Source organism: Pseudoalteromonas piscicida, from assembly GCF_002208135.1.
Taxonomy (GTDB): domain Bacteria; phylum Pseudomonadota; class Gammaproteobacteria; order Enterobacterales; family Alteromonadaceae; genus Pseudoalteromonas; species Pseudoalteromonas piscicida_A.
Genome location: NZ_CP021647.1, coordinates 473,530 through 588,872, shown reverse-complemented (window position 1 = coordinate 588,872; position 115,343 = coordinate 473,530). Strand labels below are relative to the sequence as shown.

Annotated in this window: 91 protein-coding genes and 3 pseudogenes (2 of these 94 only partly in view); 47 read left to right on the top strand and 47 right to left on the bottom strand. The window is 42.5% G+C overall.

From position 1 onward, the window contains the following. The 3 genes from B1L02_RS21090 to B1L02_RS21080 all read right to left on the bottom strand — a co-directional run. Positions 1–182: the 5' portion of an SbcC/MukB-like Walker B domain-containing protein gene (locus tag B1L02_RS21090; protein WP_088532726.1), read on the bottom strand. 3,478 nt of this gene lie to the left of the window's left edge; 182 of the gene's 3,660 nt are visible here — the first part of the coding sequence; it begins with the start codon at positions 180–182; its stop codon lies off the left edge, out of view. A gap of 4 nt (positions 183–186) precedes the next feature. After that, on the bottom strand, positions 187–1,386 hold the full coding sequence (locus tag B1L02_RS21085; protein ID WP_088532725.1) for an exonuclease SbcCD subunit D: 1,200 nt from the start codon (positions 1,384–1,386) through the stop codon (positions 187–189). Between the two features lie 81 nt (positions 1,387–1,467). Beyond that, complete coding sequence (locus B1L02_RS21080) at positions 1,468–1,707, bottom strand: hypothetical protein (RefSeq protein ID WP_088532724.1); 240 nt, start codon at positions 1,705–1,707, stop codon at positions 1,468–1,470. Between the two features lie 460 nt (positions 1,708–2,167). Between B1L02_RS21080 and B1L02_RS21075 the strand changes: the two genes are divergently transcribed. The 6 genes from B1L02_RS21075 to B1L02_RS21045 all read left to right on the top strand — a co-directional run bounded on the left by B1L02_RS21075 (position 2,168) and on the right by B1L02_RS21045 (position 8,956). Then, a complete protein-coding gene (locus tag B1L02_RS21075; RefSeq protein ID WP_088532723.1) occupies positions 2,168–4,591 on the top strand; it encodes a M1 family metallopeptidase in 2,424 nt (807 codons plus the stop codon). Next, complete coding sequence (locus tag B1L02_RS21070; protein WP_088532722.1) at positions 4,591–5,079, top strand: DUF6702 family protein; 489 nt, start codon at positions 4,591–4,593, stop codon at positions 5,077–5,079. Before B1L02_RS21075 ends, B1L02_RS21070 begins: the two co-directional genes overlap by 1 nt. Positions 5,080–5,189: 110 nt before the next feature. Further along, complete coding sequence (locus B1L02_RS21065; protein ID WP_088532721.1) at positions 5,190–6,077, top strand: hypothetical protein; 888 nt, start codon at positions 5,190–5,192, stop codon at positions 6,075–6,077. Between the two features lie 494 nt (positions 6,078–6,571). Then, on the top strand, positions 6,572–7,165 hold the full coding sequence (locus B1L02_RS21055) for a 1-acyl-sn-glycerol-3-phosphate acyltransferase (RefSeq protein ID WP_088532719.1): 594 nt from the start codon (positions 6,572–6,574) through the stop codon (positions 7,163–7,165). A 333-nt stretch (positions 7,166–7,498) separates the two neighbouring features. Further along, entirely contained in the window at positions 7,499–8,200 is a 702-nt protein-coding gene (locus B1L02_RS21050; RefSeq protein WP_088532718.1) for a hypothetical protein, read from the top strand. Between the two features lie 15 nt (positions 8,201–8,215). Continuing rightward, positions 8,216–8,956 (top strand): reprolysin-like metallopeptidase, encoded by a 741-nt coding sequence (locus B1L02_RS21045; protein ID WP_088532717.1) that lies wholly within the window; start codon positions 8,216–8,218, stop codon positions 8,954–8,956. Positions 8,957–9,029: 73 nt separating this feature from the next. On the opposite strand, the gene B1L02_RS21040 is transcribed toward B1L02_RS21045, so the two are convergent. Then, positions 9,030–9,650 (bottom strand): arylesterase, encoded by a 621-nt coding sequence (locus B1L02_RS21040; protein ID WP_088532716.1) that lies wholly within the window; start codon positions 9,648–9,650, stop codon positions 9,030–9,032. Here B1L02_RS21040 and B1L02_RS21035 point away from each other — a divergent pair. The 3 genes from B1L02_RS21035 to B1L02_RS21020 all read left to right on the top strand — a co-directional run bounded on the left by B1L02_RS21035 (position 9,649) and on the right by B1L02_RS21020 (position 13,631). Next, the gene (locus B1L02_RS21035) at positions 9,649–10,362 is read left to right on the top strand and encodes an ABC transporter ATP-binding protein (protein WP_010376092.1); all 714 of its coding nucleotides are present in this window, start codon (positions 9,649–9,651) and stop codon (positions 10,360–10,362) included. The genes B1L02_RS21040 and B1L02_RS21035 overlap by 2 nt on opposite strands. Further along, positions 10,352–12,853, top strand: coding sequence for an ABC transporter permease (locus B1L02_RS21030; RefSeq protein WP_088532715.1), 2,502 nt, complete (start codon positions 10,352–10,354; stop codon positions 12,851–12,853). The genes B1L02_RS21035 and B1L02_RS21030 overlap by 11 nt, the downstream gene beginning before the upstream one ends. Positions 12,854–13,013: 160 nt before the next feature. Next, a complete protein-coding gene (locus B1L02_RS21020) occupies positions 13,014–13,631 on the top strand; it encodes an HAD family hydrolase (RefSeq protein WP_088532713.1) in 618 nt (205 codons plus the stop codon). A gap of 19 nt (positions 13,632–13,650) precedes the next feature. Here the strand turns inward: B1L02_RS21020 and B1L02_RS21015 are convergent, their stop codons facing one another. Then, positions 13,651–14,031 carry a DUF3224 domain-containing protein gene (locus tag B1L02_RS21015; RefSeq protein WP_088532712.1) on the bottom strand — a complete coding sequence of 127 codons (381 nt, stop codon included), beginning with the start codon at positions 14,029–14,031 and terminating at the stop codon, positions 13,651–13,653. A gap of 144 nt (positions 14,032–14,175) precedes the next feature. On the opposite strand from B1L02_RS21015, the gene B1L02_RS21010 reads away from it, so the two are divergent. Then, complete coding sequence (locus B1L02_RS21010) at positions 14,176–14,970, top strand: helix-turn-helix domain-containing protein (RefSeq protein WP_223192178.1); 795 nt, start codon at positions 14,176–14,178, stop codon at positions 14,968–14,970. Positions 14,971–15,029: 59 nt separating this feature from the next. On the opposite strand, the gene B1L02_RS21005 is transcribed toward B1L02_RS21010, so the two are convergent. Further along, on the bottom strand, positions 15,030–15,587 hold the full coding sequence (locus tag B1L02_RS21005; RefSeq protein ID WP_088532710.1) for a TetR/AcrR family transcriptional regulator: 558 nt from the start codon (positions 15,585–15,587) through the stop codon (positions 15,030–15,032). Between the two features lie 86 nt (positions 15,588–15,673). On the opposite strand from B1L02_RS21005, the gene B1L02_RS21000 reads away from it, so the two are divergent. Then, on the top strand, positions 15,674–16,207 hold the full coding sequence (locus B1L02_RS21000) for a dihydrofolate reductase family protein (RefSeq protein WP_088532709.1): 534 nt from the start codon (positions 15,674–15,676) through the stop codon (positions 16,205–16,207). A 400-nt stretch (positions 16,208–16,607) separates the two neighbouring features. Then, positions 16,608–17,117, top strand: a complete 510-nt coding sequence (locus B1L02_RS20995; protein ID WP_088532708.1) for a hypothetical protein — start codon at positions 16,608–16,610, stop codon at positions 17,115–17,117. 38 nt (positions 17,118–17,155) lie between these two features. Here the strand turns inward: B1L02_RS20995 and B1L02_RS20990 are convergent, their stop codons facing one another. Both B1L02_RS20990 and B1L02_RS24770 read right to left on the bottom strand, forming a co-directional pair. Then, entirely contained in the window at positions 17,156–17,392 is a 237-nt protein-coding gene (locus B1L02_RS20990; protein WP_088532707.1) for a helix-hairpin-helix domain-containing protein, read from the bottom strand. A 38-nt stretch (positions 17,393–17,430) separates the two neighbouring features. After that, positions 17,431–17,650, bottom strand: a pseudogene (locus B1L02_RS24770) (nuclear transport factor 2 family protein); the annotation flags it as partial. Positions 17,651–17,779: 129 nt separating this feature from the next. On the opposite strand from B1L02_RS24770, the gene B1L02_RS20980 reads away from it, so the two are divergent. Next, positions 17,780–18,271, top strand: coding sequence for a GNAT family N-acetyltransferase (locus tag B1L02_RS20980; RefSeq protein WP_088532706.1), 492 nt, complete (start codon positions 17,780–17,782; stop codon positions 18,269–18,271). Between the two features lie 115 nt (positions 18,272–18,386). Here the strand turns inward: B1L02_RS20980 and B1L02_RS20975 are convergent, their stop codons facing one another. The 4 genes from B1L02_RS20975 to B1L02_RS20960 all read right to left on the bottom strand — a co-directional run bounded on the left by B1L02_RS20975 (position 18,387) and on the right by B1L02_RS20960 (position 23,608). Then, on the bottom strand, positions 18,387–21,548 hold the full coding sequence (locus B1L02_RS20975) for an EAL domain-containing protein (protein ID WP_088532705.1): 3,162 nt from the start codon (positions 21,546–21,548) through the stop codon (positions 18,387–18,389). Further along, positions 21,545–22,495, bottom strand: a complete 951-nt coding sequence (locus B1L02_RS20970; protein ID WP_088532704.1) for a cytochrome-c peroxidase — start codon at positions 22,493–22,495, stop codon at positions 21,545–21,547. The genes B1L02_RS20975 and B1L02_RS20970 overlap by 4 nt, the downstream gene beginning before the upstream one ends. A 101-nt stretch (positions 22,496–22,596) precedes the next feature. Beyond that, on the bottom strand, positions 22,597–23,169 hold the full coding sequence (locus tag B1L02_RS20965) for an NAD(P)H-dependent oxidoreductase (protein WP_088532703.1): 573 nt from the start codon (positions 23,167–23,169) through the stop codon (positions 22,597–22,599). A gap of 79 nt (positions 23,170–23,248) precedes the next feature. Continuing rightward, positions 23,249–23,608: a MerR family transcriptional regulator gene (locus tag B1L02_RS20960; RefSeq protein ID WP_088532702.1), complete on the bottom strand. Its 360-nt coding sequence runs from the start codon at positions 23,606–23,608 to the stop codon at positions 23,249–23,251. A gap of 117 nt (positions 23,609–23,725) precedes the next feature. Between B1L02_RS20960 and B1L02_RS20955 the strand changes: the two genes are divergently transcribed. From B1L02_RS20955 to B1L02_RS20945, 3 genes are all read left to right on the top strand, one after another. Then, on the top strand, positions 23,726–24,361 hold the full coding sequence (locus B1L02_RS20955) for a glutathione S-transferase family protein (protein WP_088532701.1): 636 nt from the start codon (positions 23,726–23,728) through the stop codon (positions 24,359–24,361). A 24-nt stretch (positions 24,362–24,385) separates the two neighbouring features. Next, positions 24,386–24,754: a nuclear transport factor 2 family protein gene (locus B1L02_RS20950; RefSeq protein WP_088532700.1), complete on the top strand. Its 369-nt coding sequence runs from the start codon at positions 24,386–24,388 to the stop codon at positions 24,752–24,754. A 140-nt stretch (positions 24,755–24,894) separates the two neighbouring features. Further along, positions 24,895–25,269, top strand: a complete 375-nt coding sequence (locus tag B1L02_RS20945; RefSeq protein ID WP_088532699.1) for a PH domain-containing protein — start codon at positions 24,895–24,897, stop codon at positions 25,267–25,269. 95 nt (positions 25,270–25,364) lie between these two features. Here the strand turns inward: B1L02_RS20945 and B1L02_RS20940 are convergent, their stop codons facing one another. The 5 genes from B1L02_RS20940 to B1L02_RS20930 form a co-directional block, all read right to left on the bottom strand. Then, complete coding sequence (locus B1L02_RS20940) at positions 25,365–25,724, bottom strand: nuclear transport factor 2 family protein (RefSeq protein ID WP_088532698.1); 360 nt, start codon at positions 25,722–25,724, stop codon at positions 25,365–25,367. 46 nt (positions 25,725–25,770) lie between these two features. After that, complete coding sequence (locus tag B1L02_RS25030) at positions 25,771–25,893, bottom strand: hypothetical protein (protein WP_017216907.1); 123 nt, start codon at positions 25,891–25,893, stop codon at positions 25,771–25,773. An 11-nt stretch (positions 25,894–25,904) separates the two neighbouring features. After that, positions 25,905–26,465, bottom strand: coding sequence for a hypothetical protein (locus B1L02_RS20935; RefSeq protein ID WP_088532697.1), 561 nt, complete (start codon positions 26,463–26,465; stop codon positions 25,905–25,907). 350 nt (positions 26,466–26,815) lie between these two features. Further along, positions 26,816–26,947 carry a hypothetical protein gene (locus tag B1L02_RS25025; RefSeq protein WP_257790112.1) on the bottom strand — a complete coding sequence of 44 codons (132 nt, stop codon included), beginning with the start codon at positions 26,945–26,947 and terminating at the stop codon, positions 26,816–26,818. Between the two features lie 16 nt (positions 26,948–26,963). Further along, positions 26,964–29,096, bottom strand: a complete 2,133-nt coding sequence (locus tag B1L02_RS20930) for a winged helix-turn-helix domain-containing protein (RefSeq protein WP_088532696.1) — start codon at positions 29,094–29,096, stop codon at positions 26,964–26,966. A gap of 246 nt (positions 29,097–29,342) precedes the next feature. Here B1L02_RS20930 and B1L02_RS20925 point away from each other — a divergent pair, with 246 nt between their 5' ends. From B1L02_RS20925 to B1L02_RS20905, 5 genes are all read left to right on the top strand, one after another. Then, positions 29,343–30,179 carry an alpha/beta hydrolase gene (locus B1L02_RS20925; RefSeq protein WP_088532695.1) on the top strand — a complete coding sequence of 279 codons (837 nt, stop codon included), beginning with the start codon at positions 29,343–29,345 and terminating at the stop codon, positions 30,177–30,179. A 301-nt stretch (positions 30,180–30,480) separates the two neighbouring features. Beyond that, complete coding sequence (locus B1L02_RS20920) at positions 30,481–31,089, top strand: hypothetical protein (RefSeq protein WP_088532694.1); 609 nt, start codon at positions 30,481–30,483, stop codon at positions 31,087–31,089. A gap of 38 nt (positions 31,090–31,127) precedes the next feature. Continuing rightward, complete coding sequence (locus B1L02_RS20915; RefSeq protein ID WP_088532693.1) at positions 31,128–31,883, top strand: DUF3307 domain-containing protein; 756 nt, start codon at positions 31,128–31,130, stop codon at positions 31,881–31,883. A gap of 613 nt (positions 31,884–32,496) precedes the next feature. Next, positions 32,497–34,032: an ATP-binding cassette domain-containing protein gene (locus B1L02_RS20910; RefSeq protein WP_232003237.1), complete on the top strand. Its 1,536-nt coding sequence runs from the start codon at positions 32,497–32,499 to the stop codon at positions 34,030–34,032. A 90-nt stretch (positions 34,033–34,122) separates the two neighbouring features. Then, entirely contained in the window at positions 34,123–35,202 is a 1,080-nt protein-coding gene (locus tag B1L02_RS20905; RefSeq protein WP_088532692.1) for a DNA topoisomerase IB, read from the top strand. Positions 35,203–35,436: 234 nt separating this feature from the next. On the opposite strand, the gene B1L02_RS20895 is transcribed toward B1L02_RS20905, so the two are convergent. From B1L02_RS20895 to B1L02_RS20885, 3 genes are read right to left on the bottom strand one after another with little or no spacing between them, the layout of a single operon-like run. After that, complete coding sequence (locus tag B1L02_RS20895; protein ID WP_088532690.1) at positions 35,437–36,264, bottom strand: DUF4198 domain-containing protein; 828 nt, start codon at positions 36,262–36,264, stop codon at positions 35,437–35,439. A 2-nt stretch (positions 36,265–36,266) separates the two neighbouring features. Next, entirely contained in the window at positions 36,267–37,358 is a 1,092-nt protein-coding gene (locus B1L02_RS20890; protein WP_088532689.1) for a PepSY-associated TM helix domain-containing protein, read from the bottom strand. Then, complete coding sequence (locus tag B1L02_RS20885) at positions 37,358–39,352, bottom strand: ligand-gated channel protein (protein ID WP_088532688.1); 1,995 nt, start codon at positions 39,350–39,352, stop codon at positions 37,358–37,360. Before B1L02_RS20885 ends, B1L02_RS20890 begins: the two co-directional genes overlap by 1 nt. Before the next feature lie 122 nt (positions 39,353–39,474). On the opposite strand from B1L02_RS20885, the gene B1L02_RS20880 reads away from it, so the two are divergent. Beyond that, positions 39,475–40,410: a LysR family transcriptional regulator gene (locus B1L02_RS20880; RefSeq protein ID WP_088532687.1), complete on the top strand. Its 936-nt coding sequence runs from the start codon at positions 39,475–39,477 to the stop codon at positions 40,408–40,410. A 25-nt stretch (positions 40,411–40,435) separates the two neighbouring features. On the opposite strand, the gene B1L02_RS20875 is transcribed toward B1L02_RS20880, so the two are convergent. From B1L02_RS20875 to B1L02_RS20825, 11 genes are all read right to left on the bottom strand, one after another. After that, positions 40,436–40,744, bottom strand: a complete 309-nt coding sequence (locus B1L02_RS20875; protein WP_088532686.1) for a cupin domain-containing protein — start codon at positions 40,742–40,744, stop codon at positions 40,436–40,438. Positions 40,745–41,041: 297 nt separating this feature from the next. Then, positions 41,042–41,425 (bottom strand): VOC family protein, encoded by a 384-nt coding sequence (locus B1L02_RS20870; protein ID WP_088532685.1) that lies wholly within the window; start codon positions 41,423–41,425, stop codon positions 41,042–41,044. A gap of 101 nt (positions 41,426–41,526) precedes the next feature. Beyond that, on the bottom strand, positions 41,527–42,228 hold the full coding sequence (locus B1L02_RS20865; protein ID WP_088532684.1) for a TorF family putative porin: 702 nt from the start codon (positions 42,226–42,228) through the stop codon (positions 41,527–41,529). Between the two features lie 12 nt (positions 42,229–42,240). After that, a complete protein-coding gene (locus B1L02_RS20860) occupies positions 42,241–43,458 on the bottom strand; it encodes a choline transporter (protein WP_088532683.1) in 1,218 nt (405 codons plus the stop codon). Between the two features lie 151 nt (positions 43,459–43,609). Continuing rightward, positions 43,610–45,277, bottom strand: coding sequence for a choline dehydrogenase (gene betA / locus B1L02_RS20855; protein WP_174694589.1), 1,668 nt, complete (start codon positions 45,275–45,277; stop codon positions 43,610–43,612). Positions 45,278–45,286: 9 nt separating this feature from the next. Continuing rightward, positions 45,287–46,750: a betaine-aldehyde dehydrogenase gene (gene betB / locus B1L02_RS20850; RefSeq protein WP_088532681.1), complete on the bottom strand. Its 1,464-nt coding sequence runs from the start codon at positions 46,748–46,750 to the stop codon at positions 45,287–45,289. 1 nt (position 46,751) lies between these two features. Further along, positions 46,752–47,342 carry a transcriptional regulator BetI gene (gene betI / locus B1L02_RS20845; RefSeq protein ID WP_088532680.1) on the bottom strand — a complete coding sequence of 197 codons (591 nt, stop codon included), beginning with the start codon at positions 47,340–47,342 and terminating at the stop codon, positions 46,752–46,754. A 299-nt stretch (positions 47,343–47,641) separates the two neighbouring features. Further along, entirely contained in the window at positions 47,642–48,493 is an 852-nt protein-coding gene (locus tag B1L02_RS20840) for a substrate-binding periplasmic protein (protein WP_088532679.1), read from the bottom strand. 189 nt (positions 48,494–48,682) lie between these two features. Beyond that, positions 48,683–48,919, bottom strand: coding sequence for a helix-turn-helix transcriptional regulator (locus B1L02_RS20835; RefSeq protein ID WP_088532678.1), 237 nt, complete (start codon positions 48,917–48,919; stop codon positions 48,683–48,685). After that, positions 48,912–49,412 (bottom strand): hypothetical protein, encoded by a 501-nt coding sequence (locus B1L02_RS20830; RefSeq protein ID WP_088532677.1) that lies wholly within the window; start codon positions 49,410–49,412, stop codon positions 48,912–48,914. The genes B1L02_RS20835 and B1L02_RS20830 overlap by 8 nt, the downstream gene beginning before the upstream one ends. 304 nt (positions 49,413–49,716) lie before the next feature. Continuing rightward, entirely contained in the window at positions 49,717–50,628 is a 912-nt protein-coding gene (locus B1L02_RS20825) for a GlxA family transcriptional regulator (RefSeq protein WP_088532676.1), read from the bottom strand. Between the two features lie 103 nt (positions 50,629–50,731). Here B1L02_RS20825 and B1L02_RS20820 point away from each other — a divergent pair, with 103 nt between their 5' ends. Further along, entirely contained in the window at positions 50,732–51,247 is a 516-nt protein-coding gene (locus B1L02_RS20820; protein WP_088532675.1) for a cysteine hydrolase family protein, read from the top strand. A 496-nt stretch (positions 51,248–51,743) separates the two neighbouring features. Here the strand turns inward: B1L02_RS20820 and B1L02_RS20815 are convergent, their stop codons facing one another. Then, the gene (locus tag B1L02_RS20815; protein WP_088532674.1) at positions 51,744–53,921 is read right to left on the bottom strand and encodes a malate synthase G; all 2,178 of its coding nucleotides are present in this window, start codon (positions 53,919–53,921) and stop codon (positions 51,744–51,746) included. Positions 53,922–54,168: 247 nt separating this feature from the next. On the opposite strand from B1L02_RS20815, the gene B1L02_RS20810 reads away from it, so the two are divergent. Both B1L02_RS20810 and B1L02_RS20805 read left to right on the top strand, forming a co-directional pair. Then, positions 54,169–55,773, top strand: a complete 1,605-nt coding sequence (locus B1L02_RS20810) for an isocitrate lyase (protein ID WP_088532673.1) — start codon at positions 54,169–54,171, stop codon at positions 55,771–55,773. 488 nt (positions 55,774–56,261) lie between these two features. Continuing rightward, on the top strand, positions 56,262–58,310 hold the full coding sequence (locus tag B1L02_RS20805; RefSeq protein ID WP_088532672.1) for an ATP-binding protein: 2,049 nt from the start codon (positions 56,262–56,264) through the stop codon (positions 58,308–58,310). 50 nt (positions 58,311–58,360) lie between these two features. Here B1L02_RS20805 and B1L02_RS20800 read toward each other — a convergent pair whose 3' ends face one another. Continuing rightward, on the bottom strand, positions 58,361–60,904 hold the full coding sequence (locus B1L02_RS20800) for a TonB-dependent receptor plug domain-containing protein (RefSeq protein WP_088532671.1): 2,544 nt from the start codon (positions 60,902–60,904) through the stop codon (positions 58,361–58,363). A 358-nt stretch (positions 60,905–61,262) separates the two neighbouring features. Here B1L02_RS20800 and B1L02_RS20795 point away from each other — a divergent pair, with 358 nt between their 5' ends. Further along, positions 61,263–61,748, top strand: a complete 486-nt coding sequence (locus B1L02_RS20795) for a hypothetical protein (protein WP_088532670.1) — start codon at positions 61,263–61,265, stop codon at positions 61,746–61,748. Between the two features lie 67 nt (positions 61,749–61,815). On the opposite strand, the gene rmuC is transcribed toward B1L02_RS20795, so the two are convergent. From rmuC to B1L02_RS20760, 6 genes are all read right to left on the bottom strand, one after another. Continuing rightward, entirely contained in the window at positions 61,816–63,297 is a 1,482-nt protein-coding gene (rmuC, locus tag B1L02_RS20790; RefSeq protein ID WP_088532669.1) for a DNA recombination protein RmuC, read from the bottom strand. A gap of 62 nt (positions 63,298–63,359) precedes the next feature. Continuing rightward, positions 63,360–64,046 carry a response regulator gene (locus B1L02_RS20785; protein WP_088532668.1) on the bottom strand — a complete coding sequence of 229 codons (687 nt, stop codon included), beginning with the start codon at positions 64,044–64,046 and terminating at the stop codon, positions 63,360–63,362. A 5-nt stretch (positions 64,047–64,051) separates the two neighbouring features. Beyond that, positions 64,052–64,255 carry a hypothetical protein gene (locus B1L02_RS20780; RefSeq protein ID WP_010376203.1) on the bottom strand — a complete coding sequence of 68 codons (204 nt, stop codon included), beginning with the start codon at positions 64,253–64,255 and terminating at the stop codon, positions 64,052–64,054. Positions 64,256–64,759: 504 nt separating this feature from the next. Further along, positions 64,760–67,852 (bottom strand): DEAD/DEAH box helicase, encoded by a 3,093-nt coding sequence (locus B1L02_RS20770; protein ID WP_088532666.1) that lies wholly within the window; start codon positions 67,850–67,852, stop codon positions 64,760–64,762. A gap of 170 nt (positions 67,853–68,022) precedes the next feature. Further along, positions 68,023–68,985 (bottom strand): ParB N-terminal domain-containing protein, encoded by a 963-nt coding sequence (locus B1L02_RS20765; protein WP_088532665.1) that lies wholly within the window; start codon positions 68,983–68,985, stop codon positions 68,023–68,025. 13 nt (positions 68,986–68,998) lie between these two features. Continuing rightward, a complete protein-coding gene (locus B1L02_RS20760) occupies positions 68,999–70,231 on the bottom strand; it encodes an AAA family ATPase (RefSeq protein WP_088532664.1) in 1,233 nt (410 codons plus the stop codon). Positions 70,232–70,933: 702 nt separating this feature from the next. On the opposite strand from B1L02_RS20760, the gene B1L02_RS20755 reads away from it, so the two are divergent. Beyond that, the gene (locus B1L02_RS20755; protein ID WP_017216875.1) at positions 70,934–72,148 is read left to right on the top strand and encodes a hypothetical protein; all 1,215 of its coding nucleotides are present in this window, start codon (positions 70,934–70,936) and stop codon (positions 72,146–72,148) included. Between the two features lie 583 nt (positions 72,149–72,731). Here the strand turns inward: B1L02_RS20755 and B1L02_RS20750 are convergent. Continuing rightward, positions 72,732–73,598: a DNA replication terminus site-binding protein gene (locus B1L02_RS20750; protein ID WP_088532663.1), complete on the bottom strand. Its 867-nt coding sequence runs from the start codon at positions 73,596–73,598 to the stop codon at positions 72,732–72,734. 2,629 nt (positions 73,599–76,227) lie between these two features. Between B1L02_RS20750 and B1L02_RS20745 the strand changes: the two genes are divergently transcribed. Further along, a complete protein-coding gene (locus B1L02_RS20745; RefSeq protein WP_088532662.1) occupies positions 76,228–77,583 on the top strand; it encodes a class II 3-deoxy-7-phosphoheptulonate synthase in 1,356 nt (451 codons plus the stop codon). Positions 77,584–77,614: 31 nt separating this feature from the next. Here B1L02_RS20745 and ppsR read toward each other — a convergent pair whose 3' ends face one another. After that, positions 77,615–78,424 (bottom strand): pyruvate, water dikinase regulatory protein, encoded by an 810-nt coding sequence (gene ppsR, locus B1L02_RS20740; RefSeq protein WP_010378654.1) that lies wholly within the window; start codon positions 78,422–78,424, stop codon positions 77,615–77,617. Positions 78,425–78,567: 143 nt separating this feature from the next. Between ppsR and ppsA the strand changes: the two genes are divergently transcribed. Then, positions 78,568–80,943 (top strand): phosphoenolpyruvate synthase, encoded by a 2,376-nt coding sequence (gene ppsA, locus B1L02_RS20735; RefSeq protein WP_088532661.1) that lies wholly within the window; start codon positions 78,568–78,570, stop codon positions 80,941–80,943. A 34-nt stretch (positions 80,944–80,977) separates the two neighbouring features. Here ppsA and B1L02_RS20730 read toward each other — a convergent pair whose 3' ends face one another. Beyond that, positions 80,978–81,184 carry a hypothetical protein gene (locus B1L02_RS20730; RefSeq protein ID WP_010378658.1) on the bottom strand — a complete coding sequence of 69 codons (207 nt, stop codon included), beginning with the start codon at positions 81,182–81,184 and terminating at the stop codon, positions 80,978–80,980. Positions 81,185–81,323: 139 nt separating this feature from the next. Here B1L02_RS20730 and B1L02_RS20725 point away from each other — a divergent pair, with 139 nt between their 5' ends. Continuing rightward, positions 81,324–84,362: an FAD-binding and (Fe-S)-binding domain-containing protein gene (locus B1L02_RS20725; RefSeq protein ID WP_088532660.1), complete on the top strand. Its 3,039-nt coding sequence runs from the start codon at positions 81,324–81,326 to the stop codon at positions 84,360–84,362. A gap of 167 nt (positions 84,363–84,529) precedes the next feature. Here the strand turns inward: B1L02_RS20725 and B1L02_RS20720 are convergent, their stop codons facing one another. Beyond that, positions 84,530–85,852, bottom strand: coding sequence for an HD domain-containing phosphohydrolase (locus B1L02_RS20720; protein WP_088532659.1), 1,323 nt, complete (start codon positions 85,850–85,852; stop codon positions 84,530–84,532). Positions 85,853–86,257: 405 nt separating this feature from the next. Here B1L02_RS20720 and B1L02_RS20715 point away from each other — a divergent pair, with 405 nt between their 5' ends. From B1L02_RS20715 to B1L02_RS20690, 6 genes and pseudogenes are all read left to right on the top strand, one after another. After that, positions 86,258–89,371 carry a glycosyl hydrolase family 18 protein gene (locus tag B1L02_RS20715; protein ID WP_088532658.1) on the top strand — a complete coding sequence of 1,038 codons (3,114 nt, stop codon included), beginning with the start codon at positions 86,258–86,260 and terminating at the stop codon, positions 89,369–89,371. A gap of 46 nt (positions 89,372–89,417) precedes the next feature. Then, entirely contained in the window at positions 89,418–90,845 is a 1,428-nt protein-coding gene (locus B1L02_RS20710; RefSeq protein ID WP_088532657.1) for a lytic polysaccharide monooxygenase, read from the top strand. Between the two features lie 52 nt (positions 90,846–90,897). Further along, entirely contained in the window at positions 90,898–93,366 is a 2,469-nt protein-coding gene (locus B1L02_RS20705; RefSeq protein WP_088532656.1) for a glycosyl hydrolase family 18 protein, read from the top strand. Positions 93,367–93,532: 166 nt separating this feature from the next. Continuing rightward, positions 93,533–94,294 (top strand): substrate-binding periplasmic protein, encoded by a 762-nt coding sequence (locus tag B1L02_RS20700; RefSeq protein WP_088532655.1) that lies wholly within the window; start codon positions 93,533–93,535, stop codon positions 94,292–94,294. Beyond that, positions 94,291–96,225: a RecQ family ATP-dependent DNA helicase gene (locus tag B1L02_RS20695; protein WP_088532654.1), complete on the top strand. Its 1,935-nt coding sequence runs from the start codon at positions 94,291–94,293 to the stop codon at positions 96,223–96,225. The genes B1L02_RS20700 and B1L02_RS20695 overlap by 4 nt, the downstream gene beginning before the upstream one ends. Continuing rightward, positions 96,226–97,388 (top strand): annotated as a pseudogene (locus tag B1L02_RS20690) (anhydro-N-acetylmuramic acid kinase). A gap of 3 nt (positions 97,389–97,391) precedes the next feature. Here B1L02_RS20690 and B1L02_RS20685 read toward each other — a convergent pair. Next, positions 97,392–97,871 carry a hypothetical protein gene (locus B1L02_RS20685; protein ID WP_088532653.1) on the bottom strand — a complete coding sequence of 160 codons (480 nt, stop codon included), beginning with the start codon at positions 97,869–97,871 and terminating at the stop codon, positions 97,392–97,394. Positions 97,872–98,010: 139 nt separating this feature from the next. Next, a complete protein-coding gene (locus tag B1L02_RS20680) occupies positions 98,011–99,150 on the bottom strand; it encodes a Na/Pi symporter (protein WP_088532652.1) in 1,140 nt (379 codons plus the stop codon). A 332-nt stretch (positions 99,151–99,482) separates the two neighbouring features. Here B1L02_RS20680 and B1L02_RS20675 point away from each other — a divergent pair, with 332 nt between their 5' ends. Next, positions 99,483–101,390 carry a sensor histidine kinase gene (locus B1L02_RS20675; protein ID WP_223192181.1) on the top strand — a complete coding sequence of 636 codons (1,908 nt, stop codon included), beginning with the start codon at positions 99,483–99,485 and terminating at the stop codon, positions 101,388–101,390. 523 nt (positions 101,391–101,913) lie between these two features. Further along, positions 101,914–102,408, top strand: a complete 495-nt coding sequence (locus B1L02_RS20670; RefSeq protein WP_088532650.1) for a YcgN family cysteine cluster protein — start codon at positions 101,914–101,916, stop codon at positions 102,406–102,408. 85 nt (positions 102,409–102,493) lie between these two features. Here B1L02_RS20670 and B1L02_RS20665 read toward each other — a convergent pair whose 3' ends face one another. Continuing rightward, positions 102,494–103,447: a carbohydrate kinase family protein gene (locus B1L02_RS20665; protein WP_088532649.1), complete on the bottom strand. Its 954-nt coding sequence runs from the start codon at positions 103,445–103,447 to the stop codon at positions 102,494–102,496. A 10-nt stretch (positions 103,448–103,457) separates the two neighbouring features. Continuing rightward, complete coding sequence (locus B1L02_RS20660) at positions 103,458–104,630, bottom strand: AGE family epimerase/isomerase (protein WP_088532648.1); 1,173 nt, start codon at positions 104,628–104,630, stop codon at positions 103,458–103,460. 131 nt (positions 104,631–104,761) lie between these two features. On the opposite strand from B1L02_RS20660, the gene B1L02_RS20655 reads away from it, so the two are divergent. The 9 genes and pseudogenes from B1L02_RS20655 to B1L02_RS20615 form a co-directional block, all read left to right on the top strand. Beyond that, complete coding sequence (locus B1L02_RS20655) at positions 104,762–106,036, top strand: sugar MFS transporter (RefSeq protein ID WP_088532647.1); 1,275 nt, start codon at positions 104,762–104,764, stop codon at positions 106,034–106,036. Positions 106,037–106,181: 145 nt separating this feature from the next. Next, positions 106,182–108,536: a GH92 family glycosyl hydrolase gene (locus B1L02_RS20650; RefSeq protein ID WP_088532646.1), complete on the top strand. Its 2,355-nt coding sequence runs from the start codon at positions 106,182–106,184 to the stop codon at positions 108,534–108,536. Continuing rightward, entirely contained in the window at positions 108,536–109,303 is a 768-nt protein-coding gene (locus B1L02_RS20645; RefSeq protein WP_088532645.1) for a basic secretory protein-like protein, read from the top strand. The genes B1L02_RS20650 and B1L02_RS20645 overlap by 1 nt, the downstream gene beginning before the upstream one ends. Before the next feature lie 197 nt (positions 109,304–109,500). Next, positions 109,501–111,389: pseudogene (locus B1L02_RS20640) on the top strand (methyl-accepting chemotaxis protein). Between the two features lie 250 nt (positions 111,390–111,639). Further along, entirely contained in the window at positions 111,640–112,389 is a 750-nt protein-coding gene (locus B1L02_RS20635) for a DUF3450 domain-containing protein (protein WP_010378702.1), read from the top strand. Between the two features lie 14 nt (positions 112,390–112,403). Next, positions 112,404–113,771 (top strand): MotA/TolQ/ExbB proton channel family protein, encoded by a 1,368-nt coding sequence (locus B1L02_RS20630; RefSeq protein ID WP_010378704.1) that lies wholly within the window; start codon positions 112,404–112,406, stop codon positions 113,769–113,771. 2 nt (positions 113,772–113,773) lie between these two features. Further along, complete coding sequence (locus B1L02_RS20625; RefSeq protein WP_088532644.1) at positions 113,774–114,301, top strand: MotA/TolQ/ExbB proton channel family protein; 528 nt, start codon at positions 113,774–113,776, stop codon at positions 114,299–114,301. Positions 114,302–114,323: 22 nt separating this feature from the next. After that, entirely contained in the window at positions 114,324–114,734 is a 411-nt protein-coding gene (locus B1L02_RS20620; RefSeq protein ID WP_010378708.1) for an ExbD/TolR family protein, read from the top strand. Positions 114,735–114,743: 9 nt separating this feature from the next. After that, on the top strand, positions 114,744–115,343 hold the 5' portion of the coding sequence (locus B1L02_RS20615) for an energy transducer TonB (protein WP_010378710.1). Its footprint extends 6 nt past the window's final position; 600 of the gene's 606 nt are visible here — the first part of the coding sequence; the start codon lies at positions 114,744–114,746; its stop codon lies beyond the right edge, outside the window.

Genomic DNA, 115,343 nt, shown 5'->3' with positions numbered 1-115,343 from the left:
TTTAACCGTGCGGTTTTGCCAAAAAATGCAAGGCAAACTGCATCCAGTAAAGTGCTTTTTCCTGCCCCTGTATCGCCGGTAATAGCATAGAGACCGGTGTCTTTGAGTGGTGCCGCAGTAAAGTCGACTTCGGCACTTTCTATAGAGGCAAGGTTGGTAATTAATATTTTTTCAAGTTTCATCGCACTATTCCTCCATGCTCGCGATCACTTCCGCTAACTTTTCATGCAATGCCGCTGGTGCCTTTTCCTGCTCAGGTTCAATCTCGCGATAAGCAATATCCAACAAGGTGTTGGGCGATAACGATTCGACCTTACCCAAATCTTCAAGCAACAGCTCGCTTGCTTCTACGCCTTTAGACACCCGCTCGATACCACAAAACTTAATATCCTTTCCTTTTAGCGCTTCATCAATCTCAGCACGAAAGCGGCTATTAGTCTCTGCTGCGGATAGTTTTAAGCGAATATAGGGAGCGCTATCGAACTTGCTAAAATCCTGCGCCGCGATAGCTTCGCATAATTCAGTCAAGCGCTTTGCGCCATCTTCAGGGATATATAGCACATCTTTGAAGCGAGGAACGTAAAGGGGGTTTACATCGACAAGACCTTGTTCATTAAATTCAACGAGCAATACCTGATGTTTATAATTGCGTTCGGAAAATGACATCGGCAAAGGTGTGCCGCAGTATCTGATAGCACTCTGCTTAGCTACAGTTTGCGCTTTATGTAAATGACCTAGCGCAACATAGTCAAACTGTTCGCCAAACACGCCTGCAGATACTGCATCAAAACCGCCAATATTGAGGTTACGCTCAGAATCTTCAGAAATCGTTCCCCCCTTGGCGTGCAGATGCCCCATTAGCACAATAGGGCCTTTCACTTCTTCTATCGTACTCAGCGCATGCTGATAAGCTAATTGCACCCCTGCTTGATAGTCAAACTCGTCATCTAGCGGTTTTGGTAAATCGGCACTGCGCAAAAATGGCATTGCCACAACATGCATATGCTGCGCTTTGACGGGCAAATCGATAACAACGTGTTCAGGCGCTTGCTTGTTAAAGCGACCAATAACATGGGTGTTGAATAGGGTTAAGAGTGGCTTTGCGGTTTCAATGCGATTAGCGGAATCGTGGTTGCCAGCAATCAGAATAATGTGCAGCTGAGGGCACAATTGAGATGCTTTTTGGATAAAGGTATACAGTTGTTTTTCAGCACTCGCGGGCGGTGTTGCGGTATGAAAAATATCACCGCTGATCAACAGTACATCGATTTTCTGTTCAACCAACGCATCACATAGCCAGTCTAAAAATAGCTGATGCTCTTCACTGCGATCATGTTCGTAAAACGATTGCCCTAAGTGCCAGTCAGACGTATGTAAAACCTTCATTTAGCGTTCCTTTTCCTGTAGAAACGCTAATATAACATCGTCAAGCAATATTCGTCTTGTGAATATTGACGCTTTAACAGCTTAGTGAGTCAGCTGCCACCAAGCAAAAATGATTACAGGTAATGCCAGTAAAAAGAATTTAGCAGGTAACTTGAAAACACGACTATGCTTATCTTGCACGCGTTTAATCGCCGACTTCTCGTTACAGGCAGCTACTTTATCAACATAAAAATAGCCGTCATCTAAATAATCTTTACAGTTTTGTTCGTCTGCAGGAATTGCAACAAACTTCTCTTGTTTTTTTAGTATGTAGAAATCCATACTGCCCACCACATTCGATTCGCTAAACGGGTATTTAGTACAGAGCAAAACTAACGCCAGTTTTACCCAGAGATTGTAAAGTGCGCGATTTTAAAGACAAACTTGGGTCAATATCAACAACTAATTTTGTTTTCTTTATTTATTTACAAAATGTAGACAATAACCCAGCAAAATACCTTTTTGGCATACAAATTAATTTTTCGAACCTCTGTATTTTTTCTATCAAAAACAATAGATTAAAAAGCACTCAAAACACGCTAATTTCAGTCGTGTCCAAATCTTGTTACTTTATCTCAAAACTTTGATTTATGTATTTTTATTTGTCAGTTTATTGACACGTAGAAGGTTTTATTTGTCTTCCTTTGCCGCCATGCAAATCCCCTCTACCCACTCCGAGCGAAAAACTGAAATAAAAATGTTTATCGGTCAATGTCTTGGCACGATAAAACGGGAAATAATAATGAAAAAGTCAACACCAGCCATACCTTTATTGGTTGCACTCGCGCTATCCGGTGTCGCACACGCTAGCGCCATTTCACAAACCAAAGGGCATTTTGAAGATAAGTTTCGCCAATTGGACGAAACCTTACCGACCCCAAATATCTACCGCAGCGCAGCCGGTGAGCCCACAGAGCGCTATTGGCAACAAAAGGTGGATTATGATATCGATGTAAACTTGGATGAGAAAGCCAGAAGATTAACCGCTACGCAAACCATACGATATAAAAATAACTCTCCTCACACGCTAAAATATTTGTGGTTGCAATTAGACCAAAATATCTTCAAAAATGATTCGATCGCTGAACGCACTGCAACTTTTGGGAACGAATTACAGAGTAACCCGGTTACAAAACATGCAAAAATTTCACTAAACCAACTCAGGCGTCAGCAGTTTATGGATGACACTGAACTTGGTTTTGTTATCAATAATGTCAAGGATGGTCGCGGTAAACCGCTTAAGATCACGATTGTTGATACCATGATGCGTGTTGACCTAAACGAACCGCTCAAATCAGGTAGCGATCTACAATTTAGTATGGACTTTGCCTTTAACATTGTTGAAGAAGATGCGGTTGGCGCACGTTCGGGTTATGAGCACTTTGAAAAAGATGGTAATGATATCTTTTTGCTCGCGCAATGGTTTCCTCGTCTAACGGCGTATACAGATTATGAAGCTTGGACCAATAAGGCGTTTCTTGGCAGTGGTGAATTCACGCTCGAGTTTGGTGACTACGACGTTGAAATCACAGTGCCGGCCGATCATATCGTTTCTGCAACGGGTGAGTTAGCTAACCCAAAGCAAGTACTGAGTAAAACCCAGCGTGACAGACTAGTGCAAGCAAAAATAGCGAAACGCCCGGTATTCGTCGTTACAGAAGAAGAAGCGCTAGAAAACGAAAAAGCCGGCACTGACGACACCAAAACGTGGCGCTTTAAGGCCAAAAATGTGCGCGATTTTGCGTGGGCTTCATCACGTAAGTTTATGTGGGATGCTAAAGGCTATCAACAAGGAGGAGACGATCAGCCTCTCGTGATGGCAATGTCATTTTTCCCCAAAGAAGGGGGAGACTTGTGGAAAAAGTACTCCACCGAAGCCGTTATTCATACCATGGAAGTCTATTCACGCTTCTCGTTTGATTACCCTTATCCAACCGCGCAATCGGTAAATGGTCCCGTTGGTGGAATGGAATATCCAATGATCACTTTCAATGGTCCTCGTACGAAATTACAAGATGATGGTTCTCGTACCTATTCACTGGCCGAGAAACGCTTCTTAATCGGCGTTGTTATTCACGAAGTAGGACACATCTATTTCCCCATGATAGTCAACTCAGACGAGCGCCAATGGACATGGATGGACGAGGGCCTCAATAGCTTTTTAGATGGCGTTGCCGGCCGCGAATGGGATCCCAGCATTCCTTGGGGTGTTGAACCAAGAGACGTTGCTGCCTATATGAAATCTGAAGATCAGTCTCCAATCATGACGCAATCAGACAGCGTATTGCACTTAGGTCCAAATGCCTACACCAAGCCTGCTGCTGCGCTTAATATTTTGCGCGAGGTTATCTTAGGTCGTGAGTTATTTGATTTTGCATTTAAAGAATATGCCCTACGCTGGAAATATAAACGCCCAACGCCTGCTGACTTCTTTAGAACAATGGAAGAAGCTTCTGGGGTCGATTTAGATTGGTTCTGGCGGGGTTGGTTTTACAGCACAGATCATGTCGATATATCGCTAGATAAAATCTATCAATTGCGTTTGGACACCAAAAACCCAGACATCGACTTTGGTCGCCTACGCGAGTTCGAAAAGAACAAGCCGATGCCACTATTCGTTAAACGCAATCAAGAAGAAGGGCGCACCCTTTGGATTGATAAAAATCAAGACGTAACGGACTTTTACGATAGCAATGACCAGTTTACGGTAACCAATGAAGAGCGAAATGAGTATCGTGAGTTTTTATCCGAGCTTAAATCTTGGGAAAAACGTACCCTTGAGCGCGCAGTAAAAGAAGACAAAAACTATTACGTGCTTAAGTTTAGTAATGTCGGCGGACTCGTGATGCCAATCTTACTTGAGCTCACTTACCGAGATGGTAGCAAAGAAGAACGCGTTATCCCTGCCGAGATTTGGCGCCGCAATGCCCGTAACGTCAGCAAGCTAATTATTACAGAGAAAGATAAGCCACTAGCGTCCGTGACCGTTGATCCGCGATGGGAAACTGCTGACGTTGATATCGAGAATAACCATTACCCAAGACGCATTATAGAATCTCGCCTAGAGCTCTATAAAAAGAAAGCGCGTGAAGGTAAAGTGTATCGCGATATCATGCAAGACGTGAAAGCCGAGCTAAAACCATTTGAAGAGAAAAAGGATAACTAATGAAAACCTGGCGCTTAGCCTGTTTACTGGTGCTGATTTCTCCGCTTTGTCAGGCGCACCAACTAAAAGCAGCGATCACCACGGTATTATTTAACGAACGCAGTGGTAATATTGAAATCATGCACAGATTCTATCTCCATGATACTGAGCATGCAGTAGAGAGCCTACTCAGCCAAAATGCCGACATATTTAATAATGCTGCTGATAGAGCGAGCTTTGCAGAATATGTCAGTAAGCGTGTTGAAATAAAAACAGGTGCTGGTGAGGTGCTGCCATTAAACTTGGTTGGTGCAGAAATCGATGGTCAATTCTTTTGGGTATACCAAGAAACACCGATTTTTTCACCCATAACTGAGCTTAAAATGCGCCACAGTGCACTCAGAGATGTATGGTCAGAGCAAATTAATTTAGTAAACTTTGAAGGCAAAGGAAAAGTAAGAACGTTGCACTTTGATGGCAATGACGATTGGCTGAGCGTCATATTTTAGGTTATCTAACTCGCTAAAATAAAAGGCACTTCGGTGCCTTTTTTACTTTATCAACTCACGTTCTGCGCTAGAGTTAAAGAATACTTCCTAATGAGCGATGAGGAAAAGGAATGATTGCCTCAATTAAGCTAGTCCTGATATTCATATTACTGACGTCATCTAGCGTCTGTGCAAGCGACCTGGTGCGCTATAATATTTCTAAAGAATTTGCAGACCCTAAGCAAGACTACTACATTGCGTTACTAAGACTTGCTCTAAATAAGAGCCGCGATAAATACGGCGCTTACCAACTCAGTGAAAATTCATTCGACCATACCCCCCAAGGACGCACCTTAGAAATATTGGAACAAGGAAAGCTTTTAGATGTTCACTGGAGTATGACGTCAATCAAACGGGAAAAGAGTTTAGCGACGGTATATGTGCCGTTACTAAAAGGGATGATGGGCGCGCGTTTATTTCTCATCCACAAAGATACCGAAGAAAAACTCTCTCTATTGAACTCACCCGCACAATTAATGAGTTTTACACTTGGCAGTGGTATCGACTGGCCCGATACCTCAATCTACGAAAAAAATGGCTTTGTTGTGGTCACTAGCATGGCTTCCTTGCTACCAAAGATGTTAGAAGAAAAGCGCTTTGAACTCTTCCCTCGCGCACTTCACGAACCGTGGACGGAGTTACAAAGCTTAGATAGCACAGTGGTAGAGTCTAGGTTCGCGTTTTGTTACCCCGCCGCGATGTATTTTTTCGTCAATAAAAACAATAGTCGACTCAAGGATCGTCTCACCTATGGTCTCAATAAAGCAATTGAAGACGGCTCGTTTGATAAACTGTTTTTCAATCATCCAATTACTCGTGAAGCCATTGCAAAAGCTAAATTTAAAGATAGGAAAGCACTAAAACTTCAAAACCCAAACTTAAGTGGCCATACAAGGGATATCCTGTTTAACCCCAAATATACTTGGCAACCTATCCATCAGTGCATATCGCCAAACTGATCAGAGTGGCAAGCTATTGAAACTTGAGTTATTAGGGCCTGTTTACCTTTGCTGTTTGATTTTTGTTCCCCTGAGTGTGTTTTGGTCGCGGCGCTCGACTTGCCGCCTAGTAATCTAAGCAAAAGTTGAGCAACAATGAACAAAGCGCACTCAGGTGAACCCGAAGGGCAGCGCTTGATTGGCATTTCTACTGTGTTATCGCCTGACTCACATAGAATAACTATGCTACGCAGACTCTGCCTTGTATAAATACCAATCAAACTGCTGCAAAAACAAACTTGAAAGATCAACAGGCCCTAGTTTTGGTTAATTAATCTGGGACTGGGATCCGCATAAGGGAGCTAACTTAGCTCAATCGCTCTTTTGTAGATTTTTCTGCCTAATCAGTAATTCATTTTATACTATGGCATCACACACCAGCGTTTGGTATATAGAACTTTCAGCTAAAATATATTCACCACCAATAAATAACAAAAACAAAGAAGGCCATTACCTTGATCAATGTTCCACCTAATATTCCGCGCTCGAACAGCCCTATTGGTCGAAAGCTTGGGAGCTTGATGCTTAAGATGATGGGATGGAAGATAGCTGGCAGCTTCCCAAGTGAAGACAAATTTGTAGCAGCCGTCGCACCGCATACGTCAAATTGGGACTTCTTTATCGCCATTGCGGTAAAACTTGCACTTGATGTTGAAATTCGTTTTCTAGGCAAGCACACCATTTTTATCCCACCATTTGACTGGTTATTACGCAAATGGGGTGGTATTCCGGTTAGGCGAGATATACCTCATGGTATGGTCACGCAGGTTCGCGATATCTTTGATGCCAACGACAAATTGATTTTGGGCTTAGCTCCAGAAGGAACACGTAAATACACCCCAGAGTGGAAAAAAGGCTTCGTCTACATCGCACAATCCGCTCAAGTACCCATTGTGCCTATGGCAATAGACTATCGCAGTAAAACTTTTGTTGTTATGCAAGCGATTGACAATACTGTGGAGCTCACGCCTGATCAGTTATTTGACCAAGTCAAACAACAATTTTCAAAACAAATGGCAAAATACCCTGAACACGCATCAGGAATGTAAATAAAAGATTCAACTAAAGCAGAAAACTTTGAATATAGAAATCAAGTAGATAGAAGCTAAAGGATAAATAATACTACCAGTTGAAAAAATAAAGCCAATCTAAACAATTACTTTCAAAAACATACTTTGGTTACATAAGTTTGACAGTTCCACGACGTAACACACTTAACCACACTGTATTGTAAAGATTTGTTAATGAGATTTATACATATATATCATGAAGATAATTAATTTTAATGAACCAATATGAAAACAACTGGTAAATTAAAAGTTGATCACAAACCCTCAACATGAATAGTATTTCACCACTTATTAACGTCTTCGTGGTGAATTATGCGATTGCTCATTGTTGCATTACTTGTTGGTTTTATTGGAATTGCTTTTTGGAAAATGATGCCAGAAGCTCAGCCGTCACGTGCAAATGTAATTCAAGTTTCAAACAACTCAGAAGATGAGCCTAAGGCGATCCCACAGCTTGAAGCTCTTGAACTAGGCCCTGAGCAAGCTATCACCGCAGCACCATCAATACAAAAAAGTAGCGATTTTTATGCGGTGAATAAGGTATCCAATCAAGCAAAAGCCGTGCTATCAGCCGCAAAAGTTTTACCACAAGACTTAAACAATGAAGCTTATATTGAGTTTGACTTGCCTACACTCAGAAAATTAGAAGGTGGCGATAACTTTGAATTGCTAATTCCGCAAACACAAGAGTCATTTGTAGCAGAAGTGACAGGCATTTCTTTGGCTGAAAACGGCGATAAAAGCGTATTCGGTAAAGTAACTGGTGCCGATGGTCGTTTTCATACCACCGTTTTAACCGTAGGCAAAGACGCCGTATATGGCCAGCTCACCGCGCCAAGTGGCAACTATGTATTTGAATCAAAAGACCAATATGGTTGGATTGCAGCAAAACGAGACCTTTACCGCTCCCATAAAGAAGAAGAGCTGCATCCGCATGATAGCCATGACGAAACAGAGCATAACTCAGTTTCAGTGAAGGAAGATATTTTTCAACCCAAAAGTAACGTTAACTAAAAGAAAGGAAAAACAATGAAAACAACAGTAAAGGCAGCATCGCTGGCAACAGCACTCGCTCTATCTGCAAGCGCATCGGCAGTCACCGTTGATATCGGTATTCTTTATACCGATCAATCTGCGGCTGCTACGTCAAACATTAATACTAAAATCAATCAGCTGATTGCATTTACAAACCAAGTGTATAGCCAAAATGGTATCGACCTTCAGCTACGTCTTGCTGGTACCGAAAACCTAGGCAATCATAATATAACTCCAACTAGTGCATGGCTAAACAACATCACTAACAGCAATTATGTCGCTAACCTGCGTAACACTTGGCGTGCAGATATGGTTGCTGTACTTGGTACAGGTGAGCGCAATGGTAACTACATCACATGTGGTCTAGCTTGGGTAGGTCAAGGTAGCAATGGCAACCTATATTCAAGCATGAGCAACCGTATGTTCAGCATTACAGGTATCGATTGTGGTGCAACAACATTTGTTCATGAACTTGGTCACAACCAAGGTCTTGCGCATTCACGTAAGCAGGGTGATACCAGCGGTGGTGTATACGTTGATGGCATGGGCCATGGTGTACAAGACAACTTCGCCAGTATCATGGCTTATCCACATGTATTTGGTAATGCAACACAGTACGACTACTTCGCTAACCCGAACTGGTCTCTTGGTGGCGTGCCTTACGGTGTAGTTGGTCAATCGTATGCTTGGAAAACAGTAGATGCGACTAAAACAAGCATCGCAAACTTCAAGTAATCGCTATAAGTTAGAGTTTCAAACTAAAACACACCCAAACCCGCGCTCTTAGCGGGTTTTTTACTTTGTATGCTTATTTTGCCAGCCATTGATTGATTGCTTGATACATAAAGTCGCGAATTAGAGGTTGCGCTTCTTTATTTGGGTGTAGGTTATCGTTTTGCATTAATTCCGGTTTGTCCGCCACTTCTAGCATAAAGTAGGGCATTAGGTAGCTATTGGTTTGCTCTGTCACTTGTTGGTAGCTCTCGGTAAACATACTGGTATAACGCGGACCTAAGTTAGGAGGTATTTGGATTTCCATTACGGCAACGTTGGCGCCTGCTTGTTGGCTAGATTGCACCAGCTGTGTGAGATTTGCCTTTAACCTTTTAACAGGGAAGCCACGCAAGCCATCATTACCGCCTAATTCGATTAATACATGAGTAGGCGAAATCGTTTTTAGTTGCTGATTTATTTTTGCCACAGCATTACCTGTGGTTTGACCGCTAACGCTAACATTGATAATTTCGATCGGATTTTGTTCTCCTTCGTATTTATTTTGTAACAATTTAACCCAACCATCATCTTGTTTCAGGCCATAAGCGGCGCTTAAGCTATCACCAACTATCATGAGTTTTTGCTTGGCATTTGCGCTTAACGGCGTCATTACAATAACAAGTATGAACAACAACTTTAGGAAATAGTACTTCATGTCAGTGCTTTCTCAGTTAAATATGATCCAAGTAAAAGGCCTTACTAAACAGGTCTCTACCGTCGAAGGTAATCTCACTATCCTTAGTGATATCGATTTCACTGTCAAGTCAGGAGAGTCCGTGGCTATCGTTGGCGCTTCTGGCTCAGGTAAGTCAACCTTACTTAGTTTGCTCGCTGGCTTAGATATCGCATCCAAAGGAGAAGTTCATTTAGACGGCGAATCATTGCAAAAAATGGATGAAGAAGCTCGAGCTCAGCTACGAGCGGAAAAAGTCGGCTTCGTATTTCAGTCATTTATGCTAGTGCAAAGCTTAACGGCGCTTGAAAATGTAATGCTTCCTGCTGAATTAGCTGGGGACAAAGGTGCAAAAAATCAAGCGACAGAGCTATTAGAAAAGGTTGGCTTGTCTCATCGCCTAACGCACTATCCCTCACAACTTTCGGGTGGCGAACAGCAACGAGTGGCCATCGCCAGAGCCTTTGTTGGCAAACCCAAAATCCTATTCGCCGACGAACCATCGGCAAACTTAGACAGTAAAAACGGCCATCTTATCGAGCGGTTGCTGTTTGATCTCAACAAAGAAAATGGCACGACTTTAGTGCTCGTCACCCATGATGAACAACTCGCGCAACAGTGTGACCGCATTATTCATATTGAAGCTGGTAAACTAGAAGTAATAAAACAAGGAGCGGCAGTAAATGTGGTTTAAGTTAGCACTTACTTTATTCTCTAGGGAATTTAGGCGAGGCGAGCTCACCATCATCCTAGCTGCAATTGCGCTTGCAGTATTGACTGTGTTTAGCTTGTCTTCCATTACCGAACGGATCCGTTTGAATTTAGAACAAAAATCCGCAGACTTTATCGCGGCTGACAGGCGGCTTTCGAGCAACCATGATTTCGACGACAGAGTACTAACCACAGCACGAGAGTTTGGCTTAAATACTGCCAAGCAAGTGTATTTTGACTCTATGCTATTTGCCAACGATGAGTTAATACTTGGCTCGCTAAAAGCCGTGACAGAGACATATCCACTAAGAGGTAAGCTTACCCTAAGAGATAGCCTTAATGGCGAGAATTACCAAGTTCAAGCCGCCCCAAAAAAGGGCAATGTATGGCTAAGTGAAGGCCTTTTTTACTCGCTAGGCCTTAACATTGGCGACGAGGTAGAAATAGGGGCTGGGCAGTTTACCGTGAGTAAGGTACTCATTAGCGAGCCAGATGCTCCTTTCTTCTCGCTGGCGGGGAATAAACGCGTCCTCATTAATTATGATGATATTCCGGTAACTAAAGCCATTCAGCCCGGTAGTCGGGTGTTTTACCGGCTATTATTTTCGGGTTCAGAACAACAGCTGGGAGAGTACTACACTTGGCTTAAGCCTCAACTCAAAAGCAACCAATCTTGGCAAGGGGTGAAGGATAGGCAATCACCTTTGGGTGAAAACTTAGCCCGCTCAGAGCGCTTTTTGCTCCTTGCAGGACTGTTCGGGATCATGCTTGCTGCCGTGGCGATGGCGGTATCTGCAAAACGCTACTGTGAGCGTCAATATGATCCCGTCGCCATGATGAAAACACTCGGTGGTAGTCGTAAAACCATCCGCCGCATTTACCTTTTACACCTTTCTTTAGTGACCTTTTTTTCCGTTGTGGTTGGTCTTGCTGTTGGCTATGGGCTGCAAAGTGTTGGAGCCTCTTACCTAATTAATTTTATGGATACAGCCCTACCTGAGGCAGGGTTTAGGCCTTGGCTGCTGAGCATCGCTGTGGGTGTAGTGTGCGCCATGATGTTTTCACTGAAACCACTATTAGATTTGTTTGATATCCCGCCGCTGCGCGTCCTAAGACGTAACCTTGGAGACACCATCGCGATTAGTCGAATTCATATGGCGCTCTCTGTATTAACTATTTTCGGGTTGATGTGGCTATTTAGTCGCGACATTAAGATCACCGCAATTCTATTTGGCGCAACCTTGCTACTCATGGCCGTGCTATACGTGATCTCACGACTATTATTTTCAGCAGGTAGGAAACTTGGTTTGAGCCCGGGCTCAAGTTGGTCTCTTGCCATTGCCACACTGCAAAAACGCGCAAATGCAAACGCGGTACAGCTTATTAGCTTTGCCCTTGCTATCAAATTGATGCTGTTTTTGGTGGTGCTGAAAAACGACATGATCTCGGATTGGCAGATGCAGGTGCCTGAAGACGCGCCCAATGCGTTCTTTATTAATATCGCGGAACAAGAAATTCAGCCAATGCAGAGCAAACTCGATGAGAGTGGCATCAAACATGCGCATTTTTATCCCGTATTTTTGGGCCGTGTAAATGCTTTAAATGGTGAAGAGTTTGCGCGCCGAGTCTCACTGCAAGAAGGTGAAGAAAAAGACAAAGATGCACGTGAAGGGGTAGGGCGAGAGCTCAACCTTACCTGGCTAGATGAATTACCTGCAGGCAATGAAGTAGTTGACGGCAAGTGGTTTGATGATTCTGATGTGCTTCAAGTTTCCGTTGCTAAAGGGCTTGCCGAGCGGGTAGGGATAAAAGTGGGGGACACGCTTAGCTTCCTAATCAATAGTCAAACAATTGAAGCCGAAGTGACAAGTTTACGTAGTGTCAATTGGGGCTCATTGAAACCCAACTTTGTGATGATATTTAACGATAAAATCGCCGGCCAATTCCCTGTGACTTACTTTACTGCCGCCAAGCTTGAAACAACTGACACTAAGGTGATTAGTCAATTCTTAAAAGCCTATCCGACGATTAGCATGATCGACATTCAGAGCCAGCTCAAACAGGCACAGTCAATGATTTCTCAGGTATCACTAGCGATTAGCTTTGTACTGAGTATCGTGCTTATCAGCGGCTCTTTGGTGTTAATTTCTCAGGTTCAAGCGAGCCTTGCTGAACGCATGCAAGAAATCGTTATCTTGCGCACGCTCGGTGCTAAAGGTCGTTTGATAAAACTCGCCACGCTTTATGAATTTTTATTACTTGGCGGATTGGCAGGGCTGGTAGCCGCCGTGGTCAGTGACATTGCACTTTTCGTGATCCAAGTCCAAACGTTCGATGTAGATGGCCGCTTGCACCCCTATATTTGGTTATTAGGGCCTGCAACAGGCGCAACGTTCGTCGCTGTGATTGGTTACTTTATGGTGGCGAATACCATGAAACAAAACACACAAGGACTACTACGCAAACTAGCCTAATACACTCGAAAAGCCTAAAAAGTGGCTCACCGTTACCATCAGTGAGCCACTCATCTCGCAAAAGCAAAACTCCATCGTCTTGATCTTTACAAACTTCAATTACGTACCTACCTTTAAGTAGGGCTACGCAGTACATATGCGAAACCAAAGGATATTAAAAATGGATAGGATACCGGTTAAAGGCATCATTTTTGACCTAGATGGCACGCTAGTGACATCTGAACTCGATTTCTCACTTATTCGGGCACAAATTGGCTGCCCGGTAGGTCAAGACTTACTCAGTTTTATCAGTGCATTGCCTTCACCTTACATGCGTGAAGAGGCTATGAACATTGTCCACCAACATGAATTATGTGACGCACAGCACTGTGAGGTCATTCCAGGGGTGAGGGAATCCATTGCGCAGCTTTCGAGAATGGGTGTCCCGCTTGCCGTCGTGACTCGAAACTTTGCAAAAGCGGCGCGATTAAAGCTTAAAACGGCGGGATTGCCAATCCCATTGATTTTAACGAGGGACGACGCACCAGCCAAACCAGACCCTGCAGCGCTGCTGCAAGTTGCACAAACGTGGCAAGTGCCACCTTATCAATGTGTTTATGTTGGCGATTACCTCTACGATATCGAAGCGGCACATAACGCCAACATGCCGTCATGCTTGTTTGCCCCCAATGACAAACCTCACTACGCAGAGCAAGCTGATGTCGTCATTAGTCACTTTGCAGAGTTAGTTGACGCGCTGTATACGCTAGACACGAGAAGACAACGTTACTTAGCCTAGCGTAACCACGATAAAACTATCAATTATGTGTTATTTGGTAGTTTGCCTTTTTTCCCTCAGTAGACTCAAATGACCCTTTGTCACCCACTGCAATAGCGTCAACATCGCTCTGTACCACCGTAAAGTTGCTATGTGCTTTGCCGTGCTTAAAACGGCCGTCGTGCATCAATACAACCTTACCTTGTTGCCCAGAAAAGCACCCGGTGACAGCCTCAAAGCCATTAAATTCAACATCACCTTCTTCGGTATAGTGAAGCTGATAATAAACTTCGCTATTGCCCTCAATTTCACCGATATAACTGAGGCTCACCACAGCTTTGGAGAGTTTAGCACCATCATCAAATTGTTTTTCTGTGGTTTCTTGCCAATTGATAATTTCGTACACACCTGTTAGTTGCATCGCATTTCCCTTAATTTTATAGTGGAAGAGTTTGACCTTGCTCTGCAGTTTTATGCAGCTTCTTTTAAATCTAGCACGCAATTTAAAATTGGTATTGTAAAAACGCGACAACAAACAATGAGCTCTATTCATAACAAGGCAGCGATGAAATCTAACCTTAGCCCAATCAACGGTGTACTTCACCAACAACAAAGCGCTCCAAACTACCAGCTTAGACGGTATTTCCCATGTACAGAGTTAAAAGGTCTTGTCGAGCAGTTTTGGTTTGTCGACTGGTGTTTGCCGGATAATAAAACCCATACACAACGAAACTTACCAGATCCCAACTTTCATTTACTGCTAGATGAAAATGAAATACGAATTATTGGCCCTATAAGTAAAGTATACGATTACACAATGCAGGGGAAAGGGCAGATCTTGGGGGTTAAATTTAGGGTAGGTGCCCTAGTAGAGCAATTTGATATCACCCCTTTGGCATGTGTCGATAAAACTTTTTCTTTGGAGCATCTTTGCGATGTACCGTCGAGTCCCCTTATTGCTTCATTAACGATAGCAAATGATGACGCAGAGCGGGTAAAAGTGCTATCACAGTTTTTAATGCCGTATACACTCCCCTCAAGCACAGGTGCAGCTATGGCTGCTGATATTCTCAACACTTTGCAAGATCACAGCGATATTTCTACGGTCGAGCAACTAGCCGAACAATGCGACATGCCAATACGAAAAATACAAAGGCTCTGCCAGCACTACATTGGTTTTAGTCCCAAATGGCTAATTCGAAAGTATCGCCTGCACCAAGCGCTTGCACTGCTTGAATCTGATGCGACTACAATGGCAGACATTGTGGCTCAGTTGGACTATACCGATCAGTCCCACCTCATAAGAGACTTTAAAGAAATAATCGGTACCACTCCAAACCGTTATCTCAAGCGTCTCTAACAGGTACTTCGCCTATAGGTGTTGTAATGCCCCTTTACAACACCACAACACAATGACACTTAAGCCTCAATCGCTTTACAAATTAGTGCAATTGCACCGCTTGTCATCGAGACATTTAACGCTTCTCTATCTGGGTTACACTCCATAGCAAGTGCAACACCATGTAGATAATCTACCAGTAAGCTAATCGCATTTTGTTGTGCCAGCCCTTGTAATTCAAGCGTTTGAGTCACTTCTTCAAATCGAGTTTGAAATACCTGAGCTGGACCCACTGAGTCCATTGATAGCAGCACAGTTAACAATCCTGGATAGTCGTCGAGTAGCTGTAAATAACTTGCACTGAGCTTTTGTAGTTCTGTTTGCCACTTTTCATCGCAGCTAGGTTCATATATTTCATCGACTAAAGAGCAGGTCAAAGCTTCGAGCAAAGCCTGTTTGTTTTTAAAGTAGTGATAAATTGCCATCGCATCGACATTTAGGCTGCTCGCCAACGCTCGAATACTAGGTACTTTTCTACTTTCCTTCATCTGCAATTTTGCTGCTTGTATGATCCGCTCCTGACTTAGTGCTTCACCTTCCGCTAACGGTCGGCCACGCTTCTTATCCTTGACACTCATTGTTTACTCTCGCTAAGATAAAATAAATTCTACACCGTAGAATTTATTTTATCTTGAAATGGTTTAGGGTTCAATCGGAGTATAAAATGGCAAACATCGTCTATATTGGGGCAAGCCTAGACGGCTTTATCGCGGATAAAAATAACCGCTTAGACTGGCTACACGAATTACCTAACCCTGAAAGTTCAGACTTGGGGTTCGCCGATTTTATGGCCCGCGTAGATGCCATCATCATGGGACGTAATACCTTTGAGACAATCCAAGGATTTGATTGCGAATGGCCATACCATAAACCTGTTTTTGTATTAAGTAATACGCTTAAAGACGTACCAAAAACCTTTGCAGACAAGGTATCGCTTGTGCGGGGTGAACTGACAGATATCGTCAAACAAATAGCTCAGCAAGGATTTAAAAACCTTTACATTGATGGCGGACAAACCATACAAAGCTTTCTACAACAAGATCTCATTGATGAGCTAATTATCACGACCATTCCAACTGTTTTAGGTGGTGGAATACCTTTATTCGGAAATTTAAACGAACCGCTTAAATTTAAACATGTGAACGCAGTAAGATACTTAGATTGCGTGGTAAAAAATTACTATGTACGCCAAAGATAATCCTAAGGAGCCGCTTAATATTAGCGCCTCCAGTATACACCTAAGCGCACTGGTTATTACCTGACGCAGCTCACAGTGGTACACGGGCGAATTGTTGGAGCTATCAACCGAACATACTCCTAACCAGCTGGTCGTCGAAATGGGTATAGTGCAACGGATATACAACGAAACAGCAAACTTATTTTGACTAGAAGTATACCGTCAGATTAAAGCCATACTGGCTATGTATAGGCTGGCATTTTTTGTACACCAGTGGTTAAATGAACCTGTTTTGGATAAATTTCCCTTTAGCAAATGCCAGTAACAAAAGTTCACATTTACATAGTAGAGTGGCATTAATACTGAGAACAAACTTAGGAGCACGTAGTTTTAGTATTTAAGACTGCAGTTAGGATACATTATGTTTGATAAAAATACGCTTATTGAAGCCTATGAAAACGTTTTAATTACGCTCATTAAAAAGCGTATCAACGAACTAAAATTTTATGTAAATCAAAGTACTTATTCTCATATGTCGTTATCTGTTGAGTTTTGGCATTACGATGTAAATTGGAATATCTATAGCCTGCCCGACAGCCGTTTCGAACAGCATAAAAATGTTGCTTCAGACGAGTTTATCATCTTGTCTGACTTTGAAGATGATTGTCCAGAAGTCAGTAAACTGAGAGACATTTTCGAGAGCTGGGAAGATATAGAACTCGTTGAAGATGAGGACGAGAATATGGATCTGTTATTCAAGCTATCTCATGAAGCGCTCGCCGAGGCACTATGCGGAAACGAAGTAAAAGCACTATTCCTAAACATCTTTGCAGAAAATAAAGCGCTGAAAAGTAAGCCCTTTAACGAGCTTATTAAAGTAGAAGACCCTGATGGACGTTTTGACCTCAACTTTGTAGAAACTGTTGCTTAGTAAACCGTTAATAAAGCCCCGTAAAGGGGCTTTACACGCTAGTTCATCTCACGCGCCTTTGTGATTGCAGCTTGAATGGCAGCTTTGGCCTGTAGGCTGTTTTTCCAGCAGGTTGTTCGCAACATAGAAGCGACCCGCTCAGCAATTTCTTCAACTTCATAAGTTGCAAGCTCGCTCAAACTGCAAATACCGATTTCTTCAAAACGCTTTATCACCGTAGGACCGACTCCTTTGAGGGCAAGTAAGGTGTTTTTTTCACTTTCAGAGAAAACCATAATTCAGCTATCCTTTTCTTTTATCAAAACGGTCAACATTAACGCGATAATATTGAAATTCTATCACTATCTTGGCTTGAGAAGTCCCGGTCAACATAAATATGCATTCTTGTGATCAAATTATCTGAGAATTCGAACACACTACAAAAACGGCCAGATGAAATTTGATTATCAGGCCAGTACGTACCATCACATCACACCGCCTTCTTCCCCTTCAACAACGACGCTCTTTCCAGACATAATGAAATTAAAATACGCAAAATAAAGGCCGATGACGACAACCAACCCCAGCTTGCTTTTCTCTGCACAAAGCACGCATTGCATACCTCGAAAGGGAATGGTAACTTATTGATGAATATACGTTTAAATTTATTGAAAGGGAGTCCAATGTTCAAGCTAAGACCGTTCCAAGCCAATGATGTTGACAACATGGTCGTGATTTTGAACGATCCTGATGTCGTCCGGTATTTATCAACAAAAATTCCGCAACCTTACACCAAGCAAGATGCCATTTGGTGGGTAAATGAAGGCAGTAAACACGGCTATGTTCGGGCGATTTGCGATGGTCAGCAGCTTATCGGCTGTATAGGTGTTAACCCTGGCGAGTTTGAATATGAACGCTCTGGTGAAATAGGCTATTGGCTCGCAAAAAGCCATTGGCGCAAAGGAATTACTCATAAAGCCATTTTACACATTACGTCAGAGGTATTTAACGAGACCAATATTGAACGGATCTTTGCCGCAGTGTTTGACGACAATCATGCATCAATGAAGTTACTAGAGAAGTCAGGTTTTGAGCAAGAAGCGGTGTTAAAACGCGCCATATTCAAAAATGAACGTTTCTACAACAATCACATTTTTGCCTTATTAAAGCCTTAGGTATACAGCTGCTTAGCTCAATAGTCAGTCGGCGACCCTAGTTGCTAAGTAGATCCATATTCATTTGCTGGCTTCATTATTAATCTAGACCAAAGTTAGCGCTATCTCTAGCGACTCAATCCAACCAGAGCTTAGAAGATGCTCGCTCTGATGCAATGGCAAATTGCTCAACCCAATCGATTAATCCCTCAATCGCCATTGGTTTGGCATAAAAGTATCCTTGCACATACTGACAGCCCAAGCCTTTTAAGCAATCTAGTTGTCCTTGCTGTTCTACGCCTTCTGCTACCACTTTGAGCGATAAACTCTCCGCCATCGACAAAATCGCGTTGACCAAAACAGCCGCATCTTGGTTTTGATCTATATCTTGAATAAAGCCTCGGTCTATCTTTAATATATTGATGGGGAAGCGTTTAAGGTAGCTAAGCGAAGAGTAGCCAGTGCCAAAGTCGTCGATTGCTAGGTTTACTCCCGTTGCCCGTAAGCTTTGCAGCCAAGCGGTTACGGCTTTATCATCTTCAAGTAAGATGCTTTCTGTGATTTCAAGCGTTAGATTTTCTGGATGAAAGCCTGATTGCTGCATGATTTGTTTAATGGTAGTGGCGTTAAATCCAAGTCGATACTGCTGACTCGAGACATTTACCGTCAAATAACAGTTCATACCAAGCGCTTTATTTAACCTGCGAATATCATTACATGCCTTGGCAAGTAACCACTCACCAAGAGGAGCAATAAGGCCGCTTTCTTCAGCGACCGGAATAAATTCAGCAGGTGAGATATACTGGCCGAAATCAGTTGGCCAGCGCATGAGCGCCTCGACGCCATATAATTTACCCGACACCGTATCGACAATAGGTTGGTAATGTACGGTTAAGCGCTGATGTTCAAGCGCAGCTCGCAGCAGCTGCTCCAGCTCAACTCGACGATTCACCTGTTGCTGCATTTCTTGCGCAAAGAAATGATATTGATTGCGTCCCGACTCTTTTGCTTTATACATAGCTAAGTCGGCAAGTCGTAATAACTCTTTTTGATCTTTTGCGTCACTTGGTAAAATCGCGATCCCGATACTCGCCCCCGTAAATACCTCAAAGCCGTTTATCACAAATGGTTCGCTCAGTGCTTTGACAATTTTATCGGCCACTTGAGCAGCATGATCCGGATGAGCAATTTGACTCAATAATAATACAAATTCATCTCCCCCAAAGCGGCTCAAGGTATCGCTTTTACGCAACAGGCCGTTTAAGCGCTTAGCAACGGAGATAAGTAACGCATCTCCAGCTTCGTGACCCATAGTGTCATTGACACGCTTAAATCTGTCTAAATCGATAAATAATACCGCGCTTTGATGATGCGTACGGCTCATGCGTCTAATATCTTGCTCAATACGCTCAAGTAATAACGTTCTATTGGGCAGTCCGGTCAACACATCGTAATAGGCTTGATATTCAATCTGCTCTTCTTGCGCTTTGCGCTCAGTCATATCCGACAAAATGGCAACGTATTGCTGTACTAGCCCTTTATCATCATGCACGACACTTATCGCTAACCATTCTGGATATAAGGTACCATCTTTGCGCTTGTTCCAGATCTCACTTGCCCATTGCCCATATGAGTTAAGTGTGCTCCACATCTGCTCATAAAAATGTTTGTCATGCTTACCCGAACTTAAAATATTAGGTCGTTGACCAAGCACTTCATGTTCTTCGTATCCAGTAATTTTGGTGAAAGCAGGATTGACCGCGGTGATCTCAAGTTTTGCGTTGGTGGTCATGATCCCTTCTTGCGTTGCATTAAATACCGCCGCCGCGGTTTTAAGCTGCGCACTTGCGCTTTTTTGTGCGGTGATGTCTTCTTTGATCGCAATAAAGTTAATGATTTCCCCTTGCTGGTTTTTAATCGGGGAAATAGACGCGTACTCCCAATAGTAATCTCCAGACTTACGGCGATTGTAAAACTCACCACGCCAGACTTTGCCTTGTTTAATGGTTTGCCACAGCGCTTTGTAGTCGGTAAACCCTTGTTTGGAGCCTAGTACTTTGGGTGTTTGTCCTTTCACATTCTCAAGTGAATACCCAGTAACTTGTTCAAACTTAGGGTTGACGTATTCAATGCGAGCACGAGGATCGGTTATCACAATGGAGGAGGGGCTTTGCTCAATGGCATGGCCCCACTTGCGAAGCTCTTCTTCCGCTTGTTTAAAAAGGGAGACATTAACACTCACAAACACTTGACCATTGTTGTGCGTGTTCGTTTGTTTTACCTGTAACCAAGCGCCAGATTCGGTTTGATGCAAATTGGCATCGGAGTTAAAAATATCTCCAAACTGCTGCTGCCACTCTTCTAGCTTGCGTGGCATTTTTTCGCTATCAGCAATTGCGAAATGATTACGCCACGCACTGTTACAGAGCAGCAAATTGCCGCTGCGACTAAAAAGAGCAAAGCCTTCGGTTAAACGCGCAACGGCATCGGACAAAGTTTGGCTAGTGCTCAGAATTTTATTTTTGGCCACGTAAAGCCGGTTTGCAAACACAATCAAGAGCAAAAATAGCACAATGGTCAGCAGTAAGAGTAATTCACTTTGATGCTTGGTTTTTTCTATGGTTTCACTGTGGTGCTGGCTATATGCCGCGTAAAGTGCTGAAAAAGCTTGGTCACTAGGCAAAGACAAAAAGCGTTGTTTTGCCTTTTTTAACTCTGCACTGTTAGCAAGGGCAACATTAAAATGCTGATAGATAAGCTGCTCTAAGTTACTTTTTGAGCCAGCCGTGAGTAAAGGCTCTGCGACAAATTCGTAAAGCTGACCCAACATTAAATTAGCAAGCATTCTATTGGCGTGCGTTGCCAATTCAGGATCGCTCTGTTCTAGCTCGATTAGCAACTCGGGGAGATAAAGCAGGCTATTTTTAATATTTGCCGCCGCAGTTTTAATGGATTCGACTTGCAATACTTTATTGCTAAGTAGCTGACGATAGGCATCAAATTGCTGTCGAATGTCGGGCGTGGCTTCTGCAAATAACGCGTCTCGCTGTGGTGTATTCAAAGCGTCAATTGCATGTGCTAATTGCGCTAACTGATCATATTGATTGAGCTGTGCGCTAAGCATTTGTAACACAGCGGCATCCAGTTTGGCATCAATACTTTTGGCTTCAAAGAGCAGGGTAACTCGTGCTTGGTGTGTTTGACTGCTGAGCTCTTGCTGCGAGTAAAAATACGCAAAAAGCGCAATTGGCGCGCATAGCAGTAACGCTTGCACACCAATGAAGGCCTTATTCTTCATTCGTGGTTTTCCAAATCCATTTCGTGGTGATGTCCTGCTAGGCTGTCAATAAAGGCAACTAGCTTGTTTATATCGGAGTCTGAGATATTGCGGCCAAGTTGGTATTTGGCCATGGTCGCAACTGCGGATTCTAGGCTGCTATGACTAGCATCGTGAAAAAAGTACGCTTGTTTGCTAGCAAGTCGCAAGCTCGGTACTTTGAACACAAAGCGGTCTTGTTCGTTACCAGTAACATTAAAACGACCATAATCCGCTTTTTGAATTGGTGTATTTCTATCGCCAAAATAATCACCAAAAGTGCCCATTTTGGCGAACATATTGCCACCAACATTACGTCCTTGATGACAACTAATGCAGCCATACCGTTTAAATAACTCATAACCAGCAATAGCGGGCTTAGGCAGTTTTGTGCTGTTATCCTTAAGCCATAAATCGAACGGTGCATTAACTGTGATTAACGACTGTTCAAAAGTCGCTATTGCGTCTTTTACCGTGTGCTTGGTTACTCCCTGCGAATACAGTTTAGTAAATTGCGCGACCAGCTTTTTATCTTGGTTTAACTTAGCGATGACTTCTGGCCAAGTCATATCATGCTCTTTTGGATTTAGGATTGGCGAGTCAACCTGCTCATAAAGCGATTGTGCACGGCCATCCCACGCTTGACGAATATTTAAAGCCGCGTTGTAAACGGTAGGGGTTTTTAGCTCACCAAGTGCCTCATTAACGCCATTGGAAAGGGGCTTTACATCTGCACCATGGCTGGGTAATTGATGGCATGACGCACAGCTGACTTGGTTTCCTCGGGAAAGCCGCTTATCAAAAAAAAGTGTTCTGCCCAAGCTGACTTTATCGGCATCAAGTCCTATTGCAGGCTCAAGTGGCAGAATTGGCTCATTTGCAGCTCCCAATAATGGAAACGCAAAAAGTAATAAATTCCAAATTCGCATACACTCCGCCCAAGTTGCCATCTTGGTGTAAAAGATAGCAACATTCGGCATTGCAAATTTTGATTTAAAATAAGCTTAGCAATAGAAGTTGTGTGTTTTATTCACTCACCCAGCACGCCTATACTTGTCACTTCACTCAGCCAGTTATCAATTACTTCAGGAGTTGCTAAGTGAGCAGGGCCAAATAACGTATGTTGAGTTGGCTCTATGCCACAAAATCCCAATGTCCCATGTTCTAGCTGAGCCATAAGCCCAGCAGCAACTTCTTCCAAATAAGTTTGCGGTGTGTCTGAGGTGAGAATGACTCTTGCGGTTTTATGCGGTAGAAGCTTTTCAATTTCTGTTCCTGCTTCACTGTATTTAAAAGCAAAGCCTGGAAGTAATGTTCTATCTATTAGCCCTTTGAGCTTGGCTGGTAACGCCAACCACCAAATTGGGCTTACTATCACAATGTGCTGCGCCCACAGTAAGTTCTCTTGAAATTGCTTGAGGCATGACTCTAATGGTTGGCTCGCTTCATAGCCATACATCAAATTGATTTCAAAGTGCATCTCATGGAGATCCATTCTGCGTATTTGATGTTGGGTGCTTGCAGCTTGCTCATAACTTGTGGTGATAGCGTGGCACAAGCTTTTGGCTTTGGGATTACCGTTTAGTAGCAGTATTTTTTTCATCGTCGTTTCCTTTTCAAGTAACTAAGAAACGAGTGTACTGTCTCCCCTTAACGGGAGAGTCAAGTTACTCCGTCTGAGACTAGGATAGTTTTATCTGTGGACACTCATCAAGCGATGCAATGCAGTGTTCAATTCGGTGTATTTTTTGCTGAAGCAACACAACTTGCTCCATGAAGGACGCTTTAAGCTCGACTAAAAATGTATTGATTTCCACCCAGTTGACTTGTCGCCCTTTAATTTCAATCACCTGCTGTAATTGTTTAATCGACACACCAAGCAATTTTGCTTCTTTTATTAATAACAGCAGATCGACATCCACTTGCGAATAGACGCGATACCTACCAACACGCTCAGGGGTAGGAATAAGCCCTTTCTCTTCATAAAAGCGAATGGCCTTGACTGACAGCCCAGTTTGCTTTGACAGTTTGCCAATATACATTTTTGATTCTCCCAGCTAGAGGCAAAATAACGGTTTACAGCCGCTGTAAAAGTTGTAACTATCAGGCTGTAAATCTGCCACACGCTAACAAAAAATATCGTCAAGGAATAGCAAAAGATGTATCAGTTATTTTACTACCCCCGTAATGCCAGCTGGGCACCACATCTCGTACTTGAGCACCTACAACTAGAAAAAGAACTGCTCTTAGTCGATAGAAAAAAACAACAACAAAAGTCTGCGACCTATTTAGAACTTAATCCAACAGGACGCATCCCGACATTGGTTGACGGCGACCAGATCATCTTCGAAAGTGCGGCAATTTGTTTGCATTTATGCGAAAAGCACCCTGAAGGACAGCTTATCCCAGCACCAGCAACCTCACAGAGAGCCACGTTTTATCAGTGGCTTTTTTATTTAACCACGACAGTTCAGCCAGAACTCATGCTGTATTTCTACCCTGAAAAATATCAGCTGTCACCAGAGAGCAGCAAGACCATGTCTCAAGCCGCTGAGCAACGAGTCGGCGACATGTTTGCACTCATCGACAAGCAGTTAGCAACACACACCTACTTAGTTGGTGATCAGCTCACGCTTTGTGATTATTATTTATTTATGCTGGCTCATTGGGCAAGTGGGTTTAATACTGCGCCAAAAGACTATGCGCATTTGGGAAGGTTTATGCGAATAATGGCACAGCAAAAAGTGGTAAAAAGAGTGTGCGAAATTGAACAAACCGACCTAAGTTTTTATTAGCATCCATTACACCAAGGAGGAAAAATGGAAACCTTAGTGAAAAACTATATCTCTGCCTACAATCACTTTGATATTCCGGGAATGCTAGCTCAGCTCACCGATGATGTCGTGTTTGAGAATCTCGCCAATGGTGAAATTACGACGCGTACAACCAGTAAAATGGAGTTTGCAGCATTAGCGAATCAGTCCGCTAAGTTATTTTCCGAACGCAATCAATCGTTAACCGCCGCCACGCAAGACAATGATCTGTTTATTATTCATGTGGTCTACAAAGCTAAATTAGCCCAAGATTTAGCCAATGGCATGAAAGCAGGGCAAAGCATCTCCTTGCAAGGCCGCTCAGAGTTTGCATTTCGCGATGGTAAAATTTGTTTGATCAGAGATATAAGCTAACTCCTTACTCGAGTTATTAATTTGGCAAAATCAGCGTGCTTTTCTATGCTGGTTTTGTCACTTTCATCATTAATTCATTTAGACCTAAGCACTATCTTGCGATCGGTCTAAGACGAATTGAAATAAAACGGAGAATAACAATGGGACTATTAAGTGGTCTACTCGGTAATGCAAGTGAAGTAGATAATAGCGAAGTAGATAAGTTATTAGCAGATACGCTAATTGCTGGAGAAGAGGTTGCACAAGCTTACAAGGTGATCCGCGACTTATTTATTTTTACCAACAAGCGCCTCATTTTAATCGACAAGCAGGGCATGACGGGCAGCAAAGTAGAAATGCTCAGCATCCCGTACAACAAAATCACAAAATACAGCAAAGAATCTGCGGGTCACTTCGACCTCGACGCGGAATTAAAAATCTGGATTGGCTCAGATCCAACGCCAATTAGTAAAGAATTTAAAGCGGGCGACAATATCAACCAAGTGTATAAAATCATTTCACAATATTGTTTGTAACCGCACGCAGTTAACTATGAATAGGCACGCTGGACGCGTGCTTCTACCTCGCACTTCTTCGTCCACTCTTTTATCAATAGAGTGCAGGCTTGGCGCTATAACAAATTTGCAGAGTGACCTATCAACCGCCATCTATCATCGCTACATAAATACCAAATAGACTGCCTTAGTGCGTCATATGACCTCTCACCCAAGGTATTTTCCAGTGCGGAGACGTACTCAATCACAACCTTATTGGGACTCTGCTCAACTAACTTATAATCCTCGCTAATTATTTTATGCTCGCTGAGATCTTCACTCTTTAAGCCTTCAATAATGTCATCTTTCGTCATACCATCACAAAATAGTCCACTTTCTGAAAACTCATCATGGATGTAGTCCGAGATCAGATTAATATTTTTTCGTAGCTCTGGCGAATGTAACGCTCGCTCTAAGGCTTCAATTTTATCCAGCATACTCTTTCCAAAAAGCCGGCATAAACCGGCTTTGCTTCTGGGCTAATTACTTGCGAGGCCAAACACCTGCTAGGCATACATCTACAAACTTTTTAGGTTTCGTCAGCTCAATCTCAACTTGTGAATGAGCAGCTTCATTACGCTTAGCACGATTTTTTAAATATGACATGACTATCTCCTTTACTCTTGAATTATAAAGTTATGTACACCTAACTTAGGTAATACAGATTGAAAAAACTTGATGTCGAATAAGGCGGCATGTTTTTCAGGCAATATTGAATCGACTTTAAATAGGTAGGGAACTTGATTAGTGGTTAGCGGATCGAGATCTGATGCCTGACAAGCTAGACAGTATGTTCTTATTATGGATTGGTAATGATCATTATATTCAATCTTTTCTAGTGGAGTTTCATTCCCGAGCACCACTTTTTTTCTAATTGGATAATGGTGTATAAACTGCCCAACACCTTTGCAAAATGCTTGGTATAGTTCTGTATGCAAAATAAATGCATGGAATAACTCATCAACTAATTTGCTTGCTGCAGCAACTGCTTGTGGTGAAATAACCACAAATATTAGATAGTCTTTCAGACCCTCAACGACCACCTGGATCTCATCATCAGATAATTTATATTCAAAGTGCGTTTCTATATACCAATCAAACCACTCCAGTACAGCATCGTCAAACTTATAGTTTTCAATGTAATCGACCGCATTTTCCTTACCCTCAATTGCTTTCATTAAATCCCGTCTCCATCTCAGCAACAGCCTTAAGGTATACGCCTCACTTGAATTAGTCAAAGTGATTCTGCCCCTAATTGATTACTTGCCTGAAACAATAAACATGCTCCTGCTACCAAATTTCAACTGGCTTTAATGAATTTAAACACTGCAAATGGATTGAATTAATAAAAGTAAAATAGGCAATGCAGTTACATGTTTGCCAATTCACACTTACCCATTTTCTCCTTAAAGTTTACAGCTGTTCAAATAACAGCTCACTTAATTGAATGGTCCGCTTAAACGCTATAACAACAGACAATGAGCTTTTACGACGACCCAAACTTTATGAACTAACTCAGAATAAGGAGTTAGCGCCACATCAGCTTACCGTACGCTCTGTTCGCAGATAAAAAACCGAGTACAAACCCATAGCCTTTGTATTGTGCGAGCAATTGCCCTAGCTCTTGCCTAAAATGCTGACATTGAGCTAATTTGCTCATTTTTATACTCCAGTTATTAATTCGCAACCGTAAGCTCTACCACTTCTTTCTTGGCCGATATTCGATTTATCAACAGTACATCGTTGTCGTTAATGTCGGTGAGATAGTCGACACTGGTAGGTACTTCGCCGAGTATAGTAAACGACGTTTTGTCTAAATCATAGAACCAGAATTGATTGTCTTCATTGACGCCATATATCCCATTGCCGCGCATTACAAAAGATTTTCCTCTGCCGCCTTGATTGTCTAGTGCACTGATCCGCTGAGGTTCAACAGCGCCTATTTGCCAAAACTGATCAAGTCTATCCTTATACACAACTTTACCGTGTTCACTTTCAAGTGCCCAAAGCACAGGTTGCTGCGTCAATATTTGAAAAGATTGTTGAGCAAAATCATAAGCAGCTAACTTCATTTCTCCCTTTACTCTAATCTGTGTTAGTGCACGTTGTTTTGCACTTTTCCATTGATATAAGCGTAAAACTGGGTAGGCGTGCGGGTAAGATGTCAAGCTACCATCTAAAGCAATTTGTGTCAGTACACCACTGACACTGACCAATATGCTTTGGCCATCCTCTGCCCAGTGGATCCCGCGAATAAAAGTATCTAACGGGAAGTTAGTCAGTTGTCGCGTGTTATTGCCATCGCTTAGCCACACCTGTTCAGTACCAGAGCGCTCCGACCAAAATGCCACTAAGTCTCCATCTGGCTGAAAAACAGCCTGATCTTCACCAAGGTTGGTTCGCGCAAAGCTGGTGTATGTTTGAGCGCCTTGTGCTAGCTGTGTCAGTGGTAATTTGACGATATCACCGTCGTAAGGCCCTTTGATCATCAGTACACTTTTGCCATCAGGGCGAAATTCAGGCTGCCTCATTCGATCTGAAAACGGCAATTGAATTTTACTCACAAGTCCTTCATAAGTTAGGCTAAATAGCTGACGTCCGGTACTAAAAATCAATTGCTGGTTGAGTGGGTCAAAACTTGGGTAGATATCGTGAAATTTAGTAATTTCCGGCGGCCGCAGGATCTGATGGCTAGAGATCAACTCACCGTCGGGTTTTAGCATATCGATATAATGTAGGCCATCGGCATGAATGCTACTGACCGCGATTAAATCATCTTGAGGTGAATAGGCGTAATCAATCAACGTCCCCTCTTCTACGGTATAAAGATCAGCACTGCTGTCGTCATCAATGGAATAATTGATCAGCTTCCAGCGCTCGCCTTGTTTTTGCTTCAATACCACATTGCCATCGTTCAGCCAGATAGGCTTATCAACCACTGAGTTTTTACACTGGAGAATAACTTTTGGCTGCTGAGGGCTTTTCAATGCTTTAGTAAAATCGAGTGTTACAAGGTCGTAGCAGCGCTTTTGTGTAACGGGCTCGCGACAAGTGTCGGTGGCCAAAAACAGTAACTGCTCACCATCTTTTGAGAAACTATGCCTGCCGTATGCTCCAAAGCGCTCGGTGAGCAGGATCTCTTGCTGGGTATCCGCCTTTTTTGCCCATATCTTATTATCGCAAAACTTATCTAAATAGCGGTGAAAAACAATGTACTGACCATCAGGGGAATAGCTTGCATCAAATTCTTTATCGTCAGTTGCGGTCAGTGAGCGCAAAGTATCAAAGATCAGTGGTGAAGGTTTTTTGATGGAAAAATATTGATAACTAATAGCCCCAAGCAAAATCGTGAAGGCAAGTAAAACAAACACATAAAGACTGAGTTTGTGTCTATTCTGAGTTTGATTTACGTGTTTATCTTGTTGTATTTCAGGCTCAGGGACTGCCGTCACCTCACGTTGCGGCTCAGTATTCGTCAGCTCGCTCGTTTGCTCCCCCCAACGTACTTCACACTCTAAGCTATATCCCTTTTTAGCATGCGTTTGGATGTAACCTTGCACCTTACCATCATCCCCAAGCGCCTTTCTCAATTGCGCTATACTACGCTGCAAAGTATTAGGAGAGACTACCGTATCTGGCCATACTGTATCGAGCAAGGTATCAAGGCTAATCACTTTGCCTTGATTCTGAGCCAAGCAAGTGAGTACCGCTAGGGCCTTTGGTGCCAGTGTTTGACATTCACCTTGGTGTGAAATCTGGTTACGTGATAAATCTACAAAAAAATCACCAACCCAATATTGTTCTACCATAAATCCCCAGAGTACCTATCGCACGCGCTAACCACGCCAATTATTATAATTATCAGTATAAGGATAAACTTGAAAAAATCGAAACTCAACAACATAACGACTTGATATAAATAGTTTTTTATTTAAAAGTCACAATTCAGCACAACATCATGTAAACGTCATGCATTTTTGTTCTCAGCTGCTAAGTTGCCAGTACGAGATACTTATTCATTAGCCTAAAAATAACATGAAAGAAGGAAAAGTGTGATGAAACGTTTGCTGTTTATGCTGATATTACTCCTATTCTGTAGCTTGCTAAATGCCAGTGAAGTACCGCAATATGCGATGCCCGGAACGCAAGTTGTACCACTAAAAGATACCACTACCGGCTATCAATATGAGCTTTATATCAAGCTGCCCGAAGAATACTCAAAAGATAAGAGCTACCCTGTGCTCTACTTTACCGATGCGGTATGGCATATCGAAGCATTGTCTTCGGCAACCTTCTTTTTGTTCGATGAAGTGATCCTCGTTGGTATCTCGTGGCGGAAAAATATCAACACCACCCGGCTTCAGGAAGAAGGCCCTTTTGTTAGCCGTTACGCTGATTATTCTTTTACAAAGTCAAAAAACAGTGAACATCAGCAAAAGTACCAATTTGGCCAAGCAAATGCTCATACAGCCTTTATTCGCAATCAAGTTATTAAGTATGTTGAAAACAATTACTCGGTAAAGCCCAATAGTCGCAGTTATTTTGGCTATTCTCTCGGTGGACTATTTGGCGCCTATATATTGCTTACCCAGCCTGATACCTTTGACAACTATATGTTAGGCAGTCCATCTGTTAGACAACTGGATGCGCTAAAAACACTTTCTAGCTCCAAACAACCACTCAAAGGGAAAGTGTTTATCTCGGTTGGTACAGAAGAACATAAATTAGCACTGCAAATCGACGCATTTATCGACTACCTAAAAAGCAAGCAAAGTGATGGCTTATCACTGCACAAGACAATGTCCAATGGCACACACCAAACTGCTTTCCCTGAAACCGTAATACGCAGCATCAATTGGTTAAAGTCTATTTATGGGAGTAGTCAGGAATAAAGTAGCCCCGCGCTTCATTGACATCAAAAACACTGAGTGAACACAGAAATCAAACTGAGAGAAAAACAAACAAATCAAAAACTTAAACTTTAGCAATCTGTAAGCTTAAGGACAGTTGATAAACGTCTATTTCTCACATATACGGAAGCTTTGTCTGCCTCCATTCATGCGTTCGCTTTGGTAAAATACTGCCGAAGCGAACAAGCCTAACCGACTGCTTGCTTTTTATCCAGCTTCATACCAAAATAAAAGTAACCAATATTAGTTACCTTTTTAAATGTAACCAAGTTAAGTTACCTTTATGACATCAATATCTCAAGGTGTGGTGATCACAGCAGACATTGTCGGCTCCCAATCACTGTCACAATTACAACTTACAACGCTACAAAGCGAGTTAAAGGACTACTTATCTGAAATAGCGGCCGCAGAGCAGGGCTATTATAGTTTTTACCGTGGCGACGGCTTTCAGCTTGTGTTGCCAGATGCTACGAAACTGTTCAATTTAGCATTACGGCTAAGATTGTTTTTAATTAGCCGACATAGCGATGCCAGACTCAGCCTTGCGGTCGGTGAAGTTAATATCACAGCAGCAGATTTATCAACTGCAACAGGCGCTGCGCTGGTACTTGCGGGCCGAGGGTTGGACGCAATTGGACAAGCAAGACTCAGGTATAACAATGACAGCAATGCCCACTTTACGCTAAACCTTGCGTTCGTGGATTTATTACTTTCGAACTTAACCCAAAAACAAGCAGAGGCCGCTTTTATTCATATTTCACACCCTAAGTTGAGCCATGCCGATATTGCAAAACAACTCAGCACCAGTCGGGTGAACGTGACTAAGTTACTCAATAGCGCACACTATGCTTTATTAGACCAATTTTTAGCAATTGCACACTCACACGACTAGTCGAATGCTCAACGCTTAAAAATCACGAGGTGGACTTAATGAACGAATGGCAAGTATTGTTATTGTGGTTAGTAATAGGCCACACAATCACTGACTTCTACCTCCAACCTATGAGCTGGGTGCATGACAGAAACACCCATCACTATAAGTCCATCAAGTTGTTGTGGCATAGTGTGGCGCATGGCGGAGCTGCACTTGCAATCATCCTACTTTGGCAGTCTACTTTGTTTTGGGGAGCACAATGGAATGCGCTGCTCTTTGCGCTAGCGGTAGGTATTAGCCACTATTGTATCGATTTAGCTAAATCCTATTCTAGCAAAGGCGTTATTCCTTTTGTGCTAGACCAATGTGCACATATCGCCATATTAGTGGCCGTCACTTGGCAAATTGCAGAGCCTGAGATTGCACTTAGTGCCTTTGCAACGCCTTTTGCCAATGTCCAGCTGCTAATATTAATTGTGGGTTATTTACTGGTATTGCACCCCGCATCAATATTCACCAGCATGCTGCTTGAGCGCTGGCAACTCAATAATTCATCCCTTGATAGCCTGCCGCAAGCAGGAAGTTTAATTGGTCAGCTTGAACGTGTATTGCTCCTGAGCTGCGTTTTACTGGATAGCTGGGCTGCTATCGGCTTTATTCTCGCTGCTAAATCGGTATTTCGCTTTGGCGATCTAACCCAAAGCCAAGACAGAAAGCTCACCGAATACGTGATGTTGGGCACGCTTGTCAGTGTGTTGCTGGCCCTTGTGGTCGGCGCCTTAATCAAACCATTTATGCCTATTCAATTGTGATTTAATCAATTCCGCGCCTTGACATTTAACCTAGGGCCAGTTTATCTTTCAAGTTTGTTTTTGCAGCAGTTTGATTGGTATTTATACAAGGCAGAGCCTGCGTAGCATAGTTATTCTATGTGAGTCAGGCGATAAAGACTTTGTGCTCCTGCAAAGTCCCCTTACCCCACATCCTTGTGGGGCAACACAGAAGAAATGCTAATCAAGCGCTGCCCTTTGGGTTCACCTGAGTGCGCTTTGTTCATTGTTGTTCAACTTTTGCCTAGATTACTAGGCGGCAAGTCGAGCGTCGCGACCAAAACACACTCAGGAGAACAAAAGTCAAACAGCAAAGATCAACAGGCCCTCGTGCCTGCAAAATAAACGTAGGCACGATTTATCGCTAATTATTTGCCTCTATTCGTTTTATTTCCTCATTAGGAGTTGCCATCACAATGAATAACTGAGCCCTTTGTAACTGACGAACTTATTATTAATTTCCAGTGCAAGGCTTATGGTTATCTTTGAGGCTTCTCAGACCAATCTATAGACTCTCATTTTCTATTTTACTTTTTACCGCTTTTACGAGTCTTTGTGCCTTTAGCCTTTTGCACTGCTGCAACTAGGAGCAGTAATGATGCCTTGGATACAGTTAAAGCAGGCAAACTTGACGCTTGCAAATGGTCAATGTTTATTTAGCGATGTCGACTTAACAATAGAGCGGCAATTTATTGCGGTAACAGGCCCAAATGGGGCGGGCAAATCACACTTACTCAAAGTCTTATCCGGTGAACAGCCTCTAACCTCGGGCGAGCGACAAAGCCATGGAAAATGCTTCTATCTCCCACAAGATGCGACTAACCGCTTTACCACCGTTTCTGAACTACTCGGGCTTAAAGAGAAGCTAGTAGCACTGCATCGAGCCCATCAGGGGTTAGCCTCTGAGCACGATTTTGACTTAATCTCAGATGATTGGCAGTTAGAATCAAGTTGGCAAGCAACACTTGCACCGCTAGAACTCACTTTGGAAACCCCCTTTACAAGGCTTAGTCCAGGAGAGCGAATGCGTGTTTATATTGAGATACTACAATCTCAGCCTGCAATCCTATTACTGGATGAGCCGAGCAATCACATGGACAGCGTCAATAAGCACTGGCTAGCTGAGCAGCTAAAGCACCACAAACATGGTGTGGTTGCCGTCACACACGATCCTATTTTATTAGATGCAGCCGACCATATACTGCACATAAAACAGGGGGAGCTAACTCATCACTCGCTTGGATTTGACGCCTTCAGAGAGACACTCCTTCAAACTCAAGCTCGACAAAAACAACAACATTTGGCAAATCGCGCGGAACAAAAAGCACTCAAACAAGCCATGATTGCAGCGGATCTACAACATCAACGACAGGCACGTAAAGGAAAAGCGCAAGTGCGCGCTGGTAGCCAAAGTAAACTGGTTACTGACTTTAAGTCAGACCGAGGAAGTAAGCGTCATGCCGGACAAACCCATAAGATTCAGCACGCTCAAGATAGAATAAAGAAAAATGCAGTTTACTATCGAGAAAACAAACAGCAGTTTCATTTTAATTCAGCTTCTCAAGCGAAAGAGAAGATCCGCTTAAGTGAAGCCAAACTGTGCTTTGGGCCGGAAAATACACTGAACCTTTTTGCGGATACCACACAAAAGCTCAGAGTAATAGGAGACAATGGCGTCGGAAAATCCACTTTGCTTAAAACCCTTGCGGGCCAGCTAAATTTAAAGCACGGAGAAATCCAGCGACCAACAACATGTGTTTACTTGGATCAGCACTGCACTTGGCTTAAGCAGGGCACTTGCGTTTTAGATTTTGCCCAACGCTTACTAGACACGCCACACCATAATATCATCACCAGCTTTGCAAGCGTTGGTCTTAAGATTAATCAGATTTCAGGGCCTATCAGCAACCTCAGTGGTGGCGAGAAAATGAAAGCAGCCATCGTGCTGGCAGTTCAACTACAAGGCTTTTTACTGCTTGATGAACCAGACAATCACCTCGACCTAGAAGCGCAACAGGAGCTTGCAGCTATGCTCAATCAGCTTCCTTGTGGATTTATGCTGGTCTCTCACAATGAATATTTTTGCAGTCAGCTCAGTAAGCTTGAAGCAATAAGGTTAGCAACATCATGAAAAATTTACCTGCCACTTCATAAACTAAGTCAAAAAAGTAAAGTATTTCAGATAATTAATTTCTGGTTTGGGATTTGCATTTCAACCTATATGCAACGACCAGTCACTGGAGATAATGTGGACTGCAAGGATATTCAATCTGAGTTTCACGAATGCAATCGTTTAGAGATTGCGAGAAAAAAGTGGGGCCGTGGTTTTTGCTACTTAGATGCAAGCAACAACCCTATCCGCTCCAAAATGTTCAAGAGACGGATAAAACAGTTGGTGATCCCGCCAATGTGGGATCAAGTTCAGATCAGTGCCTGCGCTTTTGACAAAGTGCAGGCCGTTGGTTTCGATGGCAAAGGTAAAAAGCAGTATATTTATCATCCGAGCTATCAGCTCACCCAGCAACAAGCTAAATTTACCCGTATGAGGCAATTTGCAAAACAGCTACCACAAGCAAGAGCGCGCTGCATAGAGCAACTAGAAAACGATGACTGGAACCAAGAAAAAGTCGCCGCACTTGCTATTATGGTGCTCGACTCCACGGGGATCCGCATTGGTAATCAACATTATTATCAGCACAATGACACTTGTGGCCTAACAACATTAAGGCGAAAGCATCTAAAATATAACGAAGCTGGGATAGCTTTTGAGTTTCAAGGAAAGCACGGTAAGCAAAGAAAAGTGAACGTATTCGACGAGCAGCTTTGCCAATTTATTAGTGAGTCTGCAGTACAAACCGGCTATGGGTTATTTCGTTATCACTATCATGGGCGTTGGCTCGATTTAACCAGTGATGACGTCAACACGTTTATCCACCGCCTGCACGGCCCAGAATTTACCAGCAAGGATTACCGCACTTGGGTAGCTTCTCGGTTAGCGGTACGGTTCGCATTTGACGTTGCAGCAGAAATAACAACTAACAACAGAAAGCGTTTCGATACCAGCTTAATTAAACAGGTAGCCAAGGCGCTTGGCAACACCCCCAAGGTCTGTCGAGACTACTACATCCACCCCACGCTCCTGAGTCACTTATGTGAACTTAGCCAAACTCAGACGCTTCCCGATTTTAGTAGAGACTTTTGGCAGTTAGATGGCTCGCTAAGCGATTGTGAAGCATTCATCGTCAAGGTATTAACAGAAGAAAAGGGGGAGGAAGGAACGCCTCCCCCTTTGGGCACTTAGTGGCGTCTCTGTTATGACCACTAAGTTAAATGGGCTGAGACGACTGCACGCCTCAAACCACATGGGGACGGTTATACCAATTAGTCTTAATACTTGCTCAATTTGAAGGAGCAAATCTGACGCTAACTGCGTTAAAAATTTCTCATTTAGAGCAACTAAATAGCAAAATTTTCGCCTGGTTATCGACAAGATTTTCTCGCCTCAAAATAGATCACTTAATTAAGCGAATTGGTATTAAAGCGGTAATACCTCGAGGGTAGTGACATAGCTGCCGGCACGTTTTGTGGCGGGTGCTTGTGCTTTGTCGTCTTCATATTCCACTTCAAACCAATACATGCCAGGCTCAGATAATGTTAGCGTCACTTCACCTTTAGCATTCGTTGTATATTTGCTTGGTTGACTGTTATCACGGTACTTTTCATCTTGACGTACCACTATCACTTCAGCACCTTTTGCAGGTTCACCATCCATCGTATACTGCAAGGTAATGGGTTCACCGGTGTACAAATCATTAGGGTGAGTAACCGGGTTTAGTTCTAGCCCTTTGCCGGTTGGCTTAAGTGCGGTGTGATTTGGTGCACCCAAAGTTACAAATACTTCTAATCGTCTTGCAACGTCGGTCACACTTAAGTTTTTTGCCGTTTTTGGTACTTCTTTGTTAAAGGCCTCTACTGAGCCAATTTTTCCGCGTCCTGGCCAGTAATGCTTTTCACCGTTTTCATCAGTCCAGCGCGCCACCAGCGAGCGACTTTGATTAAACACTTTGTAAGTGCCTTGCTGATTGAGCTCAATGTCAAACACACTACGATACTTAAGTTTTGCGGCGCTCTGAAGCTCAACCTTGCTACCAGAAGGGGACAGTGCAGATAGGCGCTCTGGTGGATAAGCATAATGATCTGGGTTAAAGATCCCATTAGCGATGGCAGCATCAAACGTGATCCATTCGCTGTCACCAGACACCACAGTGGTACTTGGCTTTATCCATACTCGGTGTGCTTCACTTAACGGGCTATATGCAGCTAAGGCAACTAAGACACCAGAAACTAACGTTGAAATTTTCACGATTAAGGCTCCATTGTTAAAATTGTTGTAGCGAGTTCAGATTTACCTTCTGCAATCACAGTGACAGGCGCAGTGATAGGTAAAGTCACCGGCAGTTTCAATACTTCACGACCTCCAAGCTCACGAGCAGCCTCTACAAACAGCGTGTATTCACCCGCAGGTAAGGCTTTAAACTCATCGCGCCAAGGGGTTAAATCAATCTTTGCCGTACCAGGACGCCTTGTAGCACCAGTCACGCCGTCTATAGGCATGGATAGGCTACGGCCGCTTCTACGCCACCAAAGACGTAAGTCTTTTAGCCACTTTTCACCTTCTTTATTCGCCATATTAACGTCATACCAAACGGCAATATCGGCAACTCGCTGTTGTTTGCTGTCCGCCAGCCATACTGCTACATAAGGAGGGTGATATTCCGCAACGTTTAAGCGCGGGATCGTGATTTCAACTTCATCAGCTTTAGCGTGCGCGGGTACCATCAGCACTAAAACAGGTAATACAAAACTTGCTGCGACGAGCGGCCAAGTCGACTTTCTTCCTCGAGAATGCTTGTATAAAAGCCATAACCCTGTGAGTGAAAACACCACACAAGCTACTGAAAACACATCAATAAACATACGCCATGCAAATCCTGTATTACGTCCTTTGTGAAGATCATTAAGGTATGATACCCAACCACGATCCGTGATCTCTTGATAAAACTCACCGCTATCAAGGGCGATGCTAAACCAGCCATCGCCACCAGCTCTTGGCAGCGCAACATACAATTCGTACTCGCTCCACTGCACATGCTGTAGTGCAGGTAACGCCGAGCCTGTGTGTGACTGATACCAAGATTGAAAGCTGTGTGGCAGCGCTGTTTGCTCTGCCGCCGCGTTAAGCTGGGTCAACAGAGCGCTTGGCAGCACCGCTTCTTTACCATATGTGGTAGGCGCAGCTTCTATCTGGCTTGCATGATTTAAGGTGATCCCCGTCACGGCAAACAGCAGCATTCCCACCAAACACACGGCAGAACTCATCCAATGCCAAGTACGCCAATCAAACAGCTTTTTAAGTCGCCGACTCGACGACTTAGCCGCTGAGCGAGCTCGTGTCATTAAAAGCTCCACGCCAATGAAACCCAATAGCGACGACCATCTTCAAAGTAGCCGTATTCTGCTTCAGTAATTTCTTCATCGAAGAGGTTGTAAATCCCAAATCCAAGCTTAATTGCTTCGTTCAGCTGATAATTTGCACCTAAATCAGTTAGGTTATACGAAGGTGCGACTAAGCTACTTTGCGAAGGCCCTGTTACAGGCTGGCTTTCTTCACCACGATAATGGAAGCGTAACCACGTGTTTAGCTCATCCGAATACTGATAATTAAGCGACGTTTGGAACAGATGTTTAGGTAACTGGTTTAACGGGCTACCAGCATACACTCCGGTTTTTTGCTCCGAATCTGTGTAGGTATAGTTTGCGCTAAGCTTCAGTTTTTCAGTCAATTGACCCGAGAAGCTAATTTCACCCCCTTGGGTTACGGCTTCATCAACGTTGACATAGGTTGTCGGTAACGAGCCAAACTCATTAGGGCCGTCCGTGCATTGAGTGAGAGGACACGAAACCCGTGAAATTTTATCGTCAAACTCGTTATAGAATACCGTTGCTGAGGTGCTGATCCCTTTAGCAAGCTCAACGTATACGCCTACCTCGTAATTAATTGAGGTTTCAGGGCTTAAGTCTGGATTACCATAAATATTGCCACCACGACTCACTTGGCCCCACGCCGCCGTGCTTTGACGCAAGTTCGGCGCTCTAAAGCCGGTTGAGATCCCACCTTTAACCGTCACCGCGTCTGATGCTGTATAAACACCGTATAAACGCGGACTAACGTGGCCGCCAAAGTTACCGTCTTTGTCATAGCGTAGGCCCATAGTTAGGGCGAATGGCTCAACGATGCGCCACTCATCCTCAGCAAATACCGACCACTGATCGTTGTCAACTTGCTGCAAATCACTAATGCGGTTACTGGTTTTGTCGGTCAAGTCTTCATTGAGATAAGCGACACCGATTGAGCTAGTATGAGACTCACCAAGCGGTAACGTCCAAAGAGACTGGAAATCTACGTTTTTAACCGTCATCTCACGGGATTTATTGTCAAACTCTTCATGTTTTAAGTAACTACGAGAACTACCAAATGACCAATAACCGTTATGCGTCAAAGAAATTGACTCGCTATCGTATTCGGTTGTGGTGGACTCAGGACAGCCTCGACGGCCGCACGGCTCACCTGGCGCAAGCGTTGCCACCGTTTTACCTAGCGTTGCATCAAGCTTTTGTGAAGCAATACCATAATCCAATAACCATTCGTGTTCATCTGATGGTGTATAGGCCAGTTTTACCTTCAGCGTATCGGCATCGCGACCTCTAAAGCCAGACACGATTTCGTCTTCGTCTCTGTGCGTAGTTTGGCCGTAAATTTGTACCCCTAAGGTATCTTTGATCAGCGAGCCTGCAGCAAAGAAATTTGCCTGATAAATATCACCTGAGCGACTGTTTTCTTGGCTGGTTGCGTCAACTCTGACTTCTCCATGCCACTCGTCAGGCGTTTTTTTAGTGATAATGTTAATCACGCCGCCAATTGCATCAGAGCCATACAGCGAAGACATAGGCCCGCGCACAACTTCGATACGTTCGATGGCAGCAACAGGAGGCGTCCATGCACCTTCAACACCAGGGCCGTCACTATTTGGCCGAGTCTCACGCGAACTTTGTCTTTGCCCGTCGACTAAGATAAGCGTGTACTGACTGCCCATGCCGCGAAGGCTAATATCTTCCCTGTCTCCGCCTCCAGTTACTACAACTCCGGGAACATCTGTCATAGCATCGGTAAGGTCTCGATAAAAGCGCTGCTGTAGCGCTTCTTGATTGATAACGCTAACAGATGCCGGCGCATTTTTTAGCAGTTGCTCAAATCCAGAAGCGGATACGACGATCACTTCCACCTCTTCTTTTATTTCTGATTTTGCATCACTTTGTGCAAGTGAGGAAAAAGGCAGGGCCGCGGCAACAGCTAAAGAGAGTGGCGCCAAACTACGACAGACCATCAACATCGAGAAACCTCCATGATAGAATACAAGATAAATAACAATTATTTTCATTTGTAATGTTATGATGATTGCGTATTTTGGAGCAATGCGGTTTTTCTTAAAGGTATTTTAAGCAGGTCTTAACAATGAATCAGAAATTGACTCGCGGACTTAAAGTGTTCGCAAAAACGGTAGAAGCTGGCAGTATGAGTAAAGCCGCTGACTTATTGCATATGACCACCTCGGCCGTCAGCCAGCAGATCAGCAAATTAGAGCAAGACATAGGCCTAAGTTTATTTAATCGAAATACTCGTAACCTCACGCTCACCGAAGCGGGCTCTATCTATTACAAATCCGCGATACAAATACTGCAAACCGCAGAGCAAGCGGAGCATGAACTCGAGTTATTACAACATACGCCATCTGGCATATTGAAGATATCTGCCCCCATCGGGTTTGGAGGCGGGCTACTCAGTAAACCACTGCGCTACTTGAGTGAGCAGTTTCCACAAATAAAAGTCGATTTGATCCTGACCGACGAATCAATTGACATCATTACTGAGGGCGTCGACTTAGCTATCTGTATAGGCCCTTTACAGGACTCAAACCTTATCGCCCGTCACCTTGCTGACTGGCAACTTATTCCCTGTGTCAGTTGCCATCATCCACTGACACAACTCAATATATCGCACCCAGACAGCTTAGCGCCTCACGCCTTGATTGGTCATTCGAGTAGTAAACAAAACCCTTACCATTTGAGCCACCAACAAACCCATCAACAAGTGGCGTTGCCAACAGCGCGCTTTATGGTGAATAATATGCAGGCTTGCATTCAGCTCACTCTAGATGGCATTGGCTATGGGGTATTACCTGAACCCGAAATTAGGCATCATCTCTCATCGGGGAGGCTAAAACGACTATGTTCAGACTGGTCATTACAAAAATATAGCGTTTATGCAGTGACGCCGCACCGCGACACCGTTGCAGCAAAAACAACCGCTGCGATTGAAAGCCTAAAAGAGTGGTTTACCCAAGTTTCCAACGACAACCAAGTGTTTGTTGGCGACTTTAGTTTTATTTAAGCTTCGCTCAGTTGAACTTTGGTAGTTAATAAAAGATGGCGAGCCATATAGTTGGCTCAGAAGTGTCTGTATAACTTACTTTATGCTTTTGGTGTGCGGGAATATTAAGACTATCACCCGCCTTTAAGGTTACTATTTTACCGTCCTCAAAAGTCAACTCACCACAGCCCTTTAATACCAGTACCCATTCATTTTCATCTTGGTCATAATATCCAGAGCTTGGCGAGGTATGCCCGTTTGATACTATCCGTTCAATACGAATATTTGGATGAGACAGCACCGTTTCAAAAATTTCTTCGGTTACATCAGCTGGAATATCTTTTAGAAAGTTCATAAGCTTGAAACTAGGGTCTAGCAATTAGTCAAGGATAGAGAAATAATTTGCCGCAACAGCACATCCGTTTATCTGGTAACGGCAAATTGGGAGAATGGTACAACTTGATCTGTAGAAATGTTCAATACGTCGTTCTCAATCTTTCAAAACAATCCATCAGGCGATTGGTGAAAAATCCCCTAACTTAAGCGACTCCACTCGGACTTCTTACCCAGTTGTACAGTCACCATTAAAGTTACACAATTTAACAATGTTTGTAAAACAAAATTTAACATTAAATAAACAAGAATGAATTTACTAACATCCTTTAAGTTCTACACGCCAAGGAGGAGTCAGTCGATTTTCACCTGCCCAGTACAATTTGATCTTGTTCCCTGCAGGGTCAAACAGTATGGCTTCTCGCCACAGATAGCGCTGCTCTGTCGGAAGTTGCTCAAATACGATACCCTGGGCCTCAAGCTCAGTGACCCACTCATCTAACTGTTCATGCTCGAAGTAAATAACCGCACCATTATTGATGGGAGGCGTTTCTAACGACAAGGAGAAGGTTGCATTACCTTCAGGGCATTCAAATCGAGCATAGTGCGGTGTATCAACAATTTGAGTAAAGCCTAGCGTTCGATAGAATTGACAAGCTGCATCCATATCATCAACGGGCAGGGTAACTTGGTTAAGATTCATAATCATCATCCTTATAACAATACTGAATCATTGTGCCTTGTAGGCAAAAAAATACCAGCCTAGGTTTGGCTGGTATTACAATCATCACATCTTAATACGAGTTACAAATCAAATGTTCTCGACACAGAAAGTACGATACGTTCATCCGCCGTATCCCAATCTAAGCTCGTATTTTCAGCCGCCACTTCAATATCAAAGCCTTTAAATGCCGTTTGGTAAGCAAGGCGATAGTGATTGTAAGATTTATCGTTACCATCCCATGTATATTTATCGCCATCCAATGAATTGGAGATATCAAAGCTTGCTCGTAGTGCATGACCTTCGGCAATTTCAACAGTATGCGCTACCATCGCAATAGTGTGACCCGCTTCGGTACCGAAATAATCCCAGCTGTACCAAAAATTAAACTCAGTTTGGCCAAACTCACTCGCGTAACCAAACTTAGTATAGATCTCTGGATAATTACCGTCACTTGAGTTGTCACCACCATGATAAGAATAGTAAGCAATACCATAGTCAAGGCTCCAGCTTTGGTTCAGTTCAACATAACGACCAACATAGAAATCCCACTCTAAATCGGTGTCACCACCAAAATCGACATTAGACGCCCAGCTCCCAGCATATATGCCATTAGCAAAGGCTTTATCGATGCTGCCTTGCAGGGCAGGGTCGTCCTGCGTTTGACTCACACCGTTAAAGGTATAATCAGATGCCCCCGTAAGCGTTGCAGACCAGTCAGCCGCCGCATAGTTAGACGCCAGTACAAGTGGGAGTGCGAAAAGTGTTTTCTTTAAAGTTGTCATGTAGTTGTATCCCTAGTTTACTGATTCAATTTTGCTAAAGTCGATAAGGTTGTCTTTTGGCGAGCTATCAATCTTGCTCACGGTTTTGTACTTGCTATAAGCGATGTAACCAAAACACGAGAAGAACAAGCCTATGACTAACGCACCAACCCATTGGATCTGTAAAAAGTTTAGTTTAAATAACAGCGTAAGCAGTGATAACGCCACGATATTAAATAAAATATAGTTTCTTTTTCCTAAACGGCTAACCGTGAGGTTAAGGTTGTCTGTATATAGGCGGATCAAAGAGTCGAGTGAGTTAATTACAAACACCACGCCAACAAAGACCATTGCAAAGTTTTTAATACCCGCAGTTGGGATCCCAGCCTCATGGTAGTGATAAAGCACACTAAACCAAGCTGCGATTGGAATAGACGGGAAAATCAACATCGCCGCTAGCACTTGATAAGTTTTCAAGCCACCAACAAAACGCGATGTGAATTGCCCAATCATGATGCTCCACGCGAACCACCAAAACAGATAAAATTCGTGATAGTCATTAAGTGGCAACACAAACTGATCAATATTGGCAAAATATCCACCGATCAACGCCAAGTTAGTGGTATAGCTCGACATAGCACTGTCACCAAAGACAAACGCAGATGCCCACATAAAGGCGATTAAACCGATAAAGACCCAAGTCGTTGTAATGCTTAAAAAGCGCACGTACTTCAGGCTAGTGCTTGAATAAACAGCAAAAGCAATCGCCGCAAACACAACCAGATAGAAACTAGGAATAATCGACTCACCGTCACCTAAACTGGGTAAATACCAAGGCAAATTAGACAACAATAAGAATGCGGTAAACGCACAAGTGCCGATAATAACCAGATTATTAATGAATTTAACCCAAGGAATTTCAAAGAATTTCACTTTGGGCTCTATTACGCAGAAATAAAAGCACGTAAGAAAGTAAAACCCCCAGATTAAAAACCCCCAAAAACCAAACTCTATGGCCAGCGGATTAGTAAATGCATACTCTGGGCTTGCTTTTATGTCTGCGTAACCCGCAAACTCCGTAAGCGGAAACATGATCAGGCCAACATCTAGGCCAGAAGTAAATAAGATTGCAATAAAAGTGAACGTTTTAACCGGTGTAACACCAACGCACTGTAAATTCCCCCACTTCAATAAGATAAAGGCAATTGCCAATAGAGTGAAAATGATGCCTGCACTAAGCCATACTGTCATTGTCACCCTCCCAAAATTGATAGAAGTAACTCATTTTTTCTCCGTTGTTTTTATTTACATTATTCCCGCATTAACGCAGTGCAAACGATTTGCACTGCGTGCCACTGCAGGTCTCATATGGGGCACGAACTTTCCCATACGAGTGGCGAAACTAGATCTCCGAACTACGTTGAACCTGTTGCCAGTTTTGTGTCATAGCAACGTTTGCTCCCTCAGCGGCAAGTGGCGAATTGCCTAAAATCATATCCGCTGCTTTTTCTGCGACCATAATAGTCGGCGCATTGAGGTTGCCATTTGGAATGGTTGGGAAGATAGATGAATCCACAACGCGTAGCCCCTTTACACCGTGCACACGGGTTTGCGAGTCTACAACCGCCATTTCATCCTCTCCCATTTTGCATGAACAAGAAGGGTGATAAGCACTTTCTACCGCTTGACGTACAAAGGCATCAATTTCTTCATCGGTTTGGATATGCTCACCTGGTTGGATCTCGCTCTGTCTAAAGTCATCAAACGCACTTTGCTCAATGATTTCACGAGTCAACCTGACACAAGCTCTAAAGCCTTCAATGTCTTCTTGTTCAGCTAGGTAATTAAACTGTATTTTAGGCGCCACCGTTGGATCTGCTGACTTAATCGTTACTTCACCACGGCTCTTTGGTTTATTGTGGCCGACATGAACTTGGAACCCATGACCATCAAAGGCACTTTTACCATCGTAGCGAATGGCCGCAGGTAAAAAGTGGTACTGAAGATCTGGCCACTCAACGCCCGCTTTCGAACGAATAAAGGCACAAGATTCAAAGTGATTGGTCGCGCCAAGACCTGACTTATCAAGCAACCATCTTGCACCGATCAAACCTTTAGAAATTAACCCCAACTTGCCATTCAAGGTGATGGGCTGCTTACACTTGTATTGGAAATAAAACTCCAAGTGATCTTGAAGGTTTTTGCCAACCCCAGGTAAATGATGTTTCACTTCAACGCCCGCCGCGTTTAAAGCCTCTGTATCACCAATGCCAGATAACTGTAATAAATGTGGTGAACCAACTGAGCCTGCACTCAGAATCACTTCCTTCGCTGCATTCGCTTTTTTCAGGCTCCCTTTCACACTGTACTCAACGCCTGTCGTGGTTTTGCCATCTAATAGTACTTTTTGTACCAAGGCACCCGTGACTATGGTGAGGTTACTGCGATGTTTAATGGGGTCTAAATAGGCTCGGCTAGAAGAGCAACGTTTACCACCTTTTACGGTCATATGCATTGGCCCAAAGCCTTCTTGCTGCTCACCGTTATAGTCTTTGGTAAACGCATAACCCGCTTGCTCACCGGCGCTAATAAACGCACGATAGAGCGGGTTTGCCATTTCATTACCATTATTGGTGCCAAGTGGACCTTGCTCACCACGGTACTCGTCGCCACCTAAATACCAAGATTCAGCGCGCTTGAAGTAAGGCAAACAAGACTGATAATCCCAACCTTGTGCACCACTGTCTTGCCACTCGTCAAAGTCTTTAGCATGACCTCGAACGTACACCATGCCATTGATTGACGATGAACCACCAAGTACCTTGCCGCGAGGGCAATGCATAACGCGATTGTCTAAGTGCGGCTCGGGCTCAGTATGGAACTGCCAGGCGTATTTATCGGTATTCATTGGAATAGACAGCGCAGTTGGCATCTGAATAAAAATACTCTTATCACTACCACCGGTTTCGAGTAGTAGCACTTTGTGTGCAGGATTTTCCGATAGGCGGTTTGCAAGCACACAACCTGCAGAACCTGCACCTACAATAATATAATCAAAATCAGTCATCATACTCCTCAATTAAAATGGACTTTCAATATCGCTCATACCAACATACACAGACTTAGTCTGGGTATATTGATCTAGCGTCTCGATGCCATTTTCGCGGCCAATGCCCGATTGCTTATAGCCTCCAACAGGCATTTCAGCGGGTGAATTACCATAACTATTGATCCAACAAATACCAGCCTCTAGCTGGTGGATGACACGGTGAGCACGCTGAATATCTTTACTAAACACACCTGCAGCCAAACCTAAGTGGGTGTTGTTTGCACGCTGAATGACTTCTTCTTCGTCATCGAATACCAATATCGACATCACTGGGCCAAAGATCTCTTCTTTCACTATGGTCATGTCATCATGACAGTCGATAAATACGGTCGGTGCGACAAAGTAGCCGTTTGGCGCCGTTTCAGGGCTAAGTGCCTCACCACCGGTCAGTACGGTTGCGCCTTCAGCTTTACCTTTTGCAATGTAATCCATCACCAGTGTGTGATGCTGCTTTGAGATTAGGGCGCCAAGATTTACGTTTGGATCGAGCGGATCGCCCGCGATGATATTTTGTTCGGTTCGCTGCTTTAACTCAGCCAAAAAGGCGTCGTAAACCTTACGCTGTACAAATACGCGTGTGCAGTTGGTACACACTTCACCTTGAGTGTAGAAGTTGCCCAACATCGCGGCACTTATGGCTTGAGAGATATCAGCGTCTTCAAAGACGATAAGTGGTGATTTGCCGCCTAGCTCCATCGTCACTTCTTTTAAATTGCTTGCTGCACTTTGCATTACTTTTTTGCCAGTACCCACTTCACCGGTGAACGATACTTTTTCAATATCAGGGCTGGTAGTAAGCCATTGGCCCACCTCAGCGGCACCTTGTACCACATTGAATACGCCCGCTGGGACACCGGCTTCAATAAAGATTTCGGCCAGCTTAATCGCGCCTAGTGGTGTTTCTTCCGATGGCTTAAAAATGAGGGCGTTACCAGCGGCAAGTGCAGGGCCTGATTTCCAACACGCAATTTGCAGTGGATAATTCCACGCGCCAATGCCAGCACAAATCCCCAGGGGTTCTTTACGGGTATAGAAAAAGTCCCCTCCCACAGGCTGCTGAGTGCCAACTTGAGCGGGAGCCAACCCTGCAAAATATTCAATCACATCAGCGCCTGTTTGTATGTCTACACATTCCGCCTCTTGCCAAGGTTTGCCTGTATCTAACACTTCAATCTTGGCAAGCTCATCGTTACGCTCGCGTAGCAGAGATACTGCTTTATGTAAAACACGACTACGCTCAATTGGCGCCATCGCTGACCATAACGCAAAGCCCGCTTTGGCACTTTCAATCGCAGCTTGCTGAACATGACTGTCAGCAACCTCTACCTCGTAGATCACTTCATCCGTTGCTGGATTTTTTACTGCAAACTTTTCGCCTGAGTGATTTGCCAAGAACTGGCCATGAATAAAATTTTGATATACAGGGACTGTCACATTATCCTCCAAACTGCTTAATAAGTGATTGAATGTAGCGTTTTGCGAGCGTTTCACTGTGATGAAACGCATGATGGTCAGCTTTGCTTAATACGGCTCTAAGCCAGAGCCCATCAATCATACCGGCGGCAAGCTCAGCCGCTTCTTTTGCTTGTGCTCGCGACATAAAAGCAGCAAACGAAGTCGCTAAGTTACTCTGCAAACGGCGGCTGTTAACGCGCTGCAGTCGGTGTAGCTCGTCATCGTGCATAGACTGCGCCCAGAAGCTCAACCAAGTACGCGTCGTATTTGACTGCTGCTGCACCATGGCAAAGTTAGCTTCGACGATATACATGAGTCGCTGCTCAGCACTACAACCTTCACAGGTCTTATCTAACAAACTGTATTTCAAGTTATTTAATAGATAGCGCACGGTTGCTTCAATCAAGCCTTGCTTACCACCAAAATAGTGACTGATGATCCCCGATGAAAGACCGGCTCTTTTACTGATACTATTAATCGTGGTTGCTTGTAATCCTAACTCAGCAACTGACTCTAAAGTGGCGTCAATTAGCTGCTGACGACGAACAGGTTCCATTCCGACTTTTGGCATAGCTTTTTATTAATTGACCGTTCAATTAAAATAAATACTAGGGTGATAAGGATGAGACTTCAAGGTTGACTTTTTGTAAAAAGCCAAATTTTTGACGTTTGTACCTAGGTTAATCCCATGATAGCTAAGAGGTTTTAAAGGATTACAAAAAACCTTAAAAAATTTTAAAAAATCTGAGATTTTGCAGGTATTTGCGATAATTTACCGTTTTGATGTGACAATTTGACTAAGTTTGGTTTGGCTATAAAACAATCAAAATCGAATCAAATGAGGGAACTGAGTAAGACTAAACATCCTTGCTAGTTAGGATTTGAAAGCGGTAACGGTTGGTAACTAGGAAACCTATCTGGGACAGTTGAAACCCCAAAAGAAGCGTTTGACTGATAACTCGCCACTAACAATTCAATCTTAGGTTTAAGCGCTACAATCGCCTCATCAATTTTACTTTTTAGCCTCGCACTAAAAACCTTTTTACGTAACAAAAAGTGTACTTGGTTATCATGCACCACATAAGGCCAAGCCTGCGCAGCATCAAGACCTCGCTCTTTGATAAAATAGTTTCCCGTGATCATATCATCCACAATAAAATCAACGCGCGCTTTCATTAACATTTCAACCCGCCGCTGCGCACTGGCAATACTCACAAACTGATCTTTATAGCGGGGATCTTGTTTAAGCTTACCAAGCTCCTCTCCATAGTAAGATCCAATGCTTAACCCTATGGTTTTCGATTGCTTTAGTAATGAAGCCAAATCAGGGAGCCCTGTAGGAGGTGATAAAGAAAATAATCGCATACGTTCAAAACGGTAGGGCAGAGAGAAATCTCCGTATGCTTCTCTCTCTTTAGTATAGCTGACCATAACAGCTACATCGATCACCCCTTTTGACATTTCTTCAAAAGTACGAGCGCTGGAAGGGAGGCGAATATACGTGGTACACACAGCAACATGCTGAAACACCATCTCAGCAATGTCTACGTCTAACCCCCAAGGGCCAAGCTTATCAAATACAGTTAATGGCGGCCAATCAGCAACAACGCCGATATTCACCGTTTTACTGCATTCGCTTGCACTGGCAGGGGCAGTTACCAAGCCCCACACCAATATAGCCGTGCCAATCAAGTTAATCATTGATACGTACTGCTTAACCATGACACCTCGTGAGTAAGTCTGTGACAATCGGCCTTATAGAATGACGACTCAGTTCATTACAAAGGCACTATCTTTAGTAGTAACAATATATTTACCTAAAGCCTAGATTACAATGCCTAATTATTAAACTATTTAAATCAAAAAACGCATCTATGCTCACAGGAACAAAAAAGCGTGACGTAAACCCCTTTACATCACGTTTGTTTTGGCACCTAATGGCTGATATTCGAATACCTCTTCAACAGAGACATTAAATACATGCGCTATTTTGAATGCCACTTCAAGCGAAGGTGAGTACTTTGCAGCCTCGATGGCCATAATCGTTTGTCTCGTGACACCCACTCGCTCAGCAAGCTCTTTTTGTGTCATTTCACCGCTCATAAAGCGTAGCATTCTGATTTTGTTTTTTATGGGTAAATCAGCCATACACAGCTCCCAAACGGGCTTTGACTAGCTGCGTTCCATAACCCACCAATTCAGCTAGTAAGAATGCAATCACTAAAATATGAAGTGGTGCAAACGGTAATTCAAACGGCAGCGCTTGCGGCCAATTTTGCGCTTCAGCAGAATACTGGAAAATAGAGATACACACACCAACTTGCAACACCCAGTAAGCAGGTTTGCACCCTGATAGCGCAATCAACTTTTCACGCTCATCTAACGGCTTATCCATATCTTTATCGCTAACAAAGCTCAGTAGTAGCTGGCCTGCAATCGATGTCACGATAGAAATAACAATCACCTTGAGCAACAATCCTGATACCCAGCTCGGATCTTGACGTAACTGCTCTGTAGCCGCAGTTATTTCGCCTAAATAAAAATACAAGATATAACCTGTTACCAAAAACTCTATCGCAATCGTTAAGTCACGGAAACTCAACGAGTCTAAAAACGCTTTAATCTTATTGCTGCTTTCCATGTTACCCTCACTTTACTCAAGGTTAAGTATTTTTTACATTGAAAGCGTAAACTTTGACCAATTACAAGTCAAATATTTTTTACTCTAAGTCAAGTTTTAATAACTAACCTGAATTCGGGATGAGAAGTTAGTTATTAAACTAAAATACCTAAGCTCAAAAGTGTAATATCACTCTAGCCAGAAGTTATTTCTTAATACAAGGCAAATTTGTGCGTCAATAGCTGGCCTATTGCAAGCAAATTTAACGCGGTAGTAAGGGATAACAGCTGCTAGAGAACAAGTTGTTATCCCAGGTTCAGGTTAACTAGAAACGTTTTCGAAACTCGTTTGGCGTTAAGCCCATACACTTATTAAACACCTTACGGCAGGCTGTCGTATCCTCGTATCCTACCTGGTGCGCAATCCAATCAAATGGCTTGCTCGTGCTTTCTAATAAATCACACATTTTCTGCACTCGAAACCGTTGTAGATATTGATTTGGATTGAGTCCGAGCACCTTAACAAAACGTCGCTGTAAGGTTCTTTGGGTAAGTAGGGCGATATCAGCCAGTTCTGTAATTGAAATATTGTGACCATAATGGGTGTTAATGTATTGCTGAGCGTGCAGCACAGCATCATCGCCATGTTGAAAGTTTGGCTGAAATTGATGATAGTAGCTTTGCTCCCTTGGGGCTGTATCCACCACTAGCGTTTTACCTAACTTACGCATGACTAAATGACTGCTATATTTTTTGACTAGCTCTAATCCTAGATCAAGCCAAGACATCATGCCGCCAGCCGACATAATATCATTGTGATCGATTAAAATTTTACGCGTATCGGTAGGCTGGTTAGGAAAGCGCTGTTTAAATGCTTCACTCAACCCCCAATGCGTGGTAAGCAAGCGCTGATGACTTAGCCCTGACGCTGCCAATATAAATGTTCCCGCACAGGCAGAGGCGATAACTGCACCTTGTTGGTGCTGCTGAGTTAACCACGCAAGTAATTGAGGTTCAGGTTTAAGGTAATAATCAGAACTAACACTCGGCGGCAATAACACAATATTGTAATCCCCCTTTACAGCACTACTGAAGGTAACAACATGGGTTGTAAAGCGGGTACTCTGTGACTCTTCGATACAAATTCTATCTGCCAGAGAAAACAACTCTTCTAGACCATATACAGCTGATTTCATCGCATGAGGATAGTGACAAATCGCCACTTTGATTGGTTTCATCTACATTGTCGAATTTGAACTCAAAAATGTCATTTTAGACACTCCAGTCAAAGTTACAACTCCAGCACAATACCTCTGAAAATTAACTAACGAGGTAAAAGAAATGAACAACAGCGCACTATTGGTTATCGATATTCAAAATGACTACTTTCCTGGAGGGCTTTTCCCGTTATGGAATACCGAAAATACACTGGCAAACATCAATACAGCTATCAAAAAAGCAGCAGAACAAAACATGGAGATCATTTATGTCCAGCACATAGCCAATCCAGAGCAAGGAAAAGCGCCATTTTTTAATGCCGACACTAGCGGTGTCGAGCTTCATAATGACCTACACCAAGCGCAAGAAAACGGCCACCATATCGTAAAGTCCTATGCCGACAGCTTTGAGCAAACCTCCTTAAACGATTTGCTCCAATCTAAAGGTATCGACACTTTATATATCTGCGGCATGATGACACAAAACTGTGTAACCCATACCGCGCTATCGAAATCGGCGGAGCAGTACAATGTCTACATTCTCAGTGATTGCTGCACTACCCTAGATGAAATGATCCACAAAATTGCACTCAACGGTGTTTCAACACGAATTCCGTTAGTCACCTCATCGCAAATGTAGCCTATTAGAAGCTCGTCGTGATAAATCACGACCTACAAATCCAGCGTAGGTCGAGTTTTACCTCGACACATATCTCAACAAAAATCTCGACAAGAATCTTAACAACCCACGATAAAAATCTCATCGTGATAAATCACGACCTACAAATCCAACGTAGGTCGAGTTTTACCTCGACACATATCTCAACAAAAATCTCGACAAGAATCTTAACAACCCACGACAAAAATCTCATCGTGATAAATCACGACCTACAAATCCAACGTAGGTCGAGTTTTACCTCGACACATATCTCAACAAAAATCTCGACAAGAATCTTAACAACCCACGACAAAAAATCTCATCGTGATAAATCACGACCTACAAATCCAGCGTAGGTCGAGGTTTACCTCGACACATATCTCAACAAATATTTCGACGAGCAGCTCGGCACAAGCATAAAAACCAAAAAGGCTGGATTAACCAGCCTTGATTTGAGTGACATCGAAATGAAAAGGGACTAATCAGCCTGCTGCTTATAGGCTTGTCGATAGGCGTGAAGCAGCGGCTCGGTGTAACCATTGGGTTGTACTCGGCCTTCAAATACCAAAGATAACGCCGCTTTATAGGCGAGGTTTTCACTAAGCGGTTTATGGTCATTGAGCATTGGTTGGTAGAGGCTGTCGCCTTCGTTTTGACCATCTACCACAGCAGCCATACGCCTAAAGGTTTTTTCTACTTGCTCTTCGCTACAAATACCATGATATAACCAGTTAGCGATATGCTGACTTGAAATCCTAAGCGTTGCTCTGTCTTCCATTAATCCAACGTGATTGATATCAGGCACTTTTGAACAGCCTACGCCTTGGTCTATCCAGCGCACCACGTAGCCTAAAATGCCCTGCGCGTTATTGTCTAATTCGGCTTGGATATCCTCCGCAGACAAATCGTTTTCTAACATCAAAGGCGGCGTAAGTAAGTTATCAAGTGATGCCTGCTGACGTGTTTTTATCTCAAGTTGGCGTGCAAACACATCTACATAGTGATAGTGCATCGCATGGAGCGTTGCTGCGGTAGGAGAGGGCACCCATGCAGTATTAGCACCAGACTCCGGATGGCCTTGTTTTTGCTCCATCATCAGCGCCATTTTATCTGGCATTGGCCACATTCCTTTACCTATTTGTGCCTTTTTCCGAAAACCGGTTTTAAGGCCAATATCCACATTTTGGTCTTCATAAGCCGCTATCCAAGACTGTCCTTTAATAGCCACTTTGGGCAATACAGGGCCTGCTAACATCGAAGTGTGAATTTCATCGCCCGTTCTATCTAAAAACCCGGTATTAATAAATACTACACGCTGCTTAGCGGCGGCAATACAGGCTTTTAAGTTTACCGAAGTACGGCGCTCTTCATCCATAATCCCCATTTTAATGGTATTTTTGGGTAACGAGAGCAGCGCTTCAACTCGGCTAAATAGGGTATCAGTGAAAGCGACTTCTTCAGGGCCGTGCATCTTCGGCTTCACGATATTGATACTTGCTGCCGTCGAGTTTTTAAACGGACTATTGCCTTGTAAATCATGCAGCGCAGCCGTGCTTGTCATGATGGCATCTAAGATCCCTTCGAACTGCTCGTTTCCTTCTGCATCCAGTACCGCTGGCGTTGTCATTAGGTGGCCAACATTGCGCACAAACATCATAGAGCGACCTTTTAGTGTCATACGCTGGCCTTGTGTATCTACGTAACTTCGGTCGGCATTTAGCGTCCGAGTCAGCGACTGACCTGACTTTTCGAAGGTCTCACTCAAGCTCCCTTTCATCAAACCTAACCAATTTTGGTATACCAATACTTTGTCTTGTGCATCCACCGCCGCAACCGAGTCTTCACAATCCATGATAGTCGTAAGTGCAGCCTCAAGGACGACATCTTTGATCCCTGCTTTGTCTGCCTGTCCGATCGGATGGTGTGGATCAATTTGGATCTCAATATGCAGATCATGGTGGCGCAGCAATACCACGCTTGGATTTTGTGCCTCCCCCTGATAACCCACCAGCTGCTCAGGCTTTTGCAGTGCAACTTGGGTGCTGTCGTTGAGTGTAATCACTAAATTGCCGTCTAGAATCGCGTAGTTCGTACTTTCTATGTGAGAACCTTCTGCCAACGGCAGCGCTTTATCGAGAAACTGCCTAGCATAAGCCATGACTTTAAACCCACGATTCGGATTATAGGCTTGAGTACGCTCAGCACCATCCTCTTCGCCAAGAACATCCGTTCCATAGAGCGCATCATACAAGGAGCCCCAACGCGCATTAGCCGCATTAAGCGCAAACCTTGCGTTACTGACAGGCACCACTAACTGAGGACCGGCTGCGCTCGCAATTTCAGGCTCCACATGCTCGGTTTCGATGGCAAAATCTTCAGGCTCAGGCTGCAAATAACCGATAGATTCAAGAAATGTCCGATATTCTGCAGATTGCCAATCAGGATGAGAGAGGTGGTAATCGTCAATTTGCTGTTGCAGGGTATCGCGTTTGTTGAGTAACGCTTGGTTTTGCTTCCCAAGTTCCGAAAAAATATCCGCTACGCCTTGCCAAAATTGATTGACCGCGATCCCCGTACCGGGAAGTAGAGATTGCTCAACAAACTGCGCCAGTGGAGTCGCAATTTGGAAGCCTGAATGAGTGACATACTTGCTCATGGAGAGTCCTTGATTAACATTTTTTGAACGGGATAGGTCAAACATAAAACAATTTTTGGAAAAACGAACCCCTTTTCCCATTCACAAAAAATATACTCGCAATAATAACTATAAATTTAAAAAATCTAATTTATCGGCCTAGTGTTTAATTAAGCCCGCAGCCAACCACTCTCACACCGGTTGGTTTCGTGTAACAAACAACCAGAATTTAATTTGATTTATAGTACCCGTTCAAAGGAAGCTAATTATGTCTCAGTATCAAACTCAGTTAGATCATTTCTCTAGTCTATGCCAAAGCCAAGGAAAAACTTGGCAGTCTATCAGTCCTGAGTATGCCAGCCGTATGCACCTACAAAACCGTTTTAAAACCGGTTTGGACATTGCAAAATACACGGCTAAGGTGATGCGTGAAGACATGGCAGCGTACGACGCAGATAGCAGCCAATACACGCAATCGCTTGGTTGTTGGCACGGTTTTACCGCGCAGCAAATGATGATGGCCGTAAAACGTCACAATAAAACCACAAAACGCTCATACGTTTACCTAAGTGGCTGGATGGTTGCGGCGCTACGCTCAGAGTTTGGCCCACTACCTGACCAAAGTATGCATGAAAAAACTGCGGTTCCTGCTTTGATTGAAGAGATCTACACCTTCCTCAAGCAAGCCGATGCACGAGAGCTAGATCATCTCTACAAAGATCTTGATGCAGCAAGAGCAAAAGGCCAAGATACAACAGAGATCCTTAACAAAATCGACAACTTCGAAACCCATGTAGTGCCTATCATTGCTGATATTGATGCTGGTTTTGGTAACGAAGAAGCAACCTACCTATTAGCTAAACAAATGATTGAAGCGGGTGCTTGTGCAATTCAAATCGAAAACCAAGTATCGGATGCAAAACAGTGTGGCCACCAAGCGGGTAAAGTAACGGTTCCCCATGAAGACTTTTTAGCTAAGATTAACGCTGTACGATACGCATTCCTTGAACTTGGCGTTGAAGATGGCGTTATCGTCGCACGCACTGACTCATTGGGTGCAAGTTTGACGCAAAAAGTGCCAGTATCAAAAGCGCCGGGCGACCTTGCGAGTCAATACACCAGTTATTTAGACACCACGCCAGTGACCTCGGCCGCTGACTTACAAGAAGGTGAGATGGCAATTAAATTGGGTGGCGAACTGCAAAAGCCAGTTCGCTTAGACAACGGTTTATACCAATTCAGAGCGGGCACAGAAAAAGACCGTGTGGTACTAGACTGTGTAACCAGTCTTCAATCAGGCGCAGATCTATTATGGATTGAAACCGAAAAGCCAAATATCGAGCAAATTGCCGAGCTAGTTAACCGAGTTCGTGAACAGGTGCCTAACGCTAAGCTTGTGTACAACAACTCGCCATCGTTCAACTGGACATTAAAATTCCGTGAACAGGTATACCAACAATGGCAGGAGCAAGGTAAAGACTTATCGGCATACCCAAATCCAAGCGCGGATGCAAAAGTGTTGATGGCGCCTGAGTTAGACGCAACCGAATTGGCAACAGAAGCCGATCTACTAGTGCAAAACTTCCAGCGTGACTCGGCAAGAGAAGCAGGTATTTTCCACCACCTTATTACACTGCCAACTTACCATACAGCAGCGCTCAGCACTGATATTCTGGCTGAAGGCTATTTCGGTGACGCGGGTATGCTTGCCTATGTACGCGATGTGCAACGACAGGAAATCCGTCGCGAACAAGCATCAGTTAGACACCAAGACTTGGCGGGCTCTAATATCGGTGACACGCACAAAGAGTATTTCTCTGGTGAGAACGCACTCAAAGCAGGCGGTGAAGCCAACACTATGAACCAGTTCTAAACTCTCGATTTAGATAACGACCTATATAGTTCCTTAATCAGCAAGGGCCGTCAGGCCCTTTTATCTATTGTGGATCAGGTTTTTACTAGCCACTGATAACTTAGATCACGTATTTACCAACGTCAGTTATTCAGATCATATTTTTACTAACCTAGACCTATTTGAGATCAGACTTTTATTAACTCAACACCAAACGATCCCGATCTTTTCAGTAAAGATCTAAGATCCTGACAAAAAAGAGCGCATTTGTGACTTTTTTCACTTTCACAAACCAAAATTTTACTAACTAAACCAGCGACAGGTCACATTTTTACTAACTTACTTAGTAAAATTTTGTTCTGAGTTTATTTTGAATAAAAATCAAAATATGACTAACCATAGATTTATCAGCACTTCTTTTTGCTGTAAACCCCCTTTACACTTTCCATATTTACCCCACTTTTCCATGTAAAACTATAAAACTGATTACAGTACATTGAAGTTGATACATGACCCCCATTAAGAACTTAATAAAAGCAGTCGCACTGCTTACAGCGATGCATTGTCAGGCCGGGAACACAGTTATCAAGGAAATCGAAGATCTGGAAAAGGCAGGCAAATATAACGAAGCCTTAGTTAAAATTGAAACGGCCAGCGTCAGTGAAGAAGAGGAAACGAGATATCAAGCGATTTATTTGCAGGCCATGATTTATCGAAAACAAGACTTGTACGAAAAATCGATATCTACGCTTAGCTATATCGAAAAGCAGTTTTTCCTTACCGAAGCGCGCAAGTATGAAGTATACAGAGAGATAGGCATTAACTATCGTAACTTAAGCCAGCTTGAGCAGGCCGAGTCTTTTTACTTAAAAGCGCTCTCTTCAGCCGAAGCAATGAACAAATCAAATTTAGTTGCACAAACCTATAATAATTTAGGTGTTGTTGCCGACCATAGAAATTTGCTTGCGCAATCTATGCAATACCACTTAAAAGCCTATGAACTGCTAAAAGGAACTGATCAGTACGAAAAGCAAGGGGCTAACTTTTATAATCTCGGTGATATTTCTGTGCGGATGGGAGATGAAGAAAATGCTGAGTACTTCTTCCAACAAGCTCTCGCTGCAGATAAAGCTTCAAAGGAATTACGCAACGTCGCCGGCACAGCGCTTCGCTTGGGAGAGCTGAAGTTCAAGAATGGTAAAACGGACGAAGCTTTAGCGCAAACAAAAGAGGCCATTGAATTTCTAAAAGAACTCAATGCTAGGGTTTCACTCGCTAGGGCATATCGTAACTCCGCACTGATCCATATAGCTAAGGCTAACTTAGACAGTGCCCTGTCGGATGCACAAGCAGGCATTGAGTATGCCACTCAAACCAGTTCAACACTGCAACAATTTTACGCCTATCTGACGGAGTTAGAAGTTAGGCTAAAACGCAAAGAATTAGCCGAAGCAAAAACACTACTGACAAAGCTGGATGCCCTAACCGAAATTGAAACGGCAGAGCTGCTGCTCGAAAAATATCACCGCCTTAAAGCGATAACGCTAGCTGCACATCATGAATACGCCCAAGCCTATCAATTTATGAAGTCAACTTCAGAGCTGCAGACTAGACTTCATAAAGTGTTACTAGAAAAACAAGTTAGTACCTATAAAGCCAGTATTGACGCGCTTATTCAATCTCAACAACTAGAGCAGGCCCGCTCTGCACAAGCCATAACCGAGGTTAACTTACAAAATGCCAAGCTATCCACACAAATGTGGGTAACCGCAGCAATCTCGACCTTTTTAGCTGGATTATTTCTAGTCGGATTTTTTGTCGTCAAACATAGAAATGCGGCGCTAAAAGCAAAAATGTATCAATTGAATATTGAGCATAAAGATAAAATGCTGGCCGATATTTCCCACGAGTTACGCACGCCACTCAGTGTCTTAAAACTCCATATAGAAGCGATGGAACACAATCTTATTGATGACAGCACAATTGCATATGCCAAGATCAACAACAAGATAAATCAGCTCAATGAATTGATCTCAAACGTGTATCAATTGTCTCAAGCAGATCATGACGCACTTGTGATCCATCCTCAGCAGTATGGCGCGAAAACGGTTATCCAAAGCTATGTGTACGATATTGAAAGACTGGTAACGAGTGATCAGCTGCAATTTATTGCCGACATTCACGTCGATGATATGAGTATTTACATTGATAAACCAAAGCTAGATAGAGTTATCGATAATCTTGCTAAGAATGCATGTTTATATACAGATAAACCCGGCAAGGTAAGGTTTAAAGCCGTGGTCAATAAACAAGGACTATTTCTACAAGTAGAAGATAGCTCACCAGGCGTATCTGAGGCCGAGCAGAACAAACTGTTTGAACGCTTGTACCGTGTCGAGGCATCGAGAAGTCGTGCGACAGGAGGCTCAGGTCTTGGTTTATCTATTTGTAAGAGCTTGATTGAAGCGATGAATGGAAAAATCACAGTGAAGTCAGGGAAGTATGGCGGTTTATGTATCCAGATAAACTTACCTCACGCGGTAGAGGTATCAGCGTAAAGCACAAAAAGGCCAAGCATCTGCTTGGCCTTTCCTCTTTCTAAGCTAGCTTAGAAGCGGTAGCTGATATTGCCATATACAAAGCGACCATCGGTGTTATATGCCGAAAACGCAGAGTAGGGGAAGATCTGGTTAAACGTTGTATAACCAATATTACTAACAGTATCTTGTGGATACTGATCAAATAGATTGTTAGCGCCTACAGCAAACTTCCAGTTGTTACCTAGGTTATAAGCCACTTCTAAATCAGTGATCCATTTAGCGTCTAATACTTCATCGCCTTCTACTGCGCTCGAAGAGTCCACCGTTTCACCATAGCGTGTGGCACGTAATGTCGTCTGCCAATCGCCAAATTGCCAAATTGCAGCTAAGTTCCATTTGTCTTTTGGTGTCCCATCTTCAAATCGTGCAATTTCACGACGAGCAAAATACTCATAGCTGTCACCTAGGGCTTCAAGCTCAGCAGGGTTTGCCTTTACATGTGTCACTTCCGTGTCATTGATGTTTACTGCGGCGCTTAAACGCAGATTACCGTAGTCGGCAAGATCAAAACTGTACGTTGCTACGATATCCACACCTTGAGTACGCGAGTCGATAGCATTAGTGAAATACCTTACACTTTGCGTATTGAGCTCACCCGCTAGCTGCAAAATATTAATGACCTCAGGACCACCCAAGTTCTCAGAAAGTACGATGCGATCGTTGATGTCAATTCGATAAGCATCCACCGTAAATGAGAACGCGTCTAGTGTATAGACAAAGCCCGCCGTCATATTAACTGACTCTTCCGGTTCAAGCTCCCTCGCACCCAGCGCTTTTGCAGCTGGCGTATCAACAGGGAAATGACCAACTTCACTCGGTACGCCATTTTCAAATACCGTAGCAATTGACTTATAGGACGTTTGAGCCAATGAAGGCGCTCTAAAACCTGTGCTTACTGCACCACGTAGTGAAAAGTTATCCGACACCACGTAGCGCGATGCCAGTTTACTGGTGAAGGTGCTGCCAAAATCACTGTAATCTTCAAAACGACCCGCCAAAACGACATTCCAGTCCTGCGTTAAGTAGGTATCAAACTCTGCGAATAAAGCGATATTGTGACGAGACTCATCGACAGCACTTGCTGGTGAGAAACCAGCGAGTACCTGCGCACCGCCGGCCGCAACGGGATTACCTTCTGCATCCAGCACGGTCAGGTAAGACGCTTCTTCACCTACTTCAATTTCATAGGTTTCACGGCGATATTCTGCACCAATCGTGAAAAATACATCATCCGGTAAGCCTAAATCCAATGCCGTTTTAGCATCAGCATTCACAAGCCACTGTGAATAAACTAAAGCACCGTTATTAAACTCAGTCGGGCTTGTTACACCCATCGAAGTATTCAAACTATTTACGACACCCAAAGCGAAGTCATTCACACCATAGTTTGTACTGATATCGTAATCCCACTCACCTCGAGTGCCTTTAACACCAACCGCAAACGAGTAATCATCTACATCGCTGACGATTTGAGGCAAGAAACCATCTGGATATACCGCAGTTAAGTTGCGGCTGTCATTTGCACGGCGATAGAAACCACCGGAGTTACCTTCACGTGTTGAGTAGCTACCAAATGAATAAAGTTCGGTTTCCGCATCTAGGTTGTAACCCGCATTATAAAATAGTGCAAAGTCTTCCACTTCAGCTTTACCAAAACGGTGGTTGTAGCGATCGAATGAAAACTCTCTTGAGTCAAGTTGACCATTTTCATCACGAGCATATTGCTCTCTTGGATCAAAGCCTGAACGATTAGTCGGTTTTTTATCTCTATATTCGGCAGACAGATTAATAAAACCTTCATTACCTAAAGCAAAACCGATGTTGGCACCAATTGTTGTGGTACCACCGTCGTTACGCTTACGGTCATCTCCAAGCACAAAGTCCAAATCGCCCGCATCGTTTGCACGGGTTTCTAATAAGTCAGGGACACCTGCCATCTGCGTATCGTGTTCACCATAGGTCACACTAATACTGCCGCCTTCTTCTGCATCTTTAAGCACGATATTAATAACGCCAGCAATGGCATCTGAGCCGTATTGAGCAGCAGCGCCATCACGCAATACTTCTACACGTTTAATCGCGGCAGCCGGGATCGTATTTAAATCAACCGCGGTTGAACCACGACCAACGGTACCGTTTAAATTCAACAATGCGCCAGCATGACGACGTTTACCGTTTACTAGCACTAAGGTGTGGTCTGGTGCTAAACCTCTAAGTACTGCCGGACGAGCATGATCGGTACCATCCGCGAGTGTCGAGTTAGGGAAGTTAAAACTTGGCACGAGTGTCGTCAGTACTTGGCTCAGCTCTAGCTGACCAGTACTTTGCATATCATCTAAAGAAATAACATCAACTGGTACCGTACTTTCGGCAACACTACGAAGGCTTCTTCGCGTACCTGTGATCTCGATGACTTCAACACTATCTTTGGCTTCAGTGTTGTTACTTTCGGCTTGCGCGTGAATTGAAATTGTTGAAAGAAGCGCGGTACCAATAGCCAACGAGATTGGCTTGCGAACAGCGTTTTCCAGCTTGTTATTAATAATTTGCATAGTTTGTCCCGTGAATATGTTGAATGCAGAGTCTGTAAAAGACCGATTATTACTTAATTTAGTCACCATGAAGATAAATCAAGACTGAATAAAAGACCCAAGTGAATGACACAAAAAGCGGTACGTTCACATTCAACCTACGACTAAAATGTTGGTACTTACTTATTCAATAGCAACCTAAGATTAAGCAATCGCTCATAAGAAAAGACGCGGATTTTAGAATTATTCTTTCATCGATAATAAAGAATTTTTTAATCTACCTTATACCTCACTCAGGCACTGGTCTGATGTTTACCCGCTCCATCTTTACTCCATATTGCAACGCTTAAATACCAGCATGCAGAAACGGAGAGTACCAATGACACAACGGACGCTTAAACATGCTGAATGGTTGAAAATTGTTGAATCTAGAGCGAACCAGCAGCAACTTCAAATAAAGCCAAAAAATAAACTATCACCTGCTGTAATTTGGACTTTTGTACTAGCCACTATGATTTCACTGATTAGTGCATGGGCATTTGTTACCGAAACATCTGAGGCACCTACTCAGCAGCTTAGTAAAGAATCCCAAATGCGTATCAACCGCTACTTTACCAAACAGTATATGGTTGGAAGCTGGCAGTTCTCACATTTAAAAACCAGTAAAGATGACATCAATGTGTTTATCCGTATCCCGACTAAACTTGCATTAACGGGACAGGCACTCAAGGGGTATATCGAGCAGTCACTTTGCCCACCGGTCAGTAGCAATGTTTGGCGTGATGTCAATCAGTTTGCGCTTTATATGCACTTGTACTCGGATACGCCACGCCACAGCGACTATGCCAAATGCCAAGCACCTTAATCATTTCAGGTTAAATTCTTTTATCTTTCAGTTCAAAGGCCCGATGGGCCTTTTTGGATTTCAAGAGTTATTTCGAGCTATCGTGGTTAGCAAGCGAACTTACCGGCTCGAGCTCAAGTTTGGCTTTTTCTTCGAGTTCTTCGGGTAGCTCTTTGACAACGGCAACACCTAGCTCTTTAAATTCAGAGGCTTGCTTAATTAAATTACCTTTACCCATATACAACTGAGAAAACGCGCGCTCGTAGCTCTCTTTTGCTTTATCAAGCTGTTTGCCCACCCCTTCCATACTATGTAGGAAGCTATTGAGCTTGTTATAAAACTTCTCCGCTCGTAGCGCCAGCTCTCTGGTGTGTTTGCTTTGCTCTTCAAAGCGCCATAGTTGTTTGACGATGTTAAGACTGGTCAATAGCGTTGTTGGCGTTGCCACTAATACATTGTTTTGTAAAGCGTCCTGATAAAGCGTTGGCTTATGCTTAACCGCCTCAACAAATGCAGATTCCACAGGGATAAACATGATGACCACCTCAGGGGAGTTAAGACCTGGTAAGCGCTCATAAGATTTACTACCCAACTCTTTGATCCGTGCAGTGATGGCTTCGGTGTGTGCCACAATGGCTTGATTCGCTTCACTATCGGTTGTGGCATTAATATACCGTGTATAGGCATTCAATGAGGTTTTAGCGTCAATAACAAGGTGGCGAGATTGCGGTAAGTAAACCACGACGTCAGGGCGAAACTTGCCTTCGTCGGTATTAAAACTTACTTCTCGCTGATAGTCGTGCCCCGGACGTAGCCCAGCACTATCTAGCACATTTTCGAGCATGAGTTCGCCCCAGTTACCTTGTGCTTTCTTTTGCCCTTGTAACGCAGTGGTCAAACGATCGGCTTGCTCAGTCATGGCTTTATTGTTGGCTTGTAAGTGCAGCAATTCGGTTTTCAATGACGCCCGTTGCTTAAGCTCTTCACTATGAATAGCTTCCATTTTATCTCTAAAGCCCTTTAATTCACCTTGTACTGGCTGCAGCAACTGCTGGATTTTTTCTTTACTTTGGTGACTAAAACGCTCGCTTTTCTCATCAAATATTTGATTCGCGAGATTATGAAACTCTTCTTTCAACTGGACTTTAGCTTGCTCAAGCTGCGCGAGCTGCTGCTCAAAACTCAGTTGCTTTTGCTCCAGCAAGGTTTGCAGGTTGGCCATTTCAACTTCTAACTCATGAGCATGCACTTGAATTTCTTCCTTGGCATCGAGCTCTCGCTGCCACAGCTGCTGATATTCAGCGGCTTGCCGTTGACGCTCAGCTAATCTTGCTTGCAATTGCTGCTGTTGGCCATGACTTTGCAGTTGCTGTGTTCTTAATTGCTCAGCGAGTTGCTCAGCTTGGCTTAGTTGTGACCTAAGTGCTTGCTCGGAGGCGAGTTGAGTCTTGAGTTGATTTTTGAAAGTGCTGCGCATAACCCAAACAACGGGGAGTAGGGTAGCCGCACCGCCTGCAAATAGCGCAAGACTAAACCATGCAGGCGTATTGGAGAGCATTGACCAAAGCATATTGAGATCTCATCGGTTCTTCTACTTTGATAATACCTTAGATATAAATTTCAATCACTTAGTCATTCAGTGATCTGTTGACCATTGTAGCGATACCCGGCGCCATATACCGACTCTACAATTTTCGGAGATAAATCTAATCCTTTGATTTTCTTTCTGATATTTTTAATGTGGCTGTCGATTACGCGATCCGAAATATCAAAGTTATCCGGTTGAATATAATCAAGAATTTGCTGTCTTGAAAAGACACGGTTTGGCGCATCATATAAAAGCGCAAAGACATCAAACTCAACTTTGGTTAAGCCTAATGTACTGCCATTCAGCTTAACCGTTAATTCTTCGCGATTTACTTCGATAGGCTTTTGATACGCATTGGTGTTCACACAACGACGTAAGATCGCTTTCATGCGCATCACTAATTCAGCGGCGCTAAAAGGTTTACATACATAATCATCTGCACCGACTTCTAAGCCCTTTAAACGGTCTGCTTCTGCCACTTTGGCAGTCAGCATCACAATAGGTACTTCAGAAAACGCCCGAATTTGACGCAGACACTCTACGCCGTCTTGGTTCGGCAACATGATATCCATCAAGATTGCATTTGGTTGGTTTAACTTTACCCAAGGTACAACTTCGGCACCGTCTGCAATATGAAACATTTCAAAACCGGATGCTCTAAAAAACAACAGCACCTGCTCCGCAATATCTTGGTCGTCTTCGACGAGCAAAATTCTTGATGGGGTAGACATAGGATTTATTTACTCTTTGCTTTTAACTTTTTCAATTGTTGTCTAACTTGACGCTTTAATTTGTCTGAAAGCGTGTCATCGAACAGTAACATGGTAAGTATACTAGACAAGTCTTCTGAACTCGCAACTTCATTAAGTAGATCATAGTCAGATTCTGATTGTGTCTCAATAAAGTTTAAGTGTGAAATTGTCGCGTCGTAGCAAAGCATAAGGTTATCCTAATTGGTCTATGGCGTTTCTCCGTTATCGCTATTAAAGCGCGAGATTATGGAATAAAAATGGAGTGAGAGATGTTTTAGGGCCTGTTGACCTTTGCTGTTTGATTTTTGTTCTTCTGAGTGTGTTTTGATCGCGACGCTCGACTTGCCGCCTAGTAATCTAGGCAAAAGTTGAGCAACAATGAACAAAGCGCACTCAGGTGAACCCAAAGGGCAGCGCTTGATTGGCATTTCTACTATGTTATCGCCAGACTTACATAGAATGACTATGCTACGCAGGCTCTGCCTTGTATAAATACCAGTCAAACTGCTGCAAAAACAAACTTGAAAGATAAACAGGCCCTAGAGCCAGAAAAAAGAAAAGCCAACTTAATTAAGCTGGCTTATTACAATCAGTAACAAAGGGGGAAAATCAACATATGCCTACTGTTTCAACAATGTCACAACAAGCACTATCATAGACCTTCACCTTTGTTGATTAGTTCCAAATTATTTTTAATTTTTTATCAGCGCTAGCATTTGCGACTCATCAAACTGACCAAGATTGACGCCAGACTCGGCAAACAGGGCGTCAACAAGAGCTTGTTTATCGCGTTGCATCTTAAACACCTTCTCTTCGATAGAGTTCGCCATAATCAATTTGTACACAAATACCGGCTTGTCTTGTCCGATACGATAGGCGCGATCTGTTGCTTGATTTTCTACCGCAGGATTCCACCAAGGATCGAAATGGATAACCGTATCTGCTTGAGTCAAATTCAAACCAGTTCCCCCAGCTTTTAAGCTTATTAAAAAGACATTGCACTTGCCTTGAGTAAACGCCTCAATGGCTTTATCCCGTTGCCTTGTCTGCCCCGTCAGCATGGTGTATTTCAGCTTTTGCTGCTGGCACTGCTCAGCAATGAGATCTAACACGCTGGTAAACTGGCTGAAGATAATTATCTTACGACCCTCACTAAGCAGCACTGGCAGGTGTTGTGCAAGCCACTCAAATTTAGCACCATGTTGGTCGGTCAGTGATTTATCAACCAATTGTGGGTGACAGCAGATCTGACGTAACTTTAGCAAAGCATCGAGGAACGCCAGCTTGCTTCGTTCAACCCCTTGCTCCTGAAATAGATTGAGCAATCTACTTTCTACTTGGTGCTGAACACCTTGATATAACTTATGCTGTTCATCAGAGAACTCCAATTCTTTGATAAGTTCTGTCTTATTAGGTAGCTCTTTCACCACCTCCGCTTTTGTACGACGAAGAATAAACGGCGCGATCAACGATCTGAGCTCTCTGGCCCTAGGACGATCTTGTTCTTTTTCAATTGGGATCTGGAAGTGTTGCTTAAATTGTTGCTTAGTCCCCAGCACATCAGGCATTACAAAATCGAGCAGCGATTTAAGCTCAAGTAAGTTGTTCTCTACCGGTGTGCCACTTAAACAAAGCTTGAAACGGGCTGATAGGCTCTTTACGCATTTAGATATTTGTGCGCTTTCATTTTTAATATACTGCGCCTCATCCAACACGATGGAATCAAAATCTAGCCCTTTATAATACGCCACATCGCGCTTAAGTAATGGATATGTCGTCAGAATAAATCGTGCACCAGACAGGTTGGTGAGTGCTTCCTCTCTATTGGAACCATGAATAATAGTCAAAGGTAGATGCGGAGCGAAACGTTTAAATTCATCACGCCAGTTCCCCACTAAACTCGTTGGACAGACAATTAAACTTGGTTGTGTCACAAGCGTATTATGCTGAGAAATAAAGTAAGCAATAACCTGAAGCGTTTTACCAAGACCCATATCATCGGCCAGAATGCCACCTAGCTGATGACGATTAAGGAACTTAAGCCAGTTAACCCCTTGAACTTGATAATCTCGTAGGGTGAAGCTCTGTCCTTCGCTGGCTGGGATCACGTCGAGGTTTTCTATTGGTTTATCTAGCTCGGCGAGATACTCAAGTAGCTTTTGATCGTCTGAGTCGGCGTGAATATGTGTCAGTTCAAATAGCTTTTTGGCATACGACAACGGAAATTTAAATTGTGAGCTCGAAAGGTAATAACTAAAACGAGATTTCAGCTCTAGCAATTCATCAAATATGGATTTGCTAATGGCATAGAACTGCTCACCGATTTCGACGTAGCGATATTCATGTGCAAGGTTGTTGAGCTCATGAGCTGGGTGCTTATCCCAGTTGAGCGTAACGGGCTTGTCATCTAACATCACCTTACCGAGCACATGATGTTGCTTATCTCGCTTAAGACTTAACAGCACTTTTGGTGTAACAACGAGGCCATTGCTTGGCAACTCGTCAACAATCCAACGTTTGCCCTGAAGAAGCGGTCTGATTTCTCTGTTAAACCAATGGACTTCAACGCCATCCTCGGTTGGTAATAAAAACTCATCTCCCTCATGAATAAGTCCTAGGCCTGTAAGGACCTGTTCCAATCTTGCCAACTGCTTTTTCGTCGCGCCTTTCCCAAGGGGTTCAATCGCAAAGCGAATTTTGTTTGGCCTATCTAGTTTTATAAGCTTAGCAACATTAGATTGCTTGCTCGCTAACTGCGAAAACCCAGCAGGAGGCGCAATGACATCATCCGTAAAGATATCTTGAAAACGCGCCATCACCTGCTCTAGCTTTTCAGCCGTTATAGTCGGCATAGTATGAAGGTGGGCGATTTCCTGCGCGGTAAGCTCTGACTCAATTCGGCCAACGACCAAATTCTCGGTATCTAGATACACCGGAGGTTCGGTTTTAATCAAGCGCCAGTGCTCAACATTCGCTAGGCGGCTTTTAAGTTGGTATTCATTGCCTTCTTGATGCCAGTAAAAATCTAGCGTTTGCTTATGCCCAAGCTCCAAAGGTTGGCGCTGGTTACGATAAAAACAGCGATGGGTATGTACAAGTTGTGTGAGTGCATTAAAGCCCCAGGCGCCAAATAGCTCAAAATGACCCGGTGTATTTTGCGAGCGGATCCAGCTAAATAAGCGAAAATCGTTTTCTAATAAACCTGCAGGAGCGACCTGACTATTGAGCTGCTGCTCGGTCAACACTCGGCCTAAGGGATAAACACCATCGGGCCGATTTGGCGATACCTTAGGGCTTACAAGGATTTCGTTTGCTCGTGGCTCTAACACGAAGAGCAACACGTTTTCCGCGTCTGCTTTATCGCTTTGCTGCAACTGCCCAAGTTCATTAAACCAGTCATTAACCAAATAAGCCTCACCAAAGCCGCCAGAATGTTCGATTTTAAGTTTGAGCAATACCGCAGCAATGTGCCGACATTTACTGTTATTTGAACAAGAGCAGTTTGCTTCGACCGAAACCGTAGCTTGTGTTTGGTTTATTTTGATGTGCTGGGTGAAAGTATTGCCGTAATTTCCCAATACCTGCGCGTCAATGAGTGCAAAGTTTTCGCTGTGTTGAAGATAGCAGACTTGTTCGTCTTTCAAATACTCCTTAGCTTTCGCAAGTAAAGCTGAATTGAAGTACTGGCGAAGAAAACGTTCAGACAAAGGAAATTGATTAGCCTGTTCCTGCTTGATTTCTTCAAATAAGGCGAAAAGTTGCTCTTTAGATAACTGCGAAGACATTAAGTGCACGTCAAAATTAAAATAAAAAGCCAGTATATGAAATTAGTGATTTGAGCTAAAGAGAGAAATGCGAGAAATTCGCTAAAAAAGGACTGGTTGGAGGTCAACTGACTAGAAAAAGCGCCGAGTTGCTTGATAATTCAACCAACGCGGCAATTTTTGAACAGGCCTTAGTTATAGCTGCTTAGTAACTTTTGCAATTGTTCCAAACGCTTATCAGTCAATACTCGATTATCTATTTTCACGGTAACATCACCACTTTTTAGATTTCTTTGTACTCGAATGTAGTCGTTCTCTAGCATGGACTCCACACGTGAATCATTACTTCCAAATGTGGTCAAAAATTTGGTGATCTGAACAGCACGTTTTTCATCTGACATCTCTTCTTTCATAAAATCTTGCGCTTTAAGCGCAGCGATTTGCTCTGAAAACTGTTCAGGCTGTTCTTGTTTTGCCGTAATTAGCTTTTTAGCTGCTTCACGGCCTAAATGATTTGCCGTTGGGTACAATTGCAATACTTCGACTGGAATACTTTCATAGGCTTTCAACGCGTCAGCGATGGCAGTGTGAGAAACGCCTTCCACGGCAGCAATTTCGCGATACGATCCTTTATGGCCCTGCTCGATCAAGTTTTGCTTGGTGTCAAAATACGCTTTACCCAATTCCCAAAGACTCGGGGCAATGTATTGATCGGAAGATACCGCTAATGTTTTTGCATCTTCGTCGTTAAAGTCTTTCGAGCTCAATACCACATAATCCGCTTCAGCCAGCAAACAGGCTTTACGGCGTCTTGAACCTGATAAAACGTGAAGCTTGCCATTGTGGTGCCAACATAGAGCAGGGTGAAGATTTCGCTTATCTTTTTTAATGGCAGGTAATATATCTGCTACCGCTTTTTCGCTTAATAGCAATTGCTCGCGGCGATTCTGCCCATAAACTGTGGTTTTACTCTCGATTTCGTTAAACGGCACCACTTCACAGGTTAGCACTATGGTCTTTGTTGGATCGCTTGGCGCTGGCATTGTAACCACATCGCCTACTTTAGCCTGATCTAAAAGATCATCGAGGCTACTACCTTCAACCGCAGTAGCAAAAGGATCTATTCGTGTGTCATTTTTACGTTTTCTAGCCATTATTAATACCTTTTTATTCTGCTAGCGAAGATTGTGTTGAAGGCCAATTTGAACGGATCAGCATCTCTAATTCATCAACTACGTCTTTGATATTTTCTTGCGCTTTTAATAATGCTTCACGACTTGCTAAGCTATCCGAAGTCTTCTGATCAAAGATAGTGTTAAACGATGAAGAACTCGCCGTAATTGCGGAGCTGTGGTTGATTGGATAGCTCATTACTTGGCGACCAAAAGCACTACGTACATCTTTAACGATATCACGCTGAGAGTGGTTACCTTTAACATAGTTTGTGACTAAAAACTGCATAAAGTCCCAACCTTCGTGACCAAGCGCTGCAACGGTATGATATATCTCACCAAGACGCTTTAGATACTTATTATTAGCGTCGAAATCAACGGCCTCTGGATGTACAGGTATCAACATCGCTGTAGACGCCATCAGTGCGTTGTAGAACATAAAGTTGAGTGAAGGTGCGGTATCTACTAGGATAATGTCAAACTCGTCTTGTACAGGCTCTATAACCTTCTCTTTGAGCTTGTGGTAATGGCGTGTCTTTTCGTAGCTAGAGCTTTCTTTTAACTCTGTTGCAGTTTCGTGCTCAAAATAAAAGTCATCCATACCAGAAGGTAATACGCGAATATTTGGAATATGGGTTTCTTGGAATGAGTTAGAGACAAGATCTTTCCATGTTTCACCTTCATCTAATTCAATGCAGTCTCTCATCAAATCGCCAACCGTGATCGGTTCATGATCGTTAGATGGAAAAAAACTTGACGATGATCCTTGCGGATCAAGATCAATGATCCCGATGCGATAGCGCTTAATATTGGTTGTTGCTAATGCAGCAGCAACGTTCACTAAACTGGTTGTTTTACCACAGCCACCTTTCAAACTATTAATCACTATGACTTGTAATTTGTCGCCAGACTTACGTTGATCGGCATTTACACCTAAGACATCTGCCATCGCAAAGATATTTGCTAATGTGTATGCATAATGACCATTTGCGCCTTTCTTAATGTTGATGGCATCAAAGTCACCTTGGTCATGACGTCTTTTTAGTGTTCTGTTATTAACACCTAGTAGATCTGCGGCAGCTTTTTGCGTGTAGGTTCTAAGCTCCTTTTCTTCGGTTTTAAGATGAGCTCTATAATGTTGAATACGACCAGCAAGTGATTGTTCTGCTACTTCAGCTGTAGCTTTCAAAAGCCGATACGTTGATAGCGCATTGTTATTTATAGACATACACATTATCCTTTATTTGATAACGATTATTATAATGTCCATATATTTTGCTGTAAACACAAAAAAACAAAGACATTTGTAATTTTGATTTACATCTAAGTATAAATAAGAAGGTTTAGATATGGTTAAATAGTTAGGTATTAAAGGATAAGGAAAAGAAATAGAGGCTTATCTCACTGTTTTACAATCATTTTTTATAATTTTATAGATCTAATTTTTACTAGGTTAAGATCAGATCTCTTATAACTCCCAGATCGAAATTTTACTAACTGCTATTTCAAAAAGTTATATATAAACAGTTTATGCACAGCTTTATGCACAAAATATTTAGTTTAGATCAATTTTTTACTAAGTAAGATCAGGTGGTTATGCACAATCTATGTAAGATCATTTGCTTTAAGGTATATATAGATCTGATCTCTACTAAGCATAGATCAGATCTTTACTAATTAATGTCTGAGTTGTCCACAAGGGTGTCTGGTTTATCGTCGAAAATCGATTATATAGGCCCTAAACAAAGACTTTTCAGCGTTAATTTTGTCTGTGTTAGTAAAAGCTTGATCTGAAAATAGGCTCTACTTGGTAAAAAAATGATCCAAACAAAAAAAATTACTTCGGATCACTTTTTTACTAACTTTAATCATTAACTTTTTCTGTCGAATATGTTGTTATTAGACGTCATGAAAATTTGGAAGTAAAACAATGAGCCGGAAGGTGAACATCTCTGTTGACAATTTGCCCGATTCACTTCGTGGACAGATCCATGGTGTAGAAAGTGCAATCGATAACGAAAGTTTGGCGTTGTTTACAGATAATAAAGATGTTCGAGTATCTTTAGAAAATGCAGCCCATGGGCTAAGAGCTTATTCTAACACCTTTAATCATTATGATTTATGGGGGCGCTTTGTTCGCTCGGGACATAAAAAGTTACCGTTAGAAGAAGCACCTAAAAAAACAATCGTAACAAGAAAAATATCAGAAAAAGTAGATGGTATTCTTTACGAAGGTGAAATAAAAATTACGCCGGCCGTTGTTAGTACTAAAAAAGATGGAGATGACGAAGAGTTTTTAGTTTGGCCTTCTGACCGAGAAGAAAAAGTTGAGCGTGCGCTGATCCGTCTAGCTTCTAAAGGTAAGATTGTTAAAATAAATTTTAAGTCCGGTATTCAATACGCGGTTATTTTTTCTATGAATGAGCTCGCTCAAGAATTGAAAGCCGTTGGTCAATCAATGCCTTATCCGCAAATTAAAGAATCTTTGGAAGCCCTTCAAGGTTCAAAACTTTCGTTCAAATATACGGCAACAGATACTAAAAACCCAAGTATTGATGATTCATTTTACGAGTCAAATATGAACTTTCTGTCATCGCTACACTTTAGTGGCAAAAAAGGACAGGGCGGAAACATCAAATGTGTTGCATGTTTAAATGCATTTGTTCATAACATGATCGATAACTTGGAGTACAAAGGCTATTATTTCAACAGTGCTCAAGAGTTAAAACGTGGTTTATCTCGTTGGATGATGCTACGTTTGTATCATCTATGGCGTTACGCAGCTCCGGGTAAAACTTACCATTTTCGCTTAATCTCAATTATGGAAAAGTACGGTTCAATTTATTCTGACGATGAAATTACAGAGAATAAGTTGAAAGCGCTTCGTCGTGATATGACCACAACAATGAAAGATTTGATCGAAAAAGGAGCAATATCCGAATACAATATTTCGAATGTTAAGGATGAAAAGTCAGGTAAAATCGTTGATTATGTGTACGAAATGCATCCGTCAGCTCAGTTCTGCGATGAGATATTGGCTCTCAATAAACACCATAAGCGTATCGAAATTCAAGGTGGAAAACGGATCGTTGAAAATGTTGAAGTGATTGATGAAGATACATTAGAAGAAATTGTTAAGAAATAAGATTTCTTATTTTGGCTAGAGTAGTACTTCTAGCCAAAACAAAAAACTTTTATATCAAAGCTAATTTCTATTTCAACTGAAGATACTTACTGACCGAAATTTATCACAATCCAATTCTTCAAAACAATGAAGTCTAAAGAGCTAAAAGCTTTCTTAAAAATTTCCTGCGGTGAAAAGATACCGACCTCAATAAATCTTGAAACTACATCAACGGATTGAATTAATTCTCTAATCCTTAGAAGAGGGAGCAAGCATATTAATAATTCAAACTTTCCTATTTAGAACAATCAAATAGAAAAATTTTTTATCCAACAGACGTTGATTTATTAGTGATTGCTAGATGCGAGTCCGTGGTCGATCAGCTATTTCAAAGCTTAAAACTCAATGATAAGTCAAAATTTAACCTGAGGAAATTTGGTATTTAATCTGTGAAGATAACGATTTCGTCATAGCCTTATAAGTTTCTAAGTGATTAAGAACACATCATACTAAAATCAGCATAAGTCACTTAACGCTTGCCATGGATTAGTTTATCTAACAAGATTATGTTAAATTACGTGTTATCTTTAAATTCCGTATGGATTTATTCAAATCTTTCTAAATAAATTCTATCGACTAGAAAGTTGTACTCTCGTTTTCTAGGATGATCTTCTTTATGTGTAAAGTGACTTAACTCTCCTAGTTTAGTGTCTGGTTGCGGGTTAAATAGTATAAACGGAAGTGCGGCACTTACATGATAGCGATTTTGAGCTGTATATCTCACATTCACCTCAGGTGTTACTCTGGTTGGCCTTCTAATTCTAAGCTTTGCATTTTCTGATAAACTAGAAACTCTATATTTTTCTTGTTCTACAAGCTGTTGCCACTTTTCCTGATCTATCATCCTCGGATTTGAATAAAGTGAAGAGCGATTCAACATCTCCAGAGCGAGTTCTTTACTCAAAACTCTGGTTGCATGTTTTTTCATCCAGGTAAATCGAACGGAATAGGGAGCTGTGGATTCGCTATGTATTTTTCTATATGCAGCCAAAGTCATCAAATTAGGAACTGCACTATGAACAGCTTCAAATCTTGCATCATTGTTAGAAATTTCCAGAATGGTATTTTTGAAGTTTTCTTTGGCTTGGTTTACTGCGTTCACCCTAGACTTGATGATTTCTTTAGGATCATTAACTAGTAGAAGGCCAGGGAACCTTTGCAACAACTTTCCGCTTTCGCGGTCGTTTAAATAGAGGTCGCGATATGCATCTAAACATTTGGAGAGCGCATTTTCACCTTCAATTTTTGTAACTGCTATATTTGTTGGAGCGGTTTCTTCATCTTGTTTTTTTATATCAGGCAGTTCATAAAAAGTTGCCTTTTTTATATCGGCTTCTGTCAGTTCATGGCATAGCTGATTAATATGTTCGTTAAGAATATCGAAAGTTGAACGTATATTGAATTTATTCATTGTATGATGTGTTCTCATTATCTCTTTAATATTATATCAAAAATAATGGAATCTCGCTAAGCGATTTTACCATGAGTATTTAATGGAAAAACTAACGATATCATTTTCACCAGGCCTCCATTTGCTAAATTAAGCTGGATATCTTATCTAGAATATCAGTGTTAAGTAGTTAGTTATTTGATCAATTAGTTGGGGGTAATACAGTAACTGTGTGTATGTTTACTGAACAAGTAAGTATGATGTGTTCTTATAGTGTGTCCAGATTATATCAAAAATATTCTGATAGCTCATATTTATCTTCACTTATTTAGCCTCGATGCAGGGCGTCAAGATTTTGGAGAAATTAAATCATCAGCTAGGAACCTTTTATTGTTTGATTTTTGTTTTCGTTTATTGTTTTCCCAGAAGGGGGGGAAGATACTTTGTAGAATCATAAAGTATTTATCGCCTGACGCACATAGGATAACTACGCTAAGCAGGTTCTGCCTTGTAGAAATGCCAATCAAACAGCTGCAAAAACAAACTTGAAAGATAAACAAGCCCTAGTTAATTCTATAAATAGAGAATTAACTCTATGTTATTTTGATGAAAATGTTAATCAGCTCTTTTAGAGGTCAAACTATACTGTTTAAATTAAGTATGATGTGTTCCTTTTTATTAGCTGAATTATATCAAATTTTTTTGCATTTCTCTTATAAAATTGGATTTTGATAAATTTTTGCAGGGAGTTCTTAACGGACAATACTCAAATAGAAAGTGGTGGCTAGTAATCACTCAGAATGGCAATGCTAATTTTCAGCTTCCTGATTAATTTTTAAATTTAATGGTGATTTCATATTGATTAACAGTTTGTATGATGTGTTCTCTGTGAAATCCTCGCGATGATACTCTTTTTTATAAATTAAAGTCAACTTGTTGATCCCGACATTGTCTTGTTACTGTCAATAGGTTTTGGAAGTGAAAAACCATAGTAAGTATTCACAAACTTTATTTCGACCAAGCGCTTTTCTGTAGACATGAAGATTTAATAGATTCTAGTTAGGCCGTAAAGGGAAGGTGATAGATAAGTTGAGATGGAAAAGTAAGTATGCACTTACTTTAAAATAGTTTAACTTTGCACTTTCTTGGAGAACAACCGTACCACTTCTTTTACTTTGCAATGAATCTTCAAGTAATATCCGCATTTTCTGCAGTCTTACCTGACTAAAATATAGTGCAAGTTTCTTTTGATACATGTTCAGTTCGAAGTTGCAACGCTAGCACTAACTTTATAATAACTAAACCAGGCACTTCAGTATTATGCAAATTTCGCCGTAATATTGCCTTACTCGATTTGAACCGAAGTCAAATAAAGACAGAACAGGAGTAAATACGAAAACGCATCTCATATGTTTAGGCAATTTCAAGATCATATCGTTCTCACACCTGAGTTAATGGTCTGTTCGTCGAAGAGCAAAGTAGATAGATCTCTCTTCAAGCGTCTGAACAGCTCGGTTGTGAACGAGTCATGCTAGATGTGTAAATTGTTCATGGGAAAATATTTCTGAAATTAATTGTCCCAAAACTAATGAGAGTTTTGGAAATGAAAATAGCGTTTAAGCTATTCAGCAAGTAACCTTATGCCTAACTATTCTAGGCAACGTGACTATCCCTTGATACTGTAAGAATAAAAAAGTTGTTGTGTGCTAGACATCAAGAAAAAATGATGGTCAAGAGTAAACTCAGTAGTACTATTGTTATCAATACCACCTTCTTGACAGTAGAATACTTTACTTTATTTATTTTTATCTGGTAATAGAGATAAGCACTGTGTCACTAGATTTGTAGGCGAGACTTCGTCTTCTCAATAAGATAGCTTAACCAAGAAAATTTATGTTATTTAAATAACCCAGAGCACTGAAGAAAAATCTCTCCAATTTTTCAGTATTGAGTTCTCATTGTGGGAGAGGCCTGCTGGAAGTACATTAACACTTCCAAAAACTATATATGATATGTGATTTGTACTAATAGCTATCACAATACGACTCATTTTTCTTGCTTCCTTCCTACTCATAAAATACTACGATTTGCTACCCAATGACTTGTAACTGAGTTGAAGATTACTAGGCTTAACTCTAATAAATTGTCAATTTAACATAATATTTGACTTAAGTCAGTGTTGCATATAAATGCTCTGTAAGACGATTTGCTGAAGAGGTAGGGTGGGATCCCGCTTGCTCACAAATTCTTAAATTGACTTCTATTCGTAAGCGCTACTAATCAATGCACTGAAAGTGAAACACAAGAAGTCGAGAAGATTGTGTATCGGCTCTTGGATTTTCAATTCACTTTAAAATGAATGATGGCACTCATTATAGTGATTTTAAGACTAGATTATAAAAGTCCGATACTTGCCAACTCTAAGTCCGCTTTTGTGCTTGCTGGAAAGATGTATTAAAAAACATCATATCTCAAGAATGGTGATACTGTGGCAAATTTTTTATTATTTTTAGCAAATGTATCAAGATTAGAAATAAAATTTAGTATGATGTGTTCTTTGTTGAAACAAACTAAAGTTTTTCCTTGATGAATAAGGGGGCTTGGGGTACTGTTCAATGGTGGTAACACATATTGGAATGAGGAAAATACAATGGCTAATTGGAGCCCGAATAGCTGGAGAGATAAACCTATCTTGCAGCAACCAGAATACCCAAATTCAGAGAAGTTAAAATCAGTTGAAAAAGAACTAAATTCAGCACCGCCGCTCGTTTTTGCAGAAGAGACTAGAAGCTTGTATAAAAGCCTTGCAGATGTCTGCGAAGGTAAAGCTTTTATATTGCAAGGCGGTGATTGCGCAGAGTCGTTTTCGGATTTTAGTGCCGCTAATATACGAGATACGTTCAAGACGCTTTTACAAATGGCGGTCGTACTAACATACGGTGGTAAGTGTCCGGTAGTTAAAATAGCTCGAATGGCGGGGCAGTATGCAAAACCTCGTTCTTCAGATTTTGAGACTATTGATGGTATTTCTTTACCCTCATATCGAGGCGATATCGTTAATAGCTTTGAGTTTACAGAAGAAGCACGTATCCCAGATCCTGATAGATTGATGAAAGCGTATCACCAGTCAGCAGCGACTCTCAATCTACTTCGTGCGTTTGCACAGGGTGGTCTTGCGGATCTGCACCAGGTAAATCGTTGGAATATGAGTTTCGTAGCTGCAAATCCATTAAAGGATAAGTTTCAACAACTCGCTGAGCGTATTCAAGAAGCACTCGAGTTTATGGAAGTTTGTGGTATCGATTCAACAGTAGCGCCAAGCCTAAAAGAAACTCCGCTTTATACCTCACACGAAGCGCTTTTGTTAGGTTATGAAGAAGCGTTGACGAGACGAGATCACCTATCAGGGGATTGGTACGATTGTTCTGCTCATTTTGTGTGGATTGGAGAACGTACGCGTCAGCTAGATCACGCACATATCGAGTTTTTCCGTGGTATTAAAAACCCTATTGGTGTAAAAGTTGGCCCTGGGATGCAAGAAGATGAGTTAATTGAGCTTGTCGATGCGCTTAACCCAGATAACATTCCTGGTCGTCTAACACTTATCACACGCATGGGTGCAGATATGTTGCCGGAAAAACTTCCTAAATTAGTTCGCAGAATTCAAGAAGAAGGCCGCAAAGTTATTTGGACTTCGGATCCCATGCACGGAAACACTGAAAAAGCGACCACTGGATATAAGACACGTAGCTTTAACAATATCCTAAGAGAAATCAGTCAGTTCTTCGCAGTTCATAAAGCTGAGGGTAGCTATCCTGGTGGTGTGCACTTAGAAATGACAGGGCAGCACGTTACTGAGTGTGTTGGTGGTGCCTACGGTCTATCAGACGAAGACTTATCTCAGCGTTACCGCACCCAGTGTGATCCACGTCTAAACGCAGACCAAGTTTTAGAGCTAGGCTTTTTAGTTGCTGATCTACTAAAAGATGCTCGTAAAACAGTATAAATAACAAACAAAGGGCCGCATAGCGGCCTTTTTAGTATTTATGGCGCTTTAGCCCAGTTTCAGAAATAATTTTTGCTGATATTTCCTCAACGGAATAGCGTGTACTGTTCAAGTAAGGCGTTTTATTCTTTTTAAATAGCATCTCGACTTCTTTGACTTCAATACGGCATTGTCTAATTGATGCGTACTTGGAGTTTGCCATTCTCTCTTGCCTGATTGCAGCTAGTCTTTCGGGATCTATGGTTAAGCCAAAGAGCTTACCTTTGTATTTATCCAGACATTTGGGTAGCTTTCCACTTTCTAAATCATCTTCTGTCATCGGATAATTCGCGGCCTTTATCCCATATTGCAAAGCTAAATATAAGCTTGTCGGCGTTTTACCGCTGCGGCTGACACCCACCAATATGATGTCTGCCTCGTCATAATCTTTAATATTTGCACCGTCATCATTTGCAAGTGCGTAGTTAACTGCATCTATTCTAAAATCATACGAAGATTCATGAATGCTATGCGTGCGGTGCATTTTTGGCACCGGCTGAACTTTTAGCTCTCTTTTTACAATTTCGCTCGCATAAGATAAAAAGTCGTAACAAACCCCTTGCGACGATAAAATAATATCGGACAATTCTGGATTAACGAATGTAAAAAACACCAATGGTTTTTCACCTGAAGTCTCAGCAACAGAGTCTATTAGTTTTTTGATTTCATTTGCTTTTTTCACTGTTTCTACAAATGGTATCGTTTGATGATTAAATTCTACAGGGAACATTGAAAGCGTTGCGTGACCAAACACTTCAGAGGTGATAGCGGTACCATCGGAAATATAAAATGCTGTTCTCATTTTGCTATTATTCATTCAGAAATTGTTGAAAATAAGCCATCGCGGTTTACGAAGACTGCCTTACCGTTGTAGAATGCCCTTGACCAAGTGGAAAGGTCAATTAATCTCTCACATTTAATACAATTTGTTTTGGAGACAGTTCCGTGCAAGACTACGTTCTCTGGTATCAAGAGTTGGGTATGCAAGATGTACCTCGAGTTGGTGGTAAAAACGCTTCTCTAGGTGAAATGATATCTAACCTTGCTAACGCTGGTGTACAAGTACCTGGTGGATTCGCAACAACAGCTGATGCGTTTAATGAATTTCTTGAGCAATCAGGCCTCAATGAAAAAATCCACTCAATCCTAGATACTCTCGATGTTGACGATGTCAACGAATTAGCCAAAGTCGGCGCCCAAATTAGACAATGGGTTATCGATACACCATTCCAACCAGAATTAGATAAAGCAATCCGTGAAGCGTATAGCCAGTTACACGGTGACGCAAGCCAAGATGTCTCCTTTGCTGTTCGTTCATCAGCAACCGCAGAAGATATGCCAGACGCCTCCTTCGCTGGCCAACAAGAAACTTTCCTAAACGTTCGTGGCATTGATGCCGTAATGGTCGCTATCAAGCATGTTTTTGCTTCGCTATTCAATGACCGTGCAATATCTTATCGTGTACACCAAGGCTATGATCACAGAGGCGTGGCGCTTTCTGCAGGTATTCAGCGTATGGTGCGTTCAGACAAAGCGTCGTCTGGAGTTATGTTCTCAATCGATACCGAATCAGGCTTCGAAGACGTTGTCTTCGTTACTTCTAGCTATGGTTTAGGCGAGATGGTAGTTCAGGGCGCAGTAAACCCAGATGAATTTTATGTTCATAAGCAAACGCTTGCAAAAGCTAAACCTGCTGTTCTTAAGAGAAATATTGGCTCAAAAGCAATCCAAATGATCTACTCAAGTGATGAGTCTCATGGAAAGCAAGTTGAGATTGTTGATGTAGACTCAGCACTATCTAACCAGTTCTCGATTACAGACGCAGAGGTAGAAGAGTTAGCAAAACAAGCTGTTATTATCGAAAAGCACTACGGTCGTCCAATGGATATCGAATGGGCAAAAGATGGTAACGACGGTAAGCTTTACATCGTTCAAGCCCGTCCTGAGACCGTTCGTTCGAATGAAGATGCGAACGTAATGGAGCGCTTCCAGCTAAAATCAAAGTCTGAAGTTATTGTTGAAGGTCGTGCTATAGGTCATAAAATTGGCTCAGGCGTAGTTAAAGTCCTGACTTCAATTGACGAAATGGATTCGGTAAAGCAAGGCGACGTACTCGTTACTGATATGACGGATCCTGATTGGGAACCTATCATGAAGCGTGCTTCTGCTATCGTAACGAATCGTGGCGGCCGTACTTGTCACGCTGCAATCATTGCACGTGAGCTGGGGATCCCAGCTGTGGTTGGATGTGGTAATGCAACCGATTTGATCACCAATGGCGACACGGTAACAGTATCATGTGCTGAAGGCGATACAGGTTATATCTACAAAGGTGAACTTGAATTCGATGTTATTTCTTCTCGCATCGATTCAATGCCAGCTATTCCGATGAAGATAATGATGAACGTAGGTAACCCAGATCGCGCGTTTGATTTTGCGAAGTTACCACATGCAGGTATCGGTCTTGCGCGTCTTGAATTTATCATCAACCGTATGATTGGTATTCACCCTAAAGCACTACTTCATTTTGATAAGCAAGATGCAGAGCTACAGGCTGAAATTAAAGAGCTAATCGCAGGGTATGAATCACCAGTAGAGTTCTATATCAGCAAGCTAGTTGAAGGTATTTCAACACTAGGTGCTGCATTTGCGCCAGAGCGTGTGATCGTTCGTATGTCTGATTTCAAGTCAAACGAATATGCAAACTTGGTTGGCGGTCAGCAGTATGAGCCGGAAGAAGAAAACCCAATGATTGGTTTCCGCGGCGCATCTCGTTACATTTCTGAAGATTTTAGAGAATGTTTCGCATTAGAGTGTGAAGCCATTAAACGTGTTCGTAACGAAATGGATTTAACTAACGTTGAAATCATGATCCCATTCGTTCGTACCCTTGAAGAAGCAGCTCAAGTTATTGAAATTCTTGAAGCTCACGGTCTAAAACGTGGTGAGAATGGTCTTAAAGTCATCATGATGTGTGAACTTCCATCGAACTGCCTGCTTGCTGAAGAGTTTTTAGAATATTTCGATGGCTTCTCGATTGGTTCGAATGATCTTACTCAGTTAACACTTGGTCTGGACCGAGATTCTGGTCTTATTGCGCACCTTTTTGATGAGCGAAATCCAGCTATCAAGAAACTACTTTCAATGGCAATTCAAACTGCTAAAGCGAAAGGCAAATATGTAGGTATTTGTGGTCAAGGTCCATCGGATCATGAAGATTTTGCTGCTTGGTTAGTTGAAGAGGGGATTGACTCTGTTTCACTTAACCCAGATACAGTACTTGAAACTTGGCTTTATCTAGCTGAAAAGTTTACTAAATAATTTAATGGCCCCAATGCAACACATTGGGGCTATTTCATTTCTGAAATGTCCTATCTAACTTTTCGCAGCCAAGCTTAAACAAACGCTGCACATTTTTTAAGTGCTTCTTTGCACCTTCATGATTCATCGAGAAACACACCAGGGCCGCAAGTAAAAAGATAACCGATGGACCGGGCACAATAAAGAAGATCAATGCTAGAATACAAAACACAATACCAGCAAGGTCGTAAATAATTTTCATGTTATTTCCTCCTATACAATATGAGTATAAGGTGTGTGGTAAAATAAACTATTTCCAATTGTAACAAACCATAAAATTCTCAAGTTGATCATTAATCCTTCGTGATACAATTAATTTAAAGCAAGTAAAATATACCGTCATGATCGCAAATATTAGTCAGCAGGATTCTGCAAACGAACTTATCAACCTCTATCAAAGTAAACTAACTGATGCAGGTTTTAGTGGGGACATTGATACGAGTTATGCAACTCGTCTTGTTACGTCAACCGACAATAGTATCTATCAGGAAATCCCTCAAGCAGTATTGTTTCCTAGAACAAATCGAGACGTACAACTTGCACTTGAAATCGCCCAACAAGATCCATTTTTGTCTCTCACCTTTGGCCCCAGAGGCGGAGGAACTGGTACGAATGGTCAATCACTGACACCCGGTATCGTAATTGATTTATCGAGACACATGAGAGAAATTCTCGAGATCAATGAACAAGAAGGGTGGGTTAGAGTTCAAGCGGGTGTCATAAAAGATCAGCTAAATGACTTTCTAAGGCCTTACGGTTATTTCTTTTCTCCAGATCTATCCACAAGTAACCGAGCAACGATAGGCGGTATGATTAATACTGACGCCTCGGGTCAAGGCTCTCTCGTTTATGGTAAAACAAGCGATCATGTCCTTGGACTAAAAACCTTTTTAGTCGACGGTACAGAACTAAATACCTCAAAGTTAGCTATCGATAAAGCGGAAATGCTAGCTGAACAAAAATCGAGAACTTCTCGCATTTATGCAAATGTCATTGAGATTTGTCGAAACAATCGAGCACTTATACTTGAAAAATTTCCACGACTAAACCGCTTTTTAACGGGTTATGACCTAGAAAATGTATTCGACGATTCACTAACTACTTTTGATTTATCTCGAATTATTACGGGATCTGAAGGTTCGCTTTGTGTTGTAACCGAAGCGAAACTTAATTTAACGCCAATTCAGCCATATAAAACCCTAATCAATATCAAGTATGACTCATTTGAATCAGCGCTTAGAAACAGCCCATTCTTGGTTTCCGCTAATGCTACATCGGTCGAAACCGTAGATAGTAAAGTTCTGGGTCTTGCCAAAGAAGACATCATTTGGCATTCAGTATCGGACTTAGTTCAAGATGTACCAGGTGTTGAGATGCAAGGTCTTAACATGGTTGAGTTTAATGGTGAGTCCGAAGATGAAATTTCGTCTAAAGTAGAGAGTTTATGTCAACGATTAGATCAGCTTATTGCGAATAAAGAAGCGGGGGTTATTGGTTATCAACTTACCAATGATAAAGCGGATATCCTTAAGATCTATGCAATGCGTAAAAAATCAGTAGGCTTATTGGGTAACGCAAAAGGTAATAAAAAGCCACTTGCTTTTGCTGAAGATACAGCCGTACCACCTGAAAACCTAGCTGATTTTATTATTGAATTTAGAGAGTTACTTGATAGTTACCAACTAGATTACGGTATGTTTGGACATGTTGACGCTGGTGTTTTACATGTGCGCCCAGCGCTTGATATGTGCGATCCCGAACAAGAAAGACTACTACGTGTGATCTCAGATAAAGTAGTGGCATTAACTGCAAAATACCGAGGACTAATGTGGGGTGAGCATGGAAAAGGTTACCGAAGTGAATATGGACCCGAGTTTTTCGGAGAACAACTATTTAATGAACTTCGTAAAATTAAAAGTTTGTTTGATAAAAACAATCGCTTAAATCCTGGAAAAATTTGTACACCACTAAATTCAAGCGATCAATTAGTATCAGTCGATGCACAGAAAAGAGCTTGGTTTGACCGTACAATCCCAACGGAAGTAAAAGTAAACTACGAAGCGCCAATCAATTGTAATGGTAACGGACTTTGCTTTAACTATGATGACAACTCACCAATGTGCCCATCGTATAAAGTTACCAAAGATCGAAGGAACTCTCCAAAAGGACGCGCTGGGCTATTCAAAGAGTGGTTAAGACTCCAAAACGATAAAGGGGTAGATTTAATTGCAGTAGAGAAGCAATTAATCAATCATGAAAATGATACTACTTGGTGGGAGCGCTTTCTGAATACCCGGAAGAAAAACGAATATGACTTTTCTCATGAAGTTAAAACATCGATGGATGAATGTTTAGCCTGTAAAGCGTGCACAACTGCGTGCCCAATAAAGGTTGATGTTCCTACATTCAGAGCTAAGTTTTTAAACTTTTACTATAGCCGTTACAATCGTCCACTTAAAGATTACCTGGTGGCGAATATAGAGCGCGCACTACCTACCATGGCTAAGTTTCCAAATTTAGTTAACGCTTTACAAAATAATCGCGCTTTTAATTTTTTCGTTGAACGGCTAATTGGCTATATTGACTCACCAGCATTAAGTAGAGTACCGCTGATTAAGCTAGTGCCGAAAAAATACTTTTATTCAGAAAGTAATTTCGAAAAGTCAAGCGATGAAGATCAGCAGCGAGCAGTATTTATTGTTCAAGATCCTTTTACTAGCTTCTATGAAGCGGAACTAGTATCGGACTTTGTGCAAGTCATATCAAAACTCGGGTTTTACCCACTGGTATTGCCTTTTAAGCCAAACGGCAAGCCACAACATGTGAAAGGTTTTTTAAAAGAATTTAAATCTACAGCTAAGACAGCCGCACAGTTTTTAAATACAGTCAGTGAATATAACAGGCCTTTAGTTGGGCTAGATGCCTCTTTGGTAATGTGCTATCGCGATGAATATAATGATATTCTCAAAGAGAGTAGGGGAGACTTTAAGGTACAATTAGCGCATGAATGGCTTGCAACTATCGATATCCCAACGGCTGCAACAATCAGTCCATCAAAATTTACATTAATAAGTCACTGTACAGAAACCACAGCAATGCCTGAATCTAAAGATGTTTGGCAAGGTATTTTTAATAAATTGAACTCTAATTTAGAAGCGGTTAATACGGGATGTTGCGGCATGGCGGGAACTTATGGTCATGAAGCGCAAAACCAAAAAAACTCAAAAGCGCTCTACGAATCCTCATGGCAGCATCATATTGATAACGCGGCTCAGGATGAAGTATTAGTGACTGGCTTCTCTTGTCGTTGTCAGGTTAAACGCTTTAGTGGAGAAAAACCAAAACACCCGATTCAAGCACTTAACAAACTATTAGATTAGTATAGTAGTTAATTGAGCTCAGTTTACTGGGCTTTTTTTATGAACAAATTTAGTAGAAGGAGAATTGATAGAACCCACTTCAGAGTATGATGTGTTCTTAATTTCTATATTGACCGCTGTCTATACACAATGTCAGCAAACAAATATTCTATAGCGCATTCGCAAAATTATTGCTTGACCATAATCCGGAAGGGGATTGGACGCTGTGTTTCTAGCTGCTTGAGTTTATCTATCGACTTATCGGTAAAGGTATGACCTTTAGGTAACAGCAAAATTCCTTGATTGCTGTGAAGCGCCAAACCCAAAGTCATACCAGGCTTTAGCTTTTCGGTTGTCAGGATGTCAACCGAGCCGACCTGCTCTTGACCAAGCTCGTTGTTACTCACTGCTTGCTCTAAAATATCAACAACTTCAGGAGAGTAGAAATTACCTCTGTATGTGCGAATTAGATCGAGCGCTAAATCAGCTTTCTCTTTATCAGAACCGTTTGCGCTATATAAGTTGTCATAATAGTCTCGGGCAACTGCCAGTATTTGTGACCCCAAAGGGATTTCTTTACCTTTAAGTCCTTTTGGGATCCCTTGGCCATTAAATTTTTCAAACTGATGGTAAATCGCTTCGGATACGTCAGACAGGTGCTGCGCAGGCATCAGCATAAGCTGTGCAATGGAAGGGTGAGTATAATAAATTTTCTTTTGTGCTTCGCTTAGTTTTCTAGGTGGCGATTTATAAATTTCTGGATCCATCGCTAGTAACCCTACTTCTGCTAGATATCCAGACATCATCGCAGTTTCAGCCACTTCACTTGAGAGTTCTAGCTTCTTAGCTATGATTTTACATAACTTGGCGATATTCTTTGCTTTTTTACCGTCGATAAAAGGATTCGCATTTAGGAAGTTATAGAGCAACTCTACGGTGGCCAGATGTTCTTTGCGTTCCTTTTGATTAGCCTGCTCTAATTGACTTAATACTTTACGGATCTGCGCAGTACGTTTTTGTACTAACCCTTCAAGGTTTTCGTTTAACTCTGTAAGCTGAGCATTCTTTTGCACTATCTCTTCATTAAGCTTCTTGTTTAAGCTTTTTAATCGGTATTTCTCTGAACATTCTTTAACGGTATGTACGAGAATATCGTTGTCCCAAGGCTTTTGAATGTATGCATGGATCCCGCTTTCATTAATGGCTTTAATTGTCGAAGCAAGATCAGAGTACCCCGTAAGTAATATACGTTGTGTATCAGGACTAATACTTTTTACTTCATGCAAGAAGGTGGCACCATCCATCCCAGGCATGCGCATATCACTAATAACAACTTCAAAAGAAGAGTGGCGGATCACCGATAAGGCTTGCTGTGGATCACTGCAGAGCTCAGCATGTATTCCGTTTTGTCGGAATAAGCGATTTAACGAGCGTATAACATTAGTTTCATCATCAAGGCAAAGCACGCGTATTACTTCATTTGAAGTCGTTGATTGCTCGTTAAATTCCAAAGTTTAATCTCCTAAATCAATTAATTTAAACTTAGTTCAAAAAGCAAGCCACGACAAGAAACCGCTAAAATACGCCTTAAGTCTAATATTACCCTTTAACCTTTTTAATAACTTTTTAATATATGCTTAAATAACAAACTATTAACTGTACTAGATTTAGAGAAGTAGACTAGTAACTATCGCTTAATATTAAATAATTACACTTTTATTTAATAGTGCCAATTGGCCTAAACTAAGCATATTAATCAATGGTTTAGTGTTAAATTTCAACGAAAAGCAAGCCTCACTTTACGTTTACGTCAACGTTAAAAGCTAGATAAAATTCTTGTTGCCATATTGATTTTATGTGTTAGCTTTATGTTGTTATTGTTAACCAAATACAATAAATGGTTGGAGAACCAAACTATGAAACAACATGTAAAGGCCCTTAAATTATCGCAAATGGCTTCGATCCTCGGCGCCATTTTCTGCGCAAACTCATACGCTTACAATTGTGATGGCTTACCAGAATGGTCACAAAGCTCAGCTTATAATGGCGGAGCTCAAGTACAAAAATCGCAACAAGCATTTGAGGCAAAGTGGTGGACTCAATCAGATCCAGTTACCCATTCGGGGCAGTGGGATGATTGGAAAAAATTGGGCGACTGTGACAGCGTTGTCACTAACACACCGCCTACAGTACAATCCTTACTACCAGTTGAGGGAAGTTCTTTTAATGAAAATGACAGCGTTGCCATTTCTGTAAATGCAACAGACAGCGATGGTCAAGTAACTCAGGTAGAGTTTTTTGTTGATGGCGCATCAGTCGGTATTGATACGACAGCAACGGGTGATAGTTTTTCATTTAACTGGTCAGCAACGGCTGGGACACACGCAATTTCAGTTATTGCGACAGATGATAAACAAGCGGTGTCTAACTCTTTAATGACCAATATCGTCGTTAATACGACAGGAAATCAGTTACCTTCAGCAAACCTTTCGTTAGGTGGAAGTAGCAATCTCGTTATTAATCAACCCATTGATATCGTACTAGATGGGTCAGATCCAGACGGTACTGTAACCAAGCTATCACTTCTCATTAATGGACAAGTTGCTTTTGAAAGTACCACCGCACCAGCACAACACACCTGGACGCCATCACAACTAGGCGCGGTATCATTAAAGCTTATTGTCGAAGATAATAGCGGCGGTACTGCAGAGAGCATACTCAATGCAAATGTGGTTGAAACCCCTCCAGTCGCAAACAACTGTGTTCCTCATGGTCTTTATCAAACCCCCAACACATCACCTAACTACTGTGATATTTATGATGAAACCGGTCGCGAAAAAATGGGCACCGATCACCCTAGACGTGTCATCGGTTACTTTACCAGCTGGAGAACAGGAAAGAATGGTCAGCCGAGTTATTTAGTTGATGATATTCCATGGGATAAGATCACCCATATAAATTACGCTTTCGCGCACGTTGATGCCAATAATAAGGTATCAATAGGCAATCCAACAGCACCGAACAATCCAGCAACAAATATGACTTGGCCAGGTGTTGCCGGTGCAGAGATGGACCCCGCTCTTCCTTACACCGGTCATTTTAACTTGCTGAACAAATTTAAGAAGCAGCACCCTGATGTTAAAACCTTAATCTCTGTCGGCGGCTGGGCTGAAACTGGCGGTTACTTTGATGAAACAGGTAAGCGTGTCGCAAGTGGCGGTTTCTATACGATGACGACCAATGCAGACGGCAGCGTAAATCACGCTGGTATTGACGCATTTGTAGCAAGTTCTGTTGAATTTATTCGTAAATATAACTTTGATGGCGTTGATATTGACTATGAATACCCATCATCTATGAACGACTCTGGTCACCCCGACGATTTTGCCATCTCAAACCCGCGTCGAGCTGCACTGAATGCTTCTTATCAAGTACTAATGAAAAAGCTAAGAGAAGCATTAGACCAGGCAGGTCAACAAGACAATACACACTACCTGTTAACAATTGCATCGCCATCTTCTGGTTACCTTCTACGTGGTATGGAAACATTCCAAGTTACTAAGTACCTAGACTACGTCAATATCATGTCTTATGACTTACATGGCGCATGGAACCAACACGTTGGCCACAACGCATCGCTATTCGACACTGGCGAAGATTCCGAGCTCAAACAATGGAATGTATACGGTACCAAAGAGTTTGAGGGCATTGGTTACCTTAACACTGACTGGGCCGTTAAATACTTCAGGGGATCTGTCTCTGCAGGACGCATCAATATCGGTATCCCTTATTATACTCGTGGTTTTAGAGATGTTACGGGTGGTACAAATGGCTTATGGGGTCAGGCTGCATTACCTAACCAAGCTGATTGCCCCCCAGGCACGGGCAGCGGTGAAAAGAACAAGTGCGGTAATGGTGCTGTTGGTATCGATAACTTGTGGCACGACAAGAATGACATTGGCTTAGAAGTACCAGCAGGCTCCAACCCTCTTTGGCATGTCAAAAACCTTCAAAATGGTGTTTTGGGTAGTTACCTAAGTGATTATGGACTAGACCCAGTTAACAACCCAGAGCATCAAATTAATGGCACCTATACGCGTCATTATGACTCTGTGGCCGTTGCACCTTGGCTTTGGAATTCCACCAAAAATGTCTTCCTATCCATTGAAGATGAGGAATCTATGGCCGCTAAAGTCGACTATGTCATCAACCAAGAACTAGGCGGTATCATGTTCTGGGAGCTTGCAGGCGACTTCGATTACGATGTGAGCAAGAATGAATATTTCATGGGTTCATCGCTAACAAGCTTAGCCTACAACAAGTTTAACCAAAGTGGCACGCCTTATTCAGTTAAACAAGGTAATAAGACCTTCATAAAACCAACTTCGGCGGTTGATGTAACATTCGTCGCTAAAGATTTTCCTGCGGGAGATGCTAACTACCCAATTGCACCAACTTTTGCCTTTACAAACAACTCAGCGATAGACTTGAGTGGCGCTAAAATTTCGTTTGATGTTCCGGTTGCAACATCTGCCATTTTCAAATCTAACTGGAATGCACAAGAAAAGCTTGGCATGGCAGTAGATGTAAATGGATCGAATGCCGCAGGTAACAATATCGGTGGCTTCGAAAACGAGTTCCATAGATTCTCAATCTCTCTCATAAATGAGTGGGGTGGTACGCCTAAGTCTTTTGCTCCGGGCGAAACCATTAATGCCCAAGTAATGTATTACATGCCTATTTCTGGCCCGGTTAACTTTGTGGTTGAGAAAGACGGCAATCGCTATGCACTCACCAGTGAATACAAGGATCTACCTATTGCAACCCCTGGCACCGGCCCTACAGATCCAATCACTAGCTGTAAAGGCACACCTATCAGTCAAATTGTGGTTTACCCGAATTTGCCACAGGGCACACATGCTGCTCAAGGTGATTTAATTGTTGAAGGAAACGCGGTATATGAAGCGAAATGGTGGAGCAATAAGCAACCATCAGTCAGCAGCGATTATACCAAGGTTTGCAACTTGTAAATGATAAACGGGGAGCTTTGCTCCCCTTTATGAAAGGCGAATAAGCATGAATAGTTTACAACGTAAATATGCGCTTGGTCTTTTGGGCGCAACCTCAGCTTTGCTTTCAAGCACAGTTTCAGCTCACGGTTTTATGGACTTTCCCAAAGCAAGGCAAGCAATCTGTCAGGCGCAAGGAGGCTATTGGTGGCCGGATGATGGCTCAAATATCCCAAACTTAGCCTGTCGCGCAGCTTTTCTTGACTCCGGCCATTTCCAATTTGTGCAAGAGCATGAGTTTTCAACTAACACCGCTGATTACAACAATCTGGAGGCGGTAAAAGTGAATATACCAGACGGAACGCTCTGCTCAGCGGGCGATCCAAACAAAAGTGGTATGAGTGTTGTTTCACCTCACTGGCAGCGTACAGTTGTCGAACCAAACGCTCAAAATAAACTTGCAATTAGCTTTAGAGCGACAACACCGCACAACCCGAGCTTTTGGCAGTTTTTCCTTTCGAAACCAAGCTACGATGGTGATACATCGCCCCTGACTTGGAATGATTTAGAGCTAATCAATGAGTTTGGCAATATTGATTTCGTTGTCGATCCTGAAGGTAAACGTTTCTATAAAATGGAAATAGATATACCTCAAGGGCGTGAGGGCAATGCAGTTTTATATACGCGTTGGCAACGGTTAGATGTCGCAGGTGAGGGATTTTATAATTGCTCGGATATCACGATAGCATCATCTGGCACACCACCAGAATGGGTTAGCAGCGGTTATTTCTTAAAACAAGGACAAGACGCCAATGCTGGTGACAGTGTGTGGTTTAGGACATTTGACCAATCTGGTAATGAATTAATTAGCCATAGCCTTAAGGTAACTTCCACGAATGTATCAACATGGCAAGCTGAGTTAGCTCAATACCTTAATAACAATTACGGTAATAAGGTCAACATCGGTATCAAACAAGTGGACGGTTCAATCGCGTTTGATGCAAATGCCTTATTAGCAAACGAAGTATTTTTGCCAAATGCCGCTTACACCAGCAACCTTAGCATTGTAAAAGGTGGTGACAACACCGCACCAACGGTAAACCCAATTTCTAACCAACGTATCGCGGAAAGCAGTCAAGCGACAGTGCATGCTCATGCGTTTGACGACCAAAATGATCCACTAACATTCATTTGGCGTATTCCTGCTCCGCTTAGCTTTAGTGGCGAAGGTGACACAATTACCATCTCAGCACCTGAAGTTGCAGCTGATCAAACGTTTCAGGCTGAACTTAATGTTACTGACGGCAAGGCGAGCACGACCGTAAAATTCTCAATCACTGTTCAAGATAGCATCAATAACCAATATCCAGCTTGGAATAGTACAACTACCTATGTTGCAGGCGACAGAGTAACACATCAACAGAAAGTGTATGAAGCTAAGTGGTGGACACAGGGAGAAGAGCCCGGTACATCCGACGTTTGGAAAGCAATTTAAAGAAAACCCACATTAATTGGGTACAACATGTAACTACAATAAGGTTGAAGATATGAAACTTAATAAAATAACCAGCTATATAGGACTTGCCTTACTGAGTGGCGGGGCATTTGCAGCCCCGTCCACACCAACGTTAGACTGGCAGCCACAACAGTATTCGTTCGTTGAAGTCAACGTCGATGGGCTTGGTTCTTACAAACAATTAGTTAAAGCCAAAGACGTGGTGAATATTAGCATCAAATGGAATGCATGGAGCGGTTCTGGCGGCGACAACTATAAAGTATACTTTGATGATCAGCTTGTTAACCAAGGCACACTTGCAGCAGGTACCAAAAGCGGCGTAGTGCAATTCCCCTATACTAAATCTGGACGCCATCAACTTTACCTAGAATTATGTGAAGGTACAGTTTGTGCAAGAAGCGCAGGAAAAGAGATCGTCATTGCTGACACGGACGGAGCACACTTAGCGCCCCTTCCTATGAATGTAGATCCGAATAACCGCAATAACGGTACAATACCAGGGCGCGTAACGGGTGCATATTTTGTTGAATGGGGTATTTATGGCCGTGACTACGACGTAACTAAGATCCCAGCTCATAACCTGTCACACATTTTATATGGCTTTATTCCTATTTGTGGTCCTAACGAGTCGCTAAAATCGATTGAGAATGGTAATAGCTGGAGAGCGTTACAAACGGCGTGCGCTGACTCTCAAGATTATGAAGTGGTTATTCACGACCCTTGGGCTGCGGTACAAAAATCTATGCCTGGTGTGGACGCAAAAGATCCAATTCGCGGTGTTTACTCTCAGTTGATGGCGCTGAAACAGCGTTATCCAGACCTTAAAATTCTACCTTCCGTTGGTGGATGGACGCTTTCAGATCCATTCCATGGCTTCACCAACAAAGCAAACCGCGACACTTTTGTTGCGTCAGTAAAGCAATTCCTTAAAACGTGGAAGTTTTATGATGGTGTTGATATAGACTGGGAATTCCCAGGTGGTGATGGTCCAAACCCAGATTTAGGCGATCCGGTTAATGACGGTCCAGCATATGTGGCGCTAATGCAAGAACTTCGCGCAATGCTTGATGAGTTAGAAGCGGAAACAGGACGTCAATATGAGCTCACTTCTGCAATAGGTGCCGGTTACGATAAGATTGAAGACGTTGATTATCAAGCAGCTCAGCAATATATGGATTACATCTTCGCGATGACCTATGACTTCTATGGCGCTTGGAACAATGAAACAGGTCATCAAACAGGTATCTACTGTGGCTCACACCTAAGTACTGATGAGTGCAACGGCACTGGCGTTGACGACAATGGTGTGCCGCGTAAAGGCCCAGCTTATACAGGAGACCATGCGATACAACTGCTACTTCAGCAGGGTGTACAGCCGTCTAAGCTAGTCATGGGCGTTGCAATGTATGGCCGTGGCTGGGAAGGTGTACTAGATTCCAATGCTACTATTCCGGGTAATCCGATGACAGCGCCGGGCAATGGTCCTTTGACTGGTTCAACGAGCGAAGGCGTTTGGGAACCTGGCATTATGGATTACAAAGCGATTGCAGCAAACGCTGTAGGGCAAGGCGGTTCAGGTGTTAATGGCTATGAAGTTGGCTACGATGAGCAAGCACAAGCAGCATATGTTTGGAACAGAAGTAACGGTAAACTCATCACTTACGATAGCCCGCGTAGCGTTATCGCAAAAGGTCAGTATGCAAACACTCATCAACTAGCCGGTTTATTTGGCTGGGAAATTGATGCAGATAATGGCGACATTCTAAATGCTATGTACGATGGTCTTACAGCTGGTGAGATCCCAAATCGTGCGCCTTCTATCGGTATGTCTGGACCAATCAATGTGACCTCAGGTCAGATTGTAAATGTTGATGCGCAAGCAAGCGATTTAGACAATGATCCGTTGACCTATTCATGGGTTGCAGCATCTGGTTTGACTTTATCTGCTAACAACACCGCAGCAGTTGCTGTGACTGCACCTTCAGTCACCCAACAGACAAGCTACGACTTGACGGTAACAGTAAATGATGGCGCGCTATCGACAACGAAAACGATCTCAGTTGTAGTAAATCCAGAAGGCGCTAATGCAGCACCAGTCGTTACACCTATTTCGAATATTACGGTTAACGAAGGCGCTTCAGCCACTGTGAATGTAACAGCAACTGACCCCGAAGGTGCAGCACTAAGCTATAGCTGGAGTGCACCTGCAGAGCTAAGCATTGCAGCAAACGGCAGCTCAGCTTCAATCACTGCGGCAAATGTGACTGCTGACACAACAGTGCCAGTTACTGTTACCATATCAGACGGAGTAAACGCCGTTGATACGACATTTAATGTCACGATTAAAGACGGTGGCGCACAATATCCAACTTGGGATAGTTCTGCGGTCTATGTCGGTGGAGACCGGGTAATTCACAACGGCAATGTCTTTGAAGCAAAGTGGTGGACTCAAGGTGAAGAACCTGGAACTGCTGATGTATGGAAGGCAGTAACTAACTAATCTACCAATCCCTAATTAATGAGCTTGCTAGTCAAGCTCATTTTTTATCCACAAAAACATAAAATTAACCGTTTTCTGTCTATTATCTCCAATTTCTTCTTTCTTTTTCTGCTTGGTCTTTCATAATGACATAATGAACTTCATAAAAGAGTCATAAGTTCTGGCTGTGCTTATTCGTCTATCCGTTTTATTATTCGTTTTAGTTTTTTCAAAAAGCTACGCTTCCGATTGCGCGAATAAGTTGTCCCTAAAAATCGGCATTGGATCTAGCTGGCCGCCTTTCGTGATGTATGGTACTCGTCCCTATGGCATAGACGTAGATATCACTAGAGCGGTGTTCGAGCGCGCTGGGTTTTGTATCGAATTTATCCAACTTCCATCCTCTGCCCGAGGTATCACAGAGCTTGAAAAGGGCTTAATTGATGTTCTACCATCCGCGAGTTTTAGCGTAGATAGGGCCAAAATTGCTTACTTTTCTTCACCATACCGACGTGAAAAAATGCGCCTTTTTGCCAATAAGGAAATAGATCTAGATAGCAACTTAATCGAGTTATTCTCTGCGGGTTATTCATTCACAGCTAATCCTGGCGCCTACTATGGCGAGGAAGTAAAACAAATAAAAAAAATTGATTGGTACGATAAACGTTTGTTTGAAATAGCGAGCTTAGACAGACGGATTGAGATGGTGGCTAAGAACCGCGTTGATTTTCTCATTGAAGATGAAGACGCAGGCTATTACTATATCAACAAGCTTGGCTATAAAGGCATTCAGCTTCACCCTTATGTAGTTAACGATAACGCTATACATTTTATGCTCGGACGTCATGCATTTAAGCGTAGCGACATTGAACGCATCAATGAAGCAATAACTAATTTAAATGGCACAATAGCGAATATCTCAGAAAAATATAGAAAAGATTCAGGATGACTCAACAACAGCTACTTTTTCAAACACTACAAAGCACATTTGGACATACAACACTTCGCCCAGGGCAATCTGAAGTCATCGAGTCTATACTGCAAGGTCAAAGTGCAATCGCTATTTTTGCAACTGGTGCAGGAAAATCGTTGTGTTACCAGTTACCTGCAATAATCAAGGAAGGCATGTGCTTAGTCGTTTCACCACTTTTGGCACTGATGCATGAGCAGCGAGATTACCTACAAAGCAAAGGAATTGCGACAGCCTGTCTCGATAGTACTCAAACCAAAGAGCAGACGTTACGCACAGAGAATGCGGTGCGGGACAATGCACTTAAAGTCCTTTTTATATCAGTCGAGCGTCTGAATAGCCAAAAAGCACGGACTTTATTATCACAAAGCAATATCTCTTTTCTTGTCATCGACGAAGCCCATTGTATTTCTGAGTGGGGACATAATTTCAGACCTGATTACCTAAAAGTAGCTAAATATCGACATGAACTCAGGATCAATCAAGTTTTGTTACTAACTGCAACAGCGACAAATAAAGTCGCTCGAGATATGGCAGATAAATTCGAAGTCTCTGAACAAAATATCATTAGGACTGGTTTTTACCGAAAGAACCTTTTGTTAAGTGCAGCCCATATTAGCGAATCACAAAAAGACGAATATTTGCTCGCCTTTTTAAAAAGGGCGAAGGGCGCGGGTATCGTTTATGTAACACAACAAAAGCAAGCAGAAGAAGTGGCAAAAATGATAACTGCCTGTGGCTTTCCAGCAGAAGCTTTTCACGCATCTTTACAGCCCGAGAAAAAGGCACAAATTCAAGCTGACTTTCTAGCTAAAGCAAATCTTATCGTTGTGGCTACCATTGCATTTGGGATGGGTGTAGACAAACCCGATGTCCGTTGGGTACTACATTATGATATGCCAAAATCGATTGAAGGATATAGCCAAGAAGTGGGCAGGGCGGGGAGAGATGGTGAGAATGCACATTGCGTAGCATTAATTAATAATGAAAAAATTGCCACATTAGAGAATTTCATTTATGCCAATGCATTAGAGCGTGAGTCATTAACGCTGCTGTTTAACGAACTATTTGCTGATCTAAGTACAGATTATCACCTTAATGAATACGATCTCGCTTACAAAACTAATATTAATCAATTGGTACTAAAAACGCTTATCGTCCAGCTCGAACTTCAAGGTTATTTACAGGTAAACTACAGCTACTTTGCAGAGCTAAGCATCGCATTCACCCAAGAAAAAGATAAAATATTAGCGAAATACTCGCCCGAGCGACAACTATTTTTGACTCGGCTATTCTCGTGTTTTGAATTCAAAAAGAAATGGGGATTGCTTTCACATCAAACATTGAAGGAGCACAATATCCCACTGACAAAAGCGCAAGAAGTCGTTGAGTATTTGCAAAGCCAACAATTGATTGAAGTAAAAGTCGCTAAATATACGTCGGTTTATTCAAAGCCTACTCAACATGTAAACATTAATGAATTGGTTCAGTCTTTCTACCAACAGTCACAAATTAAAGAACAAGGTGAACTTGCACGGCTAAGACATCTACTTAAATTTTTCCAACTTACTTCATGCTACCACAAAGCGCTCGCCAGTTATTTTGGCGACAAGCTCGCACCGGAGCAATGTGGTCATTGCAGTGTCTGCAGTGGTAAGCATCTAATCGTCAATGTACAAGAGAACAACGAATTAGATGTTGAAACAACACGAAATATATTAAGAGACGTTTCACAGTTTGCAGCGCAACGCGGCGTTACTTTTACAACTCACCTCAAAACGTTGTTTTTACTGGGCTTAAATTGCCCCTATTTTACTAAATATAAATTCAGACAACTTAGCGGGTTTGGTAGCTTATCCAGCGAAAAATATGAGAAGGCAAAAGCATTGATCACGGAGCGCGCTTTATAAATGAAAGCAGATATCATTAAACTCGCCACGATCGCGGAAAAAAAGACAAAATATATACTCGGACTAATGAGCGGTACCTCATTGGATGGATTAGATATTGCGTTATGTAAAATTGAAGGTGTGGGGAAAAATACACTAGTCACGGTCGAAAAATTTACCACGATAGAGTATAGCCCTTCGCAAAAGCAGCTTCTCAGTGATCACGCTTCTAAATCTCAGGTCAGTCTTAAGACGCTATGTCAGTTAAATACTTGGCTCGGTGAGTTGTACGCGACTCTAATCAATAATATTTTAGCTGAGTGGCAAGTTGCGGCAGACACAATTGACCTAATCGCAAGTCATGGACAAACACTTTACCACTGTCCGAAACAACCTTTTGCAGACTCGGACGCATTAAATAGCACATTACAGATAGTTGATGCCGATATTATTGCGACAAAAACGAATATCATCACCATCGCAGACTTTAGACAAAAACATATTGCTAAGGGTTTTGAGGGAGCACCTCTCGTGCAATATGGTGACTATCTATTATATTCGGATTCGAATATCGATAGGGTGTTGCTCAATATCGGCGGTATTTCAAATCTTACTTATTTACCAAAAAATTGTGCGCTAGCACAGAGCGTGAGTAGTGACATCGGTCCAGGAAATACCTTAGTAGATCAATATTGTCGCCACGTGCTAGGGCTGCCATTCGATGAAGATGGTAAGATTGCATCAAGCGGCAACATTCAATCGCCATTTCTCGAAGCCTTGCTGTCACACGAATTCTTTAATGAGCCAGTTCCAAAATCAACAGGACAAGAGCTATTTAATCAAACCTTTGTGCATCAAGCATTGGAGGGCAAAGATTATAATCATGAAGATATTATCACGACACTCACCGAATTCACCGCTATCACGGTCGCAAATGCAGTTAATGCACTCAGTTCAACTGAATTAGAGTTATATGTCAGTGGGGGGGGATCCATAATGCATTTTTAATGGAGCGAATTGCAATCCATATAAGTAAACGCGTCTCACTCAGGGATTTTTCACAACTTGGTGTTAACCCTGATGCCAAAGAGGCCGCCTTATTTGCCCTACTTGCGAATGAAACCGTTTCAGGTGACAGCAATGCACTACCTTTTTCTATGGGTAAGATTTCACTACCAACATAGTCGTTAAAAAACAGATAATACAGCACTGACCGCCGAGTTAACTATACGCTTGAAGCCTGTAGCCTGAGTTGTCACCAGTTCAGATACTGGTTCGCTTGCAATAATACGCTCGTTCAAAATGATATCAAACTCAGCCGCGTTTTTTAGGTAATCATGGAGTCCCACTAGGTTCAATTGCATAAAGTAAGGGCCTGCATCAAGCGATTGCTTTACTTTGATTTCTACAATCTTAGTAAGATAATACTCAGGGTCAACCACCAAAGAGACCTCACACTTGGCATTTCGCTCACCGTGTTTTGTTAGTACAACGTTAATTCGGTCATCAATACGCGCATCCATTGGCAACTCTATGATCAAAGAAAGCCCTTGTTCACCTGGTTGCAGATTAAGTTTCTCATATGGCTGAACAGCACGGTACTGTCCCCTCATAGAACTTGTTATCTGCGCTGCATTAAAACTAAAAATACCAGGTTTGCTACTCATTACTTTCTTTCGTTATTTACAAGACAATGTTAATTATCTCAAAGCTAGATTACAGAATTATGACTTAAAAACTAAAGGCAAAAAAAGTAAAAAAGCTCAGCAATACTGAGCCTTGAAATGCACTTTTTGTTAGTTCTATTTATCTTACTGCAAGCATAATGAGTCCCGGAAATACAAAGAATGAACCTAATACATAAGCCAGAGCAGCCGGCTTATTCTGTGCGCCAATGTGAGCTAGCTTCTCGGCTAGACGAAGCGGGATTTCTCTGAGTAACGGTATACCGTAAATAAGCGCCACTGCAAAAACATTAAACATGACATGTACAAGTGCAATCGTTAATGCGACTTCTGCAGCATCACCAGTAATAGATGTGGCCGCCAGCAAAGCTGTAATTGTAGTGCCTATATTCGCACCTAAAGTAAACGGATATATTTGACGAGTGGTAAATACACCGCTGCCAGCGAGCGGGATCATTAAGCTGGTTGTTGTCGATGACGATTGTACCATTACCGTAACTAATGCGCCTGAGCTGATGCCTACGACAGGACCTCTACCAATCGCACTGTGTAACAGCTCTTTCGCTTTACCCACCAGTGCTTTCTTGAGTAATTTACCTAAGTAGGTTACAGCGAACAGGATCATCATGATCCCGATAACGACCATAGCAATACCGGCGGCCGTCGAATCTAAGAAGCTAACACCATCTTTTACTACACTAACCGCTGGCTTCACCATTGGTTTGATAAAGTTGTAGCTATTTAGCGATAAGTCAGCGTCTCCCACAAAAACATTGGCCAGTCCTGCTGCGAGCTTCTCTAACATACCAAACATGATTTCCAAAGGTAGAAAGATAGTGACGGCTAATAAATTAAAGAAGTCATGTACAGTGGATGCGGCAAACGCTCTTCTAAACTCTTCCTTACTACGAATGTGGCCGATAGAAACGAGCGTATTAGTAATAGTCGTACCGATATTTGCGCCCATCACCATAGGAATTGCGATGCTAATAGGTAATCCACCAGCAACAAGACCAACAATAACAGAAGTCACCGTCGAAGAAGACTGCACCAATGCCGTTGCTAAAGCGCCTAAGAGTAGGGCGACGATTGGATTGGTTGCAAATGCGAAGATTTCCTTTGCGCCTTCACTTCCACCTGAAGCCAACTTAAAACCGCCGCTCACTGTGCCAACTGCGACTAAGACTAAGTAAACAAGTATTAAGATTGACAGCCAGTTCAAAAGTTTAGCTGATGCTGAAGTCTGAGATTGATTAACCATAGTTTCGCTCTTAGAGTAAGTAATGTTCTTTCATTACACTTTTATTTCAGCTGCGCATTTAACCACTCTATTGTTACAGTTATATTTCAGTTTTATATAACTCGGCTCGTATGCACATTTCCTCACCGCATTTTTTTGAAACAGTGATAACTAATAGTAGTAATATGCTGTTTTTACTGATTATTAGTGTTGTAATGCATTTACATTTGTTTACTCCTCCAAATTTGATCCACATTTGCTTCACTATTTAAAAGTAGGATTTAGTAATAATTATTGTGCCTTATATCACTATGTTAAGACTTTTCTCGTTGTTTTTTATGCTTGTCTCTTTCATGGCTGAGGCAGTTGACTCCACGCCAAGTGCTGAGTATAGAGTAAGTGAACCATTAACAATTCATTTTGGAGAAGTCAGTGCTGCGCAATTATCTTCAACGCTCGGCTTAAACGAGCTCGAAAGCCAATCCATATTAGAAATACTTTCAAGCCGAGCACCTGAGCTTAAGAATGAGTCTTATCAGTGGGCAATTATTACACCAAATATGCTTGTCTCCGCCGGTAGCAATTACCTTTCTTTTGGTTTTGCTAGATTACCTTGGCTAAGTGTCGTATCGGTTAACAATGGAAAGGTCTCATTTTTAACGCAGCACACCCTAAATACCGCGTTTAATGTTAGGGAGGTAGAAGCGCCTCAGCTATATTTACCAATATCAAGAGAGCACTTAGAAGGGGCTAGTCTTATTGTTCGCTATCAAACTTTTGCGAATGCCCCCGCCGATCTTAGATTAATCAATGACAATGAACTAAACAGCAATGTTCTTACCAGTACGATAATGAATGCAGCGCTTAGCGGGTTCATAGCAGCAGTATTTGTCATCGTACTAGTTAATTTTTACTTTAATGCCAATGCGACTAACGCTTATTATTGTATTTGGACGCTATTGTTTTTGCTGATTTTATTGGACATTTCTGGGTTCACGTTTCAATATTTCTGGCCTTTAGAAGGTAAATTTGCAACCTTATTCTCAGCTTGTTTGATGACCTTTGTGCCAGTGTTTCATCTTCTTTTCATAAAGCAATTTCTGCAATTAAAGCGTAGAAACAAAACCTTACATCTTCTCTATAATGGATTTTTAGCGGCCTATCTGCTGCTTATCCCGATTGCAATCTATTCAAAATCAGTGCACTACAACCTAGTATTGAGCCTGAGTATCATCCCGCTATTTCTTTATACCGGCTATTGGTCTTTGAAACAAAGGGCTCCAGGCTCTGTAACTTTCTCCCTCAGTCTGCTAAACCACGTAACCTTTGTAAACGTCATTGCTATCGGTGGGACTATGTTTGTAGGTTTTATCAATGTTTATCACATATCGAGCGCGATTAAGCTTGGTTATTTAATTGAGGTCATGTTGTTCACGCTCGCACTTGCGCAGCAAAATAAGTCGGCCCAAAACAACCTCTTATTAACCCTACAAACTCAGGTGAATGCGCTCGCGAATACCGTGCAAGTTGAAAAACAGTTCAACCACCGAAATCAACAAGCTTTAGAAAAGAAAGAGCAACGCTTATTTACCGATCTCTCACATGAGCTTCGTACACCATTAACGGTTATGAAGGTACAGGTTGAATCTCTACAATATAATATCGTTGAGAATGTTCAGGAAAGTTACGGCAAACTCATGGATAAAATCGACGAGCTAAATCACTTTATTAATCAATTGATGCTCGTCACTGACAATGAAAAGTTAGCAACTATGCTTAATCTAAGAGACTTTACAATCTGTAAGTTAGTAAACCGAGTGCATGCTCAGGCTGCGGGTTTATTTAAGGATAATAAAGATCAATTAGAAGTTAACTATCAAATTTCTGGTACAGAAAAGATAACTATCGACTTAGACGCGATAACTAATTGCGTTCTCGAAATCTTAGTTAATGCGATTAAACATGGCGGAGATAAAGTTCAAGTAAAAATGAGTTTTTTTTGCTTAGACAGCAACTTGACAATACGCATTGAGGACTCAGGCACACCGCTATCTTATGAGGCGCATCAACAGCTATTCGACCCACTTTACAAATCACAATCTGCAAGAACCAGTTCAGGAAAATCCAAGGGGATGGGTCTTGCAATGTGCAAAAAAGTGGTGGAAGCCCATAGTGGACAAATTGAGTCTTTTAATAGTTTACTAGGCGGGTTGAACATGGAGATCAAGCTTCCGTTAACTAAAGAACCCGCTTTCGGCTGATATAAAAAAGTACTGTTACATCACGTTTTAATTTTTCGTCGCGGCATCAAATTAAGCCAAAACGCAATTTCAAGTGCCACACCCAATACCACAAATATGAACATTCCTGTTTGGCTGCTATAACTATAAGATGCTATTGCACCAAGGAGTAAAGCCAATAAAATAATGATTCTGTAAAATGTTTTCATAGTGCATTCTTTTCCCTTTTCCATAGCGCCTCAGCTTTATACACTAATTCATTTACAGCCGAATACCAACTGCCAATTCACTTAGCACAAAAGAGAAAGACCTGCCTTTTGTCTCAACCAACGACCCTCGCTACGCTTCATAATCACAGACAAATAGCGCTAACGGCAAAGATTATGAAATAAAAATAGTACTTTAATCATCGTCAGCAATAAATAGTTCGCCAATTTTGAATTACGTTTAACTATCCTATAGAATGCGCCGCTTGTTTGATGTGATCGATTCCGACGTCACAAATCAAATATGATGCAAAAAAGCGTAATGAAGGGGCAAAGTAATGAGCTTTTGGCAAGAAAAAACACTCGAAGAAATGACTAGAGATGAGTGGGAAGCGATTTGTGATGGCTGTGGTAAATGCTGTTTACACTCTTTTATCGACAGCGATGAAGAAGATGAATCATTTGAGAGCACCGACTTTTTACGCGAAGGTGAAGAGTTACTCTACACAGATGTTGTTTGCCAATATAACGATAAAAATAGCTGTGGTTGTAGCCGCTACAGCGAACGACAAATTCTAGTACCCTCTTGCGTACAGCTGACTAAAGAGAACCTCAAAGATATCTTTTTTATGCCAAACAGTTGTAGTTATCGAAGACTTCATGAGGGCAGGGGACTGGCAAGCTGGCATCCACTTAAAAACAATGGTTCCAAACAAGCCATGATAGATGCGGGCATCAGTATTTTTGGTAAGGCTACCTCTGAGCTAGAGGTGGATTTAGAATCCGATTTTGAAGCACATATTGTAGAATGGCCCCATATAGACAGTGACTAAAGAAACAATCGCTAGACTAGGATAGATGCGCAGTAACGGGACGCGCATCTATCCTAGGGTAGTTAACCTGATCTCAGGTTAGTTACTATTCGCCTATATCACCTTTTGACGGTAAAGAGGCAAATGCACCGTAACGTTGAACAGCGAACGCACCGCATTTCGCAGCATACGCGACTAATGATTTTGCCTCATCCAGTGAGATAGCAAATTCGGTATCTCGGGTAGGTTTAAACTTTCGAATGATCTCAGCAAGTAATCCCCCCACAAACGCATCTCCCGCAGCGGTTGTATCCACGGCTATAACTTTAGGCGCCGCTACTGTCGTCCTCTCACAGGATAGATAGACTTCAACTGGGTTTGCACCGTCAGTTATCAATAATAATTGAGTTTGTCTAGCCATGATTGCGTCTATAGTTTGTGCTTCGGTTTTATCGGCATGGCTCTGAGTATTGAGATATTCAAGCTCCTCTCGCGACAGTTTGACGACGTGACTTAGGGCGATGCAATGCCAAATTCTATCAAGAATATGCGTAGTCGAACTCCACAGGTTCAGCCTGAGGTTCATATCAAAACTAACAAGCATGTTGTTTGCCCGTGCACGCTCAAGTGCATAAATCGTCGTTCTATAGATATTCTCTTCAGTAAGACTATTACTGCATATATGTATCACGGAGTGCTCAGTAAACATATCTTCAGAAAAATGTGATTGTCTGAACAACAAATCCGCCGCTGGTGGTCTATAAAAACTAAAGCTTCTCTCACCTTCTTTATCAAGAGAGACAAATGCCAACGCCGTTTTGGCTTTATCTGTATACTCAAGATAACGGGTGTTTACCCCATTGGTCTGTAACGCTTCAGCTAAAAACTGGCCAAACATGTCGTTGCCTAACATACCGCAAAAATAAGCGTCCACACCTTGCTTTGCCGCTGCTACCGCTACATTAGCAGGCGCGCCGCCTGCATATTTAGTAAATGACTCTGGTGTTTTACCATCCGATAAAAAATCGATCAGTGCCTCACCAAAACAAACTAATGCCATACTATTCGCCTTATAACTTCATTGAACGTAGGACCTCGTAACACGCGCCCATCGTGTGATAATCGGTCTTGCCCGCTGGGCTTTTCTCATCACTGTATTTTTCATTCTTGTTATTCAAGATCCGATACCAAGCGCCGTACTCATGGTCAACAAAGTTGTCCCAAGCGTATTGCCAGATTTGGTCGTACCACTGCCAATACTTCTCATCACCGGTTTCAAGCGCAAGTAGCGCAGCCGCAGCGAATGATTCAGCCTGAACCCAAAAGTATTTATCATCGTCACAAATCGACTTATCCGGCGCAAAACCATAATAAATCCCACCAAACTCACTATCCCAAGCAGCTTTTAGTGACTCATCAAATAAGTGTACGGCTTTTTCCACAAGCCATGCTTTTGGCATGTAGCGGTTAATTAACAATAATAGTTTTGACCACTCCGTTTGATGGCCTGGCTGAAATCCCCAAGGTCTGAATAGGTGCTTAGGATCGTCTTTGTTATAATCAAGGTCGACTTGCCATTCACTATTATAATGCTCCCAAATCAGCCCTTCTGCTTTAGCCGCTTGGCGATTTACCATATTATCGGCAAGCAAATACGCACGCTGTAAAAATTTTTCATCCTGTGTTGCCTCATAGCAAGCTATTAGCGCTTCACAGGTATGCATATTGGCATTTTGACCACGATACTTATCTGCTCGATTGAAATCCGCATCGTACTCATCTTTATAAAGCCCAAAATCAGGCTCGAAGTATTTGTCTTCTAACAGCTGCCATACTCGCTCAATTGCAGACTTGCTCTCGAATAAGCCAACCTTTAAGGCACTAGCATGAGCCAACAAAACAAAGGCTAGGCCATAGCAATGGTTTGTGCCATCTACTACTTTTTCGCCTTTGAGTAACCAAGCATAACCTCCATTTTTCTGCCTGTGGATGGTTTCCAAATAATCTATGCCATGTTTAACCTTATCTAAGTCAGAAGGCTCCTTAAAATAGTCATAAGCCATCGCATAGTTAAACACAAAGCGAGTACTAGATACCAAATGACGCGTACTCGCGTCATAAATCTCGCCATTATCCTTGAAGAAGTGATTAAAGCCACCACGTTCATCCACGCAATTTGGTGCGTAAAAGCTGAGTGTTTTTTTAATGTGTGCTTCTAAAAATTGCGTTGTTCTAAAATTCATCTAACTTTTAACCTACTGCTGAACATTTTTGTTACTTTAGCAGATAAAACATGGAACGATCCAATAAAACATTTGTGATTTTCATGTAACAGTGTGTAGAATCAAGGTGAAAACAGATTGGAGTATCACTTGTGAGCGAAATAAATACAAACCAAACCTTCGTCACAAGCGGGAATACCGAGAATAATAATTATCGACTTCCGCTTATTGCAATGACAACGCTTTTTTTCCTATGGGGATTTATCACCGTTTTAAACGATGTACTCATCCCACGCTTAAAAGGCGTATTTGACCTTAACTACACAGAAGCAATGCTAATCCAGTTTTGCTTTTTTAGTGCCTATTTTATTGTTTCATTACCTGCGGGGTACTTAGTTAAACGCTTTGGTTATAAAAATGGCGTATTAATGGGCTTAATTGTGGCATCAATCGGCTGCATCATGTTTTACCCAGCTGTAGTTGTGCACGAATATTGGATCTTCCTCTCAGCCCTTTTTGTACTGGCATCTGGAATTACAGTTTTGCAGGTATCAGCGAACCCCTATGTTGCAGCACTTGGCCATCCACGCACTGCGTCAAGTCGTTTAAACTTAGCGCAAGCGCTTAATTCTCTGGGTACCACTATTGGACCTATCGTTGGTGGCTTTTTACTGTTTGGCTCAGCCGGTACGTTAACCGTTGAAGCTGCGGCAAGCGCAGAGGGCGTAAAGTTACCTTATCTTATTTTGGCCGCAGCGCTGCTTACAATCGCCGTTGTATTCGCGTTTTTAAAGTTGCCCATCATTGCTGAACATACCGAAGCCGTTGATTGTAAAGCGAAACACCATAACCTAATTGAAGCGCCCCATTTGGTGATGGGCGTAGTGGCTATTTTCTGTTATGTCGGTGCAGAAGTTGCCATCGGCAGTTTCCTGGTAAATTACTTTGCAGAACCTGAAATCGCTGGGCTTGAAGAACATGCAGCAGCAAAACTTATTGGTTACTACTGGGGTGGTGCAATGGTTGGGCGCTTTATCGGCTCAGCTGCACTTAAAACTATTGCACCTTCTAAAGCAGTCGCTTTCAACGCCGTCGTTATTATATTATTGTTGGCATTGACCATGAGCACCAGTGGCAACATTGCGATGATTGCCGTGCTGGCGATTGGCTTATTTAATTCAATCATGTTCCCGACTATCTTCTCAATGGCAATTGAAGGCCTGAGTTCATTAACGAGTAAAGGCTCTGGCTGGCTATGCTTAGCCATTGTCGGTGGCGCAATAGTGCCGCTTGCTCAAGGTGTGATTGCTGATAAATTCCATATTCAGATCAGCTTTATCGTGCCACTGCTTTGTTATGTCTACATCGCATGGTACGGCTTGAACGTGGTTAAGTTGTCGCAAAAGTGGCAAGCAAAATTGAATTAAGTTAACGAAAGTTTACAAGGCGAGCATAGCTCGCCTTTTTTATTGCATAATTTTTTCATCGCAGAGTATTGAATACGTATTCATAAAGGGTATTATAAAACAAAATTGGAACGCTCCAATTCAAAACAAAAACTAGGAGAGAGTAATGCGAGCTAAAACTTGGGCGTTGGCAGTCACACAAAGTGTGCTGTTAAGCGCAACGGTTCACGCAACTGAATCAAATACACAATGGGTCGACACCTTCATCGGTACCGGCGGTGATGGCCACACCTTCCCGGGTGCGGTTGTCCCATTTGGTATGGTGCAATTGAGTCCAGATACAGATAACCCGATGCGCGGAGTTTCACCTCAGCCAGAAATCTACAAGCGCTGCGCAGGTTATCACTATGACGACCATACCATTGTTGGTTTCTCGCACACACATTTCTCTGGCACTGGCCACTCAGATCTTGGCGATTTACTGATCATGCCAATGACCGGCGAAGTAAAGCTTGACGCAGGTACCGCTGACAACCCGGACGTGGGTTATCGTTCACGTTTTTCTCATGACCAAGAGTGGTCAGAACCTGGCTATTACGGTGTTGACTTACTCGACTATGGCGTCAAAGCTGAAGTCACAGCAACCACGCGAGTGGGTATGCATAAATACAGCTTCAATAAGGCAAAGCAAGGCCATGTATTACTTGATTTGACCTCAGCAATCTATAACTTTGAGAACAAAGTGATTTGGAGCGACATCCGCAAAATAAACGACACCACACTCGTAGCTTACCGTGCAACTAATGGCTGGGCGCGTAACCGCCAAATGTATTTTGCCATCGAGTTTTCGAAACCTATCGATGACTATCAGTTTTATAATCTAGACAACAACCGCTACCGCTGTATGAATTGCTTAGGCAAAGACAACAAGCACTCGACGATTGAGAATACCGCAGTAAAAATGACAGCAGGTAAAGCCGTTAAGTTTGTTGCAAGCTTCGATAATCTAGATGAAAAGCCGCTGTTGGTTAAGGTTGGACTTTCCGCCGTCAGCCGTAAAAATGCATTAGAGAACTTAAAAACCGAAGTACCAAATTGGGATTTTGATACAGTTCGTGCAAATGCCAAGTCACAGTGGGCGAATTACCTAGATAAAGTCGACGTGGAAGGCACAAAAGCGCAAAAACGTCAGTTCTACACCGCGCTTTATCACGCACTACAAGCGCCCAACATCTACCAAGATGTCAACGGCCAGTATCGTGGGGTTGATGGTGAAATTCATGATGGAAAAGGTTTTGAGCACTATACCTTATTCTCGTTGTGGGATACCTATCGTGCATTACACCCGTTACTCACTTATATCGACCCAGACCGCGTATCCGGCATGATCCAATCTATGCTGGTACATTATCAGCAAAGTTATGAAAAAATGTTACCTATTTGGTCGTTCCATGCACACGAAACATGGACCATGATTGGTTATCATGCAGTTTCAGTTATTGCTGATGCTTATCTAAAAGGGATCAGAAATTACGATATCGACTTAGCGGTAGAAGCGATTGAAAACACGGCTAACAACCCAGTATATGACGCCATCCCAGAATACAAGAAGTTTGGCTATGTACCGATGGACGTACTTCCAGAGTCTATCTCTATCACACTTGAGTATGCTTACGATGATTTTGCCATTGCAAGAATGTATGAAGCGATGGGTAATACCAGCAAAGCGACAGAGTATTATCGCCGCGCGATGAACTATAAAAATGTGTTCAATAAAGAAACCGGTTACATGCAAGGGCTGGACTCAAAAGGCAACTGGGATCCGGAGTTTGATCCGTTTGAAGCAAAATATATGGGTCCTTACACCGAAGGTAACGCTAAGCAATATAGCTTCTATGTACCGCACGATGTTGCTGGTTTGATTGAACTAATGGGTGGCGACGATGCATTTGAAGCCCGCCTAGATGCGCTGTTTGATACCCACCTTTCTGAAGAGATGATCAAAGAGCACGAGGATATTGCAGGCCTGATTGGTAACTATGCCCATGGTAATGAACCTAGCCATCATATTGCCTATCTATATAACTACGCTGGTAAACCATGGAGAACCCAAGAACGCATTCGTCAGATCATGGATACCTTAAGCTCAGACAAGCCCGATGGCCTAGCTGGTAACGACGATGTCGGTCAGATGTCTGCTTGGTATATATTCTCAGCGATGGGCTTCTATCCTGTTGCGCCAGGAGACTTAAGCTATGCGATTGGTGCGCCTCAGGTGCCAGAAGTTACGTTGAAACTTGCAAACGGCAAAGCGTTTAAAACCGTTGCAAAAGATTTTAGTGACAAAAATAAATACATCAAATCCGTTAAATTGAATGGCAAACCGCTTGCTCGCAGCTACATCACACATAACGATATTATGAATGGCGGTACATTGGAGTATCAAATGTCTAGCAAGCCTAACAAAGCATGGGGTCAATCCAAAACACAAAGACCACCTTCATTGTCGGAGTATAAGTAATGGTTAAAGCAGGAATACTTCTTGCGGCTATTACCACCTTTGCAAGTGCGCCGTTCGCACTTGCAGGCGAAGCTGATAATGCCGCAGCGCGATTAAAACCGATCGCGTTTCAGTCAGACTTAGCATGGCGCCAATTCCCTCTGCCTGCCGTTTCGCTCAGCAAAACAACTAAAATTAACCATTTCGCATGGCAAGAAGTTGATAAAAAAGTAGTGGAGCAAATAAGCTATAACGTGGCTAGGTTACTGTATAAGGACATCGAAGACGCGCCTAAACTACCAACGCTCCATATTGTCTTTGAAGATCTAAAAGGTGTTGCATATAAAGAGGGAGATTTTAACGGCGCAACCATCCACATCAGTGCAAATTACATGGAAAACTTTTCCAAATCGCACAGTGAAACAGAATCCGTCGACGAACTTATCGGTATTCTCTATCATGAAATTGCCCATGCGTATCAGCTAGATGATCATAATTACAAGGAAATAGGGCCAATCATTGAGGGAATAGCGGATGTTGTTAGACTAAAAGCCGGGTATATTCCTGATAACACCCAAAAGCCTGGAGGCAACTATAAAGATGGCTATAAAAATACGGCATTCTTTATCGATTGGTTATCAAAGCAAAGTAACCGAGACCTACTTCAGGAAATCAATGCTCAGTTGGACCCACATGACAACATAAAGTGGGACTGGCAATACTTCGAGCAATCATCAGGTGTTAAATTAGATACTGCTTGGCAACATTATCAAGCGTCGTTACTTTAAGGTAAGGTGAGCTTAGTCTCACCTTTATTTAACACTCGCTCTAAATCTCTATCATTTCCTGCCGATAATCAAAGACAAACCTTTGAGTTTTTGATAAATATAGTTACAAAGGAACCTAGTTCCTAAATCTATTAATAACAATCGGCCAACAAGTTGATTGCTTGGTTGAAGAAAAGAACAAGTTCAACAGGATCATGATGTTTAAAGCGCTAAAGTTCACCACCAAAGTAACCGTAGCAGCCTCCCTTGTGTTAGTGATTGTGCTCGGCTTATTTACCGTAAACAACTTTCTCGTTATGCGAGACCAAACTCAAGCTCGGCTTACCTTGGTTTTACAAGAGATTTCCAGCTCGGTTTCACAAAATATCGCCAATTGGCTCAATGACAGACTTGAAATCGTGGTCTCCATTGCTGATGGACATAGAGCAGATGATTCCACTGAACAAATAAGAAGACGGTTAAAAACCGCAGACACTGCCGGGGATTTCAAAAACGTCTTTATTGGCACGCCAGATGGTACATTCGTGTTGGATGATCCGAGTATTCAACTTCCTGCTGACTTTGATGCGACCAGTCGCCCTTGGTACAAGCTCGCGGAGCAAAAACAAGATACCGCTTTTACCGCACCTTATATCGACGTTACTACCAACGAATTCACTATTTCTGCCGTTGTACCAGTCAAACAAGGAGGCCGTTTCGCAGGTGTAGCAGGGGGGACATTGACATGTCAACCATCACAGAAATTATCAATGAAATTGACTTCTTGGGATTTGGTTACGGCTTTTTACTCGATGAAAGCGGCAAAATACTCAGTCACCCAGATACCAAACTGAATGACAAGCCGATGTCAGAGCTATTCGGTGAGCGCCTGTCATTAAATCGAGATTTCACTGAGCTTGAAATTAATGGCACAGAAAAGCTCGTTTCATTTGTGAAAATGAAAGGCATTAAAAATGTCGACTGGTATCTTGGCGTTGTCATTAATAAAGAAATTGCCTATTCGTCCGTATCTTCTTTTAGAAATATGGCGGCTATCTATATGCTGCTTGGCGTGATTGCGATTGTGGTGATGCTACAACTATTGCTCAAGTATCTGATGCGCCCGATGTACAATCTCAATGCAGCCATCAAAGACATCGCCCAAGGTGAAGGAGACCTTACTCGCAGATTAGTCGTAGAAAATCAAGATGAATTTGGCGAGTTATCCGATTATTTCAACCAATTTATCGACAAGATTCATGCTTCTATTACGCAGGTAAAAAATACCACGGTGACACTTGAAAACGTGGTGAATAGTTTGGTTGCGCAAACGCAAGATACCTTATCGATGTATACAGATCAGTCAAAGCGCACCGATAGCGTCGCGACGGCCATCAACGAGCTTTCTTCAAGTGCACAAGAGATCTCAAACAATGCAACCCATGCTTCAGAACTTGCCAGTAACGCCAACAAGCTTTCGATTGAAAGCCAACATTCACTCACTCAAAATATCGAAGAAATCGCTTCACTGACACAAAAAATGTCTCAAGCACAAGACACGCTGGATGGGTTGGATAAACTCTCAGGCAGCATAGGGCAAGTACTTGAGGTGATTAAAGGAGTTAGCGAACAAACCAACTTACTAGCGTTAAATGCTGCCATTGAAGCAGCTAGGGCTGGTGAGGCTGGACGTGGATTCGCCGTCGTTGCCGATGAAGTAAGGCAATTAGCACAGCGCACGCAAGAGTCAACGCAAGAAATCGAAAGCACTATTGTACAACTACAACAAGGTTCTGCTTCAGCTGTGGCCGTAATGAAAGCGAGTTTAGAAGACTCAGCAAGAAGCGCCGATAGAGCCAATGCTTCAGGTACTAAAATGCAAGAAGTTAGCAATTCGATTGATGCCATAGACGGCGTTAACCATGCAGTAGCCAGCGCCACCCACCAGCAAAACACCGTTATCCAAACATTAGATAGCGACATTCATCATATTAGTGACCTCAGCCTGCAAGGCAGCAATAACCTAACCGCAACCCTTGAAGAGTGTAAGTCATTGAAACTACAGTTCGACGAATTAGAACAAATGGTGCTCAAGTTTAGAGTCTAACGCCATCTCACTAGTGCTTAAAAGCCGCTTAACAAAAGGCGGTTTTTTTGTGATCCTTTTATGACAAAAAACACATGCAACATCTTATTAACCAACAAAATCCCATCAAAACCAACAAGTTAATTGATTAATGTAATTTCAATGACAGCTGTCACATTTGTGTATTAGTTGCGCAACATGGTTGTCATTTTTCGTAATTAGACTGCACCCAGTTTTTTAGCAACTAGCAATAATTTATAAGGTGTATGCGATGAAGTGCGTTAACCACTTGCTTATAGCAGGTATGCTAGCAACGGCCTCCGCCGGAGCAACAGAATTAAATCAAGCGATGGACAAAAGTGCAGCTATCAATGAATCTGCATTAAAGTCTCAAGGGAAAATCGATGGTATTGCAGACGATATGCAGTCTCGTTTGCAAAAGTTCAAGACGTTGAACAAAGAAATCGACGGCCTATCTGTTTACAACGCTCAATTAGAAAAACAAATCAAAAACCAACTTGAAGAAATGGCGGCCATTAACACCTCTATGGATCAGGTTTCGGTGATCGAGCGTCAAATCACACCTCTCATGATGCGCATGATCACAGGTCTGAAACAGTTCGTTGAATTAGATGTGCCTTTCCTTCCTAAAGAGCGTGCTGAGCGTATTACTCAGTTAACTAACTTGATGGATCGTGCTGATATTTCATCAAGTGAGAAGTTCCGCCGCGTACTTGAAGCTTACCAAGTTGAAGTTGACTACGGACGTACTATCGAAGCTTACACCTCATTACTTGACGTGAATGGACAAGAACGTGAAGTAGATTTCCTACGAATTGGTCGTCTTGAGCTGCTTTATGTCACGAAAGATGGTAGCCAAGCTGGCTTTTGGAACAAAGACAGTAACGCTTTTGACGCATTACCAGATACCAACATCAGCCAAATCAATAAAGGCATTCGCATCGCACGTAAGCAGTTAGCACCTGACATGTTAACGCTTCCAGTTCAGGCTGCAGAGTAATAGGTGAGACCACTATGAAATTCGTACAAAAATTCACTAAACACGCTATTTTCGCAACAACACTTGCGTTAACCGCATCTGCGCATGCTGAACAAGCATTAGATTTAGATTCGCTACTTAAAACCTTAGAGCAAGGGCAAACCGCACAAACAGCGCAAAATAAACAACGTGAAGCCGAGTTCAAAGCGCAGCAAAACAACCAAATCCAAATGTTGAATGCGTTAACGGGTGAACGTAACCAAGCGTTGGCTAAATCTGAACGTCTAGAAACCAATTTCGAAGAAAACGAAATTAAACTGGCCAACCTAAGTGACACCCTTAGCAAGCGTATGGGGACATTAAAAGAGCTATTCGGTGTGCTTCAGCAAGTAGCTGGCGACAGTTCAAATAAGTTCGCAACGTCTGTGGTATCTGCTGAAATTAAAGGTCGTGATGATTACATGACTGAGCTTGCGAAAAAGATGGGCTCAACATCACGTCTAGCATCAATCGAAGACATTGAGAAAGTCTGGTTTGAGATGCAACGTGAAATGACAGAACAAGGTAAAGTATCGCGCTTTAATACCGAAGTTATCGTAGCCGGTGGTGCCAAGCAAAACAAAGAAGTGCTTCGCGTCGGTGCGTTTAACTTAATCGCTGATGGTAAATACCTGACTTACAACAACGATACACAAACACTTTCTGAACTGACTCGTCAGCCAGCGTCTCGTTTCACCTCAACAGCGGGTGAATTACAAAGTGCGAAAGCAGGTTCTGTAGATTTTGCCCTTGACCCAACAGGCGGTTCAATTCTTGGTCTACTAGTACAAGCGCCAAATACCGAAGAACAAGTACACCAAGGTGGCGCGGTAGGTTACGTTATTTTAGGTGTAGGTTTACTGGCACTACTTATTGCAATTGAGCGTTTTGTATCACTCATGTTGATGGGTTCTAAAATCAATCGTCAGCTTAAAGATAGCGTTGCCCGTGACGACAACCCGCTAGGTCGTGTGATGAAAGTGAAAGAGCAATATCCAGATGTGGCTTACGATACGCTAGAACTTAAGTTAAGCGAAGCAATCCTTCGTGAGATGCCAAAGATCACTCGTAACCTGACTTTAATCAAAATTATTTCAGTCGTAGCACCTCTACTTGGTCTACTCGGTACTGTGACCGGTATGATCAACACCTTCCAAGCAATCACCTTGTTTGGTACAGGCGACCCTAAACTCATGGCTGGTGGTATTTCTCAGGCCCTTGTAACCACCGTACTTGGTCTGGTTGTCGCTATCCCAACCGTATTCCTTTACACACTACTAAACACACGTTCTCGTAACTTGCTCCTTATTCTTCAAGAGCAGAGCGCGGGGATCATTGCAGAGCGTAGCGAGAAAGGAGCGTAATCGTGGTTTTATTGCTTGATGCAATTAACGCTTTACGTGAATTCCTTGATACAGGTGGCCAGGTTCTCCTGGTCATCGGCTTCGTAACCTTCGCCATGTGGCTACTTATTCTCGAGCGCTTCATGTTTGTGTTCGGTAAATACAGAGGCTACAAAAACGAAGTCCTACAAGCTTGGAACTCTCGAAATGAGCGTAACAGTTGGAACGCAGAGCAGATAAGACAAGCAACTATCTCTCGCGTGGGGATCAAACTCAACACCAACTTACCTTATATCAACGTCATGGTGGCACTGTGTCCTTTACTAGGACTTCTAGGTACGGTAACCGGCATGATTGAAGTATTTGATGTAATGGCGATCACCGGATCAGGCAGTGCACGCTCTATGGCGTCTGGGGTATCAAAAGCAACTATTCCGACAATGGCAGGCATGGTTGGCGCGCTTTCGGGTGTATTTGCATCGACCTACCTACAGCGTAAAGCCAAGCGTGAAGTTGAGTTGTTAGAAGATAAAATGCTACTAGACCATTAATCGGTCATGTGAGGAAAGAATTATGAGAGCACCACTTGCAAAAGTATTCCAAGAAGAGGAAGCAGAAGAAATCAACATGACACCAATGCTGGACGTTGTATTTATCATGCTTATCTTCTTTATTGTAACTGCCTCTTTCGTTAAAGAAGCGGGTATTGATGTTAACCGCCCAGAAGCGGCCACTGCAGTGAAAAAGCAAAGAGCCAATATCCTGGTTGCAATTTCAGATACTGGTGAAATTTGGATTAACAAACGCCAAGTAGACATCCGTGCAGTTCAAGCAAACATTGAGCGTCTTAAAGCGGAAAACCCGCAGGGTAGTGTGGTTATTCAAGCTGATAAAAAGGCAACTACTGACACGCTAATCAAAGTAATGGATGCATCACGCGCAGCTGGCGCATTTGATGTTTCAATTGCAGCACAGGAGTCATAGGAACATACCATGCGTTACTTAATTGCTTTAGTAATTGCAGGCATAGTTACCTTTTTCCTTTTCTTGGGTATGCAAGCGCTTATCCAAGGAGGGGAAGGAGCAATGACAGATCCTGTAAAAGGACAAGTACTAGATTTCGTCCGTCTTAAAAAAGAAGAGACGGTGGAGAAAAAAGAGCGTAAGCCACAAAAGCCACCAACACCTAAAGAGCCGCCTCCGCCAATGGATGCACCACAAACACAGAACAACAATCTTGACGCAACAGGCGGCAACTTTGATTTCAGTGCCAATGTGGACGCCGACGTAGATTTGGCGGGTGGTTTAGCACTTGAGTCCAGTGATGGTGAATATCTGCCAATCGTAAAAGTTGCGCCGGTATATCCAAGACGTGCGTTATCACGCGGCATTGAGGGGTATGTGATTGTTGAGTTCATTGTAACTAAACAAGGCACCGTGAGAAACCCTGTTGTAGTAAGCGCCGAACCGGAATCAATCTTTGACCAAGCAGCGCTCGATGCAGCTTTGAAATTTAAATACAAACCTCGTGTCGTAAACGGTGAACCGGTTGAAGTTGCGGGTGTTCAAAATAAGATTTCATTTCAAATTAAT

Bases quoted from the DNA above. Each gene is read 5' to 3' on its own strand.
- B1L02_RS20820 (WP_088532675.1), top strand. From the start codon at position 50,732: ATGAACAACAGCGCACTATTGGTTATCGATATTCAAAATGACTACTTT.
- B1L02_RS20660 (WP_088532648.1), bottom strand. From the start codon at position 104,630: ATGAATTTTAGAACAACGCAATTTTTAGAAGCACACATTAAAAAAACA.
- B1L02_RS20940 (WP_088532698.1), bottom strand. From the start codon at position 25,724: ATGCTGGATAAAATTGAAGCCTTAGAGCGAGCGTTACATTCGCCAGAG.
- B1L02_RS20785 (WP_088532668.1), bottom strand. From the start codon at position 64,046: ATGTCTACCCCATCAAGAATTTTGCTCGTCGAAGACGACCAAGATATT.
- B1L02_RS20860 (WP_088532683.1), bottom strand. From the start codon at position 43,458: ATGACAGTATGGCTTAGTGCAGGCATCATTTTCACTCTATTGGCAATT.
- B1L02_RS20750 (WP_088532663.1), bottom strand. From the start codon at position 73,598: ATGAATAAATTCAATATACGTTCAACTTTCGATATTCTTAACGAACAT.
- B1L02_RS20715 (WP_088532658.1), top strand. From the start codon at position 86,258: ATGAAACAACATGTAAAGGCCCTTAAATTATCGCAAATGGCTTCGATC.
- B1L02_RS21070 (WP_088532722.1), top strand. From the start codon at position 4,591: ATGAAAACCTGGCGCTTAGCCTGTTTACTGGTGCTGATTTCTCCGCTT.
- B1L02_RS20620 (WP_010378708.1), top strand. From the start codon at position 114,324: ATGAGAGCACCACTTGCAAAAGTATTCCAAGAAGAGGAAGCAGAAGAA.
- B1L02_RS20945 (WP_088532699.1), top strand. From the start codon at position 24,895: ATGGGACTATTAAGTGGTCTACTCGGTAATGCAAGTGAAGTAGATAAT.
- B1L02_RS20950 (WP_088532700.1), top strand. From the start codon at position 24,386: ATGGAAACCTTAGTGAAAAACTATATCTCTGCCTACAATCACTTTGAT.
- B1L02_RS20865 (WP_088532684.1), bottom strand. From the start codon at position 42,228: ATGACAACTTTAAAGAAAACACTTTTCGCACTCCCACTTGTACTGGCG.
- B1L02_RS21000 (WP_088532709.1), top strand. From the start codon at position 15,674: ATGGCAAACATCGTCTATATTGGGGCAAGCCTAGACGGCTTTATCGCG.
- B1L02_RS20830 (WP_088532677.1), bottom strand. From the start codon at position 49,412: ATGGAAAGCAGCAATAAGATTAAAGCGTTTTTAGACTCGTTGAGTTTC.
- B1L02_RS21005 (WP_088532710.1), bottom strand. From the start codon at position 15,587: ATGAGTGTCAAGGATAAGAAGCGTGGCCGACCGTTAGCGGAAGGTGAA.
- ppsR (WP_010378654.1), bottom strand. From the start codon at position 78,424: ATGAGAACAGCATTTTATATTTCCGATGGTACCGCTATCACCTCTGAA.
- B1L02_RS20835 (WP_088532678.1), bottom strand. From the start codon at position 48,919: ATGGCTGATTTACCCATAAAAAACAAAATCAGAATGCTACGCTTTATG.
- B1L02_RS20770 (WP_088532666.1), bottom strand. From the start codon at position 67,852: ATGTCTTCGCAGTTATCTAAAGAGCAACTTTTCGCCTTATTTGAAGAA.
- B1L02_RS25030 (WP_017216907.1), bottom strand. From the start codon at position 25,893: ATGTCATATTTAAAAAATCGTGCTAAGCGTAATGAAGCTGCTCATTCA.
- B1L02_RS20705 (WP_088532656.1), top strand. From the start codon at position 90,898: ATGAAACTTAATAAAATAACCAGCTATATAGGACTTGCCTTACTGAGT.
- B1L02_RS21030 (WP_088532715.1), top strand. From the start codon at position 10,352: ATGTGGTTTAAGTTAGCACTTACTTTATTCTCTAGGGAATTTAGGCGA.
- B1L02_RS20955 (WP_088532701.1), top strand. From the start codon at position 23,726: ATGTATCAGTTATTTTACTACCCCCGTAATGCCAGCTGGGCACCACAT.
- B1L02_RS20975 (WP_088532705.1), bottom strand. From the start codon at position 21,548: ATGAAGAATAAGGCCTTCATTGGTGTGCAAGCGTTACTGCTATGCGCG.
- B1L02_RS25025 (WP_257790112.1), bottom strand. From the start codon at position 26,947: ATGAGCAAATTAGCTCAATGTCAGCATTTTAGGCAAGAGCTAGGGCAA.
- B1L02_RS21050 (WP_088532718.1), top strand. From the start codon at position 7,499: ATGCGATTGCTCATTGTTGCATTACTTGTTGGTTTTATTGGAATTGCT.
- B1L02_RS20925 (WP_088532695.1), top strand. From the start codon at position 29,343: ATGAAACGTTTGCTGTTTATGCTGATATTACTCCTATTCTGTAGCTTG.
- B1L02_RS21040 (WP_088532716.1), bottom strand. From the start codon at position 9,650: ATGAAGTACTATTTCCTAAAGTTGTTGTTCATACTTGTTATTGTAATG.
- B1L02_RS20725 (WP_088532660.1), top strand. From the start codon at position 81,324: ATGATCGCAAATATTAGTCAGCAGGATTCTGCAAACGAACTTATCAAC.
- B1L02_RS20695 (WP_088532654.1), top strand. From the start codon at position 94,291: ATGACTCAACAACAGCTACTTTTTCAAACACTACAAAGCACATTTGGA.
- B1L02_RS20825 (WP_088532676.1), bottom strand. From the start codon at position 50,628: ATGAAACCAATCAAAGTGGCGATTTGTCACTATCCTCATGCGATGAAA.
- B1L02_RS21045 (WP_088532717.1), top strand. From the start codon at position 8,216: ATGAAAACAACAGTAAAGGCAGCATCGCTGGCAACAGCACTCGCTCTA.
- B1L02_RS20710 (WP_088532657.1), top strand. From the start codon at position 89,418: ATGAATAGTTTACAACGTAAATATGCGCTTGGTCTTTTGGGCGCAACC.
- B1L02_RS20635 (WP_010378702.1), top strand. From the start codon at position 111,640: ATGAAGTGCGTTAACCACTTGCTTATAGCAGGTATGCTAGCAACGGCC.
- B1L02_RS20745 (WP_088532662.1), top strand. From the start codon at position 76,228: ATGGCTAATTGGAGCCCGAATAGCTGGAGAGATAAACCTATCTTGCAG.
- B1L02_RS20870 (WP_088532685.1), bottom strand. From the start codon at position 41,425: ATGAATCTTAACCAAGTTACCCTGCCCGTTGATGATATGGATGCAGCT.
- B1L02_RS21010 (WP_223192178.1), top strand. From the start codon at position 14,176: ATGAAATCTAACCTTAGCCCAATCAACGGTGTACTTCACCAACAACAA.
- B1L02_RS20805 (WP_088532672.1), top strand. From the start codon at position 56,262: ATGACCCCCATTAAGAACTTAATAAAAGCAGTCGCACTGCTTACAGCG.
- B1L02_RS20645 (WP_088532645.1), top strand. From the start codon at position 108,536: ATGGTTAAAGCAGGAATACTTCTTGCGGCTATTACCACCTTTGCAAGT.
- B1L02_RS20630 (WP_010378704.1), top strand. From the start codon at position 112,404: ATGAAATTCGTACAAAAATTCACTAAACACGCTATTTTCGCAACAACA.
- B1L02_RS20990 (WP_088532707.1), bottom strand. From the start codon at position 17,392: ATGGTTTTCTCTGAAAGTGAAAAAAACACCTTACTTGCCCTCAAAGGA.
- B1L02_RS20930 (WP_088532696.1), bottom strand. From the start codon at position 29,096: ATGGTAGAACAATATTGGGTTGGTGATTTTTTTGTAGATTTATCACGT.
- B1L02_RS20970 (WP_088532704.1), bottom strand. From the start codon at position 22,495: ATGCGAATTTGGAATTTATTACTTTTTGCGTTTCCATTATTGGGAGCT.
- B1L02_RS21075 (WP_088532723.1), top strand. From the start codon at position 2,168: ATGAAAAAGTCAACACCAGCCATACCTTTATTGGTTGCACTCGCGCTA.
- B1L02_RS20890 (WP_088532689.1), bottom strand. From the start codon at position 37,358: ATGACACGAGCTCGCTCAGCGGCTAAGTCGTCGAGTCGGCGACTTAAA.
- B1L02_RS20780 (WP_010376203.1), bottom strand. From the start codon at position 64,255: ATGCTTTGCTACGACGCGACAATTTCACACTTAAACTTTATTGAGACA.
- B1L02_RS20885 (WP_088532688.1), bottom strand. From the start codon at position 39,352: ATGTTGATGGTCTGTCGTAGTTTGGCGCCACTCTCTTTAGCTGTTGCC.
- B1L02_RS20910 (WP_232003237.1), top strand. From the start codon at position 32,497: ATGATGCCTTGGATACAGTTAAAGCAGGCAAACTTGACGCTTGCAAAT.
- B1L02_RS21080 (WP_088532724.1), bottom strand. From the start codon at position 1,707: ATGGATTTCTACATACTAAAAAAACAAGAGAAGTTTGTTGCAATTCCT.
- B1L02_RS20935 (WP_088532697.1), bottom strand. From the start codon at position 26,465: ATGAAAGCAATTGAGGGTAAGGAAAATGCGGTCGATTACATTGAAAAC.
- B1L02_RS21015 (WP_088532712.1), bottom strand. From the start codon at position 14,031: ATGCAACTAACAGGTGTGTACGAAATTATCAATTGGCAAGAAACCACA.
- B1L02_RS20760 (WP_088532664.1), bottom strand. From the start codon at position 70,231: ATGTCTATAAATAACAATGCGCTATCAACGTATCGGCTTTTGAAAGCT.
- B1L02_RS20650 (WP_088532646.1), top strand. From the start codon at position 106,182: ATGCGAGCTAAAACTTGGGCGTTGGCAGTCACACAAAGTGTGCTGTTA.
- B1L02_RS20815 (WP_088532674.1), bottom strand. From the start codon at position 53,921: ATGAGCAAGTATGTCACTCATTCAGGCTTCCAAATTGCGACTCCACTG.
- B1L02_RS20965 (WP_088532703.1), bottom strand. From the start codon at position 23,169: ATGAAAAAAATACTGCTACTAAACGGTAATCCCAAAGCCAAAAGCTTG.
- B1L02_RS20880 (WP_088532687.1), top strand. From the start codon at position 39,475: ATGAATCAGAAATTGACTCGCGGACTTAAAGTGTTCGCAAAAACGGTA.
- B1L02_RS20680 (WP_088532652.1), bottom strand. From the start codon at position 99,150: ATGGTTAATCAATCTCAGACTTCAGCATCAGCTAAACTTTTGAACTGG.
- betI (WP_088532680.1), bottom strand. From the start codon at position 47,342: ATGCCAAAAGTCGGAATGGAACCTGTTCGTCGTCAGCAGCTAATTGAC.
- B1L02_RS20755 (WP_017216875.1), top strand. From the start codon at position 70,934: ATGAGCCGGAAGGTGAACATCTCTGTTGACAATTTGCCCGATTCACTT.
- B1L02_RS20675 (WP_223192181.1), top strand. From the start codon at position 99,483: ATGGCTGAGGCAGTTGACTCCACGCCAAGTGCTGAGTATAGAGTAAGT.
- B1L02_RS21035 (WP_010376092.1), top strand. From the start codon at position 9,649: ATGTCAGTGCTTTCTCAGTTAAATATGATCCAAGTAAAAGGCCTTACT.
- B1L02_RS20905 (WP_088532692.1), top strand. From the start codon at position 34,123: ATGCAACGACCAGTCACTGGAGATAATGTGGACTGCAAGGATATTCAA.
- B1L02_RS21020 (WP_088532713.1), top strand. From the start codon at position 13,014: ATGGATAGGATACCGGTTAAAGGCATCATTTTTGACCTAGATGGCACG.
- rmuC (WP_088532669.1), bottom strand. From the start codon at position 63,297: ATGCTTTGGTCAATGCTCTCCAATACGCCTGCATGGTTTAGTCTTGCG.
- B1L02_RS20665 (WP_088532649.1), bottom strand. From the start codon at position 103,447: ATGGCATTAGTTTGTTTTGGTGAGGCACTGATCGATTTTTTATCGGAT.
- B1L02_RS20960 (WP_088532702.1), bottom strand. From the start codon at position 23,608: ATGTATATTGGCAAACTGTCAAAGCAAACTGGGCTGTCAGTCAAGGCC.
- B1L02_RS20800 (WP_088532671.1), bottom strand. From the start codon at position 60,904: ATGCAAATTATTAATAACAAGCTGGAAAACGCTGTTCGCAAGCCAATC.
- B1L02_RS20915 (WP_088532693.1), top strand. From the start codon at position 31,128: ATGAACGAATGGCAAGTATTGTTATTGTGGTTAGTAATAGGCCACACA.
- B1L02_RS20875 (WP_088532686.1), bottom strand. From the start codon at position 40,744: ATGAACTTTCTAAAAGATATTCCAGCTGATGTAACCGAAGAAATTTTT.
- B1L02_RS20685 (WP_088532653.1), bottom strand. From the start codon at position 97,871: ATGAGTAGCAAACCTGGTATTTTTAGTTTTAATGCAGCGCAGATAACA.
- B1L02_RS21085 (WP_088532725.1), bottom strand. From the start codon at position 1,386: ATGAAGGTTTTACATACGTCTGACTGGCACTTAGGGCAATCGTTTTAC.
- B1L02_RS20670 (WP_088532650.1), top strand. From the start codon at position 101,914: ATGAGCTTTTGGCAAGAAAAAACACTCGAAGAAATGACTAGAGATGAG.
- B1L02_RS20995 (WP_088532708.1), top strand. From the start codon at position 16,608: ATGTTTGATAAAAATACGCTTATTGAAGCCTATGAAAACGTTTTAATT.
- B1L02_RS20840 (WP_088532679.1), bottom strand. From the start codon at position 48,493: ATGGTTAAGCAGTACGTATCAATGATTAACTTGATTGGCACGGCTATA.
- B1L02_RS20980 (WP_088532706.1), top strand. From the start codon at position 17,780: ATGTTCAAGCTAAGACCGTTCCAAGCCAATGATGTTGACAACATGGTC.
- B1L02_RS20810 (WP_088532673.1), top strand. From the start codon at position 54,169: ATGTCTCAGTATCAAACTCAGTTAGATCATTTCTCTAGTCTATGCCAA.
- betA (WP_174694589.1), bottom strand. From the start codon at position 45,277: ATGATGACTGATTTTGATTATATTATTGTAGGTGCAGGTTCTGCAGGT.
- B1L02_RS20920 (WP_088532694.1), top strand. From the start codon at position 30,481: ATGACATCAATATCTCAAGGTGTGGTGATCACAGCAGACATTGTCGGC.
- B1L02_RS21065 (WP_088532721.1), top strand. From the start codon at position 5,190: ATGATTGCCTCAATTAAGCTAGTCCTGATATTCATATTACTGACGTCA.
- B1L02_RS20795 (WP_088532670.1), top strand. From the start codon at position 61,263: ATGACACAACGGACGCTTAAACATGCTGAATGGTTGAAAATTGTTGAA.
- B1L02_RS20765 (WP_088532665.1), bottom strand. From the start codon at position 68,985: ATGGCTAGAAAACGTAAAAATGACACACGAATAGATCCTTTTGCTACT.
- B1L02_RS20730 (WP_010378658.1), bottom strand. From the start codon at position 81,184: ATGAAAATTATTTACGACCTTGCTGGTATTGTGTTTTGTATTCTAGCA.